We start from the raw sequence: 104823 nt of genomic DNA on the forward strand, positions 1-104823 counted from the left end.
CTAGAGGGGGAATTAGCTCAGCTGGCTAGAGCGCCTGCCTTGCACGCAGGAGGTCAAGGGTTCGACTCCCTTATTCTCCACAGTTTTGGAAGACTGATTTAAAAGTTACGGATGGAGCCAAAAACAACATCTGTTCATTAGTCGGAAAAAAAGAAATTAAGATCATTGACATTAACGGTAAAGACATCACAAAGAGAAAACCGAGCGCATAAAGCGCTTGAGTAACCAATAGGAAAGAAATCGTTAAGGGCGTATGGCGGATGCCTAGGCTTTCAGAGGCGACGAAGGACGTGGTAAGCTGCGAAAAGCTGCGGGGATTGGCACACACGAATTGATCCGCAGATATCCGAATGGGGCAACCCGGCATGTTGAAGACATGTCACCTCGTAAGAGGAGCAAACCCGGAGAACTGAAACATCTAAGTACCCGGAGGAAAAGAAATCGAAGAGATTCCGTAAGTAGTGGCGAGCGAAAGCGGATTAGCCCAAAAGTCTTTTTATGTTTAGAGGAATGTTCTGGAAAGAACAATCGTAGAAGGTGATAATCCTGTACTCGAAAGGCATATTAAGATGATAAATGAGTAGGGCGGGACACGTGAAATCCTGTCTGAATATGGGGGGACCATCCTCCAAGGCTAAATACTCCTGAAAGACCGATAGTGAACAAGTACTGTGAAGGAAAGGTGAAAAGCACTTCGAATAGAAGGGTGAAATAGAACCTGAAACCGTACGCCTACAAGCGGTCGGAGCAGCGTAATGCTGTGACGGCGTGCCTTTTGCATAATGAGCCTACGAGTTAATTTTACTAGCGAGGTTAAGGTATTAAGTACCGGAGCCGGAGCGAAAGCGAGTCTGAATAGGGCGGATAGTTAGTAGGATTAGACGCGAAACCTTGTGATCTACCCATGGGCAGGTTGAAGCTCTGGTAACACAGAGTGGAGGACCGAACCGGTTGACGTTGAAAAGTCTTCGGATGACCTGTGGGTAGGGGTGAAAGGCCAATCAAACTGGGAGATAGCTCGTACTCTCCGAAATGCATTTAGGTGCAGCGTCGTATATAAGTTTATTAGAGGTAGAGCTACTGATTGGATGCGGGGGTTTCATCGCCTACCAATTCCTGACAAACTCCGAATGCTAATAAATGTTCTACGGCAGTGAGGGCATGGGTGCTAAGGTCCATGTCCGAGAGGGAAAGAACCCAGACCAACAGCTAAGGTCCCAAAATATATGTTAAGTTGAAGCAACGCGGTTGGACTGCATTGACAGCTAGGATGTTGGCTTGGAAGCAGCCATTCATTTAAAGAGTGCGTAACAGCTCACTAGTCGAGCGGTCCGGCATGGATAATAATCGGGCATAAACATATTACCGAAGCTATGGATTTATATTTTAGATATATCTGGTAGGAGAGCATTCTATTTGCGCCGAAGCAGTACTGTGAGGTATTGTGGAGCGGATAGAAAAGAAAATGTAGGCATAAGTAACGATAAAGCAGGCGAGAAACCTGCTCACCGAAAGACCAAGGCTTCCTCAGCCATGCTAATCAGCTGAGGGTTAGTCGGGACCTAACGCGAACCCGAAAGGGGTAGTGGATGGACAATGGGTTAATATTCCCATACTTGCTCACGAATAAAGGGGACGGTTGGATGTAGCTGCTGGAGACTGACGGAATAGTCAAGGCCTAGCCTTCGGGCGAAGCTGCTGTAGTGTAATCTGATCCAAGAAAAGCCGAAGTGAAGCAACCCGTACCAAAACCGACACAGGTGGTCGAGGAGAGAATCCTAAGGTGCTCGAGTGAGTCGTGGCTAAGGAACTAGGCAAAATAGTCTCGTAACTTCGGAAGAAGAGACGCCAACAGCAATGTTGGCCGCAGTGAAGAGGCCCAGGCGACTGTTTATCAAAAACACAGGACTCTGCTAAATCGAAAGATGCTGTATAGGGTCTGACACCTGCCCGGTGCTGGAAGGTTAAGGAAGGTGCTTAGCGTAAGCGAAGGCATTAACTGAAGCCCCAGTAAACGGCGGCCGTAACTATAACGGTCCTAAGGTAGCGAAATTCCTTGTCGGGTAAGTTCCGACCTGCACGAATGGTGTAACGATCTGGGCACTGTCTCAGCCACGAGCTCGGTGAAATTGTAGTATCGGTGAAGATGCCGATTACCCGCAATGGGACGAAAAGACCCTGTGAACCTTTACTATAACTTCGTATTGACTTTGAGTAAGTAATGTGTAGGATAGGTGGGAGGCTTTGAAGCAGGCACGCTAGTGTTTGTGGAGCCGCCGTTGAAATACCACCCTTTACTTACTTGGAGCCTAACTTCTTTCAGAAGGACATTGCGTGGTGGGTAGTTTGACTGGGGTGGTCGCCTCCAAAAGAGTAACGGAGGCTTTCAAAGGTACCCTCAGCACGCTTGGTAACCGTGCGTAGAGTGTAATGGCATAAGGGTGCTTGACTGTGAGACCTACAAGTCGATCAGGTGCGAAAGCAGGACATAGTGATCCGGTGGTTCCGTATGGAAGGGCCATCGCTCATAGGATAAAAGGTACTCCGGGGATAACAGGCTAGTCTCCCCCAAGAGCTCACATCGACGGGGAGGTTCGGCACCTCGATGTCGGCTCGTCACATCCTGGGGCTGGAGAAGGTCCCAAGGGTTGGGCTGTTCGCCCATTAAAGTGGCACGCGAGCTGGGTTCAGAACGTCGTGAGACAGTTCGGTCTCTATCTATTGCGGGCGTTAGATGTTTGAGAGGGCTTGATTCTAGTACGAGAGGACCGAATTGAACAAACCTCTGGTGTATCAGTTGTACCGCCAGGTGCACCGCTGAGTAGCTACGTTTGGAAGAGATAAGCACTGAAAGCATATAAGTGCGAAACTCGCCTCAAGATGAGACATCTTTTAAGGGTCGTTGTAGATGACGACGTTGATAGGCTATAGGTGTAAAGACAGTAATGTCATAGCCAAGTAGTACTAATTACCCGTAGATTTATAGTCTATGGTTACTAATATAAACCAAGTGCTTTATGCGCAGTGAAGGTTTTGTCTTTGTGAAAGTTTTTATCGCTTAAAAACGCAATTGGCAACTAGCAGTTAGCAATTGGCAAAAACAGCCAAAAGCCAACAGCAAATAGCCAGCTGCTATATACAACCTTTAGGGTGGTTTTAGCGGTGGGGCTCACCTGTTCCCATTCCGAACACAGAAGTTAAGCCCACCAGCGCCGATGGTACTGCTAACGCGGGAGAGTAGGCCGCCGCCAGTTTTTATTTTATTTTTAAAAAACCTTTATCTTTACGATAAAGGTTTTTTTGTTTTATATCTACACCAACAGGATCTAATTCAACACAAACACAACAGATCCATAAGTAATGAGCAGTACATCGATTAGTCACCATTCATCACTTATCACTTATCATTGATCACTTATCAATGATAACGGACAGCACACACTCCAATGGTCACTCCGCAGGAGTCTCAGCAAATCCATTATTTTCTTCAACTCAATCCCCACAAAGTACCAGATTCAGGCTAGAGCTCTTCTAACTTTAAATTTTACTTAATTATTTAAGTATCAAAAGCTTTACACTCATAGTAATGATTTAAGATATTGTAATTATAAAGATTTGGTTGCTTTTATTAGTGGATTTAGCATAAATAATTAATGATTGTATATTAATTTAATGACAATTACGTTTATTTGTTTAAATATCTTGTGATATTATTAAATATATACCAAATCTAATTTTTATGAGAAAAACCATTTTTAAGGTTGGGCTGCTCCAATCCTTATTCTTTTTCGGTGGATTGTATGCACAAAGTGATTCAACTAAGACGTCAAAGATTGACGAAGTAGTTGTTACAGCTTATGGTGTAAAAAAAGAAAAAAAAGCGCTTGGATATTCTTTCCAGGATGTGAAAGGACAAACCCTTGTCGACGCCAAAGAAAATAATGTTACCAATGCATTAGCAGGAAAAGTTGCCGGGTTACAAGTGATTAAAGGAAGTTTTGGACCAGGTTCTTCCTCCAAAATTAACCTTCGGGGGTTTAATTCTTTTACAGGAGATAATCAGCCTCTTATCGTGGTAGATGGAGTTCCGTTAAGTAATAGCTTAGGATCAAAGGCTAAGCAGAATGGAAAAGATTCTAATAACGATTTCTGGAATCCGGATCTTGATATGGGTAATGGTTTAAGTGATATCAATCCGGAAGACATTGAAAGTCTTTCCGTTTTAAAAGGTGGTGCTGCTTCTGCTCTTTATGGTTCCAGAGGTGGTAACGGAGTTATTTTGATTACTACAAAAACCGGTAAAAGAAAAGGAGGATTAGGAATTACATATTCTACAAGCTTAGGTTTTGAAAATATTTTTATGAAACCTGATTTGCAGCATAGTTTCGCACAAGGAAGTAATGGTTTACCCAACCCACAAGGGACTGATAACACAACTTCCTGGGGACCCGCCTTTGAAGGATCAAATATGACGGTCCATGATAACTTAAAAAACTTTTTTAAGACAGGAACTACTGCACAACATACATTGAGCTTTCAGGAGAACATTGGTGAAGGATCAAGCTTGTACACTTCTGCTAATTATTTAAGCAGTAATAGCCAGATTCCGAATTCAAAATATGAGAGGTTCAATTTTATGGCAAAAATGAATTCTAATTTTGGGGCTAATAAAAGGTGGACTACTGAGGTGAAAGCCCAATATATGAGCGTTAAAGGTACAAACAGACCCTCTGCAGGGCAAGGTGATGGAAATCATTACCCAGCAATCCTTCTGATGCCTCAAAATATTGATGTAAGAGATTATCGTGAGGGACAAATGCAAAATGGAGTGACATCGCGCTGGATCACTTCCAATGGAATTAATCCTTATTGGACTGCATATAATGCATTGAACGATGATAAAAAAGACAGGTTTTTATTAAACGGCTATCTTAAATATCAATTTAATAACTGGCTGAGCGCAGATGTAAGATTAGGAACGGATTTTTATTCTTTAAATACGAATGCCAGGGTTTGGACGGGCTCCAGACGTAATAATTCTTATTCTACCGGTCAGGAAAAGTTTTATGAAAATAATTATATCATAAGTCTTAATGCTAAAAAAGATAATATTGTTGGTAAATGGGGAGGTTCGCTTTCTGTTTATGGACAGATGATGGAAAGCAGGGATAAGGCATTATATTTTTCCACACAAAATCTCGTTATTGCCAATGTCTTCAGCACATCTAATACGAGTGATCTTGCTTCTGTTACAACAACCGAAGTTGATATGTGGAAAAAAATTAATTCAGTATTTGCTGCTGCTGAAATTAATTATGACGGATATTGGTTTCTGAATGCTACGGCAAGAAATGATTGGTCTTCTACTTTGAATATAAATAACAGGTCTTATTTTTATTCTTCTGTGAGTACTTCATTAGTTTTGACAGACATGCTGAAAAAATTAAATGGTACGACTTTAAATGCCTTAACCTTTGCTAAGCTTCGCGCGGCCTACGCAATTGTGGGTAACTCTTTACCTCCTCAAAGCTTGTACAATACATATATCGCTTCCACAGATCCAAATGGACATATTGTACTTGCAAGAAACAAGATACTTTTTAATCCGGATTTACATGCGGAAAAGCTTAAAACTTTTGAAGTTGGAGCAGACATGAAGTTTTTTGACAGAGTGTCTCTGGATGTAAGTTATTTTAATAATAATGCCACCGATCAGCTTATAGCCATTCCGATAAATCCACTTTCCGGATATGAAAGAATGATGATTAATTCAGGAGGACTGCATAACAAAGGGTTTGAATTCGTAATGAATACGGATATCCTTAAGAAGGAAAGCTTTGTGTGGAATGTCAATGCCAATTTTTCAACCTTAAAAAGCAAGATCGATAAAATTGATGGAATTGTTTCAAAATATCCTTTATCAGGTTTTGATAACGTTGCTTTCTTTGCAGAAGTAGGAAAACCTTACGGAGCGATTTACGGAACGAAATTCCTGAGAGTAGAGGATACCAGCAGTCCTTATTACGGAAAATTGATTGTGGATCAAAACGGGTTACCGCAGGCTACTTCTGATCAATATTATTTAGGAGATCAAACCCCGAGAGCTTTGTTTGGTTTTACAAACAGCTTTGTTTATAAAAATATTGGACTTTCATTTTTAATTGACGGTAGAATCGGAGGTAAATTTTTCTCTGCAACGCAAGCTGCATTACAAGCGAACGGACTTGCTGCAGACACTGCGCCCGGAGGAAAACGTGATAATATGATTTTGGATGCCGTAGTGGAGGGAAATGGCGGCTATACAGCAAATACCAAAGAAATTACTCAACAGGATTATTGGGGAGCTGTAACATCCGGAAACTTAGGAATTACAGAGCAAAACATTTATGATGCTACAAATATTCGTTTAAGAAATATTCAGCTGACTTATAATTTTCCTAAAAGTATTTTCCAAAAACTAGCCTTACAGAGTGCTAAAGTAGCTTTTACGGCCAATAACGTATGGATGATCTATAGTAAAGCTAAAGGAATCGACCCGGAATCTGTATTCGCAATTAATTCTAATGCAACAGGATTTGAAAACCTTGCTTTTCCTACTTCAAGATCTTATTTATTTACAATCACTTTAGGCTTTTAATTAACAACTGAAACAATGAAAAAATATATCTTATCATTTTTTACGATGGGTTTACTATGTACTTCATGCAATGATTTTGAAGACATTAATAATAACCCGTTTGCCGTAGACGCTAATAAGGCAGAACCCGAATATTTATTAAATAACTCAATTCTCGGTGCCCAGCAGGATCCTAATATTGCAGAACGCGTTTTTGTTTTATACTGGAAAACGGCAGCAAGACAGCATTTGACAACCGGAATTGCAGGTGGAACTTACGATGATTCCTGGACTTCCGAATACTGGAAATACATTTCAGATTGGCTGAATAATGCGAATGCAGCCATTCAGTTGGCGAATGAAAAAAAGGCGGCCGGGCAGGGAAAACCTTATTATGACAATGTTATTCAGGTTTCCAGAATCTGGAGAGCTTATTTGATGAGTGAGTTCTCGGATAATTTCGGACCTCAACCTATTCAGGCTTTTCAGGGAACGAATCCTACTTTCAATTCTGAAAAAGAAGTGTACTATTTTATCTTGGAAGAATTGAAAGATGCAGTTGCAAAAATGGACACAACTCAAGGAGTACCATCCAATGCAAATGCCTATGATATGGTGTATGGGTTCAATTGGACTCAATGGGTAAAATATGCCAACTCTATGAGGATGAGAATTGCCATGAGAATTGCTGAAGTAGATCCTTCAAAAGCAAAAACAGAATTTGAAGCAGCAGCAAATTCAAATATGTTTATCGCTACAAGTGCAGATAATTTTAAAGTCGCTGAAAAACCGGGATGGGATGCGCTGACAGGCGTTATGTCCAGAGAATGGAACTCTCAAATTTTGTCCGCAACCCTTAATAATTTATACATTGGCCTGGGAGGAGTAAATTCTACAGACCAATTACCAGCAGCTCAGCATACACAGGTAAAAGCATCTGATTATGTGGGTATAAAATATGATCAACAGTTCACTACAATGACCAACGACCCAAGTGCAGGATACTGGCTGGACGGATTACCCAATAAAATCGATCCGAGAGCCTATAAAACATTCTATATTCCGGGGGATCTTACAAGCCCGGTTTACTCTTTGTATCCGACTTATACCAATCAGGCAACTACCAATCACGGAGATCTTACTTTTGAAGATAATTCTAAAATAACAATAAATACCGTAAATACCTGGAACGCCTATACTATTGGAAACTGGGGAGTAAAAGGGCAGAGAAATGGCTTGAGAAATGTAGTAGGATGTATGCCGGCTTTAGGTAAGCAGTATCGGGAAAGTAAGAATGCAAGAATATTTTTTGCAAGCTGGGAAACCTATTTCCTTCTGGCAGAAGCTGCATTGAAAGGCTGGACAGTTCCAATGAGTGATGAAGCTGCTTATAATAAAGGAATTCAGGAAAGTTTTGTTTATAATGGAGTTTCACAATTCTATGGTCAGTATATTGCTTCAGCGGATTATAACCGTGACGGTACTTCTGTTTCTTACAGTCATATTACAGAACCGGGAGCAAGCCATACCATGAAATATAAAGATCCTGTAACCGGGAACTTGGTTTCTGTTGAAATTAAATATCCTGTGAATACTATTTATAAGAACGGATCGGTAAAAAATGATAAACTGACCAAGATTATTACCCAAAAATATATTGCCAATATGCCTTGGTTACCATTAGAATCCTGGAATGATCAGAGAAGACTTGGGCTGCCGTTTTTTGAAAATCCAGCCATCGAAACTCCATTACCCAACCTTCCTAATCTGAGCTCAGGGAACTATATGACGAATTCTATTCAGAATTTTCCTCAGAGATTAAGATATCCAAGTACTTTCAGAAATACCGATCAGCCTGGATATGATAAAGCTGTACAATTACTTGGGGGCACAGATGCTGTACTGACTCCTCTTTGGTGGGCCAAACATTAATTAAGTTTAAATACTAAAAAACAATCCTTTTCTGATTTTGAAAAGGATTGTTTTTTTAGATACAAATTGACTGAATATCTCTTTAAACGGATTGTTCAAATAATTATGATAAAGAGTATATAGATTGGCTTCAGAGCTTTAATTGGCTGCTATTGTAAAAACTACCTGAGTACTATATGCTGCCGCAGGAATTGTTACAGAAACACCACCAATTTGCAATTGTACACTAATGGCAGAGTAATCTACACTATTGCTGATTCCTAATAGTCCGCTAAAAGTAATTGTTGAAAGAATTACAGCACTGGCTTGAAGTATCTCGATATAATTGGCTGTTCCTCCATTAATTGTGGCAGTACACCCTACACAAAGCCCATTGATTTTTGTCGTGCCTCCGCTCCTTTTTGCATAAAGCTTCAGGGAACTATTCCACGAAGTGGGTGCAAGTTGCATGGTTATTTTGGCTCCGGAGGCTGAAAGAAGATTAAGAAAGGATCCTGGCAAATTACCGGATAATGTTAATTGTGCAGGATTGTCATAGGTTCCTATATAGTTATTTCCAGCCTCTGTAATGGTTGGTACGCTGACAGTCCAGCTGGTCCCGGCAATACTTATTGTTTGTCCTTCAAGATAACTTCCCATCATTAAAGCAATAATGTATAGATATCTTTTTAAGAACTGTTCTTTGAGAAAAGGGCTTTTGATTTTCATTGCTAATTTTATTCTGTAATAGTGTAGGTGATCACGATAGCTGTATTGGTCTGTGCCTGTAAATTGGCATAGGTATTAGTGGCAAGTGAAATGGTGAGTGCATGCCCGTTATTAGCTCCATTTCCGGTATATGCTCCTCCAATGCCACTAATAATTGTGGTGGGAGTGGTGGTAAGCGTTACCTGCCCCGCCGATGTTCCCAATGTTCCGCCCCCTGCTCCGGAAGCTGCAGCTGCCTGCAGCCTTATATTGACCCCAGCAATAATTTGATTTACAGACGCTGTAATTCTTCTGGTAAGTCCCCCGGAAGCGATAGCAGAGGTATAGTTGATCCACTTTGACGTATTGGGAGTGGGAGCTGCCAGGGCATTTCCAGCCTCAGTAGGACGTGTAAAACTTAAAGTTATACTTCCTGTTGGCTCTACATCCATTAAAGTTACTACGGGCAGTGTTAGACTTACCGTTGTACTTGCGGTCTGAGAATAAACAGAACCGGATAAAGTGCACAACGCCATTAACAATATGGAACGGATCACAATCATCTCTTCTTTTTTATTTCATTATATCCTACTTTCAAGGATTCCTGTTGATATTTGATTTCTATTTGTTGTTTAACAACATTGATGCTCAATTTCTTTGTTTCTGAAGGCTGTAAAGTAAAAATAAATTTATCTGTGGAGATCTTATAGCGTTTATCCAGCCCGTTACGGTAAACTTTTACAGTCCACTCTCCCGGGCGGAGATAGGTGAAATCAAAATCTTCTCCTATATAGCACACCTTACGGAAAGTCTGATCATTGTTGCTCGCTTCTACAATAATACTTTCTCTTTTCTTTTTTTCTTTTACAGAGGGTAATTGTCCAAATTCCGGTTGATCTTTTTCCCCGGTTCCCAGGAATTTTACGTATCCCTGCACATTTGCTGCTGTAGTTAATCCAAAATTAAAAGTATTCTCCTTATTCAGGAGTGATAAGGCAGCAGGAAAAGTTTGGGTTGAAATATCATTGATTTCTGTCGTGGAACGGTCTATTTCAAGAAAATAATTCCCTGGGATAACGTTTTTAAACATATAATTTCCATCCTTATCCGTAATGGAAAGGTAACTTCCAAGCATTAGTCTTATTCCTTCTGTTTTTTTTATGCCTAAGTTGCTCACATTTCCGGATAATGAAATATATTCTGCAGTTTTCTGTACCGGAATGTTTGGACGCCATGTGTATCGCATGGAAAATATAAAATCTTTATCCCCAATTTCACCTCTTTGCAGAGAGTATCTTCCGGAAAGATCAAGATAATTCCCTGGAAATAATTGCTGATGAAAAAGTAGCTCAAACAGATTTCTGTCTTTAAAATATTCCTCAGGCATATAATTGTTCTGATAAAAGATACTTAAGCTGGTCTTATCAGAAAACTGACTGAGGATTCTGGCCCCATAATAAAGATTTTTCTGATTTTGAAGCTGATATCTTGAACTGATGGCATAACTTCCAAAGATGTTAAAAGATGTTCTGAATTTTTGAAATGAAAGATTGGCGGAGTAAAAACTTGAATTACCGTTAAAGCCTGTCAGATAATTATCTGTTTTACCGAATTGTCCATCCAGATTAACCTGAAATATTCCTATCTGCTGATTAATACTTACTTTGAAGTAGCGTTCATAGTAATCAAACTGTTTTGGTTCCAAACGGTCTTTATAAGTTTGATACCCGTTACTCAGGATAATAAAACCACTCGGTATATATTTGTACTGTACACCATATTGAAAATATTTTCTATAGGGTGCTGCCAGGAGCAGTGTATCTCTTTGGAAATTTTTGGCATCCTGCATATAATTGGCAAAGACACTTATTTTCTTTGTGAGATTGTAGGAAATATTACCATTAAAAGTATTTGTATTGGTGAAATATCCCGCGAAATCAGGGCTGGCTCTCATGTACATTAAATTTCCATTCAATTTTTTAAAAACGGCCTCAGCCTGTAATAAATAAGCTGTTCCATCTGTTTTTTGGGTAGTGCTGTATGCCAGTTCTCCGGAAAGAGTTATATTGTTTGAAACCTTGAATTTTCCCTTAGCGTAAGGAAGATGAGCATCAGAATCAAGTCTTACTTCACTATATCTGATTTCTTCATTTCTTGGCGTTTTGTAGAGATATCCTACAGAAATTTCGGACTCTTTTCGGATTTTAAACGCAGAATAAAAATTAAATTCATCTTTTATATCTTTGAAAAACCTCGGATGATTATAAAATCCACCAAAGCTCACTTTATTAAAATCATACCGGATTTCTGCCCCGCGGCCATATCGTGCAAATTCTGTAAGATAGGAAGAAGAGTAGGTTTTATCACCCAGATGAATAGATAAATTGTTCCGTTTATAATTCACAAAATATTCTTCATACTGAGTAAATGTATTGAGTTCTACAGGATTGTGAGTAACTGCCCTAAACTCAATCTGATTCTTATTGTCTTTGTCCAGTGTTCCCTTACCATAGATTTCTCCCTGAAAACCATCATTATACACTCCCATATTCTGCATGCCGATAAAAGATAATGAGAAAGCAACAGGAAGCCTGTGATAAATATCTTTCTCAGAGGGTTTTGCGGATATCACCTGTGTACTTGCATAGACATCCTGATTTTCTTTGGGATTACCCTTTGAGTGTACCGAAAGGTTTAGGTTTTGAAATTCATTTTGAGCAAGTTCAGCATTTGTTACTTTATGAATGTTGATGATTTTAGACTCATTAGGTTCCAGTATCAGTGACGTCTCATGATCAACAACAGCATTTTTACTTTCAAGGAGAATATTTTCAGTGATATTCCCATTATTTTTTAAAAGAAAAGAAGCACGTATTGTTTCCCCTGCTCTTACAAACTCAGGGGTATTCAACGCAGTAACCAAAAGATTTCTGTTTCCGGAAATCTTTATTTTTGAGTTTTTCGTAAAAGCTATTCCGTTATTCCGATCGGTGATATTCAGTAGAACAGAATAAATACCCTGTCCTGTTTCTGTTCCGATACGCAAAGGAACGAGATAAACTGATGTTTCATGAGGGAGCATCTGAAATTCTCCTTTCGCTAAAATAGGATTGATAAACGGACTTGATGTGGAAACTGAGATATCATAGGTCTTGGCCTCATCCGAATTGTTTTCTAGGGTGAAGGGAATAGAAGTAGACATTCCCGGCATTAAACTATCTTTTTTACTGATCAATCTATCGGATTGCTCTTGAGAAAAAATAAATACCGGGAATAGTGATATGATAATAAATAAAGTCCAAGTTCTACTCATTTTTTACTTCTAATTCCACATTGAGTGCAAAAGCATTCTCTTCTTCATCGGTAGCTATGATAGTTGCTTTGTATTTATCGGGGGGTACTTTACTGATATCAATGTAAAACATTTTGGACGTGTTGGGCAGCAATCCCATCGTTAAACTTGCGTAAGTTCCCACCTTTTCACCCGTTTTGCGGTTATAGATTTCTATGGAAGCAGTCGGTTTACAGTAAAGATTACCATTATTCGCTATAGCTACTTTTGCTGTTTGTATTCCTTCCTGTTTTTCTACTTTTACACTTTCAAACTTAAGGTCCGGTTTGGCCTTTTCTGTTTCATAATCTGTAATGACCTGAATGGCATATCGAATAACAGAAGTGATGCTCACACCAGGTTTACCATCGCTGGGTTTTATTTCTTCTACCGGCTCTACAATGATTATACTCCAATAACTTCCCGGATCCATAGCCTGATTGGGAACTGTTATTTCATAAAATATTTCAGTCTTTTCTTTACCTTTAAGAGTAACAAGATTGGTATTGAGCTTTATCCATTCTCCATTACTGCGTTTATTGGTGCGTAATGCTGTATAATTGATGGTTCCGTCTGCATGATAGGTATAATCCTGCAAAAATATTTTTACACTTTGAGGATTGCTTCCTGTGTTTTCAATAGCCACTTTTCCCTTATATACTTTTCCGTTTTCTATTTTGTAAGAATGCGTAAGCCCGTTGAGAATCACAATACCGGCATGTAAAAAGTTGAACTGTAAAATCAGGATGATCAAAAGAAGGATACGCTTTATCATGATGTAAAGTTTGGAGTTAAATCATTAATAATACAAAGCCAGGAAGAAACTGAATAACAACTTCTTCTTGTTTTTTGAAACGCGAAATTGAATTTAAATTAAATTCTAATTGTCTGATATCGTATACGTAACGGTAGCAGCAACAGTAGCTGTAGCCTGTAAATCTGCGTACGCGGCTACCCCTCCAGGACCACTTCCTGCAGCGATTGCATAGGTAAGATTATGACCGTTATTAGCTCCATTTCCTGTATAAGCACTTCCAATACCGGAAATAATTGTCTGATCAGTACCAGTTAATGTAAGCAGTCCTGCGGAAGTTCCCAATGTACCTGCTCCTGCTCCGGTGGCTGCTGCCGCCGTTACATGAAGATCCACACCAGGAATGATAGCGTTCATTTTTACGCTTACGTTACGGGTAGGATCTGCCACAGATTTGATAGAAGAGTAATTAAGCCACAAAGTAGTGTTGGCCGGAGCTGGAAGAATAGGATTTCCGGCTTCAGTAGGAGCTGTAAATCCAAGGGTAATGTTTTTGGTTGCTGCTGGTTCAATATCCACCAGTGCAACTTCGGGAATAGAAATGGTAACCGTGTGGTTATCTGTAGCGAGGTCTTGTGCGCTCAAATTCCCGGATAGAGTCAATGCAAATAAAGACGCTGCAATAGTCAAATTTAGTTTTTTCATGATGCTGATAATTAGTTAAGTGAATATAATGAAAATCAGAATAGTTTGAGAAAAATATATCATAATTTTTATATTAATATTTATTTACTGTATGTAATGCATTATATTTTAAATATACTTTAACAGAATAAGTCAAAAAAAGCCTGTACAAATTTGTACAGGCTTTTATCCCTATTGATCAACATTTTTTATGCCCAGTGCGGATCAGAAACAGAGACCTTTCCGGTTTCTATTCTTCCTGCAAAGTGCCACAGATGCTCATTTAGTGTTATTTTCAAATCATACCAACCTTTAAATTTATCAAGATCGATCATTATTTTTTCTTCTGGTTTTTGTACAGAAATTCTTTTTTTATTTTTTGTGTACAGATCTTCCAGATTGATGGAAAAATTTTTCTTTTTATGGTTTCTGATAATCAGCTCAACCTGATTTTTTGCTGTTATATTCTCTAAAATTATCTCTATTTCCGGTGAAATACTTCCCTGAAATTTCCTGAAAAAGCCATTGGGACCAAAAATTTCATAATCATAGGCTCCGGAATGTACAGGATGGGATAAATTTTGTTTGGAATACAAAGCATATGAAAAATGATAATTATTGCTGTCAAATTGAGTTCTGTCATAAACAAGCAAAGGAACTCCATTTTCTTTCAGATTAGTCATTTTTATATGATCTCCTTCCAGGTTTACATGAAAATGATAAGGCAATGGGTTGGAGGGTTTCAGTCCTCTTTCCTGAATATCAAGCAAATTGTCTTTAAGTTCATTTTCGGAATACCATTTCAGATTAGGAACAGGTTTATTTTTAGCTGCATTGATGGTTTTAGCATAATCTTTTTGATTCAGATAATCAATCTGTGGAGCTTTTATACTGGAAGAATTGAAAGCAGAGGTAAGATCTCCGCATACCGCTCTTCTCCAGTCGCTGATATTTTCCACATGCACATCCTTTTTGAATTTCTTCATAATAAATTTCTCCAGAAACTGCAGGACAGACGTGTGATCCGATACCTCAGAATTTACGAAACCTCCTTTCGTCCACGGAGAAGCGATGATCATAGGGACCCTGTAACCCAATCCGACAGTTCCTTCTACTTTTTCATAGCTTTTCAAAGAAGGATTGCTCATATATTCCTGAGATTGATCTACATATTCAACCCCTTCTTTTTCGTTCATATCTACGGGCTGGCTTGGATTCACCGGCGGTGCGAAAGGCAGTACGTGATCAAAATACCCGTCATTCTCATCATAATTGATGATAAATATGGTTTTTTTCCAGGTTTCAGGATCTTTGGTCAGGATATTCAAAACTTCAGAAATATACCATGCTCCATACCAGGGTGATCCCGGATGATCTGAGAAATGTTCAGGAGCTACCAGCCACGAAACCAACGGAAGTTTTTTCTCTTCCACATCTTTACGGAACTGGAACAGGACGTCTCCTTCCGGAACAACCAGTCTTTCTCCGTTTTCATCCTTTCCGATTTCCAGTTTCCAGTAATCCGGATCATTGGAATTGGTGGTGAAGGCTTTTTCGTGAAGGTTTTTCTCTTCATTTGAAAGTTTGGAATAATTGTCAGGATGGTACTTTACCTGATCTTCCTGAACTTCCGCCAGCATGGCTTCCAGTCTTTCCTTTTGATTAGGATTTTTTTCAATCTCCTGCTTCAGATAAGCGATGATATTGGGAATATTCTGATAGTATCCTTTTGAAAACTTAACGTTGAATTTTGAAAACCACTCAATCGGGTTATCTGTAAAATTACTCAGCCAGGCTTCCTGCTCACCAGACATTCCTTTTGGAAGACTGATTTCATTCTGATAAATTCTCCAGGAAACATTTTGCTGTTCTAATATTTCCGGGAAACTTTTCCATTTTGCCTGCCTTGCTTTGTCATAATCAATATTTTCATTGACAACATTGGCCTTTACTTTTCCGTTTTGCTGTTCTCTCAATGTTCCGGACCAAAGAAACAATCTGTTGGGAGTAGTTCCGGTAAGCGATGAGCAGAAATACTGATCGAAAATCGTGAAGGCATCTGCCAGCTGATAATAAAAGGGAAGGTCTTCACGGTTGTAGTATCCTAAGGTTAGTGGAATATTCTTATAATCTTTATTTCCCGAAGCTTTCGCCTGAAGCCATTGGTCAAATTTTCCTTTGTTCAAAGCTTTCTGCTGATCTGCCCAGGAGTGAGGCAATGAGCTCATCCAGGTCGATTTTGTATTTCTTAAATCCAGACGGGCAGGAGATGCATATTTTCCTTCGTCATTTTTTTGAAAGAAAACAGAATGGCCATCCTGTTTTACAAAAGCTCTTTTATCCAAAAAGCCTCTAACTCCTTTGAGAGCACCAAAAGCATGATCAAAGGAACGGTTTTCCTGCATCAGGATGACAACATGCTCTGCATCATAAAATGTAGACTGGGCAGCCGGATCAATGGCTAAAGCTTTTAAAATGGAAGGATGCAGAACCCCTGAAGTTCCTAATCCCGCTAATAAAAGACTTGATTTCTCTAAAAATTCTCTTCTGTTCATGTTCAATCGTAATAAGAAAGAAACCGCAAGTTAATAGGATTTTCCTGCGGTTTCTTTGTTTTATATAAAATTAATCAGATTTTTATTGTAACCACCAGGGTTTGGAGTTGATATTATCATTTCCTCCGTACTGAGCTGTTAAAGCAGCTTTTAAATTATTGCTGTTGTAATTATACTCAGACTGCGGATATCTGAACCTGAAAGGAGCTGCGACACCTGCTTTTAAAGGATAATTGGGAAAGCCTGTTCTTAAATAATCAAAGTATGAAGTCCACTGTGCCTGATGAAACATCGTCATGTATTTTTGAGTCATGATCTTTTCCAGTTGTGTCTGTAATGGATCAGCATTATTATAAACGACTAAAGGAGTTGCGAGATATTGATTCACATCAAATCCTGAGAAATATTGTCCCGGATTTTTTACATAGGTCTGATAAAAATTGAAACTTGCTTTGATCGCATTATCGTAATGTGTTTTTGCAGATCCGGAAATCCAGCCTCTTGCCGTAGCTTCAGCCAGAATAAACTCAAGTTCTGAATAACTTAATACAGAAGCAGGTTCATTGGTAGGATCTTTATAAAAACGATCGTTTACTTTGGAAATATTCTTTGCCGTGATCAGTGCTGCATTATCAGAGTATGGGGAAGTAGGATTTCCACCGTTATATCCTGTATAATCTGTGATGGCTTTTCCTGCTTCTTTCGCTCCGGTAGTCTGTGCTGCAAACGTGAACAAACGTGGATCATGCCTGTCTTTGAACATATTAATAAAATAATCTGCCATGTACAAACTCGAACCATATCCACTATTATTAAACATGGTGTATCGGCTGTCTGCTGCATCAGCAAACTTAAGCTCACCGTTATCTGCAATGGAGGTCATGAGAGACTGGCTTCCTGCAATAGAAGCAAATTCTGTAGCGATATTATAACTTCCTACTGTTGTTTTTTTAGATAAAGTGATCAGAATTTTAAGACGGAATGAATTGATCAGTTTTTTCCACTTTAGAGCATCTCCGTTGTATACAATATCACCCTCAATTTTATCGTTGGTATTAATAAGATCATTGGCTTCTTTTAATTCTGATAAAATTCCGGACATGATAGCTTCCTGTGTATCATATTTAGGTTGGGTAATTCCAGATTCACCCTTTGCTGCTTCAGAATAAGGTGCGCTTCCGACTTTTAAACTGATATTGAAGAAATGATAGGCTCTCAAAAACTTCCCGATAGCCAGATAATTTTTGTTTCCTCTTTTTTCAGCTTCCTGCATCATTTTTCCAGTGTTCAGAAGACCTTTGGTATAGACTTCAAAAGAAGTATCATTCCATTTCATATACTGGTATGAATTTTCACCATCAGTACCAATCATCATTCTGGAGGCATACATATTATCTCCATTTACCTGAAAAGTATATTTTTCAACGTAAGTCAATAGATTTTTGGGATCAATACTGGCCTGGTCATTAGGGTTTTCATTGATGGTATCAAGGTTGGATTCACATGACGCTAATGTCAGAACTCCGGCTGCCAGTAGAGATTTCATCAGCCATTTTGCTGTTTTACCTTTTTGCCCTGTCACTTTGTTTATAGTATTTTTCATTGTCTTGACGTACTTTTTAGTTAAAACTTAAGATTAAAACCGATTCCAAACCATCTGCTGGATGGATCCTGAATATCATTGTCTGTTTTTGTCTGGAAATCCGGGTCAGAATAAAGGTTCTTTGATTTTTTCCACATTGCCAGGTTGTAGGCCGAAATATTGGCGGTGAAACCTTTCACCATTCCTCTTGGGTTGAGTAACGAAGAGAAGTCATATTCTAATACTACAGATCTCAGCTTAATGAAAGTTCTGTCGAAAACGTTAGCAAACTCTTCACTTTCATCCTGTGTTACTCTCGCACGGTATGGGTAATTCTGTGCCCAGTCCTGGTAGCTGATTGCTTTGGTGTGTGGAGTATAGGTTCCGGTTGCCGGATTGTAGTTAACCCCATCAGGTACAAAATAATAGGTTCCCGGATTTGCATATTCAAGATCTCTGTAGGCTACAGAATTAGGATGTTTTCCTCCCCACCACATTTTTTCCACTACCTGCGATCTCATTACACCACCGATGCTTCCGTCAATCCCAATGTTTAAAGTGAATTTTTTATATTTGAATGTGTTGTTGAAACCGAATGTCCAGTCCGGATTGAAATGGCCTAAGTTACTTGGAGCATTGGCTCTTGTCGGCATTCCTGTATTCGCATCAAGAATTACTTTTCCATCCGGAGACTTTTGCCATGTATAGTCATAATAGCTGTCCATTCTTTCCCCTAGCTGAATGTTCTTGTAGTTCGGCATATTATCGTAGATGGAAGTCAGCTTTTGCTCGTAAGTACTCCAGTTGATTAATGTTTTCCAGCTAAAATCAGAAGTTTTTACCGGAACTAAACCAAGGGAAACTTCAAATCCTTTCGTAGTATATTCATTTCCGTTTACATATTGTGAAGTGAAACCAGATGATTCAGCAGCAGGGAACTGAAGAATATTATTATAATCTAATGTTCTGAAATAAGTAGCGTCTAAAGTAATTCTGTTATTCAGGAAACCTGCGCTTAACCCTAATTCATAAGATTTTGTCTGCTCAGGTTTCAAAGAATTTTCTACATTCAGAGTAGTTGGATAATAATACGTAGGATTTCCGTTGAATGTGATTCCCTCATTGTTCAGATAATAATTTCTGATAGAATAAGGCTGGAAGTCATACGCTACTTTCGCCCATGAAGCAGAAAGTTTCAACATATTGATAGATTCCGGCATTTTTACCAGGTTGGAAATAACTGCACTGATGGAAGCAGAAGGGTAGAAGTAAGATCTGTTGGCCTTAGGTAGCGTAGAAGACCAGTCATTACGTCCTGAAACATTGATGAAGAATGCATTATACAATCCGATATCAATGGTTGAATAAGCACTGTAAATTAATTTTTCCTTCAGATAGGTATAATTTTTAAGCGCTCCGATAGAGTTTTCGAATGTGTACACTTCAGGAATTTTTAATCCATCGGTAGACCTTTCATTGTTGTTGTTTTTATAATAGAAAGCAGAACCTCCCGCATTGATGGTAAAATCAAAGTTTTCAGATATTTTTTTCTTATAAGTTGCCAGAACATCATAGTTGAGATTCCATGTTTTGTTATCTTTCAAAATATAACCGCCACTTCTTGGAGCACTATAATTGAAGTAAGAATAAGGGCTCAAAATTTCCGTTTTGCTGTGGTTTTCCACAAGAGATATTTTCCCTTTTACCGATAGATCCTGTGTTGCTTTATACTCTAAGCCTGTCTGTGCATTGATAATATTGGTTCTGTTCTGGTTCTTGTAATATTCCGCTCCGAACCATGGATTGTTGTACCAGGCATAGTTCCAGTTGGCCTGTGCTCTTCCTTCTTTTCCGGGAATCCACATATGATTTTTCAATGCTTTTCCGTCTACATCACCTCCCATCCAGATCAGGATGGTGTACATGTGTCCGCTTGGGTTATAATCGTAGTTGGGAATATTAGGAGTAAAGGCCTGGTTGAAGTTGAATTTTGTATCAAAGATTAATTTCTCACCAAGGTGGTTTTCAGAAGAGAAATTAATTCCGTATTTCTGAAGATATGAGTTGGGAACTCTGTCATCATAGTTCATGAAATTCCCGGAGAATCTATATACGTCTTTGTTATTTCTATAGCTGATCGCAAAGTTATTATTGTTGATAACCGCTGGCTTTAAGAAAGTACTTAAGTTATCATGGTATTTCCAGTCAATCGGAACTCTTTCATACTTTGATTTATCATCATACTGAGTTCCTGTTACAGCTCCATACCACGGAACTACCTGTCCTGTTACTTTATCTCTGATAGGGCTGTTCCACTGTGCAATCTGTAAACCGGGAACGAATTTTGGTCCCCAGATCATATCTCCGTCATTCACCCCGCCATCAGCTCCGTCCCAGAATTCATATTTTCCGTGTGAACCGTTTCCATATTCAGTCTGGGTTTTCGGAAGGTTGGTAAACCCTGCTGTAATCATGGTATTCTGAGAAAACTCTACTGAGAATCCTTTCTTCTTGGCATTTTTTGTGGTGATTAAAACAGCTCCGTAACGACCTCTTGAACCATATAGGGCAGAAGCGGTAGCTCCTTTCAGGACGTTGATGTTTTCAATATTGTTAGGATCTAAATTCTGGAAAACCTCTTTTTCTACAATCACACCATCAATGACAAAAACCAGATTGGAGTTTCCTCTCAGCGTAAACTGTGGAGCCTGCTGCATTCCCGTAGGATTGGAAACATTCAATCCGGCTACCTGTCCGGAGAATAAATTTCCGATACTTGGAGTAGTGATGGTTTCAAACTGCTTTGTTCCCACTTCCTGAGTAGAATATCCGATTTTTTCTTTCTTTTTGGCAATCCCTAATGCGGTAATAACAACCCCTTCAATCTGCTTTTCGTTTGGCCTTTTTAAAACAACAGAATACTGTTTTTTGGAAGAAACCTCAACGGTATAAACAGAAAAATCAGGAGCAAAAAATTCAAGAATGTCTTTTGGGTTTGCAGAAATGGTGAAATTTCCATTTTCATCTGTAGTAGCAGTCTTTCCTGTGTTTTTGTCGGTGATGTTCACACCGGAAACACTAGAACCGTTTTCTGATTTTACATTTCCTGAAATATTAATTTCCTGGGCAGAAAAATAAAGAGGAAGTAAAAAAACGGCAAAAGTGGCTAGAGTTTTCTTCATTTTTTTGAAGGCAAATTTAGCAGAGCACTGTTACCTGTACTTTAATGATGTATTAAAATAAAAATACGATTTAATATTTTTTAACAATAAGAATTAATAAATAAGTAAAATGAAAAATGTCCTTTGTATAGGGACTTTTGCTTTATTATATAGATATTAATATAAGGAGGGATGCTGGAGTTACTGTGGGGTATCAACTTCTTGAAGTCCTCCTCTGTAATAAATTTTTGAAGGAGAAGTTCCGTCTTATGAAAGAAACAGTTTGTGAAACTAAGACTCAGATAACTTCCAGCCTTCAGCTTCGCGCTTCCTTCTTTTCTTTCTAAAACCTGCTCAGAATTCCCCAGTGGATTTTAATATCATTAAATTTAAAAGGATTTCCGAACTCATTACCATTAGACAGCTGGAAGCTCATCAAACCAATGGGAATGAAGAAATTGAAACCGAGCCCGACACTGTAGAGCTTGGGTTTTACATTTAAAGATTTATTATTAAGCTGTCCGTATTGTCCAAAGACGTCAAAGAAGGCTTGGTTACCAATTAGATACCGGTATTCCAGACTTCCATAATAATAAAAGTCGGCAGCGAGGGAGTTTTCATTGAATCCCCGCATAGAATTCCATCCTCCGAAACGATATAATTCATTGGCAGAAAACTCTATTTTAGAATCCATCATCGCACCTTCTGCTTTGATGTTCAGGAAATGGTTTCCGGAAATGTGGTAATTGTGCTCTCCAAAGAAATAAAACTGGTTTTGATTGGCTTTAATATTATCTTTGGAATAAGTAGTTGTTAAGAAGTCATATCCGGCATTGATCCTTGTTTTGTAAAGGAAAAGGTCAATATCAGTGGGTTCTGTCATTTCATACCATATCCCGATCCCTTTTTTGTTGTAATCTTTTCCCTGAACGTATAAGGTATCAATAATAGTAGAGGTTTCGAGAGTGGCTCTCAAACCGATTTTATTCCTGTTATTGATATGGTAATAGAAAGCAGGAAGGAATTTCACGTTGGCAAATGTTGAGTCTTGTCTGTAGATATTTACTTTCGTATCCATCCCGACATTCGATTTGAACAGATATGGAATATCCACTCTAAGATCGAAATTCTGCCCTTTGTCCGGGTTTCTCTGCCAGTATAAATTGACGGTTTCAAAACCATTGAACATATTCCTGAAGTTGACATTCATGGTTCCGTTTAACGTAAACTTTGAGCTTTTGTCATTTCCAAAACCAATCACTCCATCAAAGGTATTCGTCTTTTTCTTTTCCAGAAACAGATAAATGCTGGTGGAATCTTTTGTGAATAAAGTTTGCGGCTGCCGTTCGAGGGTCAGAAAAGGATGACTTTGAAACGTTTTGTTGATGGCTAACAGGTTTTTGTCATCATAGTTTTTACCTTTAAACTCTTTTTCCAGGTTTTTGATAAATCTTTTAGGAACTTTTTCATATCCTTTTACCACAAACCCATTGATCGTTCTTTTATCATTCTTATTGATGTCAAGTTCTACAATCGGATAGCCGTTTTTCTGTCCTTTGTATTTAGATTTGATTCTGCTGAAAGAATACCCTTCATCAATATAAGTTTTGTTGATGCTTTTCTTGGTGGAGTCTAAGTTTTTAGTAAAAAAATCCTTCTGAATTTTTAGTTTTTGAACAAGAGAATCCGTAAGGTTAACATAAGTTTCATTGAAATTTTTTCCTTTATCGTAGAAAATTTCCGTGCTGTCCCCTTTTACTTTAACGTCTTTCAGCTGGGTGAAGAAATAATTACTTTGGGCTAAGGAATCCAGAAATTTTACAGCAGAAGTAGAATCTTTTACTTTTTTTCGGACTTTGGTTTCCGTATCAATCAGCCAATACTGCTTCTTCTGCGCTTGTGTGAAAACGCAGAACAATACAAAAAATATTTTTAAAAGTAATTTCAATTTATTCTTATGAATATGAACAGGAATCTCTATAAAATATAAAAGATTCTTCACTGCATTTCTGAACTACGTTCGCAGACTTTTAGTCGGTGTTCAGAATGACAATGCGCCTTATCAATCAACTAATTTTTATCCAGTTTATTATACTTCTTCATCAAATTCTCATAAGTTCCCTGCGGAAGAATCCATTTCAAAGGAACTCCAATTTTCTGCCCGAATTTACCAAAATAATAATGCGCTTTCCATTTATTTTTTGCTAAAAGTTTTTCAATGTATTCGGCGACTTCCAAAGGCTCTGTTCCGTCATTTACGTGAGAATTCATCAGCGCATACACTTTATCAAAAACATTTTTGTAAGGCTGGGAAACCTGTGCAATCACTCTGTTGTCTGCAATATTGGTTTTAATATCCCCCAAATGCAGAGAACATACATCAATATTCCATGGGTAAACTTCATACCTCATCGCTTCGGTTACTTTATCCAAAGCAGATTTTGATGCCGAATAAAATCCGCGGAAAGGAAGTCCCATTTCACTTCCGATACTGGAAACATTGATTATTTTTCCAAATTTGTGCTCACGCATGTTCGGAAGAACGGCACTCATCATCTGTACAGGTCCGGCAAGATTCAGGCTGAAAAGCTTCAGAATATCTTCTTTGGTAGAATCTTCTACGGCACCCACCATTCCCATTCCAGCATTATTGATCAGAACATCAATTTTAGTTTCTGTTTTTAAAACCTCAGCTACAGCATCTTGAACTGCAGTGTTGTCTGTCACATCAGTGGGTATAGATCTGAAGTATTGGCTTTCTGTATGCTTTCTGCTTAATCCGTATACTTTATGTCCTTTTTTACCAAAATATTCGGCTAATGCAAACCCGATTCCTGATGAGGTTCCTGTTATAATGATGGTCATTGAATTCGTATGATTTTTAATATTTTTATTTTTCTTTCGATAGCAATGAGACGTTTTTAAAGGTCTGTGTTCAAAAGTAAAATCTATTTTCAGCAAATGTAAAAAAAGAAAAATGAACTTTGATATGGATAAAGCTTTAAAGTTGGATGTATTCTCTAACAGATTTAAAATATTTAGAAATAATCCATCAGTGTTGGAAAAGTTATTATATTTTAACTCCGGTAAAATTTAGTAATTAATTACGTTTTAAATTAATGATGAAAAAAGAACTGCTAATATTATTCATACTCAATTTTAGCTTTTATTGTACAGGACAAGAAATTAAAATTCCGGAGAATTTCACTGAACATTCTATTCCAAAAGTAGAATCTCCGGAATGGTTCGTTCTTATTCATTCTAAAGACTGTTATGCTGTGAAAAAGGATAATGGTAGACTGGTTGTGGAAAAAACCAGTTATTATAAAAAAGATTCAGAATTAGAAATTGAAAATGGAAAATTGATTGGAGAAAATAAAGGAGAATTTGGGGGAGCATTATACTTTCTGCCAACAGGAGGCAAAGAAAAATTTGAAATAAAATTTGGAAATATTGTTGATATTTTCAGATTCCAAAATAAAATTTATTTCACAGAAGGCTCAGGGATTTGGGGAAGTTTGTATGAATTAAATAAAGATTCAGCTTTCACTTATAATAAAATCGAATCTTTTGGGGATGCCTTAGAAGCTGTAACCGTATTTGATGACAGTATTTATATTGCTTCTTACCATGGCTTTTATAAGGTATCGGATGAAAAAGCAACTCTTATTTTCAGAAAACAGTTTTGGGATAATCTGTATCCAAATTCCGTCGTAGTATTTGATGAAGAGAATATTTTTATGGGTATAAGAAGTGGGATTGTTAAATTAAATCTTGTAAAAAACACCGTTAACTTTTACAGGGAAAAAGAACTATAATTGTACTGTATATGATGGATTGAAAAAATAATTTTCACAAAACAATAATACATAAACCGCTGAAAGGCGGTTTTTTTATTAAGAAAAAGTTTTTACGGTTAGCCAAATTTAAGACAAACTTAATCTCAATCATGCATGGATTATTTGAGGAATGATTACTTTTAATTACATATATTACTGATATACAGTTGTTTGATTTTATTTTGTGGTAGGTAATATCTTAAAAAAGCTAAAATTTCTTAATAAAAACATAAGAAAACCTTAATGAGGTGTGGGAGCAGGCTGGTCTAATTTTGCACCTAATCAAAAAGGAGATCATGAATGTATTTAAAATCCCTGTATCCGTAACGTATTTAACGGGAAGGGTATTACTTATTGGTGCAATATCAGCTTCACCGATGTTCCTCGCTCAGAAAAAAGACAGCTTAAAAGAAAAATCCATCGACGAGATTGTTGTGGTTGGATACGGAACACAGAAAAAAAGTAAAGTTTCCGGCGCTGTTTCGGAGGCTTCGCTGGATAAACTTACTTCCAGATCTTTGTCCGGAGTAGGAGAAGTTCTTCAGGGTAAAGCTCCCGGAGTAACTGTAGTGAACGAGGGTGGAGATCCTAACGGAGCACCTAAGGTAAATATTCGTGGGTTGGGAGGGATCAATGGTGAAACTCCTTTGTATGTAGTAGATGGAGTGGTTTTCAACGGAACACCTTCTATTAATCCCAACGATATTCAGGATATTTCTGTGCTTAAAGATGCTTCCGCAGCTATTTACGGAGCAAGATCTTCCGGAGGCGTTATTCTTATTACCACTAAAAGAGGGAAAAAAGGAAATCTAACGGTAGATTTTGATGTTAAATATGGAGTAAACCAGGCATGGAGACTGAAAGAATCTCTGAACGCAGCAGAATTCCAGGACGTGATGTACAAGGCCTATGAAAATGCCGGGAAACTGGGAAGCTTACCGATGGCTTTTAATCCTAATCAATATCCGGACGGAAGAATTACCAGAACAGACTGGATGAAAGAAATTTTCAGAACAGGAACTATTCAGGAATACAATGTAAATCTGAGCGGCGGAAGTGATAAATCCAGATATTTTGTGGGAATGAACCACAGAAACCTGGAAGGGATTTTATTGAATACTCAGGCAAAACGATACAATTTCAGAGTTAATTCTGAGCATAAAGTAAAAGACTGGTTAACGATCGGAGAAAATATGTACTATAATTACTCTGACGGAAACACAGCAGATACCAAAAGTGGATACACAGGAGCCCTGGTTGCTGCTATGTACTATCCGCCCAATGTTCCGGTATATACACCCAGCGGTGCTTTCTCAGGATTGCCTATTGATGTGGCAGGTGGTTACGGAGATATGATCAATCCTGTTGCCTATCTTAAAAGAATCAGTATCAGAAATCCTACCCACGAAATTTTAATCAACCCTTATGCTGAAATTACACTGGCAAAAGATTTAAAATTCCGTTCTAACTTTGCTCAGACATTTAAACTGGGAAATGTAAAGGAGTTTAATTCCAGAGTATTGGAAGTAGGAAAGATTTTTGATACCAACAGTCTGGAATATCAATCCAATAATGTATCTACCTCTCTTGCTGAGCAGCTTCTTACGTATAAATTAGCTGCAGGAAAACATAATTTTGACTTCCTTGCAGGTTTAACATTCCAGCAGACAACTGAAGAAGGATTTCGTGCAAAAACTTTTGATTTCAGAAGTGAGGCGGAAGCTTTCAGATATCTTCAGAATGCGGCAGATACCAATAAAGAAGCTGACAGTTATAAATACAGAAGTGCTTTAACTTCTTATCTGGCAAGGGTAAACTATGACTATGCCGGAAAATATATGATTAGTTTGCTGGGAAGAAGAGACGGAACTTCTTTGGTTTCTAAAGAAAAACACTTTTCGGATTATTACTCAATTTCAGGAGGATGGATGGTCTCTAAAGAAAATTTTCTGAAAAATATTTCATGGCTTTCCACGCTGAAATTGAGAGGAAGCTATGGAATTTTAGGAAATCTTGGTGGAGTCTCCTACCAGGCTGTCAATCCATTGATGACCAGAGATAATAATGTCATTTTCGGTCAGGATCCTTCTCAGAACATTGCGTATTATGCAACCACACGTCCGAATCCTGATCTGAAATGGGGGAAGTCTGAGCAGACCAACTTCGGGGTAGACGCTTCATTCCTTCACAACAGCCTTTCCTTACAGTTTGATTATTTCGTAAAGAATTCCAAAGATCAGATCTTCAATGTAAGCTTGCCAAGTACAGCAACGTATAATAATCAGTATGTGAATGCAGGATTATTCCAGGATAAAGGATACGAATTGGGAATCAATTATAACAAAGTGATTTCGGATGATTTTACGTTCTCAGTGGGAGCGACAATGAGTCAACTAAAAAATACGGTGAAGCAGCTTGCTACTGTGGATGAGATCTTTATCAATGATAATGGAGTAAGAGGTGTATTGAAGCCAACGCGTGTGAAAGTGGGAGATCCTCTGTATTCTTTCTATGGTTATAAGACCGGAGGAATTTTCCAGACTCAGGAAGAAATCAACAATTATAAAGATGCCAACGGAAATCTTATCCAGCCGAATGCTAAGCCGGGAGATATTAAATTCCTGAAGAAAGAAGGAAATACAGGAGTGCTTAATAATAATGACTTCGTCAATCTTGGAAGTCCATATCCTAAGTTTTCTTACGGCTTCTCTTACAACATGACCTGGAAAAACTTTGATCTGAACTTATTCTTCCAGGGCGTTTACGGAAATAAAATATTCAACGGGATGAAGTTCATTTCTTTAAACCCGGGTGGAACAGGACAGAATTATAATATGGATAAAGACATCCTGAATGCATGGACACCTCAGAATACCACTACTGATATTCCAAGGCTGGTGCACGGTGACCCAAGTGGTAATTACTCCAAAGTATCAGATTTCTATGTGGAAGACGGGTCTTACCTAAGACTGAAGAACCTTACCATCGGGTATTCATTGCCAAAAGAATTGTACCATAAACTGGATGTAAACAAAGTGAGAGTGTATGTAACCACCAATAACCTGTTTACGATAACGAAATATACAGGATTCGATCCTGAAGTAGGAATGAATTCTTATGGAGTTGATACCGGAAGATATCCTCAGGCACGCTCATTCATCTTTGGAATAGAGGTCGGATTATAATTTTTAACCAACAAAAAGTAAAAGAAATGAAATTTTTCAATAAAATATTGTTAGTATCAGGAATATCCGTAATGCTTCTGTCATGTACGGGAGAACTGGATATTCAGCCGGAAGGAACTCCTACGGAAGCCAGTTTCTGGAAAACGGAAAACGATTTAATTACCGGAGCAAACGCTATGTATAAGCCTTTATTCGATGGCGAATTTTATGGAAGAGGGCTGTTCTGGTTTATCAATGCCAGTGATGATATGGTTACGGGAAGGGCGAAAAGTGAGGCGGATAATGCCAAAAACTTCAGCAGCAATTATATCGCAGCAGGTGATCTTGAAACCCAGTGGAACAAAAGATATAATGTTATCGGGGTAGCCAACCGTGTGATCCGTAACGTTGATAATATTCAAACCTCTCAGGCAACAAAAAATAAATATTTTGGAGAAGCTCTGTTCATGAGCAGCAGAATGTATTTTGAGCTGGCTTATTCTTACGGAAATGAAAAAGCAGGAGTTCCGATTATCGACCGTTCAAAAGATCCGGATCCCAACCCGATTCCAAGAGCGGCTAACGTCATGGAAAACTATACTTACATTGTGAACGACCTGAAAAGAGCTGCCGAATTATTACCTACACAGGCAGAACTTCCTGCAAAGGATTACGGAAGACCTCATAAAGCCGCAGCTTGGGCATTGTTAGCAAAAGTATATCTGTTTATGAAAGACTGGAAGAATGCAGAATTCTGGGCTAATGAAGTAATGACCAAAGGAAACAGAGCCTTATTAGGTAATTTTGCAGATGTTTTTAAAGCTGAAAATAACTACAGCTCAGAATACATCTGGTCAATCCCCGGAACTCCGAAGTTTACCGCCTGGGGAAGTATTCTTCCGGGGGTAATGCTTGAAAATAAAGGATGGGGAGAATATAACGGATGGGGATATTTCCAACCGACTAAGGAATTGTTTGATGAATATGAAACCGGAGATCTTAGAAGAAGTGCTACCATTCTTAAAATAGGAGACAAATTTACCTTTAACGGAAAAGAAAGAACATACGCTTCTACCAATTCCCTTACCGGATATCAGTTCAATAAATATATGGATGCCTTCAAATATGAGCTGAAAAGTGGTCACGTGAGTGCCAACGGAGATTATCCATGTACAGACCTTGCCGTTCCGATTATGCGTTATGCTGAGGTCATTCTGATCAAAGCAGAAGCTTCATTGATGCAAGGGAAATCTGCAGATCAGGAAATTAATATGATCAGAGTACGTGCAGGCTTACCTGCGAAAAACGGATGTACACTGGCCGATCTGAAACATGAAAGACGTTGCGAACTGGCGGGTGAATGGGCAGACAGACACAGAGACCTTGTACGTTGGGGAGATGCGCAGGCAGCGTATGCGAAGCCTCTGCACGGTATCAATGGACAGGTAGTCTGGGCAGCAAGAAACTTTAATCCGGCTGTACATAATGTTTGGGCAGTTCCACAGGCTGAAATCGTAAACAGTCACGGGATCATTAAACAAAATGAGGGCTGGTAAAATTTTAATCTTTTTATATATAAGTCACTATATCATTACAGAACCTTCTGTGGTGATATAGTTTTTTCAAAGTTATGGAGATAGGTCGTTTCATCTGACCTCTAAAATAATAACGATATACGAATGAAACTATCAAAAATATGGGTTGTATTGGCCCTTGCTGTTTTTTCTGAAAATCAGGCACAGAATTACCTAAATTATAATGTAGGGAATGCACATTCACATAATGATTATATGCAGGAGATCCCTTTCTGGCAGGCTTATTATGCTAACTTCGGCTCCATTGAGGCAGATGTTTTTCTGGTAAAAGGAAAACTTTGGGTAGCGCATACCGAAAAGGAACTTTCTGCAGACAGAACATTGGAAAACCTTTATCTCGATAATATTTCAAAACAGATTAAACTGAACAAAGGGAATATTTATCCTGATGCAGGTAAGAAACTTCAATTGCTGATTGATATAAAACAGGATTATAAAACTTCACTGGCAGCTTTGGTGAGCACGCTGGAAAAATATCCGGAGATTACCGGAAATTCCGGAATTAAAATTGTCATTACCGGTGGAAGACCTCAGCCTGCAGATTTTAAAAATTATCCGAATTATCTCTATTTTGATGGAGATCTTGATAAAACCTATTCTGCAGATCAACTGAAAAGAGTAGGAATGTTTAGTGCAGATCTTCCCGGACTGGTAAAATGGAATGGAAAAGGAATTCCAAGAGATGAAGAAACACAAAAAATCAAAACTGCTGTAGACAAAGCACATGCTCAGCAGAAGCCTGTTCGTTTTTATGGAGCTCCGGATTTCCCGAATGCCTGGGTAAATCTGATGGATTCAGGTGTAGATTATATCAATACGGATCATATTCCGGATCTTAAAAAATTCATGAACACGATTCCGAAAAACTTTTATAAGAATACAAAGGAATATGCCACTTATACTCCGACTTATCAGTCAGACGGTATCGAGAAAAAGGTAAAGAATGTCATCCTTCTTATTCCGGATGGAACTTCTTTACCACAATATTATGCTGCCTTTACAGCGAACAAAGGAAAACTGAATGTTTTCAACATAAAATCCACAGGGCTTTCCAAGACCAATTCTTCCAACGCCTACATTACAGATTCTGCACCTGGCTCTACAGCATTTGCAACCGGTGTGAAAACTAAAAATACTTTTGTAGGAGTAGACCATATGGGAAAAGCACTGGCACAAATTCCTGATATTATTGCTGAAAAAGGAATGACTTCCGGGTTGATTTCCACAGGAGATGTTACAGATGCTACTCCTGCAGATTTCTATGCACATTCGGATAACAGAAACAGTTCAGAGCCTATTTTAAAAAATTTTGCCGCTTCGAAAACAAAAATACTGATCGGCGGTCCTACAAGCGGATTGTCTCAGGAAAATATACAGAAATTTAAAGATGCCGGAATCGATCTCTATCAGGATTTGAAATCAGTAACGAAAATCAATAACCGTACTCTGGTCATTGATCCTCTGGCTTCGCAAAGAATCACCAATGGCAGAGGGAACTGGCTGGCAGATGCCTTTGATCTTACATTAAATGATTTAAAAAATAATAAACAGGGATTCTTCATGATGATTGAAGCTTCCCAAACGGATGGCGGAGGTCATAGCAATAATATAGAGCAGCTGGTTACAGAATTACTGGATTTTGATCATGTGGTAGGGAAGGCTATGAAATTTGCTGACGAAAATAAAGAAACCTTAGTGATTGTAGTGGGAGACCATGAAACCGGAGGTTTAACTCTTTTGGACGGTAGTCTGAAAGATGGCTGGGTATTCGGAAACTTCAGTACGAATGATCATACCTCTATTCCGTCAAGTGTTTTTGCTTACGGACCTCATTCAAAAGAATTCACAGGATTGTTCGAAAACACTGAGATCTTCAACAAAATACTGGCCGCTTACGGAATTAAGAAATAGCTTTTATTTATACTTTTACTTTTATAAAGAGAGATTGTTTCATTTTTGAAGCAGTCTTTTTTTATGAATTAATTTAAGGCTCCCGCAGATTCTACAGATTAAGCAGATGTTTGAGTTAATCTGCGTTATCTGCAAAATCTGCGAGAGATAAAAGCAGAACAAAACGCAAAAAGGCTGCCTCAACAAGAGAGACAGCCTTTGAGTATAGCTAACAAATAATAATTTAGAAATTCGTCTTAACAATTAATTCAGACAGCTCCGCATTCACAAAGTCAATCGGCATGATACCGAATGATCCGTGAGTATTGGATTGGAAGAATGTTTTAAGCCTTGGATTGATATTGTTGGATACGGTAGGAATACTTGGGATACCGAAGATTCCAGGTTTATATCCGCTGGTGAAATTCACGAAAAGCTTACCATTTGTATCATTTTTCGCTTCATTAAGAAGGTTGAAAATTCCATTCCACTTATCGTCGTTATTCGTTACTTTATAATAATCCTGTACTTTTAACTGCACTCCTGAATTGTTGATGTCAAAAGTAGTGTTGTCTGCCCATGGTGAAGCGTTGATTCCCTTAGTTGTTCCTGAAGAGAACCTTCTTAATAATTTGATCTTTCCTCTTACAGCACCCAGCGTAGGAATGTTTGCTCCAAGATCCCATTTAGAAGGATTTTTCTGTACATAAGAATCAAAAGTCTGTTCAAAACTTCTGGTGGTATTGGAAGCATCATATTCTTCTTTTACAGACATGATGATTGTTTCTGATGGATGGCTGTTAAGAAACGCATAGCACGCATTAAGCACATCATCAAAATTCAGATTTTGGTAAATTGCTCCGTGATGAATGGTGAAAGCATTGTCAATATGTCTGCAACGTATATCCAGAAAACGGACTCCGGCATTCAATTGTTCAGCAATGCTGAGGTCTTGAGTTTTAGCTGTACCTGATACCACAGGGGCATCTACACGTGCTCCGGAATCGTGAGTTCCTGGAATTGAGATTTTTGAAAGGGAAATGTTATCCTGAAGACCAGACATCCAGCTGTTCATCTCGATAGGTGCTAAAGAAGCTCTACTATTAGTTTTTGCTAAAGATGCTAAACTGTTTTCATTAGAGTCCCTTTCCATAATGCTGTCATTGGAACAGGAAAAAAAGATCGATGCAGTAACCACTCCAAGAGTGATCCCTGTCATACGTTTCATGCTTTGTTTGAACATAGTTTTTTTATTTTTTAATGTAGATTAAAAATAAGAATATATCAAAGGACTAGGAGTTAATTTAACTTTAAGAGATGATTAAGTTGGTTTAAAGTCAAGGAGCTGGAAGATGGATGATGGAAGTTTGATTTTCTTAATGCAAAGTTTATTTTTAATTCCGGAAATGTAGAGGAAGCAAGGATGAAATCAATAAAATTGATTTTTTCTAAGCTAATGTATAAAAAAGAAAGCTTCATGACCGACGTATGTCGGCCTCTTAGCTCACTTTACTATAACATTAGAATTAATTTTACTTTGCGTTAAAGAAATGTGCGTCAAAGAGTAACCTCTAGCGTCCAGCTTCAATCTCCTCTCCTAAAACACAAAATCCTCTTTCGACCCGGGAATTTTGAACTTGTGGTCTCCGATAAAGAAATCATTCATTTTAATAAGAGCCGGGAATTTATGAATAAATTCTTTATGCGAGTTTTCGGGTAGTTTGGTATCATCATCACAGGATGAATATTCTCTGTCAACAATTACCTGGCCTGTAGAAAAATTAATTTCATTGGTAAAACTGAAATCACAGGTATCTTCAAAATGATCGTACAAACCTATCAGATAAAAATCTCCGTTCTGAAATCTGAAGGTATGTTTATATTGCTGTGTATGCCTTGAATTGGTAAAAAACAGCTGTTCGATAACAAGACAGTTATTTTTTATATTGATTGTAAGAGTATTATCGGAAGGATAAAATCCGAATCCGCTTGAAAAAATGATATCAGAATTTTCTTTCCATACTTTCAGTCCGCTGTTTTCCTTTTTCAGAATATAGAAAACCCTTTTATAGTCACTTGTACCTTCCAGATTCTGCTCGTATGATGCTTTTATATTCGTATTAAATACAAGGACCGTTTCATCTTTTCCATCTTTGTCAAGATCGCCTTTGGCTTCTGCAATCTGAGTATAACCCTTCGGAACCGAAAAATTTTTCAGCTTCTGAGCAGATAAGCTTGAAACAGCTAAGACAAAGAAAAAGGAAAAGAAATGTTTCATGATGATTATATAAAATTAAAATGTGGTAATCCAAAATAAAAAAACAATTTCAAATTACCACATTCTTAAGACATTAATGAGTCAGTATACTTTCAAGATCTTTCCAGAACATGGGATAAGACTTTTCTACTACATCTTCATCTTCAATATTGAGTTCCTTGATCAGACTGAACGGAGCAAAACTCATCGCCATTCTGTGATCCTGGTATGTTTTGATTGAAATACCCTCTTGTGGCTCTCCGAAACTGGTGGATTGAATGGTTAAATCTGTGATTTCTGTTTCCGTCCCCAGCTTTTTAAGCTCATTATATAAGGCAAGAAGTCTGTCGGTTTCTTTTACTCTTAAGGTTCCCAATCCGGAAATCTCAAAAGGAATTTTTAAAGCGGCTGCCGTTACACAAAGAGTCTGTGCAATATCCGGACAGTTGTTCATATCCAGAACAATTTTTTCCGGGAAAGAAAAATCAGGCTGAGGTTCAAGCGTTAGTTGATGCTCATCTTCTGAGAATGTAGTTTTGATTCCGAAGAACTTTTCGTAAATATTGGCAATGGCAGAATCTCCCTGTGTGGATTCTTTGTAAAAACTTTTCAGGTGAATGGTTTTTCTTCCCAATGCACAGATAGAGTAGAAGTAAGAAGCCGAGCTCCAGTCGCTTTCCACTTCATAATCAACCACTTCAGTATTATTGTCGGGAGTGAAAGGTTCTACTTTGATGGTGTTTCCTTCAAAACTGCTTTGGATACCAAATCTGGTAAGGATATCAAGTGTCATTTCAATATAAGATCTTGAAGTAACGTCACCCACAAGATTGATGACAAGCCCATTTTCAAGCTTTCCTGCAATAAGGAGCAGGGAAGTGATAAACTGGCTTGAAATATTGGCAGGAACATTCACCGAAGTCTGGGTGATTTTTCTTCCTTTAATTTTTAAAGGAGGAAATCCTTCATTCTCCATATATTCAATTTCTACTCCAAGATCCCTCAAAGCACTTACCAGATTTTTGATAGGTCTTTCCTTCATTCTACCGGAACCTGTAAGAATAGTTGTTTTTCCTTCCTGAATAGAATAATAAGAAGTAAGAAAACGCATTGCTGTTCCTGCATGATGAATATCTATCACTTCGGTATTCTCAGACAAAGCTTTTTTCAGCAACTGAGTATCCTGAGAATTGGACAAATTCCCGATTTTTATATTACTAAACAGGCTTTCCAGAATCAATAAACGATTCGAAATACTTTTCGAACCGCTGATCTGTACTGTTTTATCACCTGATAATTTTGATTTTTCTAGCTTCATTATGATCTACATTATCTTAAAAAATAATGAGTTATAAATTAATGTATTATGTATAACTCATTATTTATTATTATTTCAATTTTTCGTTGTTCTGATGCCGGTCTTTATCACGGTCTGTTTTGATTTTCATTTTTCTGTCGAAAGCGTCCTGTAAATTGACTCCGGTTTGATTGGCTAAACATAATGTTACAAAAAGCACATCTGCCAGTTCTTCACCAAGATCTTTGTTTTTATCACTTTCCTTTTCGCTTTGTTCGCCATATCTTCTGGCAATAATTCTCGCTACTTCGCCTACTTCTTCTGTCAGCATCGCCATATTGGTAAGTTCATTAAAGTATCTTACCCCAATGGTTTTGATCCATTCATCTACCTGCTGCTGTAACTGTGTAATTTCCATTATTGATAAGCTCCTAAAGTTGGGTTGGTCGTTCTGGATACATTCACAATATCGAAAGGTACTGTTGCTGCTACTGCTGTATTTCCTTTTCCAAGAGCTGGTGAACCTGGTTTTACTCTTAAATTCATTTTAGCCATAAAGTAATTCACAAACTGAGGCTCTGCATTCTTTACCGTTTGTATCACATTCGGATTGTTATCAAAAGTGAAACCTGCTCCGGTGGCACTGGTATATTTGATTAATGAATTTTGAAGTAAAAATTCAAACTGCTGTCCCGGAGTTTGTTCAAAATGAACAGCATCATCTCTGTCAGAATAGACAATACTGTTTTTGATGTCAAGCTGCTGTAAGGCTCCCTGCTGGGATTGGCCGGCATCATTTTTCCATTCATTGGCGGCAAAAATTCCTGTTCTGTCAAAAGAACTCATTGTTTTAGAATAGTTCGCAATGGTAGCATGAGTATAGCTGTGTTTTCCACCCAGGAAAATCCCTACACAGGATAAACCACAGTTGTTCATCACAAGATTGTTCGCATTCACGGTAGAACCTACTGCATAGATGCCATATTCAAAGAAAGTGTGGATGAAGGAATTGGTAATGGTAGCATTGGTTTGCTTCATATCCAATCCTCTCGTCCCTCCGAAAAGTCTTGCATGGTTCATCTTAAGGGTAGAATTGGCTTCCATTTTAATAGAATTCCAGTTTTTAGGAATGGTATCATAATAAGGATCATTTCTGTCACCACGAAGGATAACCTGATCGGCCTGAGTTCCGTTAATATTTAAGACCGCTCCCGAAGAAACTTTCATTCCGCTGTTTTTGTGGAAATACACTTTAGTTCCGGCGTTGATATCAAGGGTCACACTTGGATTGATGGTAAGATTTCCGTAGATGATTTTTGCTTTATTGTTATTCCATGTGGTGGAGCTGGTAATTACATTAGGGTTGCCAGGGGTCTGGATGAAAAATTCAGCATCCTGAACCACAGAAAATAAAGTGACATGCTGTTGTCCGCCAGGACTTGTAAAAAGAACTTTGTCTTCTGCAATGGCTTCCGGTCCTGTAGCTTCCGGAGCAATTTCAACAAAAATATAAAGACTGTCTTTCTTTCTTAAAGGAACATTTTTAAAATCATATCCCGGTTTTCCATCTACATTGATTCTATATAATGAAGCAGCTCCTTTTTCAAGGTTCACTCTTGGGATCATGATATCCTTATCTTCATTATTATATACTTTTACAACATAAGTTTCTGAACGTACCTGATGATAGACCGTATCACAAAATACCGTATCTCTGGAGAAGCGGAGTTCCTGTGAAGGACTGTCAAACGTGATGTCATCTTTATTACATGATACTGCTACAAGTAACATCCAGAAGGAAAAAGCCAGTAATAATTTGAATTTCATTGAAATTAAAGTTTAAGTAAGTTCCAAATTTAACGAAAATACTTTGAATTTCTTATCTATAAAAAAATATTGAATTCAGTATTTGGAATTTAGAAAAAATGTTGTATTTTTGCAACCTAAAATTTAGCAGAGAAATATCCATTACTATTTCGAAAGCAAACTTAATTTTTTTAAAAATAGTATTATGAAAAACGGAATCCACCCAGAAAATTATAGACTTGTTGTTTTCAAAGATATGAGTAACGACGAGGTGTTTCTTTGCAAGTCTACTGCAGAAACAAAAGACACTATCGAGTACGAAGGACAAGAGTATCCTCTAATCAAGATGGAAATCTCTTCAACTTCTCACCCTTTCTACACTGGTAAAGTAAAACTAGTTGACACTGCAGGTAGAGTTGATAAGTTCATGAACAAGTATAAAAAATTCGCTAAGTAATTTTTATACATTTAAAATATTAAAGTCTTCCAATTTTTGGGAGACTTTTTTTATTGTAAATTTGTTGATCTTGAATTTTAAACCTTAAACTTAAAAACTGAATGATGCAGTTGGTATTTTCAGACGCACAATATTGGGAAGACTTTCTTCCGCTTACTTTTACACGCCCGGTTGCAGCAATGCGATGCGGAATTCTTACCTTCTCCGAAAGGTGGCAGAAAATCCTTGAAAATACTGAGGTAACCTACTTCACAGAAATGTATCTTCAGGATAAATTTAAAAGCCCGGAGGAAAAAGAAAGTCTTTTTTTAGTTCCCAATTTCCTTCCCACAGAAACCGTAATTCAACAGATTAAAGATCTTAAGCAGGGAGAAGCCCTGGTTTATGAAGATGAGCTGATTGCTGCTAAAATCAATATGAAGGGGTTTTCTCTGAATCAGATTGAAAAAATGACGGATATTAAGGAAGAGCTTATCTTCTTTAAAAGACCTAAAGATCTGTTTACCTATAATCATCATGCAATTGATTTCGACTTTGATCTGCTTACCAAAGGAAGAACTTCACAGGAATTGTCTTCAACCAATGGGTTTTTAGGAGATAAAAAAGACCTTTTTATTGAAGAAGGAGCTTGTGTTGAATTCTCTACAATCAATACAAAAACGGGTAAAATTTATATCGGGAAAAATACTGAGGTTATGGAAGGCTGTCATCTTCGCGGGCCAATCGCCCTCTGTGATGATTCCAAATTTAATCTTGGGGCTAAAATTTATGGAGCTACCACTATCGGCCCTCACTGTAAAGTAGGTGGAGAAGTGAATAATATTATTATATTCGGCTACTCCAGTAAAGGCCACGAAGGTTTTGTAGGAAATTCCGTGATTGGGGAATGGTGTAATTTCGGAGCAGATACCAATTCTTCAAACATGAAAAATAATTATGGTAATGTAAAATTCTGGAACTACAGAACAAAATCATTTGAAGATACTGGATTACAGTTTGCAGGGCTGATCATGGGAGATCATTCCAAAACAGCCATTAATACCCAATTGAATACAGGAACGGTAATCGGTGTTGCTTCCAATATCTTCAAACCAGGCTTTCCACCAAACCTTATAGAAAATTTTTCATGGGGCGGACTGAAAGACGATGAAAGATTCAAGCTTGATAAAGTATATGAAGTAGCAGAGAGAGCTATGGCGAGACGAAAAGTCGTTTTAACAGAAGAAGATAAAGCGATTCTGAAACATATTTTTGATACGTATTAATTCGATTATAATAAAAACTTCAATTTTTTTTGAAGTTTTTTTATTTTTGATGTAATAGATAAGTAATAGCAATTGTCTTACCTATAAGAAACAAAACTCATGACCCAAGAAACTTTCAAGAATACGGTGTTTATTCTCAAAGACGAGATGTATCGTTTTGCGAAGCGGTTTGTCATGAGCAGTGATGAAGCAGAAGATGTAGTACAGGATCTCATGATGAAGTTTTGGCAGAAGAGGGATGAGCTTGAGCAATTCGGGAATTTTAAATCCTATGCGCTGAAGTCTGTCCGGAACGAATGCCTGAACCGTCTGAAGCATCACGATGTAAAGATCGGCTTTGCGGATATGCAGCTTCATCGCTCGGAGCTTTACAGTATGGAAGTTGATAACCTTAAGGAACATATTGTAGGATTTATCAATCAGCTCCCCGAAAAACAAAAGATGGTCATCCACTTGAAAGATGTAGAAGAGTATGATGTTTCCGAAATTTCTGAAATGCTGGAAATGGAGGAAAATGCAGTAAGGGTAAACCTGATGCGTGCGAGACAAAAAGTAAAAGAACAAATCTCACAACTGATGAGCTATGAAAAAAGATCAATTACAAGATAAATACAACGAAGTCTTCCGGGATATGAAGGAAGAAAAAATGGACTGGAGTTTTGAAGACTTTCTTCAGACTGCAGAAGGTGCAGAACCTGAACAAAATACGACACCTCTTATTCCACTGGAAGAAAAGAAAAAACCTTCCTTTCCCAAATGGTTATGGATGGCCGCCAGTGTAATGCTGGTGTTCGGTATCGGTTTATTCATCAATTATAATAATTCCGGCACATCGGATGTGAAGGATAGAGAAAAACTGGTAAAAGACGAGATTTTAAAACAGAAATCCGGATTCATTGAAGAAAACAGTGATCATCAGGAACAGGTTGCCGTGAATCATACAGATTCTATTTCCGGAGTGAAAAAAGATTCTGTTTTTCAGGATAACCAGGTGGCCGAGAAAGATGTAATGGACGAAATTCTGCCAAAAAGAGGAAGACTTAAAAAAGAAAGAAAACCCAGATATGTTGATAATTCTTCTTTTTCAGGTAAAAATTTAAATGATTCTGCAACAGCTTACAATGATTCTTATGTCATTGTAAACGGTAAGAGAATCAGTAGTGAAAAAGAAGCCCTGGATGTTACCAGATATTCCTTTATGAAATTAGGAAACGAGTTTAAAAAAACAGTAGCATCTTCCCAAAAAAATGAAAATCTTGACAGCGAATACTAAAAATCAGATCAACCTCATGAAAAAAATATTTTTTATAATAGCCTTAATGCTAAGCAGCTTTGCAACTTATTCTGCACAGACTGAGAAATTGGATAAGCTTTTTCAGGATTTTGAAAAAAATGGAAGAGTTACATCGATCAATATCAAAAAACCAATGTTCAAATTATTGAATACCATAGATGTTGATGATGCCTACATCGGGAAAATAAAACCCATTCTCAATGAAGTAGATGGTCTTAAAATTCTGATTATCCCAAAAATCACTTTTCCGGATCGTTTAAAAGATGAAAATCTTGCGAATATAAAAATGAATGAAGATAAGACAGCGAGAGTAAACAATGCTTTAAAGTCTCTGAATTTTAATGAACTGATGTCCATGAGCAGTGACGGAACTTCCATGAAATTTCTGGCTGAAGAAGAAAAAGATAATTATCTTGAAAATCTGGTGTTCAATGTAGACTCCAAAGAAGAGAATATTATTTTTATTCTCAATGGAAAAATGAAGCTGTCAGACGTTAACAAGATCATAAATTCTGGTGAAACTAGCACTTCTTCTGCAACAAGTACGATGCGAAACAGTCTTACTTCAGAAAATACCTCTTCTTACCTGAATGGAGATAATAGAAATGTAGGTGAGTTTTCAAAAATAGATGCCAGTGTAGGAGTTAATGTTACCTTTAAGCAGGAAAATACCAGAAGTGTAAAAGTAATTGCAGATGCAGATAAACTTCAGTATGTGATCACCAAAGTAGACAACGGAGTGCTGAAAATATATGTGGATAATAAGGGAGCTCGTAATCTGAGGTTTAAAAACCTTAATGTTAATGTTTCTGCTCCTAATCTTCAAGGTATAAAAACTTCATCAGGAAGTATTTTTACAGCAGTGAATCCTGTTAATGAAAACAGTATGGAGATTGAAGCAGAGTCAGGTTCAATTATTAAAGGAACTTTCAATGCAAGACAGGCTGCCAATGTTACAGCGAGTTCCGGTGCTGTTTTGACTGCTGAGCTTACCACACAGAAACTGGCTTTGGACACCTCAAGCGGAGCTAGTGTAAGCTTATCCGGAGAAGCCGTGTCTGCCGTCATAGAAACGAGCAGTGGTGCTTCGTGTAAAGCAGATGATCTTAAGATCGCCACAGCAGTTGCTGAATCTACTTCGGGAGCAAGCCTTTCCTTGCTGGTTACAGACAAGCTGAAAGTGAGTGTTTCTTCAGGAGCAGATGTAAAACTGAAAGGTAATCCTGAACTGGATGCCAAAGTGGATAAAATTTCAGGAGGCAGTCTGAGACAAATCAAATAAAAAACTAAACAATGAAGACTCTTAAAAACATTTTCCTTATTATTCTTACAATGGGTATGCTGCAATCGTGTATTGTTTCAGAAAAACCTAATATAGATTTTTTTCAGAATTCAGAATATGATTTCAAGGGAGCACAATTTGCAAGTATTAATGTACCCATGGTTTTGGCAAAATCTTATATTAAGAAAGCTCTGAGAGAAGAAGGAGAAAGTGAAGAGACTATAGACCTGGTTAAGAAAGCCTCTAAAATAAAAGTTCTTACCGTAACCAATGGGAGTAATGAAATGCTAAACGATTATACTCAGTTTTTAAATCTTAATCATTATGAAGATTGGGCCACCATAAAACATGATGGAGATGATATTAACATAAGGGTAAAACAAGATGGTGAGATCATTAAAAATATGCTGATTACCGTAGGTTCCAATAAGAACGAAATGGTGTTTGTAGATGTAAAAGGAAACTTTACGGCCAATGACATTTCAAGAATGATTAATTCCGTTTCTGATAAATAATCATATCATCTCAAACATTCACAGCATGGAAAAATTAATAAGAGAAGTCCGCATCCTTAAAATCTATGCCGTTGTACTTACCGTACTGTGTGCTATGTTTTTCTTTCTCGCATTTAAAAATCAATCTTCCAACGAACGTTTTAAAGAAATAGATGTAGAACGTATTAATATTGTTGAGAAAGACGGAACCCTAAAAATGGTAATCAGTAATAAAGAACGCCAGCACCCCGGTTTGGTAAATCATAAGGAAATGAAACCCCGTGAGAGGGAAGCAGGCCTTATTTTCTTCAATTCTATAGGAGACGAATGTGGAGGTCTCATATATGATGGCAATGAAAAAGAATCCGGAATGGTATATTCTGTAGACCAGAGAAATACAGATCAGATTATGCAGCTTCAGTACTTTGAAGGTTCTGGAAAAGACAAAAAAAGAGTATACGGTTTAAAACTTTGGGACCGCCCTGATGATTTTCCGATGGAAAATATTATTAAGGCTGCTGATTCTATAAAGAAACTAAATAATCCGGAAGCTTCTAAAAAAGCATTTGCAGAACTACAGGAAAAAGGTAAGCTGGGAAGTGAGCGTTTCTTTGCAGGGAAGACTGCCAATGGTGATGTGGGCATCTTTATCCGTGATAATAAGGGAAAGGTCAGATTAAAATTATACATTGACAAAAATAATCAAACACATATTGAGAATATTGATGAAAATGGAAACCTCGTGAAATAGACCTTCAATGTCCCTATTTAACATATAAATAAAGTAGTTTCAAACTTATTCAATTATTTTGTACCGTAACCGTTCTTATAAAAAGAGCGGTTTTTCGATTTAAGTTATTGATTATTAATTTTTATTTAAACTATCAAAAAGGATTTTCATATCTCACTAAAATAACCTAATTTTGCAAAGAAAGTAAAGATGTCTATTCATAACAAAATTGTAGAGACAGCCATCACTTTCGATGACGTTCTTCTAGTCCCTTCTTATTCAGAAGTTTTACCTAACCAGGTTTCATTAAAATCAAGACTTACCGACAAAATCACGCTGAATGTTCCGATAGTTTCCGCTGCGATGGACACTGTTACTGAAGCTGATCTGGCCATTGCTTTAGCAAGAGTCGGAGGGTTAGGATTTATCCACAAAAACATGACAATCGCTGAGCAGGCAGCTCAGGTAAACCGTGTAAAACGTTCCGAAAACGGAATGATTTCTGATCCGGTTACTTTATCTAAAGATCATACTTTAGGTGAAGCTAAAGATCTTATGTCAAGATATAAGATTTCCGGTCTTCCGGTAGTAGATGCCGATAATGTCCTGATCGGAATTATTACCAACAGAGACGTAAAATATCAGGAAAATCTTGATATGAAAGTAGAAGAGATCATGACCAAAGAAAATCTGATCACTTCAGATAAAGATACCAATCTTGAAAAAGCAAAAGAAATCCTTCTTAAAAACAGAGTTGAAAAACTTCCTATCGTAGATAAAGATAATAAACTTGTTGGCTTAATTACCATCAAGGATATCGATAATCAGTTGGAGTACCCTAATGCTAATAAAGATGAAAACGGCCGCCTTATCGTAGGAGCCGGAGTTGGTGTAGGAGAAGATACCTTAGCGAGAATTGAGGCTTTGGTACAGGCTGGAGTTGATATTGTAGCTATCGATTCTGCACATGGTCACTCTAAAGGAGTTTTAGATAAAATTTCAGAAATCAGAAAAGCATATCCTGCTCTTGATATCGTAGGAGGAAATATTGTAACAGCAGATGCAGCCAAAGATCTTATTGCTGCAGGAGCCAATGTATTGAAAGTAGGAGTAGGACCCGGATCTATCTGTACAACCAGAGTAGTTGCCGGAGTAGGAGTTCCTCAGCTATCTGCTATCTATAACGTATACGAATATGCTAAATCTCAAAATGTAACAGTAATTGGGGATGGTGGTATCAAACTTTCAGGAGATATCGTTAAAGCTATTGCTAGCGGTGCCGGCGCAGTAATGTTGGGCTCACTTTTAGCGGGTACCGATGAAGCTCCGGGAGAAGAAATTATCTTCCAGGGAAGAAAATTCAAATCTTACCAAGGAATGGGAAGCCTTTCAGCAATGAAGAGAGGTGGTAAAGAAAGATATTTCCAAAGTGAAGCTAAAAAATTCGTTCCGGAAGGAATTGAAGGAAGAGTACCGCATAAAGGAAAACTGGAAGATGTTATTTTCCAGTTGACAGGAGGTTTAAGAGCCGGAATGGGATACTGTGGGGCAAAAGATATTGAAACCCTTCAGAGAGACTCAAAACTGGTAATGATTACCGGAAGCGGATTGAAAGAATCCCACCCGCACGATGTTATTATCACACAGGAAGCTCCGAATTATTCTTTATAAAATTATAATTGAGTTTAAATATAAAAAACCGCACAATTTGTGCGGTTTTTTTATTATATGATTTTGTTTTAATGATTTGGTTAATAGAGTGTTAATTTTAAATTATCCGTTTTTTAAATTATCGATTTGTTTTTATTTTTCCGTTTTTTACAATAATAATATAAATAAAATTTATTCTATTTGGTTGGGTGTTAATTTTATTTTTTGATTTGAATGTAACAATATTTAAGTTTTTTCTACTAACTGTAATGAAATTTTAAATTTATTGCTTGTTTTAGTTGTGAATATCACGGGTAAGAATATAAAGGCTGTAAATTTTTAAATTGTTTAATTTTTTAAATTAGTGAAATGAAGAAAACTATCCTTTGTGGGGCTTTGTTACTATCCCTTTCAGTATCTGCACAGCAAAAAAAAGATTGGTGTGACTTTGATAATGAACAGAGAGTACACCAAAAACAGAATGCGGAAATTGATGAAATGATTCGTAATATCCGTAACAAAATTATTAGTGGTAATCAAAATACTACTGCTAAAAATGGAAGTGCATACAAAATTGTAAATGGAGTTTACGAAATTCCTGTGGTAGTACACGTAATAGCGCCTACCGGTGCTGCTATTGGTACAGCTTACAATAAAAGTGATGCGCAAATTCAGGCTTGGTTGGATCATTGTAATCAAATGTATGCAGGGACTTATCAGTGGGCTCAGGGAGTTCCGGCAGATTTTGGTACTGCTGCGACGATGCCAATTAAACTGGTATTAGCTAAAAGAGACCCTAATTGTAATGCTACTACAGGAATTGTTAGATACAACGGAGGAACTCTTGCAGGATATGATACTTATGGAGTAAAGCGTAATGGAGCTAATGGAGTTACTACAGCACAGGTAAAAACTATTGCTCCTCACTGGCCGGAAGCGTCTTACTTTAATATCTATATCATGAATAAAGTAGATGGAGGTGGAACATATGGTATCATGGGATGGGCAGGGCTACCTCAAAATGCCGATGCCAACTACGAATCCTTTATGAAATCTTTTGTAGTTACTTTACAGGATGATATTACTCTGGCTCACGAGTTTGGGCATAGTATGGGATTACTTCATACTTTTGGAAATGTAGACCCGGATGCACCACAAGGAGATACAACTACTAATTTCTGCCCACCAACTACTGGTAACTGTGAGAATGATGATGATCAGGTGTGTGATACAGAAAGATCAAGAAGTTTACTGAATGATCCTGCACCTACCAACAATGATATGAATTATTGTACAGGAGCAAACTATCAGGGCGTACAGTATAATATGATGAACTATACCAATCCGATAGCATTTAAATTTACAAATGGACAGCATGACAGAGCGGCTCTTTACTTTTTCTTGATGAAAGGAGGGTTGAGTACTTCATTAGGTGCAACGGCTCCTTCTGCAGGAGCTGCAATTGGAACTCCTATTGCTGCTGCATGTAACCCAACAGGTATTACTACACCAAGTAACTATTTTGTAGGCCCTACTTTAGTAAAACTAGGAGATATTAATAATGCATCAACGGGATATTGGCAGGCTGCTGCTAATTTCTATGAAGATTATACAGGTGCAAACTGCTTAAGAGCAACATCAACTGAACTTTCTGCAACGGGAACTCATAATCTTCAGGTGAATGTTTCAGATTCAAATAATGATGTAAGAATATGGATCGATTACAATAATAATGGTACTTTTGAAGCTTCTGAACTGGTAGGTTCTGTTGATAATATTGCTGCAGATCCGGTTACTTTGATAGGTACTTACAGTACTACCATTACAGCACCTGCTTCAGTAGTGTTGAATACGCCATTAAGAATGAGAGTTCTTGTAGATGATGAGAACCCTAATATGGCACCTTGCGGACAGCTCATGTATGGCCAGGTTGAAGATTATACTGTAAAATTTGTTACCAACTTAGGAACAAGTGAAGTGAAAGCGGATAATGGTGACTTAACAGTTTATCCTAACCCGGTAGCAACGGGAGATAAAATCTTCATTAAAGCTAAAAATGGTAAAAACCTGAAAGTTTCTATTTCTGATATGTCAGGAAGACTGGTATCAAGTCCATCTGTATCTGAAGAAAGAAATGGTGTTTTCAAAGTAGACCAGCAATTAGAAAAAGGAGTTTATATGATTCAGATTTCTAATGGAAAAGACAGTAAGTCTTCTAAACTGATCATCAAATAAATTGATCATCTTTTAAATACACATAAATGTCTCCATGATAATGGGGACATTTTTTTATTCTATCTTCCTGTACTTAAACCTGGGCTTGATAACTTTGTTAAGAAATTGGCCCTTGGATCTGGCTTTTTTAAAATTTTCAACAATATCAGGAGGTACCTTAAGATAATCATAAACCGACCCCGACTGATATATAATTTTTAATATTTCAGTATCCGGAAAATAGATGAAATGATTGACAACACTTGAAGGCATATTCTATTTCATACAAAAAACATTCCTTGCCTTACAATAAAAAGCTTCCGGAAATTCCGAAAGCTTCAGTATTTGATTTTAAGATTAAATAATACTCTATTTTTTCACGAATTTAAATTGATGCATCTGAAAATTGCGGGTATTTATTTTTAATACATATCCTCCGGGAACAAGTTGTGAAACATCAATCTTGGAATCAAACATTTCTGATTTTACCAGACGCCCGTCAATATTGTAAATCTGGATGGTTAGCCCATCGTCAATACCGGAAATAGTAATAAAATCAGCTACAGGATTAGGGAAAATCTGAATTTTATTTTTGGTAAGCTCCGAAGTTCCTAATGTAGTGGTCTGTACGTCACCTGACATGGTGGAGTTTACTGAAGTAAGACTTCCTCCACATTGTCCGTTAGTCATCGCTGTATTTTCAACCCAGGTTCCGACACTATTACCAGGAGGTATCGGAACAGAATTATTACCTGTTGAGTTATAATAAATCAGATAAGGTGTCGTAAAAGTTCCGTTTCCTTCATCACCGAGAAACTCCCATCTTGTAAGCGCATTGTTCCATTGAATTTTAAATTCACAGGTGCCTAATCCACTACAATCCTGTCCGCCATCAATAGGAGTGGTCATATAAATGTTCTTACTGAAGGCATCTACTCCTGTTTTGTTAAAAACATACGTATTAGGTGGGCTGTCAAACAGATTAGGACATCCGCTGAAAGTTATTGTCTGCGTGAAAGCTGAGCTTCCCACAGCAAGACATAATAAGTAAAGAATTTTCATAATTATTAGTTTTGTGATGGAAAGACTCCTGCTAATGCAATGATGCATTTCAGCGTAATAAAGGGAGGCCGGTTTTCGTGTGGCTGACTTCCTCCTGTATTTCCTACCATTGTGTTTTTCATTACAGTGTTGGCAGCTGTATCAGAATATTCTTTATCAAGAGTTTTGGTGTCTGCCGGAAGATTGTTTGTTGGCGTATTTTGGTTTCCTTCTGCCGTTACAGCATTCACAGTATGATTGTGTGCCGGCATTTGTGTTATTAATAATGTTACACTTTCAGTTCCGCCGGTTTCTCCCATGGTATACATAGTAGGGCCTCCGGGAGCCTGTCCGTTATGAACAAGAACTCTTCCCCTCATGTCAGGTAAAGCAAATGTAGTGGTTCCATTTCCTCCATAAGTGGTTCCCAGTAGTGAAAAAAGTGCTTGATTTTGCGCGATAGGCAGAAGCTGCCCATTACATTCTGCCCAGTATTTTGGAGCAAAATTATAAGGTACAAAGGCTATTTGCCCTAAAAATGGTTCTGATGCCTGTGCTTTTAGAGCAGGAGCAAATGCACTGCCTATCAGCAGTGTACATGCAAAAATTAAGTTTTTCATGATAGCAAGAATTTTAAGTAATATAAAATTAGAAAATATTTTACAGAAAATACTTAATTAAAAGAAAAACCTTTCGTTATATAACAAAAGGTTAGATTTTATTTATTGAAAAGTAATTTATTATAGATTTTTTCTCTAATGTCTACGTTCGGATAATAGAGTAAATTATCATTTTAATTTTTCAGATGATCCTTAAAATCATCAATTCTGAAATCAGTCAGTGCATTTCCTTTTTCAATTTTTTCTTTAGAATACAATCTGAAATCATTTTCTGTTTTTTCTAAAAGATAATCGTAAGGTCCGATATGAGAAATCAATTTTACCAGAACCGGAGAAATCTCCAGACAGATGAATAATCCCATGATAAAAGTCGCTGCAAGACCAATGATCGCAGAATTCTTACCAAGTTCGTCCAATGCCTGAAGTCTTGCTGCAAAGCCATTGAACTTATCTTCAAAGGTTTCTGTAGATTTTCTCTCCGTTTCCAGATTTGTATATACCTTGGATATTTCTTTATCCAGATATTCAAGTCTTGGAGCTGCCTGCTTCTGATAGTTTTCCAGATCCAGCCTGCGCTGTTCCTTTAATTGTTGCTTACGTTTGGCGTTTGGGCCATAACCCTCTTTTCCACTGGTCAGTCCGGATTGTTTACCAAGAATTTCTTTTTCAAGCTCTACGGAGGCCGAATCATATGCCTGCTGGTATTGAGCTATTTTTCCTGAAATCTGCTGCTTTTCTGTTTCAAAAGGTCCGCTCTGTTGAAGAATTCGTCCGTTCATTTCACCCTGAAGCTGTTTTTTATTTCTTTGAATAATGGTATTCAGCTGTTTGTTCACCTCTTTTTCAAAAATTTTAAGTTCTAAAGGTTTGGAAATGATAATTCCCAGGAACGTAGCAAGGATGAGACGCGGAATAGCCATCAGAATCTGATTCCACCATGTTCCTGTTTTTTTGATAGAAGAAACAATATAACGGTCAAGATTGAAAATCATCAGACCCCACAGAATCCCAAATCCTACAGCCGCCCAGAGATTGTCGAAGACTGTATACATAGCATAGCCTGCAGACAAAGTGGCGAATACTGCAGTGAAAAGGACAATGCCTCCAATGCCGGAAAATTTATTCCATTCGCTCGGAGTCTTTCTTAAAATATGGATGTTCCCGCCTGAACATACCATCAGAAACTTTTGGAACCAGTTTATTTTATGAGTTCCTTGATTTATAGTTTGTTGGTTTGTTTTCATAACTGAAAATTTATACAAAGGTAGTACTAAAAATCATACCAATGTAAAAGATAGTATTATGTTTTACCAAGTAATTATGTGTGTTTGGGTAAAATGTTGTTTTTAAGGCGGTTAATTTTTATTTTGAAAATTTACAAAAGAAGTATAAAAGCTATTTTAATCTGTCCGGGTTCTGCTTTAAAAAACTCTCCCATCCGGAATATGATTTGGTATCTGCTATTGTTCCGGAATTAAAATGATGACATACTGCAACGGCAAGACCATCGGAAGCATCTAAGTATTTTGTAGGAAATTCTTTTAATTTAAGAAGGTTTTGAAGCATTCCTGCTACTTGTTCCTTACTGGCGTTCCCGTTCCCGGTGATAGCCATCTTGATTTTTTTGGGAGAATATTCCGTAATAGGAATGTTTCTGTACAGACTGGCAGCCATAGCCACTCCTTGCGCACGTCCAAGCTTCAGCATACTCTGTACATTTTTTCCGTAGAAAGGAGCTTCAAGAGCGACTTCATCAGGGTGAAATTCATCAATAAGGGAAAGGGTTCTCTCAAAAATGTATTTAAGCTTGGTTTCGTGATTGGGATATTTTTTCAAGATGAGTTCATGAATAGAGACCATCTCCATTTTTCCTTTTTTTATGGAGATGATACCAAATCCCATTACCGTTGTCCCCGGGTCAATTCCTAAAATTATTTTCTCTGAAATCATTGCTTCAAAGATATGACTTTCTATGTTTTAAGTATAAAAAAGTATTACTAAACATTTTCGTTTATGTTTAAAATTTTAATATCTTTAAATAAAAATGATCATGAAAAATGTATTTAACGTACTTATTGTTCCTGTCTTTCTCTTGTTTAGTTTTAAAGAGGGAAATAATTTAGTTCAGAATAAGCATTCAGAAACTTTGACAGCAAAGAGCGACCGGATTATTTATTTGTTTTTCAAGGCAGATAAAGATCAGTCAGGAAATGCAAAAATTACGCTTCAAAGCAGTAAAATTGCAAACGGCAGACTAAAACATGTACCTTCTTTTGAAAGAGATGACGTTCGTAAGGGTGATCTTGTGATCACATTAACAGGGTCTGACGGAAAAGAAGTAGGTAAACAGCTTGTGAAAGATCCTTTCAATCCTGAATTGGAGGTGTATGAAAAAGAAGGGATTTCCAGACATAAAGCTTCCCTTCAAAATACGGAATTCAGTGCCCGATTTTCTTATTCTGAAAATATACAGTCGGTAAAGATTGAAAAAGCAACTGATGATGGAGTACTATTATTATTCACACAAAAACTATAATTATGAAAAAAACTTTATTATCCCTTTTAATCGGAAGCAGTTGTTTTGCACAGTCATTCGAGACCGTTCCTCTTTTACAGAATGGTGACAACAGTAAACGAGTTGTTATTGCAGTTTTAGGAGACGGATTTACCTCTGCACAGCAGGCTGCTTTTACAACATCGGCTCAGAATACAGTCAATTATCTTTTTACAAAAAGTCCCTATACAGAATATAAAAACTATTTCAATGCCTATGCAGTAAAAGTGATTTCTACAGAATCTGGCGTAAAGCATCCTGGAACAGCAACAGATGTCACAGAGCCTGTGATTCCCGTAACGAATCCCAATAATTATCTCGGATCTACTTTTGATGTTGGTGTTCACCGTTGTATCTACAGTAATACAACCAATAAAGTAGGGCAGGTTCTGGCAGCCAATATCCCGGATTATGACATTACTTACGTGCTGGGTAATTCTACAGAATACGGAGGTTGCGGAGGAACTTATGCTTTTGCTTCACTCAATGGTTCTTCCAATGAAATTGTGGTGCATGAGCTGGGACATTCTTTTGGTAAATTAGCCGATGAATATTGGTTTTCAGGTTCACTGGAATCCCCCAACAAAACACAGAATTCTAATCCGGCAACGATAAAATGGAAAAACTGGGTAGGATTGAATGGAGTAGGAGTGTATGCCCATGCTGAAAGCCCAACCTGGTTCCGACCGCATCAGAGTTGTGAGATGAGATATCTTAATCAACAGTTCTGCTCCGTATGTAAAGAGGCAATTATTGAAAAAATTCATAGTCTGGTTTCTCCTGTAGATTCTTATACTCCGGCAAATAATGCAACTGTTGATGCTACATCCAATGTTACTTTCACGGTCAACGAAATCCTTCCTATTCCGAATACACTGGTCAATTCATGGAGTTTAAACGGAACGGCTCTTGGACAAACAGGAAGCAGCATTACTATCACTCCGGGACAACTTAACAATGGAAATAATACCCTGACGCTTTCGGTAGTAGATAACAATCCGCTTTTGAAAGTAGATAATCACAGTACACTCCATGTTACCAACGTTTCGTGGACTTTGAGCAAAACTACGCTTAAGCTTTCAGAGGTAAAAGCTGAGGAGAGACGTTTCAGTATTTATCCTAACCCGACAGATGGAGAATTTTTCATTAAAGGCAAACAAGGCTTTTCAAAAGAGGTGAAAGTAGAAGTTTATGATGCCTCGGGAAAGCTTATTCCATCTCGATTTGAACTGAATGATTCTGCTATAAAGGTTGATATTAAAAACTATCCGGCAGGTACTTATCTGTTGAATGTAAAAGAAAATAAAAATCTGATTATTTCTCAGAAGATCATCAAAGAATAAATGAAACGAAACCGGCTCCAGCAGCCGGTTTTATTTTTCCAGTTTTTTCTCTGCAATAGGAACCCACTGTCCATCGTGACGCAGGAGAAGTATTTTGTCAACTATGAATTTAGTTTTATATTCCGTGCTTTCATATTTTTCCCATGCTTTAAGATAATTTTCCCAGGTCAGATCTCTGAATCCCACCGTCATATGAGGGTGAAAAGAATATTGAGCAAAATTAAAATATTCCTTTACCCTATGATAAAGCTCTGTTAATTGAACATTTTCTTTTGGCTGAATATAGAGTACAGGATTTTTAGGGTTAGGAAAGCTTCCAAATCCATCCATCTCCAGTTCAAAGGGGGCTATCTGCGTATTGATCTTCTGAAAAGCAATATGAATATCGTCCTCCAGTTCAATTTCTCTTGAAAAGGGAGGGAAAAGGGTAATATGAGCTTCATTTTTCAAAGCCTTGGAATTGGCATAATTTATTGCCAGATCTTCTTTAAACACTTTTATTTTTTCAATAATTTCCTGAGGAGGATAAATGGCAATGAAGTACATTTTTTTCATACGGCAATTTAGTTTTTTTACATCCGGAAATTAATGCTTTATCCTGAGCTGTGTAAGCGTATTCTCAAGATGATCAGTGATTTTTTTCACTTCAATATGAGGTCTGAAGATCACTCCTTTTCCTCTTTCTTCATCGGCAATATTAGACAGAATAATCACAGAAGTTTTAGTATCCGGATAATAGATGTTTAAGGAAGGAGAACCTTTTATATAACCGCTGTGGAAATAAGAATTGGGTTGACCGATATTAAGCATAATTCCATAAGCGTAACCCATTTTTCCAAAAATAGCATGGTGCCTTTCTGAACTTTTTGCCATGAATAGTTTAAGAGTTTCCGGTTTTAAAATTTTTCCGCCGTAGAGAGCATTATTCCATGAATGAAGATCCTGAATCGTAGATAATATTCCACCAGCAGGTGTCCCTATTTCTGGTCCGCCTAATCTTTTCGGCATATTGGGAACTTCTGAGAATTTGGCAGGTGTCCCGACATAAGCACTGGCAAAATTATTTCCTTTGAAGATATTTCCTGTGGAAGAATGAGTCATTCCTGCTTTTTTGAACAGTTCCAATACATTCGCATCATATGATTTTCCAGAGACTTTTTCCACAATCTTTCCAAGAGTATTGAATCCATCGTTGGAGTAAAAGAAATCTGATCCGCTTTTGAACATCAGTTTTCCACCCATCAGATTCAAACCTGAAGTATGATTTAACAGCTGATGAATTGTGATGTTTTCATATTCTTTAATCTGAAATTCTTTCAGGTATTTTGAAGCTTTATCTGTCACATTCAGTTTTCCCTGTTCCATCTGAAGCAAAATAAGAACAGCGGTGAACTGTTTGCTCACAGATCCGATTGCAAAAATAGTATTGCTGTCAATTTTAGTTTTTCTTTTAAAATCTGAATAACCGTTTTCCCTTCTGTAAAGTGGAATAGAATCTTTAAAAACGGCAATACTTCCATTGAAATGATACTTCTTGAAAGTAGAATCAATCTGTTGTTCTAAAAGTGTTTTCTGAAAAGCAGTGATGGTAGAATCTATAATTGCTTTTTTATCAACATACGTCATTTTGGGTGCTTCAGTAGTACTGCATGAAAGCAAAGCACAGAAAAGGGAAAGGAATACTAAATTTTTGATCACAGGTGTTGTATTTTTTAATGATGATTGATACTCTTAAAGATATTAAAATATCCTAAAGAGCAGTAAGGGAAGCAAATTGCGTGCTAGGATGAGGTTCCGGAGCAATTTAATACTGATTTAATCAATCTTTGTGGAATATTTCAGTCTTATGAATGAAATAACTCCTGTAATAAATAGTACATTGAAAAAGCCTGTGGAAGAATATTCTCAGGCTTATTTTAATATCAAATCACTAAACCAGAAAACATATTCTCCATCTTCTTCGTCAGGAGATGTTTTGGGTTTAGGATACGTTTTCTTTACTGTTTCTCCAATTTCAAACTGAACCGGATTTTTGAAAATAGGACCATCAAAAGTAAAAGTATGAAACTCTCCGTTTTCTCCGCATGGATCTACATTTTCAGGAAGATCGTTAATGAATTGCTGGTCAATAATTCGTCCGGCAAAGCTTTGATCAAGGTAAGATCCGTTGACACAGGTTACGATGGTTTTAAAACCAAGATCTAAGAATTCATGGATGAGGTTGGAGGTGTTTTGTTTCCAAAGAGGAAATACTGCTTTCATGTCAATAGCATTTAATTGGTCTTCTCTGTATTTTCTCAGATCTTCCAGAAAGATATCTCCAAAAATTGAATGAGTAATACCCTGAGCCTTAATTTCAGTCATTGTTGTACTCATGATCTGCTGATATTCTTCCATGGATGGTTCTTTAGGAAGCTCCATTTTGGTTAATGAAATACCGAGGCTTTCCGCTTGTTTTTCCAGCAGAGAAACATGCACACCATGCATAGAGATTCTTTGAAATTCCTGATTGATACTGGTAAGCAGAGTACTGACCTCGTACTGGCCTTCCTGTAGTATTTTATAAAGAGCGAGGGAAGAATCTTTTCCACTGCTCCAGTTGAATAAAGCTTTTGGTTTCATTGTAAAATAAAAATCTCCCAAAAATAGGGAGATTTCATGTATTTATAAATTATAATGATTGTATCTGTACATTACATATTTCTTCTGTACTTACCGCCTACTTCAAATAAAGCATTGGTAATCTGTCCTAATGAACAGTATTTCACAGCATCCATCATCACTTCAAATAAGTTTTGCTGGTTGATGGCTGCATGTTGAAGTTTTCTTAAAGCTTCGTCAGACTTACTTTCATTGGCTTGCTGGAAGTTGTGAAGAGATTCAATCTGCGCTTGTTTCTCCTCTTCTGTAGAACGGATAACTTCTCCTGGTAAAACAGTTGGTGAACCATCTTTTCCTAAGAAAGTATTAACTCCGATGATCGGATATTCACCGGTATGCTTCAGCCATTCGTAATGCATAGATTCTTCCTGGATTTTAGAACGCTGATACATCGTTTCCATTGCTCCAAGAACACCACCTCTTTCTGTGATTCTGTCGAATTCCGTATATACAGCTTCTTCTACAAGATCCGTTAATTCTTCAATGATGAATGATCCCTGAAGCGGATTTTCGTTTTTAGCCAATCCTAATTCTTTGTTGATGATCAACTGAATCGCCATTGCTCTTCTTACCGATTGCTCAGTAGGCGTTGTAATGGCTTCGTCATAAGCATTGGTGTGAAGTGAATTACAGTTATCATAGATCGCATAAAGTGCCTGAAGAGTTGTTCTGATATCGTTGAAATCAATTTCCTGAGCGTGGAGAGAACGTCCTGATGTCTGAATATGGTACTTTAACATCTGGCTTCTTTCATCTGCTCCGTATTTTAATTTCATAGCTTTTGCCCAGATTCTTCTTGCCACACGTCCGATTACTGAATATTCAGGGTCGATACCATTGGAGAAGAAGAAAGATAAGTTCGGTGCAAAATCATTGATATCCATTCCACGGCTTAAGTAATATTCCACATAAGTGAATCCGTTAGCCAGTGTGAATGCCAATTGGGAAACCGGATTCGCTCCCGCTTCAGCAATATGGTACCCCGAAATGGAAACAGAGTAGAAGTTTCTTACTTTTTCTCTGATGAAATATTCCTGAACGTCACCCATTAATCTCAATGCAAATTCTGTAGAGAAGATACATGTATTCTGAGCCTGGTCTTCTTTTAGAATGTCAGCCTGAACGGTACCACGAACCGTAGCAATTGTTTTAGCTTTAATTTCTGCATATACATCAGCAGGGATTACTTCATCACCTGTTAATCCCAGAAGCTGTAGTCCTAAACCGTTGTTGGATGGAGGAAGTTCACCGTTGTATTTTGGTCTTTCTAATCCTTTATCATCGAATTTTTCCTTCAGCTTAGCTTCTACTTTAGACTCTAAACCATTTTCTTTGATATATTTTTCAACATTCTGATCGATGGCAGCATTCATAAAGAAAGCCAGTAGCATCGGTGCAGGACCGTTGATGGTCATTGAAACCGAAGTTAATGCATTCACCAGATCAAATCCGGAATATAATTTCTTCGCATCATCCAGTGTCGCAATAGAAACTCCTGCGTTCCCGATTTTACCATAAATATCTGGTGGTAAAGCAGGATCCTGACCATATAATGTTACCGAGTCAAATGCTGTAGATAAACGTTTTGCAGGCATTTCTGCAGAAACATAATGGAATCTTCTGTTGGTTCTTTCAGGGCCTCCTTCTCCTGCAAACATCCTTGTAGGATCTTCACCGGTTCTTTTGAACGGATAAATACCTGCAGTGTAAGGGAAGCTTCCCGGTAGATTTTCCTGGCCTTTCCATTTGATCAGATCACCCCAGTCATTGTATTTTGGTAATGCAATTTTTGGAATTCTCAAATGAGATAAAGACTCTGTGGAAGTTTCAACCTTAATTTCTTTTCCTCTTACGAAATAAGAATAAAACTCAGCATGGAAAGCTTTTTTCGTATCGTCCCATGTTTTTAGGAAGTCGATGTTATCCTGTTGAAGCTCTTTTTCTGCTTTTTGGTATTCAGCATCCAAAACTTCATTGGAAATGATATTTTTTACGCCTTCAATATGATACATTTTTCTGGCCAGTTCAGCCTGTTTTTCAATATTGATGTCGTATTGTTTGTTGTTTTCAACGATTTCAGAAAGATAACGGACTCTTTTCGGAGGGATAATCGTTACTTCTTCTGTAACTTCCTGCTCCACAAAAGTTTTAAGATTTAAATCCGCGAATTTATCGTTTACTTTTGAAACTAGTCTGTTGTATAATTCTGTAGTTCCGTGATCGTTAAACTGAGAGGCTTTTGTTGCGTACACCGGCATATCATCTAATGGGCTTTCCCATAGAAGGTGGTTTCTCTGGAACTGCTTTCTTACCGCCTGAAGCGCATCCAATGCACCACGTTTGTCGGATTTATTCAATGCTACCAGATCCGCATAGTCTAACATGTCGATTTTTTCCAACTGTGTAGAAGCTCCATATTCAGGAGTCATTACATACATGGAAACATCTGCAAAATCAGAAACTTCTGAACCAGACTGCCCGATCCCTGAAGTTTCAAGGATGATGACGTCCGGATGAGCCAGTTTCAATACATTCAGTGCAGAGTGAATAAACGGAGAAACGGAAACGTTGTTTTCTCTGGTTGCCATTGAACGCATATAAACTCTTGGATCATTGATCGCATTCATACGGATTCTGTCTCCTAATAAAGCACCTCCGGTTTTCTTTTTCGAAGGGTCAATGGAAATAATGGCGATTTTTTTATCTGTATTGGAGCGTAAGAAACGTCTTACCAGTTCATCTGTTAAAGAAGACTTACCTGCTCCTCCGGTACCGGTGATACCAATAATTGGAATAGTAAGATCTTGAGATTTCTCGTCGATTGCTTTTACAAGCTCAGGCTTTTCTTCGGAGAAGTTTTCAACAGCTGAGATGATCTGTGCAATGCTTGACGGGTTTTCAAAACTGATATCGTCAAGATTTTTTGCGGTAACATCTTTTCCCGTTGCAAAATCTGATCTGTGTACCAGATCATCAATCATTCCCTGAAGACCAAGCTCACGCCCGTCATCCGGAGAATAAATTCTGTCGATTCCGTAAGACATCAGATCTTTGATTTCTTCAGGCAGAATTACACCGCCGCCGCCGCCAAAGATCTTGATCTGAGGTGAATTTTTTTCTCTCAACAGATCATAGATATATTTGAAATATTCATTGTGACCTCCCTGATATGAAGTTAATGCAATAGCATTGGCATCTTCCTGGATTGCTGTATTTACAACTTCTTCTGCCGATTTATCGTGTCCTAAATGGATCACTTCGCATCCTGTTCCCTGAATGACACGACGCATAATATTGATCGCAGCATCGTGTCCATCAAATAATGAAGCAGCAGTTACGATTCTTACCTTGTTGGTTGGAGTATATTTTTGGGTTTCCATAAAAATTCTAGAAAGTTTCTAAGTTTCCAAATATAATAATAAAAAAAGAACCTTGTGTTTGATTTTATATTGTTGATTTTCAGTTTTTTAATTCGTTTTATTTAATTATATCTCCCCAATTTTGTGTGTAAATGTTTGAAAGTTGAATGGTTCGGTAAGTACAGAATTAAAATGAGTTATGGCGATTTCATTTTCAAATAAGGCTTCTTCAGATTCTCAAATTAATTTCTCTATTTTTGCACCATATTTTACAAACATGCAAAAAGCGTTGATATATTTCGCATTGGGAACTGCAGTAAGCTTCCTGATCAATTATTTCTTTTTAAGTTCAGAGAATATCGGTTTAGAGTTCTACTATGCTATTGCTTTTGGCGCAGCGTGGGGGATTGCTTATTATTTAGATACTCCGGATATTACATTGGTAAAGAAACTGGGACTGTCTTTTGTAGTAATGGCTATTCTGGTTTTTGCAGGAACTCTTATTTTTAAACTTGAGCTGGCTATTCCATCCATTCTGAAGTTTTCCATGGTGTTTGTCGCCTATTATGTCATAGCGAGTTTTAGGGCAACCAAGTCGTTGAGAAAATAAATAAAAAGAGGCTTTCACATTGAAAAGCCTCTTTTTTTATTTAATGGATCATCATGAAACTTATTAAGGCAAGGCCTAGAAGTAAAAACATGAATGCAATAAAATTAATGGTGAATAATATCATTCCGACAATAATGCTTACCAAACCGTGGGCGCGATAAACCCGTCTGTGAGCAATAAAGAAATACGCCATAGTATATAACAGCAGGAATGATATTGTTAAATATAATATAGTATTAATCAGCCAGAAGTCTGTTAGACCTGTCAATTTAGAAAGTAAGAATATGAATAAGATGGTTAACAGTAAAAATGAGAAATAATGCAGGGTAAAGATTCCGTGATCAAAATACCACCACTTTTTCTTACTATGGAAAACCCATAAAAAGAATGCGAAAAGAGGGAGGTAGATGAAAAGGGCTTTAGGAAGATTATGAAATGACTTTTCTACCATGCCGGCAATAATCTCCTTTTTCTTAACCCCTTTTTCTTTAAGTTCAAAAAATTTGTGAACGATAGGAGCTTCAATGAAACTGAGAGATGAAGGGTTTTTGGCTTTAGCAGAATCATAGGCCTTTCTGGTTTTATATTCTCCAAAACTTACATCCGGATCTATTTTTTTGTCCATGTTCATGATGTCTTCTATTTCAGAAGAATCAGGAACAGCTTTTAGCTCTTCAATGGTAAGTGAGTCCTTTGCAGTCAGATGTTTTTTTGCTTTTATACTGTCTATCAGCTTCTGTTTCCCGACTGGCTTCATGATTTTTAAAAGATCCGTCTTATTGTGATCTTGCGTTTTTCCTTCTTTTGGGGAACCAGTATTAACCATCGGAAAAAGGGCAAACACGAAAAATGTGATGAAACTGACGAAAATATAAAGCTTTACAGGAGGCACGAATTTCTGTCTCTTTCCTTCGAGATAAGTGTTCGTCAGTTTGCCGGGTTTAAATAACAGATTTTTTACTGTTCCCCAGAACTGTCCGTCATAATGAGTAAAATCTTCTATGAAATGGGTGAAAAGAAAATGAAATGGCTGTCGTCTTTCAATATTTTCCTGCCCGCAGTGGGGGCAAAACCTTTCTTCAACCTGATGTCCGCAGTTCAGACAGGTTTTATCATCTCTTATTTTTCCGTGGCTCATGATTATGGAATATAATTGCCGCAAATATAATTATTTCAACGAAATTATAAATATGCCAGAATATTTTAGCGGAATCGTTAAGGTAAAATTAATAAAAGAAAGAGTTGAGGGAATAAACTCTTTGCTGTTTCATTCGTGTTTCTAGAATCTACGAAGTGTTTTTTTTCATCGGCTCATGAGTTCGCAAGATCTGTGCCAAAATTATAAATAATGTTAAAATCTATTGATAGAGGGGTGTAGAGTGAAGATTATATAGATTAAATAAAATATGTTTTTGGGTTACGAAAATAATTTGTACCTTTGCACACCCTTTTAGGGGTAAATTATGTTTAATCTTTAACTAAAACGTGTGAATACATTAAGTTACAAAACTGTTTCAGCGAACAAAGCTACTGCTAATAAAGAATGGGTTGTGGTAGACGCTGAAGGACAGCCGTTAGGTAGATTAGCTTCTACGGTTGCAAAGATTTTGAGAGGTAAGCACAAAACGAACTACACACCTCACGTAGATTGTGGTGATAACGTAATCGTTTTGAATGCTGGGAAAATTACACTTTCCGGAAACAAGTGGGCTGATAAGACTTATATCTGGCATACAGGATATCCTGGTGGACAGAAGTCTATGACTGCGGCTGAACTTCAAAAGAAAGATTCTTTAAAGGTATTAGAGAAGTCTGTAAAAGGTATGTTACCTAAAAACAGATTAGGAGCTGCTATCCTTAAGAACCTTTATTTATATGAAGGAACTGAGCACAAACATGAAGCTCAACAGCCAAAAACAATTAATGTTAACGAATTTAAATAATTAATTATGTCTATAGTTCACAAAATCGGAAGAAGAAAAACTTCTGTAGCTAGAGTTTATGTAAAACCAGGTTCTGGTGTTATTACAGTAAACGGTAAAGATGCTAAAGAATATTTCTCTACAGACGTGATGGTTTACAAATTAAACCAACCGTTTATCCTTTCTGAGACTGTTGGTCAGTATGACGTTACCGTAAACGTATTCGGTGGTGGTAATACAGGTCAGGCAGAGGCTATCAGATTAGGTATTTCTAGAGCTTTATGCGAAATCAACGCTGAGTTCAGATTAGCATTGAAGCCAGCTGGTTTACTTACAAGAGACGCAAGAATGGTGGAAAGAAAGAAGCCAGGTCAGAAAAAAGCAAGAAAGAGATTCCAATTCTCAAAACGTTAAGATTTCTCGTTGGCAGATGGCTTATGGCTATTGGCTACAGGAATGTATTAAATTTTTTTTAAACTTAATCTCGGCGAAAAGCCCATTGCCAAAAGCAAAAAGCAAACCGCCAATTGCCCGTTACGTTTAGCATCCAAACGCTTCTCCCATCTAAAGAAGTTGTTGATTGTTTAAAAGACGGAAAGTAAACTAACAAAAACAGAAAACATGGCAAAAGCAAATGTAAAAGACCTTTTAGAGGCTGGCGTACACTTCGGTCACATGACTAGAAAGTGGAATCCAAATATGGCTCCATACATTTTTATGGAGAAAAACGGTATTCACATTGTAGACTTACATAAAACAGCAGTTAAATTGGATGAAGCGTGCAGCGCATTAGAAAAATTAACTTCTGCAGGTAAAAAAGTTCTTTTCGTAGCTACTAAGAAGCAAGCGAAAGAAGTAGTTGCAAAACACGCTTCTGAACTTAATATGCCTTATATTACAGAAAGATGGCCAGGTGGTATGTTAACGAACTTCGTTACTATCAGAAAGGCTGTAAAGAAGATGAACTCTATCGACAAAATGAAAAAAGACGGTACGTTCGAAACTTTATCTAAAAAAGAAAGATTACAAGTTGACAGACAAAGAGCTAACCTTGAGAAGAACTTAGGTTCTATCGCTGACATGGTGAGACTTCCATCTGCTGTATTTGTAGTTGATATCTTAAGAGAGCACATCGCGGTAACTGAAGCTAAGAAACTTGGTATTCCAGTTTTCGGTATCGTTGATACAAACTCTGACCCTAGAAAAGTTGACTTCGTTATCCCAGGAAACGATGATGCTTCTAAGTCTATTGATATGATCCTTAGCGTAGTTTCTGAATCTATCAAAGAAGGTCAGTCTCAAAGAAAAGCTGATAAAGAAAAATCTAAAGAAGAAGGAGAAAAAGTATCTGCTGATACAGATGCTGATTTCGATGCAGAATAATTGAAGATTTTCTTTAATATAGGAAAAACGCTGGATTTCGGTCCAGCGTTTTTTTTATTGTTTGATAATTAAGGCTTCTTAGGACATACCATCAATTCAGGCAGGTCAGGATCTGTAGTCGGAACAATAACTCCTATTCTGCATACCCCGCTACAGCACATTTCACCTATTTCGATATTACAGCCGTCTATACAGCTTCGGTACCCTCCTTTGATTGTTCTTAAGATTTCATCAAAAAAATAAAAACCTGCAGATCCTGCAGGTTATATGTTAGTTTGAAAGTTTTATAGAATAAGAAGTTGTGACAAACTTTGTAGACTGGTAAGTAGAGTTGCAAACCACTCCGGATAATCTGTAGTTCTGATTTCTAGGAACCATGGTATATCCAATCTTTCCTGCACCAATAGGAATTTTCTTGAAAAAATTGCCGCCACTTACCGTAAGGACCATATTACAAGGAGATTTATTTTCCACAGAAATAGAGGTCCTGGGATTTTTGGGATCATCACTGTTGAGAAGATCATTAAGTACTTCTGCTGTCTCCGGTTTATAGGTCTTTATAAGATCGTTATACTCTCGTTCTGTATTGGCTCTGTTCCCTGAATTATTAGCAGGATAAGGGTAGGATGTTCTTCCCGGATAGCCCCCATAATTGACATTACAGCTGGCAAGAATCAATGAAATTCCGGTAAGAACTAATAGTTTTTTCATCCTATTCTATTTTTTTTTGACTTTTGTTTTTTCTCTAACTTTTCCGTTGTGGTCCCCTTTTGGGCAGATTCCAGTCCAGTGTTGGCCGGTTTTGGATTGTCTACCGTTACAAATATACTTTTTTTAATGTCTTTCTGAGAGGAATATTTCATATCACAGATATTGCTGCTCAATGTATATGAACCTTTCTTTAGTACAATGAAATTTTCTGCATGTGAAGGAACAGCAAGATTGTAAAACTCTTGTCCTTCTATCCGCAATACAATATTACAGTCAGAATTATTTTTGAATAAGAGAATCGCTTCATTACGGTGAATATCCTCATTAAACATTGCATTCAATATCCTTACTGTTTTTTCCTTATGCTCAGCAGATGTTTCAGCAATAAGCTTTTTGAACTCTTCGGCATCGTCAGAATTAGGATTTCTCATTGCACCTTTAGGAATATCTGCAATAACAGGTCTTGCTTCCATAGGTTTGGCCGTAAGCGCTCCCTTTGTCCATTCTGTGTTTTTTAAAGCAATGAGCTTAGGTTTCAGCACAGTCTTTTTAGGATCGTCAGGGTGTGCGTTCTTCAGGTATTCTTCAATTTCTTTGATGTTTGTGCTTTTTAAAATGTCTTTACTGCTTTTCTGAGCCTGTGTAAAGTGGGGAATAAGAAATGTGAAGAATAAAATCGTTAAAAATTTTTTTTTCATCAAGTTTGTTTATTTCATCAGCTTATCCGGAATTTGATGTAAGTAATGGTTTTCCCTTTCGCTGAGAATAACTCTTCATAATACGTTTTGATGTCTCTCAAATGTTCTGTATTAGGATCGTATTCTGGTGCACCGTAGATATCATGGTGGGCAGAAATGATTTCATAACCTGCTCCCTGTAAATATCCAAGGGTATATCCATGCAGGAATTCCGAATCGGTTTTCAGGTGTATAATTCCTCCTGGCTTCAGGAATTTTTTATATCGGTTTAAAAAATCCGGATGGGTTAATCTGTGTTTTGTTCTTTTATATTTAATCTGTGGATCAGGGAATGTAATCCAGATTTCGTCTACTTCATTTTCAGCAAAGAAATAATCTACAAGTTCGATCTGAGTTCTCAAAAACGCTACATTAGTCATGTTGTTATCCACGGCTTCTTTAGCGCCAAACCAAAATCTGGCTCCTTTAATATCAACTCCGATGAAGTTTTTTTCAGGAAATGTTTTTGCGAGTCCTACAGAATATTCTCCTTTTCCACAGCCCAGTTCCAATACGATAGGATTATCATTTTTAAAGAAATTGTCTCTCCATTTTCCTTTAAGATCGAAACCATTTAAGGCGTCTTCTCTGGTTGGCTGGATTACATTCGGTAATATTTTGTTTTCTGCAAATCTTGCTAATTTATTCTTGCCCATTGAGTTATAAAATGAGTGCAAAAATAGTGAAAATTTATGGAGTCTCTATGTCTTTTGGTAGTAAAAGACATCAGGACCATTCGTATTTAGTTTGTATTACTGACCTCCCAAGGCCACCATAATGGGTCTTTCAATTGTTTTTTGTGAAGCATATTGTGCGCCGCAAACCAGGCTGGTAAAAAGATACTGTCCTTTACTTATGACAATGGAGCCTTCACCCTGTGCAGGAACTGCCAGCCTGTATTTGGTAGTTCCTACGCCTTCCATTCTTACAATAATATTGCAGTCTGATTTATTTTGAATCAAAACAATACATTCTTTAGCATTGGGATCGTTATCAAATAAGGAATTTAAGATTTTTACAGTCCTGTTTTTATGTTCCACAGGGGAAACAGCCATCAGCATATTGAATTCTTCTGCTTCAGTATTAGGAATGGTGGCATTGGCACTGGCGTTTACAACGTATGTATTTTGAGCAGTACTGGGTGTATAGACTGTAGTAGATTGTTTTGCAGCCAGTTCAGCTTTGTATTTTGCAATTTGCTTTTGTTTGATGATGGCATTCATTTCATCAAAAGTAATCTTGGTAGAAGGCCTCCTTCTCAGCATAGCAAGCATTTCCTGCATGTCTTTTACCTTTTGATCAGCAGGATGTGCATTTTTGATGTACTCTTTCATCATTTCCATTACCCTGGGTTTCAAAACAGATCTTCGGGGATCATCAGGATGAGCATCTCTTAAAAAGGCATTGATCTCATAGATATTCTTACTTTTTAGAATATCACTATAATCTTTCCCTTTCTTTTGGGCAGAGACCGTGAAGAATAACATACAGCCAAGAAGTAAAAGTACTTTTTTCATTAATTAATATTAAGTTAGAAATTGGGTGCTTCACTCTTAATTTGCGTTTTGGTTGCTTAGTTTTTTATTTGATAACGAAATATCCCGTGTTTTTATTTTAAACACTTGTTTGTGAGATAAAATTAAACATATTTTTGAATATTAAGGAATATTATAGCGTAAAAGTTAAATAATTCATACTGTAAGAATATGCTTAAGGATGACTTGCTATCATCACCCATAAAAAAATAACCCATGCACTGTGCATGAGTTATAAGATATTTTAATTTGTTTTTTAAAGGAAATTCTAATTACTGCCAACCACTTCCTGAAGGTGTGAACTTCTTAGTCTTTTCTGATAAATAGGAAGGTATTTTTCAATAGGAATTTTTACTGCTTCAAAATTGCCCGCCAATACATAAGCCTGGATATTTTCTGAACTGTAAACAAACTGAAGAAAATTATCAATTAAATTTTCCGGTATTTTAAATTTTGCAAAATAATCTTTTCCCAGATAATTTTTGATCTGTGCTATGGAGCTGTTCATCCTTTCATAAGCCTGATAACGCTGTTTTTTCTTTCTTTCTCCGGAAAGAATATCATAGATACTTTCCAGGCTGAAGGTAAGTCCTCCATCCCGAAGTCCGGCAACAGGAAGTTCCGGAGGTGTTCCATCTCCTTTAGGTTCGGGAAGCCCGATTACTTTTTTAAGGGCATATGCTTTGTCTTCTTTTCTTAAAGAGTTCACATCATACCGGAGGTTTCCGGTAGGCTTAAATCTGCTGAGAACAATCTCCTGAATTTCATAATAGGCAATTTTAAGTTCAACCAGATTTTTTTGCTCCATAGACTGAGGAGTCAGTTTGATATCCTTTCTTTCCGTCACAATAGAGGTAAAACGGATGACATCCCCGGTATTGGCGGGAATATTAAAATTACCATTGTAGTCCGTAAGAACGGTTTTTTGTGTATTTAGGTTGGTGACATACACCTGATTGAGATATAAAATAGAGTTGTCTCTCAGAAATACCTCGCCGGAATATATTTGTGCATTAATTTTTGCCAGAAAAACCAATAGCAGTAGAGTAAACAGTTTCTTCATATAATGCGCAAAATTACATAGAAATAAAGCAATTCTGTGTAGTTAGATGAAGAATAGTGGTTAAAGTTATATTAAACTTTGGGATTTAATTGTTAAGGAGTGTTAGAAACTTGCCATTCATGTAATAAACAAAACATTTACATAAAAAAACCGGAAGAAAAGAGTGCTGAAGTTTTCACTGCTTTTTCTTCCGGTTTTCTGTGGTTACCTATGTTTTACAAGCAGCCAGCTTGTGTATTTTATCATAAGGTTGGAGCCATATTCTGTCCAGGTGATAAAGTACCAGTAATTTGCTGTAGGAACATATCTGCCACCGATTCTCCCATCCCAGGTATATCTGTTTTCAGGAGTGCCTCTGAAGACTTCTGCCCCATACCTGTCAAAGATCCGGAATACAAGATTATCATTCTTCATTAAAGCAGAATAGTCTATTCCTTCGTTAACGCCGTCTCCATTCGGAGTAATCGTGTTGATCAGATTAATAATGGCAAATGATTTTTTAACATCCTCGCACATTTTAGAATCTCTTACAAATACATTATGAGCTCCTCTCGGTACATTGTAAAAAACATTGGAGCTCTGCCATATTACACCATCTAAGGAATATTCATAAGGAGGTGTACCCCCGCTTGCTCCAACTTTTACCGTTGTTCCATCGATTTCAATAGAGGTTATGACAGGAAGCGGCCATTCTGTAACATTTACATATTGTTTATAAACACAGCCATTGAAAGTGAGTTCTACCCAATAACTTCCCGGTGCTACATTGGTGATGGAAGGAGTTGTTGCCCCTGTACTCCACAAATACCTTTCAAAACCAGGCCCTGCATTAAGGGTGGTAGTGGTTTTCGGGCAAATTGCCGTGTCTGTTAAAATATCTGATTTCTTAGGAATTTTAATATTTATTTTCAGAGTACCTATTTCAGGGCAAACCCCATTTTTTTCAAAACGGATATAATAAGTCTGTGAAGTTGTAATATTAACTGGTAATGAAACTGCGTTCACATCATTCTGAGCATCTGCCAACGTTGCATGAAAAGTAAAAGTAACATTCGGATCTAATGTAAACTGAGGAATAAACTGAGCTAAGTTGACACTTTTTATCCCGTCTAAGTCATCGTCACAAGTACTTTCTGTGACGGTTTTTGTGATCAATGTTATTTTTGCTCCGATACTGAATTGTAATGGTTTGATTACAGAAGCACATCCGTCCGGGGAATCTACCCGGATATAAATGGTTGTAGTTGCTGTATAGCTCCAGTTGTTTGGGAGCGTATTGTTATTTCCTGCATTGGCGTCTGCGAGATTGGCATAATATCTTACATTAGGAAAGTAATTTGGATTATTAAGTACAATCGGGGTTATATTGGAAAGCACAACAGTCACTGTTCCATCCAGATTATCATCACAGAAGATACCATTATAATTATCCGCTACAACAGCTTTGTTAAAAAGTGATAGCGTTATCTGTGCAATATTTTTACAGCCAATATTATTATTAACAACAGCGTATATGATTGTACCATTGGGTACAGTATAGGCTGTTGTATTGGTTATCAAGGCTGCGGCATTTTCATTCTGAGCATCCAAAAGGGTAGGGTAATACGTAATAGTAACCGGTGAGTTACTGGTAACATTTGCTGTTGTCAGGTTGAAGGTTCCCTGTCCATTGATATCACAGGCAAACAGGGTTGTATTCATTACCGAAAGAGCCTGAATATTTATAGTAACGGTAACTGTTTCACAATCCGGGAAGTCAGGGTCATTCCCACAGAATGTATAAGTAAATGTATCTGTTCCTGATATTCCGGGAGTATTTACAGTATAAGTAATAATACCTGTAGTAGGGTTTACAACTGCTGTTCCTAATGAAGGAGCTGTTGTAATGGCTACAGTGCTTGGAGCTGGAGTCTGTGATGAACTGGTGAACGCTGGAATTATTGTTTTGGAGTTACAAACGGTATAAGAGGTATTGGTAAGTTTTGTACAGTTCAGAACTTTAAATTGTTCTGTGACCAGGGGAGCGCAACTTCCCATTGTGACTGAACATGTATAATATCCTGGTAGTGTAGGGGTGATTGATGATGTGGTAGCTCCCGGGACGATAGTCCCGTTTCTGTACCATTGATAAGTATCATATATTAAAGGATCAACGGTAAGAACCATCCCGGGAATACAGCCGCCTCCGGATTGTAAAATAACAGGCTGTGTAGGAAAGCCGGCAAAAAAACCTCCGTATCCTACAGCATCACTTCCGGCAGTGATACCAGCCATAATCGCTTTATCTGAAACTACAGTAATAGTACCTGTTACATTAGGAATGCCGTAAGTAACCCAATTCGTTGTACCTGTCATATTGTAAGGGCCGGTTATTGCAGGTGGATTCGCTCCGTTTACTGTTATGTTAGCTCCTCTTTCCGTAATAAGATTCAGCTTTGTGGGAATATTTAGAATACCTCCGGGATTACCATTGGAATGAACAAAATTTTCATTGATAAGGCCAAGTTCATTAATTTGCTTTGGCAGATAACAGTTCAAAGCAGGAATATAATTAAATCCTCCGGTGGCTGTTTCATTTCCTACATTGGAATCTCCTGCTAAAATTTGGTATACATAAGCATTTTGTGATGTTTTAAGATACAAGTTGTAATGTCCGTTTCCCTGAAGGATATATTTGGAATCCGGGATGACAAAGTATTTTCCGGCATTGATGGTTGCTAATGGTGGAATTTCATTATTGACAAAAATCTGAGTATTGTCTTCAGTAGCAATAACAATAGCCCCTTCCATATGAGAACCAATAGGACCGTTACCTTTTACGAGTGCGAATTCATTTCCAAGTCTGTTGACAGGGACTGCCTGATCCATTAAAATATCTGAGCTGGAAGGGAAGTTTCCTGCGTATTGTCCGTTAAAATTTCCATTGGTGACATTGATGGGCTTGTTTGAAGTAATTTTTGAGCCAATGAAACCATCAACATTTCCAGTGAGATTCCCTATTCCGTCAATGATGTAAGATTGTCCTTTGTTTAAAGTGAAAGTCATTGTCGGATTGGTAGCTCCAGTCATTCCGTTAGAAAACTGAACATTTGGGCTGTACCCGGTGATGGTGACAGTTGTGTTATCTTCAGTAGCCAGTATGCTGGTCATAAAATTTAAAATACCATTGCTCACAGAGATAGGAGCGGACGCTGCGTAGAATTTTTGTCCTGTAGAGGGAATTCCTTTGGAAGTAATGATTTCAGCATGGTTAAATACTGAGAATCTTAAATTGGCATAAAAAGGAAATTCTGCTTTAAGGTATAATCCTTTCGTCGTAGGAGTAAACAGATCTGTTTGCTGTGTGGTAATAATATAATTTCTTAAAACATCAAATTTCTGTGGGTTGTTCTTACTGATGACTACTGTACCAATCAAAACATTATTATTGTAAATGCTTACTGGGAAGGGAGTCGTTCTGCTGGTAGATAAATACAGTTTCTGATAAGGATTGGGAGCACCGGTTCTGTCTACCATCGGAGCAAACCAATGTTCTCTGTCCAGTTGGGCAAAAGAAGAGGTGAAAATGTAAAATATAAATAAAAAAGATAGAATTTTCTTCATTCAGTATTAGTATTTATCACAAATTTAATAATAAAAAGTATTGAATGCTTGAAAATATAATAAAAATAAGCCATGATTGTACAATCATGGCTTATTAAATATAGTTTTAAACTAATTATTACTCTCTGTTTTTAACAAGAATCCAACCTGTATATTTTATTGGAGTCTTTTCTTTGTTGGATTCATTCCAGCTGATATGATACCAGTATGTTCCTGTTCCCAGTTTTTTATCAAAGTGTTTTCCGTCCCATCTGTAATTGTTGAATTTGTTTCCGGTGAACACCATGTTTCCATATCTGTCATACACAACAAAGCTCAGATTTTCTTTATAAGCCAGTTCACTGTAATCTATATAATCATTTACATTATCTCCATTAGGTGTAATGGCATTTAATAGATTAGGAATGGTAACTTCCACAGCAATCGGAGTACAGTTATAGGCATCTTTTACATAGAAAGTGTGCTGTCCTCTTGTTAACCCTGTGAAGGTACTTGAATCCTGCCAGTTAGCAGTTCCATCAACAGCATATTTGTATGGAGCTTTACCACCGCTTACAATTACAGTTGCTGTATTATTATTGATCTCAATCGTTTGAATTACCGGATCTTCAACTTTTTTTACTTTTACAGTCTGTGTGAGGAAACATCCGTTTTTACCAAGAATTACAGTGTACTCTCCAACACCTATATCCCTGATACCTGAAGAAGTAGCTCCAGTACTCCATTGATATGAATCATATCCAGGGCCAGCGTCCAGATTCGTTTTTGCATCCATACAGATATACTGATCTACCAGAACAGGAGACTTTTTAATTGGAAGTACGATTAACTCAATTTTCGCATTGGCCGTACAGCCCTCAGCAGTTGTTACTTTCACATATACAAATCCTCCTGTTGAAGGGAAGTTTTCTGGTGTTGTGATTTGATTGATTCCTGCAGTAAGATCATTAAGGGTACGGTAGTATTTTTTTGTTACCGCATTATAGTCTGTAACCTTAGCTTTTGTAAGATCAAAATAAGCGTAAGGATCCACATCATACCAACATGCCTTAATAGAAGCATCGGTTACGATGAATGGTACTACAGTAAGGTTCAGGGTTACCTGCTCACAATCTGTAAATTCTACAGAGTTTCCACAGAATTTATAAATAATTTTATCTGGTCCTAAATATCCAGGGTTAGGGGTATAAGTAATAGTTCCGTTTGAATTGACAACAGCTGTTCCTTTGGTAGGAGGGGTTAAAATTACTACGGTACTTGGAACCACAGTTTGAGTGGAAGAAGTAAACGTCGGGGTGATAATTTTAGTAGAGCAAGCATTAAGTGCCTGTGTTGTTTCTTTTAAACAGGTTTGTACTTTGTAGATAGGAGTTGTCACAGGAGGACATGTTCCCATTGTTACTTTTACCGTATAATTTCCTGATTGGGTAGGCGTATATGTATAACTGGTAGCACCCGGAATGGCAACTCCGTCACGGAACCACTGATAAGTTTCATATCCATCGTCAACTTCAAGAACAATTCCAGGAACACACTCACCTGTCTTTTTCGCAATGACAGGGATTGATGAGAATCCGGCAAAGTATCCTCCGTATCCTGCAGAACTATACCCTCCGTTGATACCTGCTGTAACAGCTTTTGTAGAGGTAATCTTAATATTTCCGGATACACTGTTGATTCCGTAGGTAACCCAGTTAGCATTTCCAGCCAACGGATAAGGCCCGGCTTCAGGCAAAAGAGGAGCGTCATTTAACATGACAGTAGCACCAGCTTCTGTTAAGATGTTTAATTTTACGACAAGATCACTTGTTGTTGTGCTGGCTCCTCCCACTCCAAGGGGCATTTCATTAATCTTCCCAATCTCATCAATTTTTCTTGGAAGAAAACAGTTTAACGGCGGGATGTAGTTGAATCCATTGGTTGCATCACTTTGCAAAACTCCGATAAACTGGTATAAATATACATTTTTGGTAGTGGAAATGAACATGTTTGAATGTCCTGATGTCCCCTGAGCTACATAGCTGGTTTCGTTAATTCTGTACCATTCTCCGGCAGCAAGTGTTGCAACGGAGGTACCACCACCATTTAAATATACTTCAGTATTATCTTCGGTAGCAACAATAAGACCTCCTTCCATGTTTAAGCTAGGTTGAGTAGATCTTGTTTTTACCATTGCAAAGGTATTACCAAGTCTGTCCACCGGAACAGATTGATCAAGAACAGGGTCACTTCCCGTTGTGGAAGCAGAGAAGTTGGCATTACAACTTCCATTGGTCAATGTTACTGGTTTGTCAGCAACAATTTTAGCACCAATGAAGCCTGTTTTGTTTCCAGACTGAGATCCGGATCCGGCGAGAATAAAAGATTGTCCTTTTTGTAAAGTAAAAGACTGAGTATTTCCAGTCGGGGTGCCATTAATAAAAACGACTCCGGCAGTAGGGTTCCATGATACGGTTACATTGGTGTTGTCTTCAGTTGCAAGGACACCTGCCGTAAAATTCTGGATACTGCTGGTATTGGTATTGGGAGCGGCGGCAACGAAAAATGTTTTTCCAATTCCTGCCTTTCCTTTACTGGTTATTACTTCCCCGTGCACACTCTGAGCGAGTCTTAAACTACAGTAAAAAGGTTTCACTGCTTTTAAATAAAGCCCTTTATTACCTACAATGAAGGCTTCGGTAGATGTTCCTGTGGAAATAAGGTTATTGGCAACCTTATAGGTTTGCGGGTTATTTTTGCTGATTGTAACAGTGGTAAGCGCAGCATTGTTGTTGTAGATAGTTACATCAAAAGGAGTGTCTGAATCAGTAGAAAGGTATATCATATTGTTATACCCTCCAACACTGTCATAATAGGGAGCAATCCAATGCTCGGTATCCCTTTGCGCAAAGAGTGTATTAATTGTCAAAAAAATTAATACTAAACTGAGTAGAAATCTTTTCATGAGTATGGAATTAGGATTTCTACAAAAATAAAATAAAAAATGAAATACTTTTAATAAAATTTAAATAAATGTTAAAAAAAACGCTCCTATTTTTAATTAAAAGCCCTCTTGGATATGAAACTGGTAATTAGTTGTTGGGATTAATCTTTCTGATTATCAATAAATAGTTCTTTAACAGGTGAATTTTTCTGATAGGAGATCGTATCGGCGAATAAGAATCCTGTTAATAAAAAATCCCGGTGAAATTCACCGGGATTCAATATTTTTTGAAAAAGTCCGCTTATAGGCTTACTCTTACAAATCCTGTTACTTTTAGGTCTGCATTTACAGATTTTACGTAATCAGCAACTGAGATACTTCCGTCTTTAATGAAATCCTGGTGTACCAAAGTGTTGTCTTTGTAGAATCTCTGCATTTTACCTTTAAGGATGTTGTCGATAATGTTTGCAGGTTTACCTTCTTCAGTAAGTTTGTGTCTTTCGATCTCTAACTCTCTGTCGATAGTTTCCTGAGAAACTGCAGTTTCGTCAAGAGCAATTGGGTTCATTGCAGCAACCTGCATAGAAACAGCTTTAGCAGCTTCCTCAGCTCCGTCTACTTTAGCAGAAAGAGAAGTGATAGCAGCAATTTTGTTTCCAGCGTGGATGTAAGCTCCTAAGAAATCTCCCTGAATTCTTTCGAAAGATCCGATTTCAATTTTCTCACCGATAACTCCTGTTTGCTCAACTAATTTCTCAGCAACAGTGATTCCGTGGAAATCTGTAGCTAAAAGCTCTTCTTTAGTAGCAGCGAAGATAGCCATTTCAGCTAATTCGTAAGCTAGCTCAACGAATGCCTCGTTCTTAGCAACGAAGTCAGTTTCGCAATTTAAAGAAATAACAGCACCTAAAGTGTTGTCTTCGTTTACTCTTGCGATTACTGCCCCTTCAGTAGACTCTCTGTCAGCTCTGTTAGCAGCAACTTTTTGTCCTTTTTTTCTAAGGATATCTACCGCTTTTTCGAAGTCTCCTTCAGCTTCAACTAGAGCTTTCTTGCAGTCCATCATACCTGCACCTGTTTGGTTTCTTAATTTAGCTACGTCTGCAGCAACTGGTGTATAAGACATAATATCTATTATTTTTTATTTAAGATTAGTATTAATTTTTAGCTTAATTTTAGAGCAGTGCAAAGATAATGATTTTAATGATAAACTAAAAAATGACTTTTCACGTTATTAATATATTTAATACTATTTTAAAGGTTTGATTAATGAAAAAAATCTTCTTTCTTCTATTTATATGCATTTTTGCTCTTGGTTTTTCTCAAAAAAAGAAAAAAACAAAATCTAAAGCTGTTGTTGAAAAAGAAACTGTAATTATCTATACCGAGCAGGAAGCTGAGATTTCAAAAGAGGCAAGAGTGATTGCCGGATTTTTGAAACAGAACCCTGGTCATGCTAAAACTGACTATTTCAAAAGAAAGCTGATTGATATTATTATGGCAGATAATTCGCCGGAAGCAAAACCTACGATCAAACCAATTAGTAAAGAGAAAATTGAAAATATCGTTAAAAATAATGAACTGAATAGCGGAAAAACGATTGCTGCAAATAAAAAATATACTGCTAATGGGAAGCCTGTTTCTAATAATACAGCAGCTGCTATTGACGCTTTAAAAGAAGAAAGAAGAACTACTTTTGCGTCGGTAGGATCTGCGGGTGCAGCAAAAACCGCAGGAGCATCCAAAGCTGAACCAAGTGAAGAAAATAAAAGAAGAGCCGCCATGCTTACCCATCTTTTTAGTAATGACATCAATAAAAGTGAAGCTTATATCAATATCAAGAACAGATCAGCCTGTAATCTTATTGTGAAGATAAGTGGAAAAAAATATTATAATCTAACTGTGCCTGCAAGAGGGGAGAATTTTATCCTGGTTGATAAAGGAGAGTATGTAATGACCACATCAGTCTGTGATGCAAAATATTCTTCTGTAAAGAAAATTACTCAGGATATTGAGATTGCCCTGAATGTTGCAGAATAGAATAAGAAAGAAGTAAACTAAAGAAAAAAGGTTAAGAAGAAATTCTTAACCTTTTATTTTTTTATCCTTTAAACTGACCCATTGCAATGAATTTGTCCTGTCTTTGGGTTTCAAGCTCCTGTCCTGTAAATTTGGAAAAAGCTTTGATATTTTGTAAAATTGAATTTTTTAAGTTCAAATAAGTTGTCTCCTGGTCATAATGAGCACCTCCAAGGGGTTCCTCTATGATTCCGTCAATGAACTTTTCTCTTAAAGCATCCGCCGGAGTAAGATTCAATGCATTGGCAGCATCTTCTTTGTGATCCCAGTTTCTCCATAATATAGAAGAACAGCTTTCTGGTGCAATTACCGTATACCACGTGTTTTCCAACATATATACTTTATTTCCGACCCCTATTCCTAATGCTCCACCACTGGCACCTTCTCCGATGATGTAAGTGAAGATAGGTGTTTTCAGCTGAACCATTTCAAAAATATTTCTTGCAATAGCTTCTCCCTGCCCTCTTTCTTCAGCTTCCAATCCAGGATAAGCTCCCGGTGTATCTACTAAAGTTACCACAGGGATATTGAATTTTTCAGCAAGCTTCATTAATCTTAAAGCTTTTCTGTATCCTTCCGGATTTGGCATTCCAAATCTTCTGTGCTGTCTTTCTTTAGTCGTTCTTCCTTTTTGAGTCCCTATGATCATTACTTTCTGACCATCAAGGGTAATCAATCCTCCAATCATTGCCGGATCATCAGCGAAATTTCTGTCTCCATGAAGTTCTAAGAAACTGCCTTTGTCTGCCATTCCGTTGATATAGTCCAGTGTATAAGGACGATCCGGGTGACGGGACAGTTGTACTCTTTGCCAAGGTGTAAGATTTGAATAGATTTCTTTTTTCTTTTCTAGAATCTTATCCTCAATCTGGCTGCATGCTAATTTTACATCAACACCACTTTCTTCTCCTACTAAAGAACACGTCTGGTATTGGTCCATCAATTCTTTGATAGGAAGTTCGAAACTTAAATATTCCATTTCTTGAAGTAAATTAAATCTTTCAAATGTATGAAAAATTATGGTTATTCTATTTAAAATTATTTATAGCATTGTTTATTCTGGAGATACTTTCCTCTTTACCAAGGGTTTCCAGAATGTCCGGAACGTCCGGTCCTTTCAGTTCTCCTACTAAAGATAATCGTAACGGCATCATTACTTTACCCATTCCTAATCCTTTGTTTTCAGCAAAATCATGCATGGTTTGCTTTAATGTTTCAGCAGCAAAGTCTGTAGCTTCAAATGCAGATGCCAATTCTCCTAAAACGGTAGAAGTTTCATCATTCCATGCTTTTTTGGATGCTTTTTCGTCATAAGAAACCGGAGCTTCAAAGAAAAATTTTCCGTTTTCATAGATATCTTTAGGGAAAGTGGCTCTTTCTTTCATCAGATGAATTACTTTCAGTAGCTTTTCATCAGAAGCAGCGGAAAGATCAAGATCGGTGTTTTTCAGGATCTGAAGAAGTTCTTCATCAGACTTCATCTGAATATACTGGTGATTGAACCATTCAGATTTTTCTTTACTGAATCTTGCTCCTGCTTTATGTACTTTATGAAGATCAAATTCTTTGATCATCTCTTCTAAAGGAAGTATTTCTTTATCATCTGCGGGAGACCATCCCAGTAATGCGACCATGTTGATGAAAGCATCAGGAAGATATCCGTTTTCTCTGTATCCTTTAGAAACTACACCTGTAGCAGGATCTTTGAAGTCAAGAGGAAATACCGGGAATCCGAATTTATCTCCGTCTCTTTTGCTCAATTTTCCTTTTCCTTCTGGTTTTAAAATTAAAGAAAGGTGTGCAAATTGTGGTGCTTCCCACTGCATTGCTTCATATAATAAGGTATGAAGTCCCAAAGAGGGAAGCCATTCTTCACCACGGATGACGTGAGAGATTTCCATTTCATGATCATCAATGATGTTCGCAAAATGGTAAGTTGGCATTCCGTCATTCTTTACCAGAACTTTATCATCTAAAGTATTGGTATTAACTGAAAATTTTCCACGGATAATATCTTCAAGATTTAATACTCTGTCAACAGGCATTTTAAATCTTACAACATAAGGTGTTTTTTCATCCAATAATTTTTGGACTTCTTCTTCAGAAAGAGCAAGACTGTTTCTTAAACGGTTTCTGGTTTTATTATCATAAGAGAAAACATCACCTTTCGCTTCATACTCAGAACGCATTGCATCCAGTTCTTCTGCGGTATCAAAGGCAATGTAAGCATAATCTGTCTTCAGGATCTGCTCTGTATATCTGTCGTAGATGTCTCTTCTTTCAGACTGTCTGTAAGGAGCGAATTTTCCTCCTTTCTTAGGACTTTCATCAGGAATGATTCCGCACCATTCTAAAGCTTCTTCAATATATTCTTCAGCTCCTTCTACATATCTTGCGGTATCTGTATCTTCAATTCTCAGTACAAATTCTCCCCCTTGATTTTTAGCAAAAAGATAATCATATAATGCGGTTCTTACGCCTCCCAAATGTAATGGTCCTGTAGGACTTGGAGCAAAACGTACTCTTACTTTCTCCATTTCAATTTTAATTTTTGCAAATTTACTTAAAATTATGCGTTTAAGAGATGATTTCTGACCGCGTATTGATTTTTTGATCCTGACTTTTTTATTTATTTCCATAGATTTTCGGTAAATACGGTTTTTAAAACTCCCAATCTTATATTTCTGATCATATTTTTTACTCATGGATCGTAATCTGTGAAAAGTGTTTCTGAAAAAATGAATTCATAAACGATAACTGTTGTGTTTTGTGCGTGTGTTCTTTTGTAAGTGTTTTTATATTTGTTTTCATAATTGATATTATTAAATTAAATCACAATTATGAGATTTTGAATTCCTTTATTCATAGTTCTTTAAGTGTGTATTAAAATCACTAATTAATGATATATATCAGGGTTTGCTTTTGTATTTCACCACGCATTGAAGTTTATATTTGTCGGAAATTTTAAAGTAATACTATGAAAAAACAAATTTTATTTAGCTTCAGTGCGGCGCTGTTGCTATTCATGGGGGCATGTTCTTCAGAAGATCTGACTACTGAATCTACTCCTGATAGTCCGGCGAAAACTAATCGTTTGTCAGCAGCGAAATTTGCAGGTGACGGTATTTATGATGTTTTAGGGCATGGTTTTAATGCTACCGGGGAATATGCCAATGCTAATTCTGCAGGGTTTAAAGTAATTGATATTGATCGCTTCAATTCTGAACAGGCAGGAAGATTACTGTCTGAAAATACAAATACGCAGCAGTACCTTGAAGAATACGGAGAGAATGCAGAAACCTATTCTAAAATGGTTTCTACAAAAGTAGATGTTACTGCAGGAATTCCATTATTTAAAAAAACAATATCGGTAGGATTTAATTCTGCAGTGACAACTAACCATAAATTTGATGCCAAATATATTTATGGTAGTTACAACCTTATCATTAAGCAAAAAAGGCTGAGATTCAATGCTACCACAGATATGTTGGCGGATTATGTAACTCCGGAATTTACTCAGGATCTGCAAACAAAAACTCCTCAACAGATTGTGCAGGATTACGGAACTCATGTTATGACTGATATTTATACCGGAGCTAAAATGGATATCATGTTCCAGTCTGAAACAAGTAACGAGAGCCGCGACCGTGCTGCCAGAATCGGAGTAAAAGTGGGGGTGAAATCTATATTTGATGTTGATGTAACCAATGATGTGAATACTTCAGAATCATCTATGAATTACTCTAAGAAATTATCTTACAGAACAAGAGGAGGTGATCCATCAAAAGGATTGGTTGGAGAATTGAATCTTGATCAGGCTGCTCCGAAAATCAATATTACAAACTGGCAGAGCAGTTCTACAGCGAGCAATGCGGTATTGGTAGAATTTGGAAATAACGGCCTTGTTCCTATTTATAACCTGGTAAAAGATGCAGCTAAAAAAGCGCAGCTTAAGGCGTATGTAGATCAGTATTTGATTGATAATCAAATTTCATTGGAATATAATACTACCATGTTGTACGGCTACCAGAATCAGGCAGACAGTAATCATTATTTCACTTTCAATACCAACCTTCAGCCGTCTTCTTACTGGACTAATGAGGGACCAACATTTAAAGTTTTTCAGTACAAAGCCCCTGAAACAGTTCCTATTTACTGCTATAAGAGTACTTCGGGAGCAGATCATTATTTTACCCAGGCAAGTACGTTACAACCATCTTCTTATTGGAATGTTTATATGGGAGTAGCATTCTATGCTTATAAAGATCCGGGAGCTGGAAGAATCCCTGTATATAGCTATAAGGCTAAAAACGGATCGGATCATTATCTTTCAGTGTCACCTAATTTAGGTCCTGTGAACTATTGGAGTATCAGAGAAGGTATTGCTTTCTATATTCCAGCTAACTAATTTTTGGATTTATATTAAATCAATTTGGTTATACATTATGAGTGGAGTCAGTAATTCTGGCTCCATTTTTTTATCTATAATTAAATAAGGCTTGTTTTAATGTGAGGGCAGTATGTATAATTATTTATTTTTAATAATTCTCTAATTTGTGATGTTGAATCCCTTTGTTAATGATATTTTAACCTATTATTAAATTCACTAATTAATGATATAAATCACTTTAATATTATTTTTTCACTTGGTGATGAATATTATATTTGCAGAAACTTTTTAATAATCTATGAAAAAACAAATTTTATTCTGCTTCAGTAGTTTGCTGATGCTTTTTATGAGTTCATGTTCAACGGAGGAGCTGAACAGCGAGGTAACCCCGGAAAGCCCTGCGGCAAAAGCCAATAACCGGTTATCTGCTTCCAAATTTGCAGGAGACGGAATTTATGATGTCTTAGGACATGGTTATAACGTTACCGGTGAATATGCCAATGCAACAGCTGCCGGTTTTAAGGTGGTTGATATTGATCGCTTTAAACTGGAGCAGACCAACAGATTAATCAGCGAAAACACAAATTCTCAGGAGTACTCCGAAGATTATGGTGAAAATGCTGAAGCTTACTCCAAAATGGTTTCTACCAAAGTGGATGCAACAGTTAATTTTCCATTGTTTAAAAAAATACTCTCTGTAGGTTTTGGCTCAGCGGTAACAACCAACAATAAGTTTGATGCTAAATATATCTACGGAAGCTATAACCTTACGATTAAGCAGAAAAGAGTAAGATTCAACGCTACTACCGATATGCTGGGTGATTATATTACTCCGGAATTTGCACAGGATTTACAAACAAAAACTCCGCAGCAGATTGTTCAGGATTATGGAACTCACGTAATGACTGATATTTATACAGGCGCAAAGCTTGATATTTTATTCCAGTCTGAAACAACAAGCCAGACTCGTGATAAGGCAGCCAGAATAGGAATAAAGGCAGGAATGCTGAATATCTTTAATGTGAATGTGGATAATGACGTGAACACTTCTGAGTATCACATGAATTTTTCTAAAAAGTTGACCTACAAAACCAGGGGTGGAGATCCTTCAAAAGGTTTGGTAGGAGATTTGAATCTGGATCAGACCAACACAAAAGTTAATATTTCCAACTGGCAGAACAGCTCAAGTGTAAGCAATTCTGTTTTGGTTGACTTTGGAAGTAATGGATTGATTATTATTTATGACTTTGTAAAAGATCCTGTGAAAAAAGCTCAGCTTAAAGCCTATGTAGATCAATATCTGATTGATAATAAAGTGTATCTTGAATTTAAAACAATTCCAGTGTACAGATATTATAATGGAGTAGATCACTATTATACAAAAATTGCTGGAAACTACAGCGGATATTCTTTTGAAGGAACAGAGTTTAATGCATTCTTGTATAAAGCTCCCAATACAGTTCCTATCTACAGATATTGGAACGGTAAAGATCATTATTATACAAAAACTCCGGGATATTATTCGGGATATGTATCTGAAGGAATCGAGTTCAATGCTTTTGCTACTCAGGAGCCAAATACAGTTCCTATCTACCAGTATTGGAATGGTAAAGATCATTATTATTCAAGATCCAGCGCAACGCCTCCTGGTTATATTAAGGAAGGAATTGAATTCTACGCTTACTAACTAAATAATATTAATATTTTACAAAAAAACCGTCTCAGCTTTGGGATGGTTTTTTTATATAACGAGAACAAAAAATGAATATTTGCAAAATATTTTCGTTGATTAAAGGAACAGTAAAAGAATATTGCCGGTATTCGTTCATTAAAAATGTATTTTTGTAACTTATAAATTTAGTTTATCAATGAGAAAAGCAATATGTCTTTTTATTGTAGGGGAAAAGTACTGGAAAATGTACCATAAAAATAGAGCAATGTTTGAAAGCTATGCTAAAAAATGTGATGCGGATGTAAAGATTATTGATAAACCTATGGATGAGAATTTTCACAGGCCGCTTTTAGCTCAGAAACTGCTGATTCCTTCAGAAACGAAAGAGTATGATATGGTTCTTTTTATGGATCTGGATATTATTATTTCGGATAAAGCACCTTCTATTTTTGATTTTCTTCCGGAAGACAAATATTTCGGGGCAATTCTGGATCCCAGAGGAACTGACGAATTCAACAAAACCTGGGGACATATTCCGAGAATATTGGAAGAAACCAGTGAAATGTATTTTACGGACCGGCATTTTGAAGCGAATCCTTTAATACAGGGGAGCATTAACGGGGGCGTATTTATTTTCAGACCCAAAAATGTAGCAGATGTTTTTAAAGACTATTATTTTTCAGATCATAATCAAGGAGAACTGAACAGTTTTGAAGAGACACCATTCGCTTATTTTTCTCAGATCAATAACTGGTTTGAAGCTTTGCCACCCGCATTCAATGTTCAGGTTTTATATAAAATAAAAGGAACGGAGAGAGGGAATGAAGTAGAACATGATGAGAAAAAACTTCCCGGATTTTTCAAAAAATATTATTACAAAAAAACAGGAAGCTGTTTTTATCCCACAAGGAAGTATAAAAATTACGTAAAACAAATCATTGCTGAAAATTATTTTACCCACTTTTCCGGCAATTATCCTATAATCTACAATTAAATTATGAGCTTACTTTCACGCTTTTCCAGCAAATTTATCACTGTTTCTTACGGAATCACCGTTAACGATGAAGCGAAGGAACTTAAAAAATTATTGGATACTCTTCTTCCTTTGATTGATGGTAATGATGAGGTTATTGTTCTTCAGGATGTTACCAATAAAAATCAAGAGGTGACAGAGTTGCTCGCTCATTATGATCGTATTATAAAACTTGAGGCCAAGCTGGATGGAGATTTTGCCACCTTTAAAAACAGATTAATTGAAAAGGCAAATGGTCAGTATCTTTTTCAAATCGATGCCGATGAATATCCTACTGAACATTTTATTAAAACATTGAAACCTTACCTTAAAAAAGAGAAAAGTGTTGAAATATTTTATGTTCCCAGAATCAATACAGTGGAAGGGATTACAGAAGAATATGTGCAACAAATGGGTTGGAAGATGAATAATGAAGGGTATATTAATTTTCCGGACTATCAGCCAAGAATTATCAAAAACAATAAAAAAATCTTCTGGAAGAATAAAGTGCATGAAGTTTTGTATGGAAATAAAAACTTTACAGAAATTCCTGCAAAATATGAATTGTCATTAGTTCATAAAAAGAATTTTGAGAAGCAGAAAAAGCAGAACAATTTTTATGAAACCCTGGAAGATTAATCAGTTTGAATTATTAGAAAATAAAAATGGAAGATTTAGGAATTAACGTTTTTGGATTTATTAATGGTGAGTTTGGTATTGCTGAAGCAACAAGACTTAATTGTAAAGCAATACAGAGTGCTGGAATCCCCATCAGCATGATCAACTATGATGTGAGAACCAATCATAATAATAATGACCTTACATTTACTCAGTTTTCCAAAAAAGCAGACCATCCTATCAATTTGATTCAGGTGTCACCATCTGTTTCGGAAATTTCAAACTTCTTTGAATATTTTGATTATTCTTTTTTTGAAAGAAAATACAATATTCTTTATATGGCATGGGAATCAGAAACGATTCCGGAAGATTATCTTCTGAATATTAATCTTTTTGATGAGGTCTGGACTCCTTCAGAATATTGTAAGAAATGCATTGAAAAATACATAGCATCTCCCGTAAAAGTAATTCCACATCCGATTGATATTCATCTGAAGGAAACGGAAGATCCGGATGCTTTGAATTTTTATAATAAAGACTCCTTTAATTTTTTATTCATTTTCGATTATAACAGTTCCATACAAAGGAAAAATGTACTCAATCTGATTAAGGTTTTCAGAGAAACATTTGACGGAAAGGATAATAATGCTTTTTTAACCATTAAAACCTCGAAATCAGATAAATTTTCTTTAGAAAAACAACAGATAAATGAGGCCATTGGAGACTCAGTAAAGATCAAAATTGTAGAAAAGATTTTTGATAAAAATGCACTGAACTATGTAATCAGTAACTGTGACAGTTATATTTCTCTTCACAGATCTGAGGGATTCGGACTTACGATGGCTGAGGCCATGTATTTTGGAAAACCTGTTATTGCTACAGAATATTCCGGAAATCTGGAATTCATGAATTCTGAAAACAGTTTTTTGGTACAGGCAGAGAAAGTTTCTTACGGTTCGGATGATCTTAATTATGATTCTAATACAGTCTGGTCTGAACCTTCATTAGAAAAAGCTTCTGAATATCTGAAAAAAGTATATCAGGGCGGTGAGGATATTAAAGTGAAGTCGGATAATGCTCGTAAAACCATTGCAAATGACTTCTCTCTTGATGGAGTAGGGAAACTGATCAGAAAAAGATCAGAAGAACTTATTTCTGAGGGCAAAATTCAACAAAGCAGGTCGGCATTAATAAAACTATATGCAGACAGTATTTTTCTGAGAAAAGATCTTAGAATTTACAAGAAAAGCAAACCGATTCAATGGATCTATGGGGTCAAAATGTATTTCAGAAATAGAAAACAAAAGAAATAATTTACTATCAATAAAAAGCGGTGGATTTACCTGAATCCACCGCTTTTTTTATTTCTTACCTTTTACTTTCTTTAAAAAGGTGTTGACTTTTCTCCTGATCTTATTGTACAAGGTTTTCTCAAGGTAATTCACTCTTCCACTTAACCGGTCTATTTCTGCAAGATAAAAAACGTTCCCTATACTATTTTCTGAGGTGTTTTCTTTCTTATTCATCTGGTCAATAAAAGACAGTCTTAGCTTAAGCAAATCTCCTATAGCTTCAAGAGAAAAATTATCTCTGATCTGAGCCTCTGCATTTTGTTTAACAGCGCTTAAAGACTTGAAGTTGTTCTTTATATACAAAAGTTTTTGGCTGGCATCATGCAAGTCAGGCTTAGCTAAAGTCAGACCTTCGGCAATTAATCCTTTTGTATTGGAGGTTTTAATAAAACTATACTGAACAAGGAAGCTGTTGTTCACATTCATAAAGTCCAGATTTCCGGAATATCCTGTTCCTACAACAATCTTTCCATAAGACATTGCTTCTGCCATCGTAAGCCCGAAACCTTCGGAACCATGGAGAGAAACAAGGACATCGGACTTCTGAATAAGAGAATGGAGCTTTTCTTTCGAGAAATGTTCATCAATAATGATAATATTAGAGATGCCAGTATATTTTTCCAATACTTTTTGAGCATCTTTACTTCTGTTGAGGTTATGTGTTTTCACAATCAAAACACTTTCAGGATCATCTTTAAAGACATTAATGAACGCTTCAATAGTCGCTTCAGGGTTTTTTCTAATAGTTGTACTTAAAGAATCGAAAATTGTAATATATACCTTTGAGCCGGTTTTAATATGATACTCCTCAAACTTAAATTCATCAGAAGGATCTAGTTTCTGAATTGGGTGAGAAAATCTCATCACAGGAATCCCGGTATATTTTGTGAAAATATTGACACAGAAATCGCTGGGAACCCATAATTCATCAAAAATATTCAGAAACTCCACAGTTTTATCTGAAACTTCGGGAAATTCCCAGGCCCAATAAACAATATTGTAATGTCCCGCAAGATTGATATCCTGATTTTTTGAAAAAAATTCGTGAGTCACATTACTGTTAATGTGAAAAATATTAATTAATGCATCTGGCTCTGCGGCACTTTTAGACTTTTCAAGAGTATCACTTGAGTAGCTGATGCGGTTTACTTTAATGCCTGCGTTTTCCATAGCAGTCGCATTAAGCCTTGTGGCTTCTGCTATACCAAAATTTCCATCAAAAAAACCGTGATAGTTTACGCTTAATGACATGTTTTTATAATGTTTTAAGTTTTTCTTTTACTTCTTCAGGTGAAAATGCTCTCAGACTGTCCACAGAATTTCTGCTTAAAGTATTCCAAATCTCTTCATTATTGTTCAGCTGAATAATAGCCTCTGCAAAACTGTTTTCGTCATTGGCAATCAGTACATTCTTTTTATCGGTAAGTTTCATACCTTCAGCGCCGATATCCGTAGTAACCACGGGGAAAAAGTATTCAAAAGCCTGTCCGATTTTCCCTTTTACGCCGGCACCGAATCTTAAAGGAGCCACCATAATTTTAGAATTCATAAAGTGTTCTTCAATGCTTTCCACAAAACCTAAAAATTTAAACTTAGGAAATAGTTTAAGATCAAGTTTTTCTGCAACATTCCCGATGATGCTTACTTCCAGCTCAGGATTGGTTTTCCAGACGATAGGCATTATTTTTTCATAGAGAAACTTTACCGCATCAATATTCGGTTCGTGGATAGAACCTATAAAGGTAATTCCCTTACTTTCACTGAAATTTTTTCTTTCAGAAATATCAATTTTTGGATAATGAATATTAGATACCGTAATGATCTTATTTTTGTCCGCATACTGGCTCATAATTTCTTTCTCCTTATCAGAGATGGCAATGATATAATCCAGTTGTGGAGCAACAACAGTTTCCAGACGGAAAAAATGTTTATAATTCTTCTTTAATGAAATACGGGTAGGTTCCAGTTCGATCGCTCTTTTAAACCTTAAGAAATGAATATCCACCATATCATAAATGAATCTGGCAGAAGGTAAAACGGCTTTCATTTTTTTATAAAAAAGATTCAGCGCCAGAGGGCCGTTGAACCAAACGTAATCGATCTTTTTAAAAGAAGACAGGAAATCGTAAATATTCCTGTACTTATTGTTCTCTATGTAAACGATAACATTGTGCTGCTGATAAAACTTCACATAAGAATCATCTTCAAACATATGGGGAGCAAATAAAATGCAGTTGTATCCTAATTCTTTGTAAATAAATATAAGTTCTTTCAGTCTGTTAGCCCCGGATTCTTTATCATGGGCAGGAAAATCTCTTGATGCAAACAGGATCGTTTTTTGGGAAGCGTCATACAGATTAATGTTGACTATATCCTTAGACTGAAGGTTTTTGAGTTTTTGTTTTCTTTCGAAGTGTTTTTTTATTTTTTTTAAGATTCCCATTTGTCAGTTTTTAGTATCAAGTTCAAAAACTTTATTCACCCAACTATCCAAAGTGTATCTGTAGTAGATTTCTTCCGGAATTTTCTCGTAAGGTTTTTCAAAAAAAGATTTGTCAAGATTACTAATATTTTTGTTTAAAATCAAAATATTATTGGGATTGTAAAAATCATAGGTTTTAATGGCTTCATTATCAGTGATGATTTTCTTTTCCAGAGACATGGCCTCAAAAACTCTGAAGCTGAGTCCATATTGCCCTTCACGCATCAGATCCAGTAAAACTTTTGAGTTTTTATAATATTTGGGAAGATCATTATGCGGGATCTTCTTAATGCTGAACACCAGGAAAAGATTCTTAGGTACTGTCATGAACATATTGGTGAGCTGATGCTTCCAGGACTTTTTTCCAATGATCATAATCTGGAACTTCAATCCCTGTTCAATGAGCTTTTTAGCCAACAGTTTTATCAATGAAACCCTTCTGTTGTCATAAGAGGTGATGTAAAAAAGATCCATTTCTGGCTTTTGAGACTCTTTTGCACAATGTGGAAGGTAGATATAATTGGTTAATTTTTCAAAGCCGTGTTTTTTAACATCAATATAATCGAAAGAAAATACTTTGTCAAAAAGATAGAGTTTGTCTTCCACAGGTACTCTTTCAAGATTATCATAAAGATAGGTTACCAGACGGTCTGTAGATTTTCGGATTTTTTTAAGGGTAGAAAGATCAAATGTATCCGGATTCATCACCAGGATCTGATCCTGATGTCCTAATTTTTCCAGGGAATCCAGAACATATTTCTGTCTTTTTTCAGTCTTAAGATTTTTGTTTAAAAAAGTTTTGCTTAACGCATTTACAGCTCTTTCATTGAAGTTGGAATGAGTAACGGTACTGATTTTTATATGGTGAGCATCAATACCACGCTGGCATAATGTTTCAACAATATACTTATCATAATCCCAAAAATCATAACTAATGATACAAATCTTCATTCAACTAATTTTGCTCTTTTTTTAATGATTCATAGGTTTCATAAACGCTTAAAGATTGCAGGTAGGATAACTGATAGCCTTCTTTTCCGTCTAAAATACCAAGTCTCATTATATAGGCTTTAAAGAATTTAAAAGCAGTTTTAAGATATTGAACTAAAACATTGTACTTTTTTCCTTTAGCTGCCAGTTCTTTCCCCTTTAAAACTCCATAATGAATCATTTTTTTTCTGTAAGATTCATAATCTGAAACGGAGTAATGGAGTAATTTATTTTTTAAAACTCCGATGGTTCCGTTAACTTCCAGAGTTTCATGTACCTTTTTTCCTGCCGTATATCTGGCTTTCGATTTTCTGAAAAGTCTGAAATTTTTATCAGACTGTGTTCCTGAAAAATGAATCGGTTTCTCGGCAAAAAAGAATTTCCTGTAAAAATAGTAGGCATCTTTTTGCCCTGGTTTATTAAGCTCATCAATAATTTCCTGCTTCAGGGCTGGTGTAATTCGCTCATCACCATCTAAAAATAAAACCCAGTCATTAGTTGCAGTATCAAGAGCCAGATTTCTCTGCTTTGTAAAGTCTTCAAATTTATTCTGAATCACCTTTACATTGGGGAATTTCTTCGCAATTTCTACAGTGTTATCTGTACTAAAGGAGTCTACAACTATTATTTCATCACAGAAATCAAAAGACTCCAGGACATCCTGTATATTTTTTTCTTCATTATATGTTATGATCAAACCACTTATATTCATCACAACGCTTTGTTTGACAGGAAAGTAGGTAAGTACTCCCCTAAAATTGTTTTTTAAAATAGTTTTAATCTGCCAAAGATAAGTTTTAATTTGAATTTTATAAGTGAATCTTTGCCTTTTATATCAATTCTACACAGTTCATATCGGCGCTGGGTAGGGTAATAATTCACCTTATTTCCAATTCTTACTGCAAAATCGATTCCTATTTTTTCCAAAATAGAAAAAAATGCTAATTTATCATGTTTTTTTTGTGGATACTTTCCATAGGGATAGGCTAAAACCTTTGAATACCTGATGTTATGGGCATCGAGGATTTCCATGTTTTTTTTTAGATCTTTTTCTATAAAATCAAGGGAAACATTTCTTACATTTTCATGGGCATGACTGTGAAGGGCAATTTCAAAATATTTTTGATCCAGACTTCTGATTTCATCAAAGGTCATCATGGGATAATTGTTATATCCTTTTTCAATAAATCCTGTTGGAATAAAAATGGTCGCCTTCAGATGATACTTTTCCAGTAAAGAGGGAAGATACTCAAGATTGTTTCTATATCCGTCATCAAAGGTGATGATAACGTTTCTTTTTGTTGAAAGGGTAAGTTCTGAAAAAAAATATGAAGTATACTTTTTTGAACTCAGATATGACAGCTGCTGTTCAAGATTTTTTAAACTGACAGTAAGATCTTCATGGCTTTCTTTTTCAACCTGGTGGTACATAAGAATGACCAGTCTGTTGTATGGCACGGCAAATAAATAGAGACGGAAATATACAACGATAAATACCGCTAATAAAAGAGGAATAAGATACAGGATCATACTATTTTACGGTATTTTTTTCAATTTCCTGATGCCGTATTTTTTCATACAGCCGTATTCTTTCATGCAGTTTAATGTATTTCAGAAAGGTGTAATAAGCCATTGTTTTGGCAATATAAAATCCTGGAAATCCATCCAGAAAACCTAATCTGAAAATAAAAACCTTGATAAATTCAAAAACAGGACTTACAATAATTTTAAATCTGTTGATTTTTTTTCCTCTTTCAAACATCTTTTCAGCCATCATATCAGAATATCTATTGATTTTGGATACATGATGATGAATGCTTTTGTAAGTATAATGATCCAGTTTACCTTCCATAAGGCCCACTTTCTGATCGGTAATCAGAAATTCATGAACTTTATCATCAGAATACTTTACATATTTTTTTCTGAAAAGCCTTTCACGGTATACATTTCCCCATCCTCCGAACCGGATCAGGTGAATCCCAAGATGATTGTTGAATTTTGCTTTATACACATTGAATTCAGTATTTTCTGAAGAAACAATGTTTTGTATAGATTTTTTCAGATTTTGGTCAGGAACTTCGTCTGCATCCAGAAACAAAACCCATTCATGGGAACATAAATGAAGGGCATGGTTTTTTTGTTCACCATACCCATTAAATTTTTTCTCAAAGAATTTTACCTGAGGATATTTTTGAGTGCAAATCTCTTTGGTCTTATCTGTAGAAAAGCTGTCGACAATAATGATTTCATCCACAATATCTGTTAATGAATCTAAAAGTCTTACAATATTCTCTTCTTCATTATAAGTAATGATTGCAAGGGAAAGAGCCATTTATTTATACTCAAGAATAGTCTTTTCAATAATCTTCACGCAATCCAGCAACTGCTCTTCTGTAATTACCAATGGCGGTGCAAGTCTTATGATATTACCGTGGGTAGGTTTTGCGAGCAATCCGTTTTCTTTTAATTGTAAGCAAAGGTTCCATGCTGTAGAACTTTCAGGAGTATCATTGATCAGAATAGCGTTTAAAAGGCCTTTTCCTCTTACTTTGGTAATAAGGTCTGTCTTTTCAATAAGCTTCTCTATTTCAGCTCTGAAAAGCTTTCCTAATTCTTCTGCTCTTTCAGACAGTTTTTCATCAGCTACCACGTCCAATGCTGCTACTGCTACTGCACATGCAATAGGGTTTCCTCCAAATGTGGAACCGTGTTGCCCCGGTTTGATAACATTCATGATGTTGTCATTTGCCAACACCGCGGATACAGGATACATTCCTCCGGAAAGTGCTTTTCCCAGGATCAAAATATCTGGTTGTACATTTTCGTGGTGGCATGCAATCAGTTTTCCTGTTCTTGCAATACCCGTCTGAACTTCATCAGCAATGAAAAGGACATTGTATTTTTTACATAATTCAGAAGCATTTTTAAGGAAATTTTCATCCGGAACATATACTCCGGCTTCTCCCTGGATAGGTTCTACCAGGAATGCTGCAATATTTGCTGCTTCTCTGCTAAGAACTTCTTCTAATGCTGTAATATCGTTATAAGGAATTTTAATAAATCCTGGCGTAAAAGGTCCGTAGTTTTGGTTGGCATCCGGATCATTAGAGAAAGAAACAATCGTTGTGGTTCTTCCGTGGAAGTTGTTTTCGCAAACGATAATTTTCGCTGCGTTTTCCGCAATTCCTTTTACTTCATAACTCCACTTTCTGGCTAGTTTTACCGCAGTTTCCACAGCTTCAGCTCCGGAATTCATGGGTAAAACTTTATCAAACCCAAAAAGGGTAGTGATTTTCTGTTCGTACTCTCCTAATTTAGAGTTATAGAATGCTCTTGAAGTTAATGCCAGCTTTTGTGCCTGCTCTACCAATGCACCTACAATTTTTGGGTGGGAGTGCCCCTGGTTCACAGCAGAATATGCTGAAAGAAAATCATAGTATTTTTTACCTTCTACATCCCAAACGAAAACACCTTCTCCACGGTCCAGAACTACTGGAAGCGGGTGATAGTTATGTGCTCCATGTTTGTCTTCAAGGTCAATAAAATACTGTGAGTTTTTTGTTTGTTCTGCTGTTGACATATATTTTGGTTTTCAACAAATTTACGCAATATTAATGATATGTATAAACAAATAACTAGTATCGTTTCAGGGTAAAATTAAAGTAGATTTTAGGGTGGAATAATATTGTATAAGAAAATAATTTCTTTGTTGATCAGTTGTTTTAGGTATTATATCTTTATAAGGGCAGAATTTTATTTTTGGTCTGTTTATTAATTTTTATTAATGAATGGTAAGAGGCTATTTCAATTCCGTTTATAGGGTCTGAATTAAAAGGGTTATAAAAAAAACTGCCTCAAAAGAGGCAGCTTCAGTTTTATTTTTAAAATAATCCTAGTGATTATCATATTTTCTGTCCATTACAAAATCCTCCATGAATTTTGTGGTGTAGTTTCCTGCAAGATAATCTTCATTATCCATCAGTTGTCTGTGGAAAGGAATTGTTGTTTTTACACCTTCAATATAGAATTCTTCAAGAGCACGTCTCATTTTTGCAATAGCTTCCTCACGGGTTTGAGCCGTAGTGATAAGTTTAGCAATCATAGAGTCGTAGTTAGAAGGAATTGTATATCCGGAATACACGTGAGTGTCTACTCTGATTCCGTGTCCTCCAGGGATGTTTAATCCTGTGATTTTTCCTGGAGACGGTCTGAAATCCGCGTAAGGATCCTCTGCGTTGATTCTACATTCGATTGAATGTAATTTAGGATAATAGTTGATTCCTGAAATAGGAGTTCCAGCCGCAAGAAGAATTTGTTCTCTGATCAGGTCATAATCAATTACCTGCTCAGTGATAGGGTGCTCTACCTGGATTCTTGTATTCATTTCCATGAAATAGAAATTTCTGTGTTTGTCTACAAGGAATTCGATAGTTCCTACCCCTTCATATCCAATGAATTCAGCAGCTTTTACCGCAGCGTCACCCATTTTCTCACGAAGTTCGTCTGTCATGAAAGGAGAAGGCGTTTCTTCAGTTAATTTCTGATTTCTTCTCTGTACGGAACAGTCTCTTTCAGAAAGGTGGCAAGCTTTACCAAATTGGTCACCCGCAACCTGAATTTCGATGTGTCTAGGCTCTTCAATCAGTTTTTCCATGTACATACCTCCGTTTCCAAAGGCAGCTACAGCTTCCTGAATAGCAGATTCCCAGTGATCTTTAAGGTCTTCAGCTTTCCAAACAGCTCTCATCCCTTTACCTCCACCACCGGCAGTAGCTTTGATCATTACAGGGTATCCTGTTTCTTCAGCTACTTTTACAGCGTGTTCGTAAGATTCGATCAATCCGTCAGAACCTGGTACACATGGTACACCTGCTGCTTTCATGGTAGCCTTAGCATTTGCTTTATCTCCCATTTTTTCAATCTGTTCAGGAGAAGCACCAATAAATTTGATACCGTTCTTCTGGCAGATTCTTGAGAAGTTAGCATTTTCAGATAAGAATCCGTAACCTGGGTGAATTGCATCAGCATTGGTAATTTCCGCAGCAGCAATAATGTTAGGGATTTTAAGATAGGAGTCTTTACTCATTGCAGGGCCAATACATACCGCTTCATCAGCAAATCTTACGTGAAGACTGTCTTTATCAGCAGTAGAGTATACCGCAACGGTTTTGATCCCCATTTCTTTACAAGTACGTAAAATACGCATTGCAATTTCGCCACGATTGGCTATTAATATTTTTTTGAACATCTTAATACGATTTGAAATTTGAAAATTTGAAATTTGAAATTGACTTTATCATCAATTATCAATCATCATTAATCAATATTTTAATTAAGATGGATCTACTAAGAATAAAGGTTGGTCATACTCTACAGGAGTAGCGTCGTCCACTAAAATTTTAACAATTTTCCCGCTGATTTCAGATTCAATCTGGTTGAATAGCTTCATTGCTTCAATAACACAAACTACTTTACCAACAGAAACTTCGTCACCTACATTTACAAATACATCTTTATCAGGAGATGGCTTTCTATAGAAAGTACCAATCATTGGAGATTTGATTGTTACATATTTGCTGTCATCAGATGCAGCTTCAGCTTTTTCAGCAACAGGAGCAGCCGGAGTTGCAACAGGTGCCGGAGCAGCTACTGCTTGTGGAGCAGTGTGGTATACTGCAGGTTGTGCATAAACAGCATCGCTTCCAGCTAATGGAGTTTTAATAGTGATTTCGAAATCTTTAGTTTTGTACTTCACTTCTGAAACTTCAGCCTTAGATACAAACTTGATAAGATTTTGTATGTCTTTAATGTCCATAAATTTGATATTTGATTTGATGCCAAAGATACCAAAAAAACGTAAAAAACAACAAAAAACCGCCAAATTTTATCAAAATTGGGCGGTTTTTGTATTAAAATGAGGCTTTTTCAGCGAAAAGCGACTCTTAGTTTTCTTCAGTAGCAGCTACTTCTTTTTCCAATACTACTTTACCTCTGTAGTACAATTTTCCTTCATGCCAGTGAGCTCTGTGGTATAGGTGAAGCTCTCCTGTTGTTGCATCTTTAGCTAATTGAGGAACTACAGCTTTGTAGTGAGTTCTTCTCTTATCTCTTCTTGTAGACGATTGTCTTCTCTTTGGATGTGCCATTTTCTAATAACTTTTTTAATTGATGAGCGATGAGATTCATCATCTCATCATATTTAAATTATTCTATTTAATTATTGTCTTTTAATTTTCTTAAAGCATCCCATCTAGGGTCACTTTCATGTTCTTCTTCTTCAGTTACCTCAATATCTTTAGGACTGAACTGGTCAAGAATTTTAAGATCGTCATCACTTACATTCGGTGAAATCTTTTTCATCGGGATAGAAAGCATTACATTTTCGTAAATCAAATGTGCTACATTGAAAGCATGCTCTGCTGTAGGAATAGTAATGACATCTTCATTGCTGTCATCATATTCTTCCCCGAAATTCACCAGAATTTTGATTTCATTCTCAATAGGGTAGTCGAAATCTTCATTTGTGATATCACAAACCAACTCAACTAATCCATTAATTTTAATCTCAAATTCTAGAAAAGTAGTGTGCTTATCAAGGGATACATTTACTTCTATTCTAGGATTTGTAAATTCCTGCTCAGTGTCAAATAATTGAAAGAACGTTTTATCTATCTCAAACTTGAACTCGTGTCTTCCGTTTTTAAGTCCGGAAAAGCTTACGTCATAGTTTCTTAACTTGTCCATAAAATGAGTGTGCAAAAATATGCATTTTTTTTATAATAACAAATAAAATCTGAAACAAATTAATTTAAAATTTGTTTTAAAGATTTATGCTTCAGTTTCCTCCGGTAGATCTTCATCTATTCCGTTGTCTACAGCCATTTTTCTAGGCTGAAGGCGGTCATTCATCAGTTCGCTGTATTCACTTCTGTTCTTGAAAACCTTGATCGCTGTGAACAGCGCTTCTGTAAAACTCTGCTCATCGGCCACATTTTTTCCTGCAATATCGTAAGCAACTCCATGGTCAGGAGAGGTTCTGATAAAAGGAAGTCCGGCTGTATAATTTACTCCTTCCTCATAGGCTAATGTTTTGAAAGGAGCAAGTCCCTGGTCGTGATACATCGCCAAAACAGCATCGAAATTTTTGTATTTACTCGGCTGGAAAAAGCTGTCTGCAGGAAATGGTCCGAATGCCAGTATTCCGTTGTCAGAAAGTTCTTTAATAGCCGGGCTGATGATTTCAATTTCCTCGTTTCCAATAACGCCTCCGTCACCTGCGTGAGGATTTAATCCTAATACGGCAATTTTAGGCTTTTGAATACAAAAATCTTCTATTAGTGTCTGATTTAATACTCTGATCTGTTTCTTTATTTTTTCCTTGGAAATATTTTCAGCTACCTGTGCAATAGGAATATGATGCGTGGAAACAGCTACTTTAAGATCTTCAGTAACAAGGAACATTAATCCTTTTTTGTTGAATTTCTCTTCAAAATAGCCTGTATGTCCGGCATGCTTGAATCCCATTTTTACCATTTCATCCTTGTTGATCGGAGCGGTTACCAATACATCGATATCTCCTTTCATCAAAGCTTCAGTAGCTGCTTCTAAAGAATCAATCGCCATTTTCGTAGATTCTTCAGTAGGAACTCCCAATTCTACATTCACGTTTTCTTTGGTAAGGTTCACCATATTGAGTTTCCCTGCCTGTGCCTGTGAAGGCTCGTTAACATAGTTGAAATTAAGATTCAGCTTAAAAATGTTTTTCTGATAAGTGAATAATTTTCCCGAACCAAAAATTACAGGAGTGAAAAAATCTGTAATAGTTTTGTCTTTCAGAGACTTCATAATGATCTCCGGACCGATGCCGTTGAAATCACCGATTGAAATTCCTACTCGTACTTTATGGTTTTTTGGGCTCATTTTGATTATCTTTGAAGATTATAATTTACAAATTTAGCAAAAAATAATATGTTCACAGGAATTATTGAAGCAGTTGGTGTTATTGAGAAGATTGAAGAAAAAGGAAGCAATATAGATTTTACCCTGACTTGCCCTTTTACAAACGAACTGAAAATTGATCAAAGCCTTGCCCACAACGGCTGTTGTCTTACAGTTGTTGAGATCAAAGACAATCATTATGTGGTTACAGCGATTAACGAAACACTGGAAAAAACCAACCTTGGAAAATGGGAATTGGGAACTGTTGTGAACCTTGAGCGTTGTATGAAGATGGATGGAAGACTGGATGGTCATATTGTTCAGGGACACGTTGATAAGACCGGTGAAGTGGTGAGTATCGAAAATAAAGACGGAAGTTATTTTATTACGATGAAGTATGAAAATGACGGAACTTTTGTAACGGTACCTCAGGGATCCATTACAGTAAACGGGATCAGTCTTACTGTTGCTAAAAGTGAAGACAGTCAGTTTTCTGTAGCTATTATTCCTTATACCTGGGAATTCACAAATATGAAACATTTGAAAATTGGTGACAAAGTAAACCTGGAATTTGATATCATTGGTAAGTATATTGCTAGGTTAATTAAAAAGTAGAATGTCAATAAATAAGTATAAAGGATATAGCTTAAGAAACCGGGTGTTTTTCGGTTTCTTGCTGGTATGTTTTTTAAGTGTCGTTGCTACATCTCTTGTTCCTTACTTTGTATTGAGAAATCATTCTTTGCAGCAGAGTAATATCGATATGCAGGATAAAACCAATGCTGTCATGCGATATCTGGACTATGCCGTAAGCCAGACCCTGATAGAAACGAAAGATCTTCCGGAAGTTTTAGGGAATAAAATCTTTGAAATAGCGGATATCAACCAGCATGACATTTTTATTTATGATCTGAAAGGAAATTATTTGCTTTCCAACAAAGATGAAGGATTGGTTGAGCAGAAAACAATTCCTATAGAAATCATCAATAAGATTCTGTCTACCGACGCAAGGGTAGATATGGTGAATTATGATGCTGCTAAGGATGCAAAACTGACTTCTTCCTATCTTTTGCTGAAAAATAATGAACTTGAACCTATCGGAATTGTTTATATCCCTTTATACCACAATGAATCTGCTTATCTGGAGGTTCTTCATCAATATGTAAAATATATTCTTTTAGTCGATATATTCCTTATCTTATTTAGTATATGGATCAGTTGGGTGACTTCTAATAGCCTTGCGAAAACCATTACGAAATTCTCTGATATGATTACCCGTATTACGTTATTTGAAAACGAAATGCGTCCTATCAGATATTATAAGAATGATGAGCTTAATGCTCTGGCAAGAGCGTATAACAGAATGATTCTACAGATTCAGGATCAGAAAGAAAGACTTAGATTCAAAGCATCTGAAGAAGCATGGAGAGAAATGGCCAAGCAGGTGGCTCATGAGGTGAAAAATCCATTGACTCCGATGAAATTGACTATTCAGAATTTTGAAAGAAAATTTGATCCTGAAGATCCGAATATCAGAGAAAGAGTAAAGCAAATGAGTAAAACTATTGTCGATCAGATTGATCTGATTGCTACAGTAGCCTCAGCATTCTCAGAATTTGCCAAACTTCCTGAAAAAAATAATGAAGTGATCAATCTGAATACGGAAGTTGAAGATATTCTCCGTGTATTCAATGATGACAGTATTTTCATGCATGCCAACAAGACGAATATAATGATCAATATGGACAGAATTTATCTTTCCAGAATCATTACAAACCTTGTGACTAATGCAAAACAGGCAGAAAGTGACCAGAGGAAACTCATTATCAATGTGGATGTGGAGCAGCATCAGAGAAGGGTGATGATCTCTGTTCAGGATAACGGAGTCGGGATTCCTGAAAACATGTATGAAAGAATATTTGAACCGAATTTCACCTCTAAAAGTAGTGGGATGGGGCTTGGTTTGTCCATGGTGAGAAAAATGATCGAGGATTATAAAGGTGAGATCTCTGTGAAATCAGAAGTGGGAAAGGGATCTACATTCATTATTACACTGCCTACTAATTTATAGTGAAGCCTTTTATATTTAAACAATTTCAAATTCAGCAGTCTAAAGATGTCTTCCGTGTAGGAACAGACGGTGTTTTGCTTGGGGCTTTGGCTGATGTTGAACATGCTTCCGGTATTTTGGAAGTGGGGACAGGCACGGGATTAATTTCTCTTATGCTGGCACAAAGAAATCCACAGGCAGGTTTTTTAGGGCTGGATATTAATGAAGATGCCGCAAAGCTTACCCAAGTCAATTTTGAACATTCTCCTTTTCATGCAAGGCTGAAAAATAGTCATCAGGATTTTAAAACTTTTGAGACTGAAGATCGTTTTGATCTTATTGTATCCAATCCTCCTTATTTTGAAGAATCAGGATCTGAAAAAGATAAGATTGCACGTCAGACCGTAGAATTGAACTTCAGACAGTTGATCAGCAAGGCAGCAGAATTATTGAACGAAAATGGAATATTTTCTGTGATCATACCTGTGGAAGCAGGAAAAGTTTTTATTTCCATCGGTAAAGAAAATAGGCTGTATCTAAACAGAAAAGTGAATATCAAAGGAATTGAAAATTCAAAGGCAAAAAGATTGATTCTGGAGTTTTCATCACAAGAAAAAGAAATCAACGAGTCTGATTTTATTATAGAAAAAAGTCCGAGACAATACTCGGACCAATATCTTGAACTCACCAAAGAGTTTCATGTTTTTAAGTAAAGAATTTAGAAATAAGATGTTAGAAGTTAGTTATTTCTGACCTTCTTATTTTTTTATTCTTATTCGAATAATTCTGAAGTATCCAATACAGAAACTTTTCCGTCTTCACATCTGATGGCTTCACCAGGGAAGTTCTGAATCATGTGATAATCGTGTGTTGCCATTACTACTGCAGCGCCATTTTCAAGGGCAACCTGCTTTAATAGCGTCATAATTTCGTTGGAAGTCTCAGGGTCAAGGTTTCCTGTAGGCTCATCCGCTAAGATAAGATCCGGGTGGTTCAGAAGGGCTCTTGCGATGGCAATACGCTGCTGCTCTCCTCCGGAAAGTTCGTGTGGCATTTTGTGCTTCTTGCTTTTCATGTTCACGCTTCCTAAAACCTCGTTGATACGGTCTTCCATTTTTACTTTGTCATTCCATCCTGTTGCTTCAAGAACGAATTTCAGATTCTTTTCAACCGTTCTGTCAGAAAGTAACTGGAAATCCTGGAATACGATACCTAGTTTTCTTCTTAAGTTAGGGATGTCAGACGGCTTGAGTTTTGCCAGATCAAATCCTACAACAGCTCCGTGTCCTGATGCTAATGGAATGTGTCCGTAAAGCGTTTTCAGTAGGGAACTTTTTCCGGAACCTGTTTTTCCGATAAGATAGCAGAATCTACCTTTCTTTATATTAAGATTTACATCAGAAAGTACAGTAAAGTTTTTTTGCGCAATCTTTGCATTTTGTAAACTTATAATATTGTCTCCGGCGATATTTGTATGTGGCATAATTTAATTTTAAAGGCTAATTCTTATAAAAATATTTCAACTTTTAAAAATAGAAAAAAGATGTTGATGTAGCCTAAATTTTAGTAAATTTTAACAACAAAAAATGCCTGAAAAGGAACTTCTCAAGCATGTTTTGTATATGATAATTAGAAATTATCTCTTAGCGCGTGCAGCACTTACAGTTAATCTCTTTCTGCCTTTAGCTCTTCTCGCAGCCAAAACTCTTCTTCCATTTGGCGTAGACATTCTTTCTCTGAAACCGTGTTTGTTTCTTCTCTTTCTTTCTGATGGCTGGAATGTTCTTTTACTCATTACTATATGTTTAAATCGTAATTAATCTATTAATTTTCAGGTTGCAAAGATATATAAATTTTTATAAGTTACAAACTTTAATGATCTTTTTTTAAAATAAAATGTAATGTTTTTCGGTGGGGTATTTATAAACCCTCATGGGAAAACCATTTTCCGGTACAAAAATAATATTTAAATGATTTATATAAAAGCTCTATCTTTGAAAACTTTAATTTTAACGAAAAATAAACACCGGATGTTTACACCAGCAGAACTTTTAGATATCAATACATTACTTACCCAGGATAGCAGAATAGTGATCCTTACCCATTATAACCCGGATGGAGATGCTATTGGTTCAAGCTTGGGATTAAAACATTATCTGAAAGCAAAAGGAATTCATGCAGAGGTTATCGTTCCTAATGATTTTCCGAAATTTCTGAAATGGATGCCGGAATCTAAGAAAGTTATTATTGCAGAATATAAAAGAAAACTGGCTGCTGATATGATTGCAGGCGCAGATGTTATTTTCTGCCTGGATTTTAATTCTCCGTCAAGAATCGGATTATTGGGAGACTGGCTGGTAAAAGCTCCGGGGAAGAAAATTCTTATTGATCATCACCAACAGCCGGAACAATTTGATTTTGTGTATTCTGATACGGTAATTCCTGCCACTTCACAGATGATTTACCATTTCATTGAAGCAATGAATGATGAAAAACTGGTGAATCAGGATATGGCAGAATGTCTTTATACCGGAATCATGACAGATACAGGTGGTTTCCGTTTTCGTTCCACCAGTGCTACTACACACAGGATTATTGCTAATCTTATTGAACACGGTGCAGATCCTGCCATGATCACTTCCAATACATGGGATACCAACACGGTTTCCAGACTGCATTTGCTTGCGTTGGTTCTTGGTAGGATAGAAGTAGTAAATGAGGGAACAGTAGCCGTTTTAAGCCTTACCAGAAATGAACTTAAAGAATTTGGTTTTCAGAAAGGAGATACAGAAGGTTTTGTGAATTATGGTTTGAGTATTGCCGGAGTGAAAATGTCTGCATTCTTCATGGAAGATCTGTACGAAGATTTCGTTAAAATTTCTTTCAGAAGCAAAGATGATGTGGACGTGAACCAATTCTCAAGAAAATATTTCAACGGTGGAGGGCATATTAATGCAGCTGGAGGGAAATCTTTAGATTCTTTAGCGGGAACTATAGTCAACTTCAAAGAAAAAGTGAAAGAAGAAGGTTTATAGGAACAAAAAACTGTAAATTTTTCTTATTAAAACTTCTAAATACTTTTACGAAACCCCTTTTCTTCAAGTTCCTGACAGGTATAATCGTACACCTGCTGAAACATTTCATCCATATATCTTTTGTTGAAAAGACTGTATTTCGTCATTTTGGGCGGATCCAAAAAGATATTGCAATATTTCGCTTTAGAATAGACCGACTTTGCAATCGCTAAGTGGAGAATTCTGTCAAATTCTTTCATCAGGCTCATCTTGCTTAATTCGTCATAGCTGATGGAATTGACGTGAGAGGCAATCAGAAAATTACATTTATCCATGATGGGTTCAATAGGGAGGTTATCCAGAACACCGCCATCCACATAAATTTTCTCACCCATCCTTACCGGAGGAAGAATAAAAGGAACGCTTGAGGAAGCCAGTAATGGTCCAAAAAGTTCTCCTTCAGAAAAGAAATCTACAATGCCATGTGTCATTTCCGTCGCAGCCACATACACCGGAATTTTTAAAATACTGAAATTGTCTTCAGGGAAATAATCTTTGAACAGTTTTAAAATAAAATTGGAGCTGAAGATTCCGTTTTTGGATAATTTTAAAGATGACCTGGAGAAAAAAGAAGTTTGCTTTACAATTTCCATCATTTCGTCCGGCGTTTTTCCAAAAGAATAAAAAGCACCAATAATGGATCCTGCGCTGGTTCCTGAAATAATGTGTGGTTTCAGATTGTATTCTTCCAAAGCTTTCAGTACAGCGATATGTGCAATCCCACGCATTCCTCCGCCTGAAAGTGTAAGTCCGATAACCGGTGGTGCCGGTGGTTTCTTTTTTTTGAATGAAAATAAAGCCATTACCCAAATTATCCTCTACTAATATACAGGATTTTTTGTTATGCACAGCTTAATTTGTCATGTTATCTGTTTTTATAAAACCAGTTTTTTAGGAAGATTGTGGAGAAGTTCCGTATTGATGATTTCTGCACAGATTCCCGGCTTTTCCCAATGTCCGTTATGGCCGCAGTCCAGAATGTAAGATTTGATATTCGTTCTGTCCGGAAGATCTTTGATCATCATATCGGTTTTTACCGCATTATCATGTTTACCTGCCAGTACTAATATTTTAGCTTCGAGATTTTCCAGAACATGCTTTTTGTCGGTTCTTTCTACCATACCTTTCACGCAGGCAAGTGCCCCCAGATTATTGGTGGAAAGGGCCGTTTCAAGGGCGATTTCAATTTTTCCTTCCAGAATATCTCTTTCATTCGGATTGAATAAATTAGGTACTCCGGCTCTTGCATAATGGGCAAAAGCATCTTTGATGATTCTATAGCTTTTGATTCGCTGCTGTTTTTTCTCTTCATCATCCGGAAAATACGTAGAGAAAAATAAAGTAAGACTTTTTAAAGAATCGGGATATTTCTCTGCAAAAGCGAGAGACGTATAGCCTCCCATAGAATGCCCCAGAAGATGTACTTTTTCTAAATGCTGATCATCCAATACTTTTTTTACTTCTTCAGCCATCAGTTCCATGGTGTGAACTTCAGCCAGAATTTCAGACTGTCCATGGCCGGGAAGATCAATTTTGAGCAGTGAAAAATCTTTGGAAAGGTGATGTTCCATATCGCTCCAGATGGATAGGTTTTCCATAAATCCGTGAAGAAGTACCAACGTTTCTTTTCCGTTTCCTTTTCTTTCAAAGTTCAGCATGATTCCAAAATTTAGAAGGTTAAAAATAATACAGCAGTTTGCATGCTGCGGATCTGTTTCTCCTTTCAAATTTAGTCAAAAAAAGAGCATTTAAAAAATGCCCTTGTCTTTTATTGAGTTAATTCCTTGTAAACCTTTGTTTCCCAAGGTTTTATGTCTGTTACGCCATATCTTTCCTTTTTAGAAATAGCAAGGTTGTCCAGCATGTCTACAAAATTTTTGTAGTTGGCTTCATCTGTTGGTTTTACAATCACTGTGAATTTATCAGGTGCCGGAGCATTTTTATACGCTTCAGCAATGATCTTTGAAATTTTTATTCCACTGAAATCTGTTTCTTTCAGGTTTCCTGTATTCAGATCTTTCTGATTGCTCTGATGATAAAATACCCGGTTGTCTTTTCCAAGGATAAAGGTAATCTGGTTTTGATCTCCGATTACAGGAATATCCGTAGGATGAGGGTTGGGATCTTTTGCCGGTAATCCCAAGTCCATTACATTAGGTTTTGTAAAATTAGTGGTGAACATAAAGAAGGTAATGAGTAAGAATCCCAGATCTACCATAGGCGTCATGTCCACGCGGATCATTTTTTTCTTTTGCTTTCCGCCTTGTTTTTCTTGTGCAATTACTTCTGCCATGATTAAAATTTTTAAATATTAAACGGTGTTTTTTTTGAAAAATTCTTACAACAAGCGTGCCTTGTTTATGGAATAATCAATAGATTCATGAATCTATTGATTGATTTTGTAATTATTTTTCAGATGCTCCCATTTTCTTTAATTTTTTTAAAAAATGATAATGATGACTTTGTTGCTTGGGCAATTGTTCTCATAAGCCGAAGATCGATACAAAAAAAACTCACACGATAAAGTGTGAGTTTTTGAATGATATGTAAATAATCTATTTATTCTTTTTATAGAAATTGACCCCGCATTCCAGGAATTTTTTGAAATCCTCTTTTGGCATGTATCCCGAAACAGGCGTGTTGATTACCTTTCCGTCAGGAGTGATTAAAACATAGTGAGGTTGAGAGTTGTTATTAAAATTTACCTGTTGGAATAAACTCCATCGGTCCCCAATTGTTTTTACCTTCTTGATCTGTCCGTCTCCAAGGTCAATTTTGGTTTTCTGATCCTCAGGAAGCTCTTCCTTATCATCTACATAGAGAGATGCCAGTACTACATCATTCTGAAGAATCGGTAAAATGTCCGGTTCGCTCCATACAAATTCCTCCATTTTTCTACAGTTTTCACATCCGTATCCTGTGAAGTCGATCAGGATGGGTTTGTCTTCTTTTTTAGCCAGTTCTATTGCTTTGAAGAAGTCGTGTTCCGGATGCATTCCTAAGATTCCGTCTTTCTCATCATGGAAATAGCTTACGTTCAATGGAGGCAAAATTCCGCTTAATAACTGAAGTTTCGGACGGTCAGATGGGATTAACCCCTGAACCAGATAGATTACAAAACCAATTCCCAATACCCCTAATATTTTTCTGGTGACAGAGATTTTAGGCTTTTTATCATCGTGAGGGAATCTGATCAATCCTAATAAATAGATTGCTAATCCTAAGGCGATAATAATCCAGATCGCAATGAAAAGTTCTCTTTTTAAGAAGAATGTTTTGGATACAAGATCTGCTTTAGACAAGAATTTCAATGCTAATGCCAGTTCTACGAATCCTAAAACAACTTTTACCGTATTCATCCATCCTCCGGATTTCGGAAGACTTTGTAATGCCTGCGGGAATAATGCCAGCAATCCAAAAATAATTGCCCATGCCAGCCCGAATCCTGCCAACGCAAAAGTCAACAGCATCGGAACGTTGGATGAACCTGTTACTGCGCTTCCCAGTAAACTTCCTAAAATAGGTCCTGTACATGAGAAAGAAACAATTACCAGGGTCAATGCCATAAAGAAAATACCGATAATTCCTCCTGCCTCTTCTGCTTTGGAAGATTTGTTGGCAATAGAACTTGGTAAAGTAATATCATAATACCCGAAGAAACTTCCGGCAAAGAAGATGAATATGATAAAGAACGCAATATTCAGCCATACACTGGTCGAAATCTCGTTGAAGATATTTCCGGCGATTCCATCAATAATATGGAAAGGAATACTTAGTAAAACGAAGATAAGAAGAATGAAAAACCCATAAATAAGAGCATCCCTTTTCCCTTTTGCTTTGTCCTTACTTCCTTTTGTAAAGAATGAAACGGTAAGTGGAATCATCGGGAAAACGCATGGCGTAAGCAAAGCAATTAATCCTCCGATAAATCCTAAGAATAGATACGTCCAGTAATTTTCATCCACCTTGGTAGAGGCGGTACCACAATCCGTCAATGGTTTTTTGAAATTAATACTTTCAATTTTCAGCTGCTTGGGATCCAGTTTTGAAGTTTCTGTGATCGTAGCTTCTGTTTTTGCAGGATTTTCAGTTACCGTCTCCGTTATTTTTACAGAGTCTTTTGCAGGACCTGCAGTTTCCTCGGTCGTAGCCTCTTCCGTTACTCCTTTTGGCGTAACTTTTTGATTGAATTCTAAAGTATTGGGAGCGAGACAAACTCTGTCGTCACAGGTCTGATACGTAATCTCAGAAGTGACATCTGCGGGTTTTGTCGGATCTTTTAATTTAAATTTCTGCTTAAATCCTGCAGAATTGGAGTAGAAAACAATTGTTCCTCCAAACGCTTCAGAAAATTCTTCATGCTTTTTACCTACTTCGGTAAATTTTCCGATCAACTCGATATTCTTTCCTGTTACTTTATACTCGGTCGGAATTCCGGTATCTTCCGGTAGATCTTTAGAGTAAATGTGCCATCCGCTTTCCATAGTAGCATTCAATACCGCTTCGTATTGATTATTCCCCAGGTCGTTGATGGTGAATTTAAACTTTACAGGATTTTTTATCTG

General features: G+C 36.8%; 84 protein-coding genes, 1 tRNA gene and 2 rRNA genes. 34 read left to right on the forward strand and 53 right to left on the reverse strand.

Going from position 1 to position 104823, the window contains the following annotated elements; all coding sequences use genetic code 11:
* Positions 1–6 precede the first annotated feature (6 nt).
* The 5 genes from DDF69_RS19185 to DDF69_RS19205 all read left to right on the forward strand — a co-directional run bounded on the left by DDF69_RS19185 (position 7) and on the right by DDF69_RS19205 (position 8548).
* Positions 7–80 (forward strand) — tRNA-Ala (locus DDF69_RS19185).
* A 153-nt stretch (positions 81–233) separates the two neighbouring features.
* Positions 234–2988, forward strand: a 23S ribosomal RNA gene (locus DDF69_RS19190).
* Positions 2989–3146: 158 nt separating this feature from the next.
* A 5S ribosomal RNA gene (gene rrf, locus DDF69_RS19195) occupies positions 3147–3254 on the forward strand.
* A gap of 485 nt (positions 3255–3739) precedes the next feature.
* Positions 3740–6637, forward strand: coding sequence for a SusC/RagA family TonB-linked outer membrane protein (locus tag DDF69_RS19200; RefSeq protein WP_114822193.1), 2898 nt, complete (start codon positions 3740–3742; stop codon positions 6635–6637).
* A gap of 15 nt (positions 6638–6652) precedes the next feature.
* Complete coding sequence (locus tag DDF69_RS19205) at positions 6653–8548, forward strand: SusD/RagB family nutrient-binding outer membrane lipoprotein (protein ID WP_114822194.1); 1896 nt, start codon at positions 6653–6655, stop codon at positions 8546–8548.
* 138 nt (positions 8549–8686) lie between these two features.
* Here the strand turns inward: DDF69_RS19205 and DDF69_RS19210 are convergent, their stop codons facing one another.
* The 10 genes from DDF69_RS19210 to DDF69_RS19255 form a co-directional block, all read right to left on the reverse strand.
* The gene (locus DDF69_RS19210; protein WP_114822195.1) at positions 8687–9256 is read right to left on the reverse strand and encodes a hypothetical protein; all 570 of its coding nucleotides are present in this window, start codon (positions 9254–9256) and stop codon (positions 8687–8689) included.
* 8 nt (positions 9257–9264) lie between these two features.
* Positions 9265–9798 carry a hypothetical protein gene (locus tag DDF69_RS19215; protein ID WP_114822196.1) on the reverse strand — a complete coding sequence of 178 codons (534 nt, stop codon included), beginning with the start codon at positions 9796–9798 and terminating at the stop codon, positions 9265–9267.
* Positions 9795–12548: a hypothetical protein gene (locus tag DDF69_RS19220; RefSeq protein WP_114822197.1), complete on the reverse strand. Its 2754-nt coding sequence runs from the start codon at positions 12546–12548 to the stop codon at positions 9795–9797. Before DDF69_RS19220 ends, DDF69_RS19215 begins: the two co-directional genes overlap by 4 nt.
* Positions 12541–13341, reverse strand: coding sequence for a WxL protein host-binding domain-containing protein (locus DDF69_RS19225; protein ID WP_114822198.1), 801 nt, complete (start codon positions 13339–13341; stop codon positions 12541–12543). The genes DDF69_RS19220 and DDF69_RS19225 overlap by 8 nt, the downstream gene beginning before the upstream one ends.
* A 105-nt stretch (positions 13342–13446) precedes the next feature.
* Positions 13447–14025: a hypothetical protein gene (locus DDF69_RS19230; RefSeq protein WP_114822199.1), complete on the reverse strand. Its 579-nt coding sequence runs from the start codon at positions 14023–14025 to the stop codon at positions 13447–13449.
* A 188-nt stretch (positions 14026–14213) separates the two neighbouring features.
* The gene (locus tag DDF69_RS19235) at positions 14214–16559 is read right to left on the reverse strand and encodes a phosphocholine-specific phospholipase C (protein WP_114822200.1); all 2346 of its coding nucleotides are present in this window, start codon (positions 16557–16559) and stop codon (positions 14214–14216) included.
* An 82-nt stretch (positions 16560–16641) separates the two neighbouring features.
* Positions 16642–18162: a SusD/RagB family nutrient-binding outer membrane lipoprotein gene (locus DDF69_RS19240; protein WP_114822201.1), complete on the reverse strand. Its 1521-nt coding sequence runs from the start codon at positions 18160–18162 to the stop codon at positions 16642–16644.
* A gap of 20 nt (positions 18163–18182) precedes the next feature.
* Positions 18183–21323 (reverse strand): SusC/RagA family TonB-linked outer membrane protein, encoded by a 3141-nt coding sequence (locus DDF69_RS19245; RefSeq protein WP_114822202.1) that lies wholly within the window; start codon positions 21321–21323, stop codon positions 18183–18185.
* A gap of 322 nt (positions 21324–21645) precedes the next feature.
* Positions 21646–23304 carry an autotransporter assembly complex protein TamA gene (locus DDF69_RS19250; RefSeq protein WP_228412048.1) on the reverse strand — a complete coding sequence of 553 codons (1659 nt, stop codon included), beginning with the start codon at positions 23302–23304 and terminating at the stop codon, positions 21646–21648.
* A 68-nt stretch (positions 23305–23372) separates the two neighbouring features.
* Positions 23373–24167, reverse strand: a complete 795-nt coding sequence (locus DDF69_RS19255) for an SDR family oxidoreductase (protein WP_114822253.1) — start codon at positions 24165–24167, stop codon at positions 23373–23375.
* 254 nt (positions 24168–24421) lie between these two features.
* On the opposite strand from DDF69_RS19255, the gene DDF69_RS19260 reads away from it, so the two are divergent.
* The 4 genes from DDF69_RS19260 (at position 24422) to DDF69_RS19275 (ending at position 31811) form a co-directional block, all read left to right on the forward strand.
* Complete coding sequence (locus DDF69_RS19260; RefSeq protein WP_114822203.1) at positions 24422–25120, forward strand: hypothetical protein; 699 nt, start codon at positions 24422–24424, stop codon at positions 25118–25120.
* 317 nt (positions 25121–25437) lie between these two features.
* Entirely contained in the window at positions 25438–28326 is a 2889-nt protein-coding gene (locus DDF69_RS19265; RefSeq protein WP_114822204.1) for a SusC/RagA family TonB-linked outer membrane protein, read from the forward strand.
* Between the two features lie 26 nt (positions 28327–28352).
* Positions 28353–29861 carry a RagB/SusD family nutrient uptake outer membrane protein gene (locus tag DDF69_RS19270; protein ID WP_114822205.1) on the forward strand — a complete coding sequence of 503 codons (1509 nt, stop codon included), beginning with the start codon at positions 28353–28355 and terminating at the stop codon, positions 29859–29861.
* A gap of 123 nt (positions 29862–29984) precedes the next feature.
* Positions 29985–31811, forward strand: a complete 1827-nt coding sequence (locus DDF69_RS19275; RefSeq protein WP_114822206.1) for an alkaline phosphatase — start codon at positions 29985–29987, stop codon at positions 31809–31811.
* 223 nt (positions 31812–32034) lie between these two features.
* Here the strand turns inward: DDF69_RS19275 and DDF69_RS19280 are convergent, their stop codons facing one another.
* The 5 genes from DDF69_RS19280 to DDF69_RS19300 form a co-directional block, all read right to left on the reverse strand.
* Positions 32035–33033, reverse strand: a complete 999-nt coding sequence (locus tag DDF69_RS19280) for a phosphatidylinositol-specific phospholipase C (protein ID WP_114822207.1) — start codon at positions 33031–33033, stop codon at positions 32035–32037.
* 354 nt (positions 33034–33387) lie between these two features.
* Entirely contained in the window at positions 33388–34068 is a 681-nt protein-coding gene (locus tag DDF69_RS19285) for a hypothetical protein (RefSeq protein ID WP_228412049.1), read from the reverse strand.
* Between the two features lie 73 nt (positions 34069–34141).
* On the reverse strand, positions 34142–35365 hold the full coding sequence (locus DDF69_RS19290; protein ID WP_114822209.1) for a 3-phosphoshikimate 1-carboxyvinyltransferase: 1224 nt from the start codon (positions 35363–35365) through the stop codon (positions 34142–34144).
* A gap of 70 nt (positions 35366–35435) precedes the next feature.
* The gene (locus DDF69_RS19295; protein ID WP_034692883.1) at positions 35436–35762 is read right to left on the reverse strand and encodes a nucleotide pyrophosphohydrolase; all 327 of its coding nucleotides are present in this window, start codon (positions 35760–35762) and stop codon (positions 35436–35438) included.
* Positions 35762–37171 (reverse strand): hypothetical protein, encoded by a 1410-nt coding sequence (locus tag DDF69_RS19300; protein ID WP_114822210.1) that lies wholly within the window; start codon positions 37169–37171, stop codon positions 35762–35764. Before DDF69_RS19300 ends, DDF69_RS19295 begins: the two co-directional genes overlap by 1 nt.
* A 184-nt stretch (positions 37172–37355) precedes the next feature.
* Here DDF69_RS19300 and DDF69_RS19305 point away from each other — a divergent pair, with 184 nt between their 5' ends.
* The 9 genes from DDF69_RS19305 to DDF69_RS19345 all read left to right on the forward strand — a co-directional run bounded on the left by DDF69_RS19305 (position 37356) and on the right by DDF69_RS19345 (position 46557).
* Complete coding sequence (locus DDF69_RS19305) at positions 37356–37607, forward strand: type B 50S ribosomal protein L31 (RefSeq protein ID WP_002976190.1); 252 nt, start codon at positions 37356–37358, stop codon at positions 37605–37607.
* A gap of 104 nt (positions 37608–37711) precedes the next feature.
* Entirely contained in the window at positions 37712–38872 is a 1161-nt protein-coding gene (locus DDF69_RS19310; protein ID WP_185144374.1) for a putative sugar nucleotidyl transferase, read from the forward strand.
* A gap of 99 nt (positions 38873–38971) precedes the next feature.
* The gene (locus DDF69_RS19315; RefSeq protein ID WP_002976192.1) at positions 38972–39481 is read left to right on the forward strand and encodes an RNA polymerase sigma factor; all 510 of its coding nucleotides are present in this window, start codon (positions 38972–38974) and stop codon (positions 39479–39481) included.
* Positions 39456–40145 carry a hypothetical protein gene (locus tag DDF69_RS19320; RefSeq protein WP_114822212.1) on the forward strand — a complete coding sequence of 230 codons (690 nt, stop codon included), beginning with the start codon at positions 39456–39458 and terminating at the stop codon, positions 40143–40145. The genes DDF69_RS19315 and DDF69_RS19320 overlap by 26 nt, the downstream gene beginning before the upstream one ends.
* 16 nt (positions 40146–40161) lie before the next feature.
* Positions 40162–41448 (forward strand): DUF4252 domain-containing protein, encoded by a 1287-nt coding sequence (locus tag DDF69_RS19325; protein WP_228412050.1) that lies wholly within the window; start codon positions 40162–40164, stop codon positions 41446–41448.
* Positions 41449–41459: 11 nt separating this feature from the next.
* Entirely contained in the window at positions 41460–41963 is a 504-nt protein-coding gene (locus DDF69_RS19330) for a DUF4252 domain-containing protein (RefSeq protein WP_114822213.1), read from the forward strand.
* A 25-nt stretch (positions 41964–41988) separates the two neighbouring features.
* Positions 41989–42693, forward strand: coding sequence for a hypothetical protein (locus DDF69_RS19335; protein ID WP_114822214.1), 705 nt, complete (start codon positions 41989–41991; stop codon positions 42691–42693).
* A 189-nt stretch (positions 42694–42882) separates the two neighbouring features.
* Entirely contained in the window at positions 42883–44343 is a 1461-nt protein-coding gene (gene guaB, locus DDF69_RS19340) for an IMP dehydrogenase (RefSeq protein WP_114822215.1), read from the forward strand.
* Between the two features lie 348 nt (positions 44344–44691).
* Positions 44692–46557, forward strand: a complete 1866-nt coding sequence (locus DDF69_RS19345; RefSeq protein WP_114822216.1) for a GEVED domain-containing protein — start codon at positions 44692–44694, stop codon at positions 46555–46557.
* Positions 46558–46611: 54 nt separating this feature from the next.
* Here DDF69_RS19345 and DDF69_RS19350 read toward each other — a convergent pair whose 3' ends face one another.
* The 5 genes from DDF69_RS19350 to ruvC all read right to left on the reverse strand — a co-directional run bounded on the left by DDF69_RS19350 (position 46612) and on the right by ruvC (position 50147).
* The gene (locus tag DDF69_RS19350) at positions 46612–46809 is read right to left on the reverse strand and encodes a KTSC domain-containing protein (RefSeq protein ID WP_114822217.1); all 198 of its coding nucleotides are present in this window, start codon (positions 46807–46809) and stop codon (positions 46612–46614) included.
* Positions 46810–46905: 96 nt separating this feature from the next.
* Positions 46906–47598, reverse strand: coding sequence for a T9SS type A sorting domain-containing protein (locus DDF69_RS19355; RefSeq protein WP_114822218.1), 693 nt, complete (start codon positions 47596–47598; stop codon positions 46906–46908).
* Positions 47599–47603: 5 nt separating this feature from the next.
* Positions 47604–48197 (reverse strand): phage tail protein, encoded by a 594-nt coding sequence (locus DDF69_RS19360; RefSeq protein ID WP_114822219.1) that lies wholly within the window; start codon positions 48195–48197, stop codon positions 47604–47606.
* A gap of 173 nt (positions 48198–48370) precedes the next feature.
* Positions 48371–49441, reverse strand: a complete 1071-nt coding sequence (locus DDF69_RS19365; protein ID WP_114822220.1) for a DUF4407 domain-containing protein — start codon at positions 49439–49441, stop codon at positions 48371–48373.
* Positions 49442–49592: 151 nt separating this feature from the next.
* Positions 49593–50147: a crossover junction endodeoxyribonuclease RuvC gene (gene ruvC, locus DDF69_RS19370; protein ID WP_114822221.1), complete on the reverse strand. Its 555-nt coding sequence runs from the start codon at positions 50145–50147 to the stop codon at positions 49593–49595.
* A 100-nt stretch (positions 50148–50247) separates the two neighbouring features.
* On the opposite strand from ruvC, the gene DDF69_RS19375 reads away from it, so the two are divergent.
* The gene (locus tag DDF69_RS19375) at positions 50248–50733 is read left to right on the forward strand and encodes a hypothetical protein (RefSeq protein WP_162800969.1); all 486 of its coding nucleotides are present in this window, start codon (positions 50248–50250) and stop codon (positions 50731–50733) included.
* Positions 50734–50735: 2 nt separating this feature from the next.
* Entirely contained in the window at positions 50736–52094 is a 1359-nt protein-coding gene (locus DDF69_RS19380) for a M64 family metallopeptidase (protein ID WP_114822223.1), read from the forward strand.
* A 30-nt stretch (positions 52095–52124) separates the two neighbouring features.
* On the opposite strand, the gene DDF69_RS19385 is transcribed toward DDF69_RS19380, so the two are convergent.
* From DDF69_RS19385 to DDF69_RS19400, 4 genes are all read right to left on the reverse strand, one after another.
* On the reverse strand, positions 52125–52649 hold the full coding sequence (locus DDF69_RS19385; protein WP_114822224.1) for a 2'-5' RNA ligase family protein: 525 nt from the start codon (positions 52647–52649) through the stop codon (positions 52125–52127).
* 30 nt (positions 52650–52679) lie between these two features.
* A complete protein-coding gene (locus DDF69_RS19390; protein WP_114822225.1) occupies positions 52680–53792 on the reverse strand; it encodes a serine hydrolase domain-containing protein in 1113 nt (370 codons plus the stop codon).
* A gap of 213 nt (positions 53793–54005) precedes the next feature.
* Positions 54006–54716 (reverse strand): diphthine--ammonia ligase, encoded by a 711-nt coding sequence (locus DDF69_RS19395; protein ID WP_114822226.1) that lies wholly within the window; start codon positions 54714–54716, stop codon positions 54006–54008.
* 71 nt (positions 54717–54787) lie between these two features.
* Complete coding sequence (locus DDF69_RS19400; protein ID WP_114822227.1) at positions 54788–58135, reverse strand: methylmalonyl-CoA mutase family protein; 3348 nt, start codon at positions 58133–58135, stop codon at positions 54788–54790.
* A 256-nt stretch (positions 58136–58391) separates the two neighbouring features.
* Here DDF69_RS19400 and DDF69_RS19405 point away from each other — a divergent pair, with 256 nt between their 5' ends.
* A complete protein-coding gene (locus DDF69_RS19405; RefSeq protein ID WP_062675912.1) occupies positions 58392–58724 on the forward strand; it encodes a hypothetical protein in 333 nt (110 codons plus the stop codon).
* Positions 58725–58764: 40 nt separating this feature from the next.
* On the opposite strand, the gene DDF69_RS19410 is transcribed toward DDF69_RS19405, so the two are convergent.
* On the reverse strand, positions 58765–59862 hold the full coding sequence (locus DDF69_RS19410) for a DUF3667 domain-containing protein (protein ID WP_185144372.1): 1098 nt from the start codon (positions 59860–59862) through the stop codon (positions 58765–58767).
* 349 nt (positions 59863–60211) lie between these two features.
* Between DDF69_RS19410 and rplM the strand changes: the two genes are divergently transcribed.
* From rplM to rpsB, 3 genes are all read left to right on the forward strand, one after another.
* Positions 60212–60667: a 50S ribosomal protein L13 gene (gene rplM / locus DDF69_RS19415; RefSeq protein ID WP_002976217.1), complete on the forward strand. Its 456-nt coding sequence runs from the start codon at positions 60212–60214 to the stop codon at positions 60665–60667.
* A 6-nt stretch (positions 60668–60673) separates the two neighbouring features.
* Positions 60674–61060, forward strand: coding sequence for a 30S ribosomal protein S9 (gene rpsI / locus DDF69_RS19420; RefSeq protein WP_002976218.1), 387 nt, complete (start codon positions 60674–60676; stop codon positions 61058–61060).
* A 207-nt stretch (positions 61061–61267) separates the two neighbouring features.
* Positions 61268–62029: a 30S ribosomal protein S2 gene (gene rpsB / locus DDF69_RS19425; RefSeq protein ID WP_034692922.1), complete on the forward strand. Its 762-nt coding sequence runs from the start codon at positions 61268–61270 to the stop codon at positions 62027–62029.
* A 270-nt stretch (positions 62030–62299) separates the two neighbouring features.
* On the opposite strand, the gene DDF69_RS19430 is transcribed toward rpsB, so the two are convergent.
* From DDF69_RS19430 to tsf, 8 genes are all read right to left on the reverse strand, one after another.
* Entirely contained in the window at positions 62300–62740 is a 441-nt protein-coding gene (locus tag DDF69_RS19430) for a DUF6759 domain-containing protein (protein WP_114822228.1), read from the reverse strand.
* A complete protein-coding gene (locus tag DDF69_RS19435; RefSeq protein ID WP_228412051.1) occupies positions 62737–63438 on the reverse strand; it encodes a DUF6759 domain-containing protein in 702 nt (233 codons plus the stop codon). Before DDF69_RS19435 ends, DDF69_RS19430 begins: the two co-directional genes overlap by 4 nt.
* Before the next feature lie 17 nt (positions 63439–63455).
* Positions 63456–64133 carry a tRNA (guanosine(46)-N7)-methyltransferase TrmB gene (gene trmB, locus DDF69_RS19440; protein WP_034692928.1) on the reverse strand — a complete coding sequence of 226 codons (678 nt, stop codon included), beginning with the start codon at positions 64131–64133 and terminating at the stop codon, positions 63456–63458.
* Between the two features lie 96 nt (positions 64134–64229).
* Positions 64230–64994, reverse strand: coding sequence for a DUF6759 domain-containing protein (locus tag DDF69_RS19445; RefSeq protein WP_114822229.1), 765 nt, complete (start codon positions 64992–64994; stop codon positions 64230–64232).
* Positions 64995–65280: 286 nt separating this feature from the next.
* Positions 65281–66075 (reverse strand): hypothetical protein, encoded by a 795-nt coding sequence (locus DDF69_RS19450; protein WP_114822230.1) that lies wholly within the window; start codon positions 66073–66075, stop codon positions 65281–65283.
* 204 nt (positions 66076–66279) lie between these two features.
* Entirely contained in the window at positions 66280–69678 is a 3399-nt protein-coding gene (locus tag DDF69_RS19455; protein WP_185144373.1) for a T9SS type B sorting domain-containing protein, read from the reverse strand.
* Between the two features lie 118 nt (positions 69679–69796).
* Positions 69797–72622: a gliding motility-associated C-terminal domain-containing protein gene (locus DDF69_RS19460; RefSeq protein WP_114822231.1), complete on the reverse strand. Its 2826-nt coding sequence runs from the start codon at positions 72620–72622 to the stop codon at positions 69797–69799.
* Between the two features lie 280 nt (positions 72623–72902).
* Complete coding sequence (gene tsf / locus DDF69_RS19465; RefSeq protein ID WP_034692936.1) at positions 72903–73727, reverse strand: translation elongation factor Ts; 825 nt, start codon at positions 73725–73727, stop codon at positions 72903–72905.
* 143 nt (positions 73728–73870) lie between these two features.
* On the opposite strand from tsf, the gene DDF69_RS19470 reads away from it, so the two are divergent.
* Positions 73871–74641: a DUF6759 domain-containing protein gene (locus DDF69_RS19470; RefSeq protein WP_114822232.1), complete on the forward strand. Its 771-nt coding sequence runs from the start codon at positions 73871–73873 to the stop codon at positions 74639–74641.
* Positions 74642–74702: 61 nt separating this feature from the next.
* Here DDF69_RS19470 and DDF69_RS19475 read toward each other — a convergent pair whose 3' ends face one another.
* Positions 74703–75659, reverse strand: coding sequence for an acetyl-CoA carboxylase carboxyltransferase subunit alpha (locus DDF69_RS19475; RefSeq protein ID WP_047435651.1), 957 nt, complete (start codon positions 75657–75659; stop codon positions 74703–74705).
* Between the two features lie 49 nt (positions 75660–75708).
* Entirely contained in the window at positions 75709–77217 is a 1509-nt protein-coding gene (gltX, locus tag DDF69_RS19480) for a glutamate--tRNA ligase (protein WP_114822257.1), read from the reverse strand.
* Between the two features lie 440 nt (positions 77218–77657).
* Between gltX and DDF69_RS19485 the strand changes: the two genes are divergently transcribed.
* The 5 genes from DDF69_RS19485 (at position 77658) to DDF69_RS19505 (ending at position 83685) form a co-directional block, all read left to right on the forward strand.
* Positions 77658–79088, forward strand: a complete 1431-nt coding sequence (locus DDF69_RS19485) for an MAC/perforin domain-containing protein (RefSeq protein ID WP_114822233.1) — start codon at positions 77658–77660, stop codon at positions 79086–79088.
* A gap of 280 nt (positions 79089–79368) precedes the next feature.
* Positions 79369–80757 carry an MAC/perforin domain-containing protein gene (locus tag DDF69_RS19490; RefSeq protein WP_114822234.1) on the forward strand — a complete coding sequence of 463 codons (1389 nt, stop codon included), beginning with the start codon at positions 79369–79371 and terminating at the stop codon, positions 80755–80757.
* Positions 80758–80938: 181 nt separating this feature from the next.
* Positions 80939–81736 (forward strand): hypothetical protein, encoded by a 798-nt coding sequence (locus DDF69_RS19495; protein ID WP_114822235.1) that lies wholly within the window; start codon positions 80939–80941, stop codon positions 81734–81736.
* 3 nt (positions 81737–81739) lie between these two features.
* Positions 81740–82393: a glycosyltransferase gene (locus DDF69_RS19500; protein WP_114822236.1), complete on the forward strand. Its 654-nt coding sequence runs from the start codon at positions 81740–81742 to the stop codon at positions 82391–82393.
* Positions 82394–82419: 26 nt separating this feature from the next.
* Positions 82420–83685, forward strand: a complete 1266-nt coding sequence (locus DDF69_RS19505) for a glycosyltransferase (protein WP_114822237.1) — start codon at positions 82420–82422, stop codon at positions 83683–83685.
* Positions 83686–83733: 48 nt separating this feature from the next.
* Here the strand turns inward: DDF69_RS19505 and DDF69_RS19510 are convergent, their stop codons facing one another.
* The 12 genes from DDF69_RS19510 to pdxA all read right to left on the reverse strand — a co-directional run bounded on the left by DDF69_RS19510 (position 83734) and on the right by pdxA (position 95116).
* On the reverse strand, positions 83734–84975 hold the full coding sequence (locus DDF69_RS19510) for a glycosyltransferase (RefSeq protein ID WP_114822238.1): 1242 nt from the start codon (positions 84973–84975) through the stop codon (positions 83734–83736).
* Between the two features lie 4 nt (positions 84976–84979).
* On the reverse strand, positions 84980–86167 hold the full coding sequence (locus DDF69_RS19515) for a glycosyltransferase (RefSeq protein WP_114822239.1): 1188 nt from the start codon (positions 86165–86167) through the stop codon (positions 84980–84982).
* Positions 86168–86170: 3 nt separating this feature from the next.
* Positions 86171–87157, reverse strand: a complete 987-nt coding sequence (locus DDF69_RS19520) for a hypothetical protein (RefSeq protein ID WP_062675723.1) — start codon at positions 87155–87157, stop codon at positions 86171–86173.
* Positions 87158–87161: 4 nt separating this feature from the next.
* On the reverse strand, positions 87162–87908 hold the full coding sequence (locus tag DDF69_RS19525; protein WP_114822240.1) for a glycosyltransferase family 2 protein: 747 nt from the start codon (positions 87906–87908) through the stop codon (positions 87162–87164).
* A 53-nt stretch (positions 87909–87961) separates the two neighbouring features.
* Positions 87962–88726 carry a polysaccharide deacetylase family protein gene (locus DDF69_RS19530; RefSeq protein WP_114822241.1) on the reverse strand — a complete coding sequence of 255 codons (765 nt, stop codon included), beginning with the start codon at positions 88724–88726 and terminating at the stop codon, positions 87962–87964.
* Between the two features lies 1 nt (position 88727).
* Positions 88728–89528 carry a glycosyltransferase family 2 protein gene (locus tag DDF69_RS19535; RefSeq protein ID WP_114822242.1) on the reverse strand — a complete coding sequence of 267 codons (801 nt, stop codon included), beginning with the start codon at positions 89526–89528 and terminating at the stop codon, positions 88728–88730.
* The gene (rocD, locus tag DDF69_RS19540; protein ID WP_114822243.1) at positions 89529–90776 is read right to left on the reverse strand and encodes an ornithine--oxo-acid transaminase; all 1248 of its coding nucleotides are present in this window, start codon (positions 90774–90776) and stop codon (positions 89529–89531) included.
* A 312-nt stretch (positions 90777–91088) separates the two neighbouring features.
* Positions 91089–92444 (reverse strand): acetyl-CoA carboxylase biotin carboxylase subunit, encoded by a 1356-nt coding sequence (gene accC / locus DDF69_RS19545; RefSeq protein WP_045501198.1) that lies wholly within the window; start codon positions 92442–92444, stop codon positions 91089–91091.
* A gap of 84 nt (positions 92445–92528) precedes the next feature.
* Positions 92529–93011 (reverse strand): acetyl-CoA carboxylase biotin carboxyl carrier protein, encoded by a 483-nt coding sequence (accB, locus tag DDF69_RS19550; protein WP_034692974.1) that lies wholly within the window; start codon positions 93009–93011, stop codon positions 92529–92531.
* 127 nt (positions 93012–93138) lie between these two features.
* Entirely contained in the window at positions 93139–93342 is a 204-nt protein-coding gene (gene rpmF / locus DDF69_RS19555; protein ID WP_002976251.1) for a 50S ribosomal protein L32, read from the reverse strand.
* A 67-nt stretch (positions 93343–93409) separates the two neighbouring features.
* Positions 93410–93940: a YceD family protein gene (locus DDF69_RS19560; RefSeq protein WP_114822244.1), complete on the reverse strand. Its 531-nt coding sequence runs from the start codon at positions 93938–93940 to the stop codon at positions 93410–93412.
* Between the two features lie 84 nt (positions 93941–94024).
* The gene (pdxA, locus tag DDF69_RS19565) at positions 94025–95116 is read right to left on the reverse strand and encodes a 4-hydroxythreonine-4-phosphate dehydrogenase PdxA (RefSeq protein ID WP_114822245.1); all 1092 of its coding nucleotides are present in this window, start codon (positions 95114–95116) and stop codon (positions 94025–94027) included.
* A gap of 48 nt (positions 95117–95164) precedes the next feature.
* On the opposite strand from pdxA, the gene DDF69_RS19570 reads away from it, so the two are divergent.
* The 3 genes from DDF69_RS19570 to DDF69_RS19580 are packed head-to-tail and all read left to right on the forward strand — an operon-like array spanning position 95165 to position 97897.
* A complete protein-coding gene (locus DDF69_RS19570; RefSeq protein WP_114822246.1) occupies positions 95165–95749 on the forward strand; it encodes a riboflavin synthase in 585 nt (194 codons plus the stop codon).
* 1 nt (position 95750) lies between these two features.
* Positions 95751–97205, forward strand: a complete 1455-nt coding sequence (locus DDF69_RS19575) for a sensor histidine kinase (RefSeq protein ID WP_047435610.1) — start codon at positions 95751–95753, stop codon at positions 97203–97205.
* Positions 97205–97897, forward strand: coding sequence for a tRNA1(Val) (adenine(37)-N6)-methyltransferase (locus DDF69_RS19580; RefSeq protein WP_114822247.1), 693 nt, complete (start codon positions 97205–97207; stop codon positions 97895–97897). The genes DDF69_RS19575 and DDF69_RS19580 overlap by 1 nt, the downstream gene beginning before the upstream one ends.
* A gap of 59 nt (positions 97898–97956) precedes the next feature.
* Here the strand turns inward: DDF69_RS19580 and DDF69_RS19585 are convergent, their stop codons facing one another.
* The gene (locus DDF69_RS19585; RefSeq protein ID WP_062675736.1) at positions 97957–98667 is read right to left on the reverse strand and encodes a cell division ATP-binding protein FtsE; all 711 of its coding nucleotides are present in this window, start codon (positions 98665–98667) and stop codon (positions 97957–97959) included.
* Between the two features lie 153 nt (positions 98668–98820).
* Entirely contained in the window at positions 98821–98979 is a 159-nt protein-coding gene (rpmH, locus tag DDF69_RS19590) for a 50S ribosomal protein L34 (protein ID WP_002976260.1), read from the reverse strand.
* A gap of 235 nt (positions 98980–99214) precedes the next feature.
* Between rpmH and DDF69_RS19595 the strand changes: the two genes are divergently transcribed.
* Positions 99215–100219 carry a DHH family phosphoesterase gene (locus DDF69_RS19595; protein ID WP_114822248.1) on the forward strand — a complete coding sequence of 335 codons (1005 nt, stop codon included), beginning with the start codon at positions 99215–99217 and terminating at the stop codon, positions 100217–100219.
* A gap of 35 nt (positions 100220–100254) precedes the next feature.
* Here DDF69_RS19595 and DDF69_RS19600 read toward each other — a convergent pair whose 3' ends face one another.
* The 4 genes from DDF69_RS19600 to DDF69_RS19615 form a co-directional block, all read right to left on the reverse strand.
* Positions 100255–101061 carry a patatin-like phospholipase family protein gene (locus DDF69_RS19600; protein ID WP_114822249.1) on the reverse strand — a complete coding sequence of 269 codons (807 nt, stop codon included), beginning with the start codon at positions 101059–101061 and terminating at the stop codon, positions 100255–100257.
* Positions 101062–101133: 72 nt separating this feature from the next.
* Entirely contained in the window at positions 101134–101916 is a 783-nt protein-coding gene (locus DDF69_RS19605) for an alpha/beta fold hydrolase (RefSeq protein WP_114822258.1), read from the reverse strand.
* Positions 101917–102026: 110 nt separating this feature from the next.
* On the reverse strand, positions 102027–102551 hold the full coding sequence (locus tag DDF69_RS19610) for a biopolymer transporter ExbD (RefSeq protein ID WP_114822250.1): 525 nt from the start codon (positions 102549–102551) through the stop codon (positions 102027–102029).
* 262 nt (positions 102552–102813) lie between these two features.
* On the reverse strand, positions 102814–104823 hold a 2010-nt coding region (locus DDF69_RS19615), incomplete at its 5' end, for a protein-disulfide reductase DsbD family protein (RefSeq protein ID WP_114822251.1).

Source organism: Chryseobacterium sp. KLBC 52 (assembly GCF_003347605.1).
Classification (GTDB): Bacteria; Bacteroidota; Bacteroidia; order Flavobacteriales; family Weeksellaceae; genus Chryseobacterium.

Bases quoted from the DNA above. Each gene is read 5' to 3' on its own strand.
- DDF69_RS19200 (WP_114822193.1), top strand. From the start codon at position 3,740: ATGAGAAAAACCATTTTTAAGGTTGGGCTGCTCCAATCCTTATTCTTT.
- accC (WP_045501198.1), bottom strand. From the start codon at position 92,444: ATGTTCAAAAAAATATTAATAGCCAATCGTGGCGAAATTGCAATGCGT.
- rpmF (WP_002976251.1), bottom strand. From the start codon at position 93,342: ATGGCACATCCAAAGAGAAGACAATCGTCTACAAGAAGAGATAAGAGA.
- DDF69_RS19530 (WP_114822241.1), bottom strand. From the start codon at position 88,726: ATGATCCTGTATCTTATTCCTCTTTTATTAGCGGTATTTATCGTTGTA.
- DDF69_RS19570 (WP_114822246.1), top strand. From the start codon at position 95,165: ATGTTCACAGGAATTATTGAAGCAGTTGGTGTTATTGAGAAGATTGAA.
- DDF69_RS19265 (WP_114822204.1), top strand. From the start codon at position 25,438: ATGAATGTATTTAAAATCCCTGTATCCGTAACGTATTTAACGGGAAGG.
- pdxA (WP_114822245.1), bottom strand. From the start codon at position 95,116: ATGAGCCCAAAAAACCATAAAGTACGAGTAGGAATTTCAATCGGTGAT.
- DDF69_RS19410 (WP_185144372.1), bottom strand. From the start codon at position 59,862: ATGAGCCACGGAAAAATAAGAGATGATAAAACCTGTCTGAACTGCGGA.
- guaB (WP_114822215.1), top strand. From the start codon at position 42,883: ATGTCTATTCATAACAAAATTGTAGAGACAGCCATCACTTTCGATGAC.
- DDF69_RS19585 (WP_062675736.1), bottom strand. From the start codon at position 98,667: ATGCCACATACAAATATCGCCGGAGACAATATTATAAGTTTACAAAAT.
- DDF69_RS19280 (WP_114822207.1), bottom strand. From the start codon at position 33,033: ATGTTCAAACAAAGCATGAAACGTATGACAGGGATCACTCTTGGAGTG.
- DDF69_RS19575 (WP_047435610.1), top strand. From the start codon at position 95,751: ATGTCAATAAATAAGTATAAAGGATATAGCTTAAGAAACCGGGTGTTT.
- DDF69_RS19365 (WP_114822220.1), bottom strand. From the start codon at position 49,441: ATGAAAACAAACCAACAAACTATAAATCAAGGAACTCATAAAATAAAC.
- DDF69_RS19270 (WP_114822205.1), top strand. From the start codon at position 28,353: ATGAAATTTTTCAATAAAATATTGTTAGTATCAGGAATATCCGTAATG.
- DDF69_RS19395 (WP_114822226.1), bottom strand. From the start codon at position 54,716: ATGAAACCAAAAGCTTTATTCAACTGGAGCAGTGGAAAAGATTCTTCC.
- tsf (WP_034692936.1), bottom strand. From the start codon at position 73,727: ATGTCTTATACACCAGTTGCTGCAGACGTAGCTAAATTAAGAAACCAA.
- DDF69_RS19315 (WP_002976192.1), top strand. From the start codon at position 38,972: ATGACCCAAGAAACTTTCAAGAATACGGTGTTTATTCTCAAAGACGAG.
- DDF69_RS19495 (WP_114822235.1), top strand. From the start codon at position 80,939: ATGAGAAAAGCAATATGTCTTTTTATTGTAGGGGAAAAGTACTGGAAA.
- DDF69_RS19240 (WP_114822201.1), bottom strand. From the start codon at position 18,162: ATGAAAAATACTATAAACAAAGTGACAGGGCAAAAAGGTAAAACAGCA.
- DDF69_RS19400 (WP_114822227.1), bottom strand. From the start codon at position 58,135: ATGGAAACCCAAAAATATACTCCAACCAACAAGGTAAGAATCGTAACT.
- DDF69_RS19385 (WP_114822224.1), bottom strand. From the start codon at position 52,649: ATGAAAAAAATGTACTTCATTGCCATTTATCCTCCTCAGGAAATTATT.
- DDF69_RS19475 (WP_047435651.1), bottom strand. From the start codon at position 75,659: ATGGAATATTTAAGTTTCGAACTTCCTATCAAAGAATTGATGGACCAA.
- DDF69_RS19485 (WP_114822233.1), top strand. From the start codon at position 77,658: ATGAAAAAACAAATTTTATTTAGCTTCAGTGCGGCGCTGTTGCTATTC.
- DDF69_RS19275 (WP_114822206.1), top strand. From the start codon at position 29,985: ATGAAACTATCAAAAATATGGGTTGTATTGGCCCTTGCTGTTTTTTCT.
- rpmH (WP_002976260.1), bottom strand. From the start codon at position 98,979: ATGAGTAAAAGAACATTCCAGCCATCAGAAAGAAAGAGAAGAAACAAA.
- DDF69_RS19490 (WP_114822234.1), top strand. From the start codon at position 79,369: ATGAAAAAACAAATTTTATTCTGCTTCAGTAGTTTGCTGATGCTTTTT.
- DDF69_RS19230 (WP_114822199.1), bottom strand. From the start codon at position 14,025: ATGAAAAAACTAAATTTGACTATTGCAGCGTCTTTATTTGCATTGACT.
- DDF69_RS19445 (WP_114822229.1), bottom strand. From the start codon at position 64,994: ATGAAAAAAGTACTTTTACTTCTTGGCTGTATGTTATTCTTCACGGTC.
- accB (WP_034692974.1), bottom strand. From the start codon at position 93,011: ATGGACATTAAAGACATACAAAATCTTATCAAGTTTGTATCTAAGGCT.
- DDF69_RS19510 (WP_114822238.1), bottom strand. From the start codon at position 84,975: ATGTCATTAAGCGTAAACTATCACGGTTTTTTTGATGGAAATTTTGGT.
- DDF69_RS19295 (WP_034692883.1), bottom strand. From the start codon at position 35,762: ATGGAAATTACACAGTTACAGCAGCAGGTAGATGAATGGATCAAAACC.
- DDF69_RS19460 (WP_114822231.1), bottom strand. From the start codon at position 72,622: ATGAAAAGATTTCTACTCAGTTTAGTATTAATTTTTTTGACAATTAAT.
- DDF69_RS19260 (WP_114822203.1), top strand. From the start codon at position 24,422: ATGATGAAAAAAGAACTGCTAATATTATTCATACTCAATTTTAGCTTT.
- DDF69_RS19220 (WP_114822197.1), bottom strand. From the start codon at position 12,548: ATGAGTAGAACTTGGACTTTATTTATTATCATATCACTATTCCCGGTA.
- DDF69_RS19255 (WP_114822253.1), bottom strand. From the start codon at position 24,167: ATGACCATCATTATAACAGGAACCTCATCAGGAATCGGGTTTGCATTA.
- DDF69_RS19345 (WP_114822216.1), top strand. From the start codon at position 44,692: ATGAAGAAAACTATCCTTTGTGGGGCTTTGTTACTATCCCTTTCAGTA.
- DDF69_RS19605 (WP_114822258.1), bottom strand. From the start codon at position 101,916: ATGCTGAACTTTGAAAGAAAAGGAAACGGAAAAGAAACGTTGGTACTT.
- DDF69_RS19470 (WP_114822232.1), top strand. From the start codon at position 73,871: ATGAAAAAAATCTTCTTTCTTCTATTTATATGCATTTTTGCTCTTGGT.
- trmB (WP_034692928.1), bottom strand. From the start codon at position 64,133: ATGGGCAAGAATAAATTAGCAAGATTTGCAGAAAACAAAATATTACCG.
- DDF69_RS19290 (WP_114822209.1), bottom strand. From the start codon at position 35,365: ATGAAGCTAGAAAAATCAAAATTATCAGGTGATAAAACAGTACAGATC.
- DDF69_RS19430 (WP_114822228.1), bottom strand. From the start codon at position 62,740: ATGAAAAAACTATTAGTTCTTACCGGAATTTCATTGATTCTTGCCAGC.
- gltX (WP_114822257.1), bottom strand. From the start codon at position 77,217: ATGGAGAAAGTAAGAGTACGTTTTGCTCCAAGTCCTACAGGACCATTA.
- DDF69_RS19500 (WP_114822236.1), top strand. From the start codon at position 81,740: ATGAGCTTACTTTCACGCTTTTCCAGCAAATTTATCACTGTTTCTTAC.
- DDF69_RS19505 (WP_114822237.1), top strand. From the start codon at position 82,420: ATGGAAGATTTAGGAATTAACGTTTTTGGATTTATTAATGGTGAGTTT.
- DDF69_RS19435 (WP_228412051.1), bottom strand. From the start codon at position 63,438: ATGAAAAAAAAATTTTTAACGATTTTATTCTTCACATTTCTTATTCCC.
- DDF69_RS19205 (WP_114822194.1), top strand. From the start codon at position 6,653: ATGAAAAAATATATCTTATCATTTTTTACGATGGGTTTACTATGTACT.
- rpsB (WP_034692922.1), top strand. From the start codon at position 61,268: ATGGCAAAAGCAAATGTAAAAGACCTTTTAGAGGCTGGCGTACACTTC.
- DDF69_RS19350 (WP_114822217.1), bottom strand. From the start codon at position 46,809: ATGCCTTCAAGTGTTGTCAATCATTTCATCTATTTTCCGGATACTGAA.
- DDF69_RS19300 (WP_114822210.1), bottom strand. From the start codon at position 37,171: ATGAAATTCAAATTATTACTGGCTTTTTCCTTCTGGATGTTACTTGTA.
- DDF69_RS19355 (WP_114822218.1), bottom strand. From the start codon at position 47,598: ATGAAAATTCTTTACTTATTATGTCTTGCTGTGGGAAGCTCAGCTTTC.
- DDF69_RS19560 (WP_114822244.1), bottom strand. From the start codon at position 93,940: ATGGACAAGTTAAGAAACTATGACGTAAGCTTTTCCGGACTTAAAAAC.
- DDF69_RS19455 (WP_185144373.1), bottom strand. From the start codon at position 69,678: ATGAAGAAAATTCTATCTTTTTTATTTATATTTTACATTTTCACCTCT.
- DDF69_RS19325 (WP_228412050.1), top strand. From the start codon at position 40,162: ATGAAAAAAATATTTTTTATAATAGCCTTAATGCTAAGCAGCTTTGCA.
- DDF69_RS19525 (WP_114822240.1), bottom strand. From the start codon at position 87,908: ATGAATATAAGTGGTTTGATCATAACATATAATGAAGAAAAAAATATA.
- DDF69_RS19235 (WP_114822200.1), bottom strand. From the start codon at position 16,559: ATGAACAGAAGAGAATTTTTAGAGAAATCAAGTCTTTTATTAGCGGGA.
- DDF69_RS19595 (WP_114822248.1), top strand. From the start codon at position 99,215: ATGTTTACACCAGCAGAACTTTTAGATATCAATACATTACTTACCCAG.
- DDF69_RS19285 (WP_228412049.1), bottom strand. From the start codon at position 34,068: ATGAAACATTTCTTTTCCTTTTTCTTTGTCTTAGCTGTTTCAAGCTTA.
- DDF69_RS19405 (WP_062675912.1), top strand. From the start codon at position 58,392: ATGCAAAAAGCGTTGATATATTTCGCATTGGGAACTGCAGTAAGCTTC.
- DDF69_RS19610 (WP_114822250.1), bottom strand. From the start codon at position 102,551: ATGGCAGAAGTAATTGCACAAGAAAAACAAGGCGGAAAGCAAAAGAAA.
- DDF69_RS19360 (WP_114822219.1), bottom strand. From the start codon at position 48,197: ATGAAAAACTTAATTTTTGCATGTACACTGCTGATAGGCAGTGCATTT.
- DDF69_RS19520 (WP_062675723.1), bottom strand. From the start codon at position 87,157: ATGAAGATTTGTATCATTAGTTATGATTTTTGGGATTATGATAAGTAT.
- DDF69_RS19245 (WP_114822202.1), bottom strand. From the start codon at position 21,323: ATGAAGAAAACTCTAGCCACTTTTGCCGTTTTTTTACTTCCTCTTTAT.
- DDF69_RS19380 (WP_114822223.1), top strand. From the start codon at position 50,736: ATGAAAAAAACTTTATTATCCCTTTTAATCGGAAGCAGTTGTTTTGCA.
- rocD (WP_114822243.1), bottom strand. From the start codon at position 90,776: ATGTCAACAGCAGAACAAACAAAAAACTCACAGTATTTTATTGACCTT.
- DDF69_RS19535 (WP_114822242.1), bottom strand. From the start codon at position 89,528: ATGGCTCTTTCCCTTGCAATCATTACTTATAATGAAGAAGAGAATATT.
- DDF69_RS19330 (WP_114822213.1), top strand. From the start codon at position 41,460: ATGAAGACTCTTAAAAACATTTTCCTTATTATTCTTACAATGGGTATG.
- DDF69_RS19600 (WP_114822249.1), bottom strand. From the start codon at position 101,061: ATGGCTTTATTTTCATTCAAAAAAAAGAAACCACCGGCACCACCGGTT.
- DDF69_RS19515 (WP_114822239.1), bottom strand. From the start codon at position 86,167: ATGGGAATCTTAAAAAAAATAAAAAAACACTTCGAAAGAAAACAAAAA.
- DDF69_RS19335 (WP_114822214.1), top strand. From the start codon at position 41,989: ATGGAAAAATTAATAAGAGAAGTCCGCATCCTTAAAATCTATGCCGTT.
- DDF69_RS19320 (WP_114822212.1), top strand. From the start codon at position 39,456: ATGAAAAAAGATCAATTACAAGATAAATACAACGAAGTCTTCCGGGAT.
- ruvC (WP_114822221.1), bottom strand. From the start codon at position 50,147: ATGATTTCAGAGAAAATAATTTTAGGAATTGACCCGGGGACAACGGTA.
- DDF69_RS19450 (WP_114822230.1), bottom strand. From the start codon at position 66,075: ATGAAGAAACTGTTTACTCTACTGCTATTGGTTTTTCTGGCAAAAATT.
- DDF69_RS19215 (WP_114822196.1), bottom strand. From the start codon at position 9,798: ATGATTGTGATCCGTTCCATATTGTTAATGGCGTTGTGCACTTTATCC.
- rpsI (WP_002976218.1), top strand. From the start codon at position 60,674: ATGTCTATAGTTCACAAAATCGGAAGAAGAAAAACTTCTGTAGCTAGA.
- DDF69_RS19225 (WP_114822198.1), bottom strand. From the start codon at position 13,341: ATGATAAAGCGTATCCTTCTTTTGATCATCCTGATTTTACAGTTCAAC.
- DDF69_RS19375 (WP_162800969.1), top strand. From the start codon at position 50,248: ATGAAAAATGTATTTAACGTACTTATTGTTCCTGTCTTTCTCTTGTTT.
- DDF69_RS19210 (WP_114822195.1), bottom strand. From the start codon at position 9,256: ATGAAAATCAAAAGCCCTTTTCTCAAAGAACAGTTCTTAAAAAGATAT.
- DDF69_RS19310 (WP_185144374.1), top strand. From the start codon at position 37,712: ATGCAGTTGGTATTTTCAGACGCACAATATTGGGAAGACTTTCTTCCG.
- DDF69_RS19305 (WP_002976190.1), top strand. From the start codon at position 37,356: ATGAAAAACGGAATCCACCCAGAAAATTATAGACTTGTTGTTTTCAAA.